The 115343-nt window shown below is 56.7% G+C and carries 104 protein-coding genes (2 of these 104 running past the window's edge); 59 read left to right on the top strand and 45 right to left on the bottom strand.

Annotated elements, in window-relative coordinates:
• From paaZ to USG84_RS04740, 3 genes are all read left to right on the top strand, one after another.
• Positions 1–904: the 3' portion of a phenylacetic acid degradation bifunctional protein PaaZ gene (paaZ, locus tag USG84_RS04750; protein WP_320738180.1), read on the top strand. Its footprint begins 1139 nt before the window's first position; the window shows 904 of its 2043 coding nt (coding positions 1140–2043); its start codon lies beyond the left edge, outside the window; it ends in the stop codon at positions 902–904.
• A gap of 195 nt (positions 905–1099) precedes the next feature.
• Entirely contained in the window at positions 1100–3373 is a 2274-nt protein-coding gene (gene tynA, locus USG84_RS04745; RefSeq protein WP_320738179.1) for a primary-amine oxidase, read from the top strand.
• 118 nt (positions 3374–3491) lie between these two features.
• On the top strand, positions 3492–4598 hold the full coding sequence (locus tag USG84_RS04740) for a GGDEF domain-containing protein (protein ID WP_320738178.1): 1107 nt from the start codon (positions 3492–3494) through the stop codon (positions 4596–4598).
• Between the two features lie 99 nt (positions 4599–4697).
• On the opposite strand, the gene USG84_RS04735 is transcribed toward USG84_RS04740, so the two are convergent.
• Complete coding sequence (locus USG84_RS04735; RefSeq protein WP_320738177.1) at positions 4698–6197, bottom strand: aldehyde dehydrogenase family protein; 1500 nt, start codon at positions 6195–6197, stop codon at positions 4698–4700.
• Between the two features lie 241 nt (positions 6198–6438).
• Here USG84_RS04735 and feaR point away from each other — a divergent pair, with 241 nt between their 5' ends.
• Positions 6439–7347 (top strand): transcriptional regulator FeaR, encoded by a 909-nt coding sequence (gene feaR / locus USG84_RS04730; RefSeq protein ID WP_151413879.1) that lies wholly within the window; start codon positions 6439–6441, stop codon positions 7345–7347.
• Here feaR and USG84_RS04725 read toward each other — a convergent pair whose 3' ends face one another.
• From USG84_RS04725 to USG84_RS04710, 4 genes are all read right to left on the bottom strand, one after another.
• On the bottom strand, positions 7348–7665 hold the full coding sequence (locus USG84_RS04725) for a YdbL family protein (RefSeq protein ID WP_266178121.1): 318 nt from the start codon (positions 7663–7665) through the stop codon (positions 7348–7350). It abuts the gene before it with no gap.
• 7 nt (positions 7666–7672) lie between these two features.
• On the bottom strand, positions 7673–7858 hold the full coding sequence (locus USG84_RS04720; protein WP_080327221.1) for a YnbE family lipoprotein: 186 nt from the start codon (positions 7856–7858) through the stop codon (positions 7673–7675).
• A complete protein-coding gene (locus tag USG84_RS04715; protein WP_151413831.1) occupies positions 7855–10494 on the bottom strand; it encodes a YdbH family protein in 2640 nt (879 codons plus the stop codon). Before USG84_RS04715 ends, USG84_RS04720 begins: the two co-directional genes overlap by 4 nt.
• 127 nt (positions 10495–10621) lie before the next feature.
• On the bottom strand, positions 10622–10942 hold the full coding sequence (locus tag USG84_RS04710; protein WP_061098332.1) for a hypothetical protein: 321 nt from the start codon (positions 10940–10942) through the stop codon (positions 10622–10624).
• A 326-nt stretch (positions 10943–11268) separates the two neighbouring features.
• On the opposite strand from USG84_RS04710, the gene USG84_RS04705 reads away from it, so the two are divergent.
• Positions 11269–12258 carry a 2-hydroxyacid dehydrogenase gene (locus tag USG84_RS04705; RefSeq protein WP_151413832.1) on the top strand — a complete coding sequence of 330 codons (990 nt, stop codon included), beginning with the start codon at positions 11269–11271 and terminating at the stop codon, positions 12256–12258.
• Between the two features lie 19 nt (positions 12259–12277).
• Here USG84_RS04705 and USG84_RS04700 read toward each other — a convergent pair whose 3' ends face one another.
• The 3 genes from USG84_RS04700 to dcp form a co-directional block, all read right to left on the bottom strand.
• Positions 12278–13486 carry an MFS transporter gene (locus tag USG84_RS04700; protein ID WP_061098334.1) on the bottom strand — a complete coding sequence of 403 codons (1209 nt, stop codon included), beginning with the start codon at positions 13484–13486 and terminating at the stop codon, positions 12278–12280.
• Positions 13487–13913: 427 nt separating this feature from the next.
• Positions 13914–15461, bottom strand: a complete 1548-nt coding sequence (locus USG84_RS04695; RefSeq protein WP_151413833.1) for a methyl-accepting chemotaxis protein — start codon at positions 15459–15461, stop codon at positions 13914–13916.
• Positions 15462–15870: 409 nt separating this feature from the next.
• Complete coding sequence (gene dcp / locus USG84_RS04690; protein WP_253541811.1) at positions 15871–17904, bottom strand: peptidyl-dipeptidase Dcp; 2034 nt, start codon at positions 17902–17904, stop codon at positions 15871–15873.
• 142 nt (positions 17905–18046) lie between these two features.
• Here dcp and ydfG point away from each other — a divergent pair, with 142 nt between their 5' ends.
• On the top strand, positions 18047–18793 hold the full coding sequence (gene ydfG, locus USG84_RS04685; protein WP_151413834.1) for a bifunctional NADP-dependent 3-hydroxy acid dehydrogenase/3-hydroxypropionate dehydrogenase YdfG: 747 nt from the start codon (positions 18047–18049) through the stop codon (positions 18791–18793).
• Positions 18794–18884: 91 nt separating this feature from the next.
• Positions 18885–19571, top strand: coding sequence for a GntR family transcriptional regulator (locus tag USG84_RS04680; RefSeq protein WP_151413835.1), 687 nt, complete (start codon positions 18885–18887; stop codon positions 19569–19571).
• 33 nt (positions 19572–19604) lie between these two features.
• Here the strand turns inward: USG84_RS04680 and USG84_RS04675 are convergent, their stop codons facing one another.
• Positions 19605–20036 carry a universal stress protein gene (locus tag USG84_RS04675; protein WP_151413836.1) on the bottom strand — a complete coding sequence of 144 codons (432 nt, stop codon included), beginning with the start codon at positions 20034–20036 and terminating at the stop codon, positions 19605–19607.
• 288 nt (positions 20037–20324) lie between these two features.
• On the opposite strand from USG84_RS04675, the gene ydfZ reads away from it, so the two are divergent.
• The gene (gene ydfZ, locus USG84_RS04670) at positions 20325–20528 is read left to right on the top strand and encodes a putative selenium delivery protein YdfZ (protein ID WP_028013008.1); all 204 of its coding nucleotides are present in this window, start codon (positions 20325–20327) and stop codon (positions 20526–20528) included.
• Positions 20529–20571: 43 nt separating this feature from the next.
• On the opposite strand, the gene USG84_RS04665 is transcribed toward ydfZ, so the two are convergent.
• The 4 genes from USG84_RS04665 to manD all read right to left on the bottom strand — a co-directional run bounded on the left by USG84_RS04665 (position 20572) and on the right by manD (position 25943).
• Positions 20572–22035, bottom strand: a complete 1464-nt coding sequence (locus tag USG84_RS04665; RefSeq protein WP_151413837.1) for a mannitol dehydrogenase family protein — start codon at positions 22033–22035, stop codon at positions 20572–20574.
• A gap of 218 nt (positions 22036–22253) precedes the next feature.
• Positions 22254–23621: an MFS transporter gene (locus tag USG84_RS04660; protein WP_151413838.1), complete on the bottom strand. Its 1368-nt coding sequence runs from the start codon at positions 23619–23621 to the stop codon at positions 22254–22256.
• Positions 23622–23694: 73 nt separating this feature from the next.
• Positions 23695–24714: a Zn-dependent oxidoreductase gene (locus USG84_RS04655; protein ID WP_151413839.1), complete on the bottom strand. Its 1020-nt coding sequence runs from the start codon at positions 24712–24714 to the stop codon at positions 23695–23697.
• A 14-nt stretch (positions 24715–24728) separates the two neighbouring features.
• Complete coding sequence (gene manD, locus USG84_RS04650; protein WP_253541809.1) at positions 24729–25943, bottom strand: D-mannonate dehydratase ManD; 1215 nt, start codon at positions 25941–25943, stop codon at positions 24729–24731.
• Positions 25944–26241: 298 nt separating this feature from the next.
• Between manD and USG84_RS04645 the strand changes: the two genes are divergently transcribed.
• Both USG84_RS04645 and speG read left to right on the top strand, forming a co-directional pair.
• A complete protein-coding gene (locus USG84_RS04645) occupies positions 26242–26580 on the top strand; it encodes a DUF1283 family protein (protein ID WP_151413840.1) in 339 nt (112 codons plus the stop codon).
• A complete protein-coding gene (speG, locus tag USG84_RS04640; RefSeq protein ID WP_151413841.1) occupies positions 26580–27140 on the top strand; it encodes a spermidine N1-acetyltransferase in 561 nt (186 codons plus the stop codon). The genes USG84_RS04645 and speG overlap by 1 nt, the downstream gene beginning before the upstream one ends.
• Before the next feature lie 17 nt (positions 27141–27157).
• Here the strand turns inward: speG and USG84_RS04635 are convergent, their stop codons facing one another.
• Positions 27158–27868: a YnfC family lipoprotein gene (locus tag USG84_RS04635; RefSeq protein WP_151413842.1), complete on the bottom strand. Its 711-nt coding sequence runs from the start codon at positions 27866–27868 to the stop codon at positions 27158–27160.
• Between the two features lie 217 nt (positions 27869–28085).
• On the opposite strand from USG84_RS04635, the gene USG84_RS04630 reads away from it, so the two are divergent.
• The 4 genes from USG84_RS04630 to dmsD all read left to right on the top strand — a co-directional run bounded on the left by USG84_RS04630 (position 28086) and on the right by dmsD (position 32543).
• Complete coding sequence (locus tag USG84_RS04630; RefSeq protein ID WP_253541808.1) at positions 28086–28841, top strand: glycosyltransferase family 25 protein; 756 nt, start codon at positions 28086–28088, stop codon at positions 28839–28841.
• A gap of 131 nt (positions 28842–28972) precedes the next feature.
• Positions 28973–29266: a DUF1161 domain-containing protein gene (locus USG84_RS04625; protein WP_048956357.1), complete on the top strand. Its 294-nt coding sequence runs from the start codon at positions 28973–28975 to the stop codon at positions 29264–29266.
• A gap of 131 nt (positions 29267–29397) precedes the next feature.
• On the top strand, positions 29398–31836 hold the full coding sequence (gene ynfE / locus USG84_RS04620; protein WP_253541807.1) for a selenate/tellurate reductase subunit YnfE: 2439 nt from the start codon (positions 29398–29400) through the stop codon (positions 31834–31836).
• Between the two features lie 92 nt (positions 31837–31928).
• Positions 31929–32543 (top strand): Tat proofreading chaperone DmsD, encoded by a 615-nt coding sequence (gene dmsD, locus USG84_RS04615; protein WP_253541806.1) that lies wholly within the window; start codon positions 31929–31931, stop codon positions 32541–32543.
• A gap of 81 nt (positions 32544–32624) precedes the next feature.
• Here dmsD and USG84_RS04610 read toward each other — a convergent pair whose 3' ends face one another.
• Complete coding sequence (locus USG84_RS04610; RefSeq protein WP_320738176.1) at positions 32625–33812, bottom strand: OmpP1/FadL family transporter; 1188 nt, start codon at positions 33810–33812, stop codon at positions 32625–32627.
• Positions 33813–33843: 31 nt separating this feature from the next.
• Positions 33844–35457 (bottom strand): mechanosensitive ion channel family protein, encoded by a 1614-nt coding sequence (locus USG84_RS04605; protein ID WP_151413845.1) that lies wholly within the window; start codon positions 35455–35457, stop codon positions 33844–33846.
• A gap of 308 nt (positions 35458–35765) precedes the next feature.
• Here USG84_RS04605 and USG84_RS04600 point away from each other — a divergent pair, with 308 nt between their 5' ends.
• Together USG84_RS04600 and USG84_RS04595 are read left to right on the top strand one after the other, a co-directional pair.
• Entirely contained in the window at positions 35766–37244 is a 1479-nt protein-coding gene (locus tag USG84_RS04600; protein WP_151413846.1) for a DUF1254 domain-containing protein, read from the top strand.
• Between the two features lie 12 nt (positions 37245–37256).
• On the top strand, positions 37257–38720 hold the full coding sequence (locus USG84_RS04595) for a DUF1254 domain-containing protein (protein ID WP_151413847.1): 1464 nt from the start codon (positions 37257–37259) through the stop codon (positions 38718–38720).
• Between the two features lie 55 nt (positions 38721–38775).
• Here USG84_RS04595 and USG84_RS04590 read toward each other — a convergent pair whose 3' ends face one another.
• The gene (locus USG84_RS04590; protein ID WP_253541796.1) at positions 38776–39609 is read right to left on the bottom strand and encodes a MipA/OmpV family protein; all 834 of its coding nucleotides are present in this window, start codon (positions 39607–39609) and stop codon (positions 38776–38778) included.
• 203 nt (positions 39610–39812) lie between these two features.
• On the opposite strand from USG84_RS04590, the gene USG84_RS04585 reads away from it, so the two are divergent.
• From USG84_RS04585 to USG84_RS04575, 3 genes are all read left to right on the top strand, one after another.
• Positions 39813–40490 (top strand): response regulator, encoded by a 678-nt coding sequence (locus tag USG84_RS04585; protein WP_061098351.1) that lies wholly within the window; start codon positions 39813–39815, stop codon positions 40488–40490.
• A complete protein-coding gene (locus tag USG84_RS04580) occupies positions 40490–41878 on the top strand; it encodes a sensor histidine kinase (RefSeq protein WP_151413848.1) in 1389 nt (462 codons plus the stop codon). The genes USG84_RS04585 and USG84_RS04580 overlap by 1 nt, the downstream gene beginning before the upstream one ends.
• Before the next feature lie 137 nt (positions 41879–42015).
• Positions 42016–42495, top strand: coding sequence for an RrF2 family transcriptional regulator (locus USG84_RS04575; RefSeq protein WP_061098353.1), 480 nt, complete (start codon positions 42016–42018; stop codon positions 42493–42495).
• A 59-nt stretch (positions 42496–42554) separates the two neighbouring features.
• Here USG84_RS04575 and oqxB read toward each other — a convergent pair whose 3' ends face one another.
• Together oqxB and USG84_RS04565 are read right to left on the bottom strand one after the other, a co-directional pair.
• On the bottom strand, positions 42555–45707 hold the full coding sequence (gene oqxB, locus USG84_RS04570) for a multidrug efflux RND transporter permease subunit OqxB (RefSeq protein ID WP_028012992.1): 3153 nt from the start codon (positions 45705–45707) through the stop codon (positions 42555–42557).
• Between the two features lie 24 nt (positions 45708–45731).
• Positions 45732–46907, bottom strand: coding sequence for an efflux RND transporter periplasmic adaptor subunit (locus USG84_RS04565; RefSeq protein WP_151413849.1), 1176 nt, complete (start codon positions 46905–46907; stop codon positions 45732–45734).
• A gap of 333 nt (positions 46908–47240) precedes the next feature.
• Between USG84_RS04565 and USG84_RS04560 the strand changes: the two genes are divergently transcribed.
• Both USG84_RS04560 and USG84_RS04555 read left to right on the top strand, forming a co-directional pair.
• The gene (locus tag USG84_RS04560; protein ID WP_028012990.1) at positions 47241–47594 is read left to right on the top strand and encodes a helix-turn-helix domain-containing protein; all 354 of its coding nucleotides are present in this window, start codon (positions 47241–47243) and stop codon (positions 47592–47594) included.
• Positions 47595–47663: 69 nt separating this feature from the next.
• Positions 47664–47981 carry a YebG family protein gene (locus tag USG84_RS04555; RefSeq protein WP_061098355.1) on the top strand — a complete coding sequence of 106 codons (318 nt, stop codon included), beginning with the start codon at positions 47664–47666 and terminating at the stop codon, positions 47979–47981.
• Between the two features lie 79 nt (positions 47982–48060).
• Here USG84_RS04555 and catA read toward each other — a convergent pair whose 3' ends face one another.
• On the bottom strand, positions 48061–48726 hold the full coding sequence (gene catA / locus USG84_RS04550) for a type A chloramphenicol O-acetyltransferase (RefSeq protein WP_253541792.1): 666 nt from the start codon (positions 48724–48726) through the stop codon (positions 48061–48063).
• 417 nt (positions 48727–49143) lie between these two features.
• Between catA and USG84_RS04540 the strand changes: the two genes are divergently transcribed.
• The gene (locus USG84_RS04540) at positions 49144–49881 is read left to right on the top strand and encodes a YoaK family protein (RefSeq protein ID WP_151413850.1); all 738 of its coding nucleotides are present in this window, start codon (positions 49144–49146) and stop codon (positions 49879–49881) included.
• 6 nt (positions 49882–49887) lie between these two features.
• Here the strand turns inward: USG84_RS04540 and USG84_RS04535 are convergent, their stop codons facing one another.
• Positions 49888–50292: a MerR family transcriptional regulator gene (locus USG84_RS04535; RefSeq protein WP_061098360.1), complete on the bottom strand. Its 405-nt coding sequence runs from the start codon at positions 50290–50292 to the stop codon at positions 49888–49890.
• 91 nt (positions 50293–50383) lie between these two features.
• Between USG84_RS04535 and USG84_RS04530 the strand changes: the two genes are divergently transcribed.
• From USG84_RS04530 to clcB, 6 genes are all read left to right on the top strand, one after another.
• Positions 50384–51331: an NAD-dependent epimerase/dehydratase family protein gene (locus tag USG84_RS04530; protein ID WP_061098361.1), complete on the top strand. Its 948-nt coding sequence runs from the start codon at positions 50384–50386 to the stop codon at positions 51329–51331.
• Between the two features lie 275 nt (positions 51332–51606).
• Entirely contained in the window at positions 51607–52317 is a 711-nt protein-coding gene (gene osmY, locus USG84_RS04525; RefSeq protein WP_045261451.1) for an osmoprotectant ABC transporter permease OsmY, read from the top strand.
• A gap of 18 nt (positions 52318–52335) precedes the next feature.
• Complete coding sequence (osmX, locus tag USG84_RS04520) at positions 52336–53235, top strand: osmoprotectant ABC transporter substrate-binding protein OsmX (RefSeq protein ID WP_151413851.1); 900 nt, start codon at positions 52336–52338, stop codon at positions 53233–53235.
• An 8-nt stretch (positions 53236–53243) separates the two neighbouring features.
• Positions 53244–53891: an osmoprotectant ABC transporter permease OsmW gene (gene osmW, locus USG84_RS04515; protein ID WP_028012983.1), complete on the top strand. Its 648-nt coding sequence runs from the start codon at positions 53244–53246 to the stop codon at positions 53889–53891.
• Positions 53891–55039 (top strand): osmoprotectant ABC transporter ATP-binding protein OsmV, encoded by a 1149-nt coding sequence (gene osmV / locus USG84_RS04510; RefSeq protein ID WP_061098363.1) that lies wholly within the window; start codon positions 53891–53893, stop codon positions 55037–55039. Before osmW ends, osmV begins: the two co-directional genes overlap by 1 nt.
• 102 nt (positions 55040–55141) lie before the next feature.
• Positions 55142–56452, top strand: coding sequence for a voltage-gated ClC-type chloride channel ClcB (clcB, locus tag USG84_RS04505; protein ID WP_320738175.1), 1311 nt, complete (start codon positions 55142–55144; stop codon positions 56450–56452).
• Here clcB and bioD read toward each other — a convergent pair.
• The 3 genes from bioD to USG84_RS04490 all read right to left on the bottom strand — a co-directional run bounded on the left by bioD (position 56387) and on the right by USG84_RS04490 (position 59460).
• Positions 56387–57082: a dethiobiotin synthase gene (bioD, locus tag USG84_RS04500; RefSeq protein WP_061098364.1), complete on the bottom strand. Its 696-nt coding sequence runs from the start codon at positions 57080–57082 to the stop codon at positions 56387–56389. The two genes, clcB and bioD, sit on opposite strands and share 66 nt — an antisense overlap.
• Positions 57083–57212: 130 nt before the next feature.
• Positions 57213–58433, bottom strand: coding sequence for a sugar metabolism global transcriptional regulator Mlc (mlc, locus tag USG84_RS04495; protein WP_041910244.1), 1221 nt, complete (start codon positions 58431–58433; stop codon positions 57213–57215).
• 130 nt (positions 58434–58563) lie between these two features.
• Positions 58564–59460, bottom strand: a complete 897-nt coding sequence (locus USG84_RS04490; RefSeq protein WP_028012978.1) for a LysR family transcriptional regulator — start codon at positions 59458–59460, stop codon at positions 58564–58566.
• A gap of 121 nt (positions 59461–59581) precedes the next feature.
• On the opposite strand from USG84_RS04490, the gene USG84_RS04485 reads away from it, so the two are divergent.
• On the top strand, positions 59582–60835 hold the full coding sequence (locus USG84_RS04485; RefSeq protein ID WP_320738174.1) for an MFS transporter: 1254 nt from the start codon (positions 59582–59584) through the stop codon (positions 60833–60835).
• Positions 60836–60905: 70 nt separating this feature from the next.
• On the opposite strand, the gene USG84_RS04480 is transcribed toward USG84_RS04485, so the two are convergent.
• Together USG84_RS04480 and USG84_RS04475 are read right to left on the bottom strand one after the other, a co-directional pair.
• The gene (locus tag USG84_RS04480) at positions 60906–62297 is read right to left on the bottom strand and encodes an APC family permease (protein ID WP_151413853.1); all 1392 of its coding nucleotides are present in this window, start codon (positions 62295–62297) and stop codon (positions 60906–60908) included.
• Positions 62298–62653: 356 nt separating this feature from the next.
• On the bottom strand, positions 62654–64072 hold the full coding sequence (locus USG84_RS04475) for a glutamine synthetase family protein (RefSeq protein WP_024909135.1): 1419 nt from the start codon (positions 64070–64072) through the stop codon (positions 62654–62656).
• Between the two features lie 214 nt (positions 64073–64286).
• Here USG84_RS04475 and puuD point away from each other — a divergent pair, with 214 nt between their 5' ends.
• The 8 genes from puuD to USG84_RS04435 all read left to right on the top strand — a co-directional run bounded on the left by puuD (position 64287) and on the right by USG84_RS04435 (position 73063).
• Entirely contained in the window at positions 64287–65051 is a 765-nt protein-coding gene (gene puuD / locus USG84_RS04470) for a gamma-glutamyl-gamma-aminobutyrate hydrolase (protein ID WP_028012974.1), read from the top strand.
• Between the two features lie 25 nt (positions 65052–65076).
• Positions 65077–65634, top strand: coding sequence for an HTH-type transcriptional regulator PuuR (puuR, locus tag USG84_RS04465; RefSeq protein WP_013096835.1), 558 nt, complete (start codon positions 65077–65079; stop codon positions 65632–65634).
• 157 nt (positions 65635–65791) lie between these two features.
• A complete protein-coding gene (puuC, locus tag USG84_RS04460) occupies positions 65792–67285 on the top strand; it encodes an aldehyde dehydrogenase PuuC (protein WP_320738173.1) in 1494 nt (497 codons plus the stop codon).
• Complete coding sequence (locus USG84_RS04455) at positions 67282–68562, top strand: FAD-binding oxidoreductase (RefSeq protein ID WP_320738172.1); 1281 nt, start codon at positions 67282–67284, stop codon at positions 68560–68562. Before puuC ends, USG84_RS04455 begins: the two co-directional genes overlap by 4 nt.
• Positions 68563–68587: 25 nt before the next feature.
• On the top strand, positions 68588–69859 hold the full coding sequence (gene puuE / locus USG84_RS04450) for a 4-aminobutyrate transaminase (RefSeq protein WP_320738171.1): 1272 nt from the start codon (positions 68588–68590) through the stop codon (positions 69857–69859).
• A 150-nt stretch (positions 69860–70009) separates the two neighbouring features.
• Positions 70010–71497 (top strand): carboxypeptidase M32, encoded by a 1488-nt coding sequence (locus USG84_RS04445; protein ID WP_151413854.1) that lies wholly within the window; start codon positions 70010–70012, stop codon positions 71495–71497.
• Between the two features lie 148 nt (positions 71498–71645).
• Positions 71646–71963: an acid resistance repetitive basic protein Asr gene (asr, locus tag USG84_RS04440; protein ID WP_048961376.1), complete on the top strand. Its 318-nt coding sequence runs from the start codon at positions 71646–71648 to the stop codon at positions 71961–71963.
• A gap of 278 nt (positions 71964–72241) precedes the next feature.
• Complete coding sequence (locus USG84_RS04435) at positions 72242–73063, top strand: trypsin-like serine peptidase (protein ID WP_028012967.1); 822 nt, start codon at positions 72242–72244, stop codon at positions 73061–73063.
• 38 nt (positions 73064–73101) lie between these two features.
• Here USG84_RS04435 and mdtI read toward each other — a convergent pair whose 3' ends face one another.
• Positions 73102–73431: a multidrug/spermidine efflux SMR transporter subunit MdtI gene (gene mdtI / locus USG84_RS04430; protein WP_028012966.1), complete on the bottom strand. Its 330-nt coding sequence runs from the start codon at positions 73429–73431 to the stop codon at positions 73102–73104.
• Complete coding sequence (mdtJ, locus tag USG84_RS04425) at positions 73418–73780, bottom strand: multidrug/spermidine efflux SMR transporter subunit MdtJ (protein ID WP_061099675.1); 363 nt, start codon at positions 73778–73780, stop codon at positions 73418–73420. Before mdtJ ends, mdtI begins: the two co-directional genes overlap by 14 nt.
• A 421-nt stretch (positions 73781–74201) precedes the next feature.
• Here mdtJ and USG84_RS04420 point away from each other — a divergent pair, with 421 nt between their 5' ends.
• A complete protein-coding gene (locus USG84_RS04420) occupies positions 74202–75236 on the top strand; it encodes an AI-2E family transporter (RefSeq protein ID WP_061098375.1) in 1035 nt (344 codons plus the stop codon).
• A 3-nt stretch (positions 75237–75239) separates the two neighbouring features.
• On the opposite strand, the gene USG84_RS04415 is transcribed toward USG84_RS04420, so the two are convergent.
• A complete protein-coding gene (locus tag USG84_RS04415; protein WP_253541768.1) occupies positions 75240–76187 on the bottom strand; it encodes a zinc-dependent alcohol dehydrogenase family protein in 948 nt (315 codons plus the stop codon).
• A gap of 28 nt (positions 76188–76215) precedes the next feature.
• A complete protein-coding gene (locus USG84_RS04410) occupies positions 76216–77241 on the bottom strand; it encodes an LLM class flavin-dependent oxidoreductase (protein ID WP_048956325.1) in 1026 nt (341 codons plus the stop codon).
• Between the two features lie 178 nt (positions 77242–77419).
• On the opposite strand from USG84_RS04410, the gene yajD reads away from it, so the two are divergent.
• Positions 77420–77767, top strand: a complete 348-nt coding sequence (gene yajD / locus USG84_RS04405; protein WP_003857471.1) for an HNH nuclease YajD — start codon at positions 77420–77422, stop codon at positions 77765–77767.
• 29 nt (positions 77768–77796) lie between these two features.
• On the opposite strand, the gene USG84_RS04400 is transcribed toward yajD, so the two are convergent.
• Positions 77797–78852, bottom strand: coding sequence for an SDR family oxidoreductase (locus tag USG84_RS04400; protein ID WP_320738170.1), 1056 nt, complete (start codon positions 78850–78852; stop codon positions 77797–77799).
• 97 nt (positions 78853–78949) lie between these two features.
• Here USG84_RS04400 and USG84_RS04395 point away from each other — a divergent pair, with 97 nt between their 5' ends.
• Positions 78950–79846 (top strand): LysR family transcriptional regulator, encoded by an 897-nt coding sequence (locus USG84_RS04395; protein WP_151413855.1) that lies wholly within the window; start codon positions 78950–78952, stop codon positions 79844–79846.
• Between the two features lie 7 nt (positions 79847–79853).
• Here USG84_RS04395 and umuC read toward each other — a convergent pair whose 3' ends face one another.
• Both umuC and umuD read right to left on the bottom strand, forming a co-directional pair.
• Complete coding sequence (gene umuC, locus USG84_RS04390) at positions 79854–81116, bottom strand: translesion error-prone DNA polymerase V subunit UmuC (protein ID WP_151413856.1); 1263 nt, start codon at positions 81114–81116, stop codon at positions 79854–79856.
• Positions 81100–81534 (bottom strand): translesion error-prone DNA polymerase V autoproteolytic subunit, encoded by a 435-nt coding sequence (gene umuD / locus USG84_RS04385; protein ID WP_151413857.1) that lies wholly within the window; start codon positions 81532–81534, stop codon positions 81100–81102. The genes umuC and umuD overlap by 17 nt, the downstream gene beginning before the upstream one ends.
• A gap of 313 nt (positions 81535–81847) precedes the next feature.
• Between umuD and USG84_RS04380 the strand changes: the two genes are divergently transcribed.
• Positions 81848–82048 (top strand): hypothetical protein, encoded by a 201-nt coding sequence (locus tag USG84_RS04380; RefSeq protein ID WP_061098382.1) that lies wholly within the window; start codon positions 81848–81850, stop codon positions 82046–82048.
• A 46-nt stretch (positions 82049–82094) separates the two neighbouring features.
• On the opposite strand, the gene USG84_RS04375 is transcribed toward USG84_RS04380, so the two are convergent.
• Complete coding sequence (locus USG84_RS04375; protein ID WP_061098383.1) at positions 82095–82961, bottom strand: aldo/keto reductase family oxidoreductase; 867 nt, start codon at positions 82959–82961, stop codon at positions 82095–82097.
• Positions 82962–83104: 143 nt separating this feature from the next.
• On the opposite strand from USG84_RS04375, the gene tcp reads away from it, so the two are divergent.
• On the top strand, positions 83105–84766 hold the full coding sequence (gene tcp, locus USG84_RS04370) for a methyl-accepting chemotaxis citrate transducer (protein ID WP_320738169.1): 1662 nt from the start codon (positions 83105–83107) through the stop codon (positions 84764–84766).
• Positions 84767–84793: 27 nt separating this feature from the next.
• On the opposite strand, the gene smrA is transcribed toward tcp, so the two are convergent.
• Positions 84794–85357 (bottom strand): DNA endonuclease SmrA, encoded by a 564-nt coding sequence (gene smrA, locus USG84_RS04365; protein ID WP_151413858.1) that lies wholly within the window; start codon positions 85355–85357, stop codon positions 84794–84796.
• A gap of 355 nt (positions 85358–85712) precedes the next feature.
• Positions 85713–86624, bottom strand: a complete 912-nt coding sequence (locus tag USG84_RS04360; RefSeq protein ID WP_028012950.1) for a LysR family transcriptional regulator — start codon at positions 86622–86624, stop codon at positions 85713–85715.
• 175 nt (positions 86625–86799) lie between these two features.
• Between USG84_RS04360 and USG84_RS04355 the strand changes: the two genes are divergently transcribed.
• The 7 genes from USG84_RS04355 (at position 86800) to uspE (ending at position 93974) form a co-directional block, all read left to right on the top strand.
• The gene (locus tag USG84_RS04355; protein WP_253541759.1) at positions 86800–88110 is read left to right on the top strand and encodes a M20 family metallo-hydrolase; all 1311 of its coding nucleotides are present in this window, start codon (positions 86800–86802) and stop codon (positions 88108–88110) included.
• Entirely contained in the window at positions 88110–89555 is a 1446-nt protein-coding gene (locus tag USG84_RS04350) for a M20 family metallopeptidase (RefSeq protein WP_151413859.1), read from the top strand. Before USG84_RS04355 ends, USG84_RS04350 begins: the two co-directional genes overlap by 1 nt.
• Before the next feature lie 41 nt (positions 89556–89596).
• A complete protein-coding gene (abgT, locus tag USG84_RS04345) occupies positions 89597–91123 on the top strand; it encodes a p-aminobenzoyl-glutamate transporter (protein WP_151413860.1) in 1527 nt (508 codons plus the stop codon).
• Positions 91124–91133: 10 nt separating this feature from the next.
• Entirely contained in the window at positions 91134–91649 is a 516-nt protein-coding gene (gene ogt, locus USG84_RS04340; RefSeq protein WP_028012946.1) for a methylated-DNA--[protein]-cysteine S-methyltransferase, read from the top strand.
• 183 nt (positions 91650–91832) lie between these two features.
• Complete coding sequence (gene fnr / locus USG84_RS04335) at positions 91833–92585, top strand: fumarate/nitrate reduction transcriptional regulator Fnr (RefSeq protein WP_006174991.1); 753 nt, start codon at positions 91833–91835, stop codon at positions 92583–92585.
• A 146-nt stretch (positions 92586–92731) separates the two neighbouring features.
• Positions 92732–92914 (top strand): hypothetical protein, encoded by a 183-nt coding sequence (locus USG84_RS04330; protein WP_014883604.1) that lies wholly within the window; start codon positions 92732–92734, stop codon positions 92912–92914.
• A gap of 109 nt (positions 92915–93023) precedes the next feature.
• Entirely contained in the window at positions 93024–93974 is a 951-nt protein-coding gene (gene uspE / locus USG84_RS04325; RefSeq protein WP_028012944.1) for a universal stress protein UspE, read from the top strand.
• Between the two features lie 40 nt (positions 93975–94014).
• Here the strand turns inward: uspE and USG84_RS04320 are convergent, their stop codons facing one another.
• From USG84_RS04320 to pntA, 3 genes are all read right to left on the bottom strand, one after another.
• Positions 94015–95124: a mechanosensitive ion channel family protein gene (locus USG84_RS04320; RefSeq protein WP_151413861.1), complete on the bottom strand. Its 1110-nt coding sequence runs from the start codon at positions 95122–95124 to the stop codon at positions 94015–94017.
• A 106-nt stretch (positions 95125–95230) separates the two neighbouring features.
• Positions 95231–96619 (bottom strand): Re/Si-specific NAD(P)(+) transhydrogenase subunit beta, encoded by a 1389-nt coding sequence (gene pntB / locus USG84_RS04315; protein ID WP_013096868.1) that lies wholly within the window; start codon positions 96617–96619, stop codon positions 95231–95233.
• A gap of 10 nt (positions 96620–96629) precedes the next feature.
• On the bottom strand, positions 96630–98159 hold the full coding sequence (pntA, locus tag USG84_RS04310; protein ID WP_253541757.1) for a Re/Si-specific NAD(P)(+) transhydrogenase subunit alpha: 1530 nt from the start codon (positions 98157–98159) through the stop codon (positions 96630–96632).
• 535 nt (positions 98160–98694) lie between these two features.
• Here pntA and ydgH point away from each other — a divergent pair.
• From ydgH to folM, 3 genes are all read left to right on the top strand, one after another.
• Positions 98695–99639 (top strand): DUF1471 family protein YdgH, encoded by a 945-nt coding sequence (gene ydgH / locus USG84_RS04305; protein ID WP_028012941.1) that lies wholly within the window; start codon positions 98695–98697, stop codon positions 99637–99639.
• Positions 99640–99824: 185 nt separating this feature from the next.
• A complete protein-coding gene (locus USG84_RS04300; RefSeq protein ID WP_151413863.1) occupies positions 99825–101207 on the top strand; it encodes an amino acid permease in 1383 nt (460 codons plus the stop codon).
• Positions 101208–101246: 39 nt separating this feature from the next.
• On the top strand, positions 101247–101969 hold the full coding sequence (gene folM / locus USG84_RS04295) for a dihydromonapterin reductase (protein ID WP_151413864.1): 723 nt from the start codon (positions 101247–101249) through the stop codon (positions 101967–101969).
• On the opposite strand, the gene USG84_RS04290 is transcribed toward folM, so the two are convergent.
• A complete protein-coding gene (locus tag USG84_RS04290) occupies positions 101966–102301 on the bottom strand; it encodes a GlpM family protein (protein WP_151413865.1) in 336 nt (111 codons plus the stop codon). The two genes, folM and USG84_RS04290, sit on opposite strands and share 4 nt — an antisense overlap.
• A 128-nt stretch (positions 102302–102429) precedes the next feature.
• On the opposite strand from USG84_RS04290, the gene rstA reads away from it, so the two are divergent.
• The 4 genes from rstA (at position 102430) to tus (ending at position 106012) form a co-directional block, all read left to right on the top strand.
• The gene (rstA, locus tag USG84_RS04285) at positions 102430–103146 is read left to right on the top strand and encodes a two-component system response regulator RstA (RefSeq protein WP_151413866.1); all 717 of its coding nucleotides are present in this window, start codon (positions 102430–102432) and stop codon (positions 103144–103146) included.
• Between the two features lie 228 nt (positions 103147–103374).
• Positions 103375–103635, top strand: coding sequence for a hypothetical protein (locus USG84_RS04280; protein ID WP_151413867.1), 261 nt, complete (start codon positions 103375–103377; stop codon positions 103633–103635).
• 75 nt (positions 103636–103710) lie between these two features.
• Positions 103711–105009: a two-component system sensor histidine kinase RstB gene (gene rstB / locus USG84_RS04275; RefSeq protein ID WP_151413868.1), complete on the top strand. Its 1299-nt coding sequence runs from the start codon at positions 103711–103713 to the stop codon at positions 105007–105009.
• Positions 105010–105082: 73 nt separating this feature from the next.
• Positions 105083–106012, top strand: coding sequence for a DNA replication terminus site-binding protein (gene tus, locus USG84_RS04270; protein ID WP_253541754.1), 930 nt, complete (start codon positions 105083–105085; stop codon positions 106010–106012).
• Here the strand turns inward: tus and fumC are convergent, their stop codons facing one another.
• Entirely contained in the window at positions 106013–107407 is a 1395-nt protein-coding gene (fumC, locus tag USG84_RS04265) for a class II fumarate hydratase (RefSeq protein ID WP_151413869.1), read from the bottom strand.
• 137 nt (positions 107408–107544) lie between these two features.
• A complete protein-coding gene (gene fumA / locus USG84_RS04260; RefSeq protein ID WP_023311463.1) occupies positions 107545–109191 on the bottom strand; it encodes a class I fumarate hydratase FumA in 1647 nt (548 codons plus the stop codon).
• A gap of 199 nt (positions 109192–109390) precedes the next feature.
• Between fumA and manA the strand changes: the two genes are divergently transcribed.
• Both manA and USG84_RS04250 read left to right on the top strand, forming a co-directional pair.
• Complete coding sequence (gene manA / locus USG84_RS04255) at positions 109391–110566, top strand: mannose-6-phosphate isomerase (RefSeq protein WP_151413870.1); 1176 nt, start codon at positions 109391–109393, stop codon at positions 110564–110566.
• Between the two features lie 99 nt (positions 110567–110665).
• Positions 110666–112198 (top strand): YdgA family protein, encoded by a 1533-nt coding sequence (locus tag USG84_RS04250; protein ID WP_151413871.1) that lies wholly within the window; start codon positions 110666–110668, stop codon positions 112196–112198.
• 38 nt (positions 112199–112236) lie between these two features.
• On the opposite strand, the gene USG84_RS04245 is transcribed toward USG84_RS04250, so the two are convergent.
• Entirely contained in the window at positions 112237–113091 is an 855-nt protein-coding gene (locus tag USG84_RS04245; protein WP_253541742.1) for an alpha/beta fold hydrolase, read from the bottom strand.
• 15 nt (positions 113092–113106) lie between these two features.
• Entirely contained in the window at positions 113107–114087 is a 981-nt protein-coding gene (locus tag USG84_RS04240; RefSeq protein WP_151413872.1) for an MBL fold metallo-hydrolase, read from the bottom strand.
• Between the two features lie 106 nt (positions 114088–114193).
• Here USG84_RS04240 and USG84_RS04235 point away from each other — a divergent pair, with 106 nt between their 5' ends.
• A complete protein-coding gene (locus USG84_RS04235; protein WP_151413873.1) occupies positions 114194–115090 on the top strand; it encodes a LysR family transcriptional regulator in 897 nt (298 codons plus the stop codon).
• Between the two features lies 1 nt (position 115091).
• Here the strand turns inward: USG84_RS04235 and USG84_RS04230 are convergent, their stop codons facing one another.
• A protein-coding gene (locus USG84_RS04230) for a Mal regulon transcriptional regulator MalI (protein WP_253541739.1) crosses the window boundary here: on the bottom strand, positions 115092–115343 show its final stretch. Its footprint extends 777 nt past the window's final position; only the last 252 of its 1029 coding nucleotides appear in the window; its start codon lies beyond the right edge, outside the window; it ends in the stop codon at positions 115092–115094.

Below are 115343 nucleotides of genomic sequence, written 5' to 3'. Positions count from 1 at the left end.
GTTCTGCCCGCAGCCGGATGAAACCCCGGCGGTGCACGATACAGAAGCCTTCGGCCCGGTCGCCACGCTGATGCCGTATCGCAGCGCAGACCACGCCATGCAGCTTGCCCGCGCGGGCGGCGGCAGCCTGGCGGGGACGCTTGTCACCGCAGATTTGACCCTTGCCCGCCAGTTTATCGCCGGCGCGGCGCGCGCCCACGGGCGTATCCAGATCCTTAACGAAGAATCATCAAAAGAATCTACCGGCCACGGCTCCCCGCTGCCTCAGCTGGTGCACGGCGGCCCTGGCCGCGCGGGCGGCGGCGAAGAGCTGGGCGGCCTGCGCGCGGTGAAGCACTACCTGCAGCGCACCGCGATTCAGGGTAGCCCGTCGATGCTGGCCGCCATCGGCAAACAGTGGGTGCGCGGCGCGGCGGTGCAGGAAGATCGCGTCCATCCGTTCCGTAAATACTTTGAGGAGCTGCAGCCGGGCGACAGCCTGCTGACGCCGCGCCGCACGCTGACGGAGGCGGACATCGTGAACTTTGCCTGCCTGAGCGGGGACCACTTCTATGCCCATATGGACAAGATCGGTGCGGCAGAGTCGATCTTTGGCGAGCGCGTGGTCCACGGCTACTTCCTGATCTCCGCCGCGGCGGGACTGTTCGTTGATGCAGGCGTCGGGCCGGTGATTGCCAACTACGGCATGGAAAACCTGCGCTTTATCGAGCCGGTTAAGCCGGGCGACACCATCCAGGTGCGTCTGACCTGCAAGCGCAAAACGCTGAAGAAACAGCGTACCGCCGAGGAAAAACCGACCGGCGTGGTGGAATGGGCGGTTGAGATTTTCAATCAGCACCAGCAGGCCGTGGCGCTCTACTCCATTCTGACGCTGGTGGCGCGCCAGCGGGGTGATTTCAGCTAACGTCACCCCTCACCCTGACCCTCTCCCCAACGGGGAGAGGGGATTGATCTGCACGACCCTGTGATTCATCCCCGCTCTTTTTTTAACCTGGCAAGACCAACAAATAACCTGGCAGATGCAGGCAAACGCTTTTCTCAGGCGCCTGTCAGGATAAGGCTGTCACAACACAATAAACACAACAAGATGAGGTCTACGATGGGAAGCAATTCTTCTTTTTCTGCCCGTAGAACGGCACTGGCCATGGCCGTTGCGCTGTGTTGCGCCTGGCAATCCCCTGTTTTCGCCCACGGCAGCGAGGCGCATATGGTCCCGATGGACAAAACGCTGCAGGACTTTGGCGCGGACGTGCAGTGGGATGATTACGCACAGATGTTCACCATTGCGAAGGACGGTGCCTTTGTAAAAGTCAAACCGGGCGCAAAGACGGCCATCGTCAACGGTCAAACCCTCAAGCTTGAGGTGCCGGTAGTGATGAAGGGCCAAAAAGCCTTTATCTCAGAGACCTTCATCAACGACGTTTTCCAGTCCGGGCTCGATCGGACCTTCCAGGTTGAAAAACGCCCTCACCCGCTAAACGCGCTGACGGCGGACGAAATTAAGCAGGCCGTCGAGATTGTGAAAGCCTCTGCGGATTTTAAACCCAATACCCGCTTTACCCAGATCGCCCTTGCGGAACCAGAGAAAGCCAAAGTGTGGGACTTTGTGCTCAACGGTACGGCAGTGGATGCCCCTCGTCAGGCGAAAATCGTCATGCTCGACGGCAAGCACGTTATCGAAAGCGTGGTGGATCTGAAGGATAAAAAAATCCTGCGCCGGGAAGCGGTAAAAGACGCGCACGGCATGGTGCTGCTGGATGATTTCACCGCGGTGCAGCAGATTATCAACGAGAGCACGGAGTTTGCCGAGGTGCTTAAAAAACGCGGCATCACCGACCCGAAAAAAGTGATTACCACGCCGCTGACCGTCGGCTATTTCGACGGTAAAGACGGCCTGAAGCAGGAAGACCGCCTGCTGAAGGTGGTGAGCTATCTGGACGTCGGCGACGGCAACTACTGGGCGCACCCGATCGAGAACCTCGTGGCCGTGATCGACCTTGAGCAGAAGAAAATCCAGAAGATTGAGGAAGGTGCCGTTGTGCCGGTTCCCCTGACCCCGCGTCCCTATGACGGCCGCGACCGCATAGAGACGCCGAAAAAACCGCTCGACATCATTGAGCCGGAAGGCAAGAACTACACCATAACCGGCGACATGGTGCACTGGCAGAACTGGGATTTCCACCTGAGCCTGGACTCCCGCGTCGGCCCGATGATTTCAACCGTCACGTATAGCGACAACGGCAAAAAGCGCCAGGTGATGTATCAGGGATCGCTCGGCGGCATGATTGTCCCTTACGGCGATCCGGACGTGGGCTGGTACTTCAAGGCCTATCTCGACTCCGGCGACTACGGCATGGGCACCCTGACCTCGCCTTTGGTGCGCGGTAAGGACGTGCCGTCCAACGCCGTAATGCTCAACGAAACCATCCCGGACTACACCGGCACGCCGATGGAGATCCCGCGCGCGATCGCCATTTTCGAACGCTACGCGGGGCCGGAATATAAACATCAGGAGATGGGCAAGCCGAACGTCAGCGCCGAGCGTCGCGAACTGGTGGTGCGCTGGGTGAGTACCGTGGGCAACTACGATTACATCTTCGACTGGGTGTTCCATGAAAACGGCACCATCGGCATTGATGCCGGCGCGACGGGTATTGAAGCGGTGAAAGGCGTTCAGGCGAAAACCATGCATGACGCCACCGCCAAAGACGACACAAAGTACGGCACGCTGATCGACCATAACATCGTGGGCACCACCCATCAGCACATCTATAACTTCCGTCTGGATATGGACGTGGACGGCATCAACAACAAGCTGGTGGCGATGGATCCGGAGGTGAAGCCGAATACCGCTGGCGGCCCGCGCACCAGCACCATGCAGGTCAATCAGTACGATATTGATACCGAACAGCAGGCGGCGCAGAAGTTTGACCCGGGCACCATCCGCCTGTTGAGCAACACCAGCAAAGAGAACCGCATGGGCAACCCGGTCTCGTACCAGATTATCCCTTACGCGGGCGGTACTCATCCGGTAGCGACCGGCGCGAAATTTGCCCCGGACGAGTGGATTTACCATCGTCTGAGCTTTATGGATAAGCAGCTGTGGGTGACGCGCTACCACCCGGATGAGCTGTATCCGGAAGGGAAATTCCCGAACCGCTCCATCCACGACGCGGGTCTCGGTCAGTACAGCAAGGATAACGAATCGCTGAACGACCAGGATGACGTGGTCTGGATGACCACCGGCACCACCCACGTGGCGCGCGCGGAAGAGTGGCCGATCATGCCGACGGAATGGGTGCACACCCTGCTTAAACCGTGGAATTTCTTCGACGAGACGCCAACGCTTGGGAAGAAAAAAGACGAAAAATAACCACCTGCCGGGCAATTGCCCGGTTTTTTTTACCCCAGCGTTTGAGGATCGTCCGGGCTTGCTTATAGTTACTGATATCTCACCTGAATGATTTATCCCCCGGACGGGAAAGGATTTTATGGAAAAAAGAAAAAAACCGACGCTGGAACGGGCAACCTGGCCTACGCGCCACGCCATGGTCATGCACGGGCTGGCGATGAACCTGCCCTGGCTGGCCTTCGTCAACATCAGCTTCGCCGTGATGATTCTGCTGCGACACGTCCTGCTTAACGCCAGCGATCCGCTTTATCCCCACTTGCCGCATATGATGAAAATGGTCGACGCCTCGATGCTCGGCATTATTATCCTTTCGGCTGCGCTGATCCTTATGGCCTGGCGGCGCATCGCCGGTATCAGCGTGGTGTTGTTTATCTGTAGCGCTATCTGGTCGATATCCTCCTTCTGGTTTATCACCGATTTACTGCTGCCTCACGTCTGGCCGCTGTGCGTCATTTTATTACTCGCAGGGTTAACGGCGCTCTACTTTTACCCTCAGGGGCTGCTCGCCTTCGTGCTCCCGCTCTGGATAACCCTGCCGATTGCCAGCTGGGCACTGAATGATGGCCTTAATCTTCACTTCGTTATCATCTGGAGCGTCTTTTCGCTGATCCTCATCTGCGGGCGTTTCATCCTGTTAAGCTGGTTTGACGAGGCCTGGCGACGTAACCAGCAAAACCAGCTGCTGATCTCACGACTGGATGCGCTGGCGCATCAGGATCCGTTAACCACAACCGCCAACCGCCGGAAGATGGAAGTGGTGCTGGAGAACGCGGTTGAGCAGAAGAAACCGTTCTCGCTGATTATGCTGGATATCGACTATTTCAAACGCTACAACGACACCTACGGTCACCAGGCGGGTGACGACTGTCTGACGCGCGTGGCGCGGGTGCTGAAGCAGTCGGTGCGAACGCCCGACGACGTGGTGTCTCGCTACGGCGGCGAGGAGTTTGTGGTGATCCTGTTTAACTGCCCGGAAAATATCGCGGAAAAAGTTGCGGTACGCATTCAGGATGGCCTGCGCGCGGAGTCAATACCGCACAGCGCGTCAGACGTCAGCGATCGTGTCACCGTCAGCATGGGGATTGCGGGTATGGTCGAGGGCTTAGCCGGCACCGAGATCATCGCCCGCGCCGATGCGGCGCTGTATCGGGCGAAGGAGGCCGGGCGGGATCGGTGGTCGCTTTGAATAAAGCCGGGTGCGGCCTGATGCCCTCATCCTGACCCTCTCCCACAGGAGAGGGAACAAACACTAAAAAGGCAACCTCCCGGTTGCCTTTTGCTTTTACTAGTAGCGCACGCAAACCGACTTGGATTCGCACCAGCCGTCCAGCCAGTCCGGGCCAAAGTCGCGTCCTGTACCGGACTGCTTCATCCCGCCGAACGGCAGGTTGGCGTCAATCAGCGTATGGCTGTTCACCCAGACAGTGCCCGCCTGCAGCCTGTCGGTATACTCCAGCGCCTTGCTGATGTTCTGCGTCCAGACGCTGGCCGTCAGGCCATATTCGGTGTCGTTTGCCAGCTGGAGCGCCTCTTCTCCATCGGATACCCGCACCAGGTTGACCACCGGACCAAACACCTCTTCACGGGTTAGCCGCAGCGCGGCATCCGGGTTCACCACCAGCGTAGGCGACACGTAATAGCCTTTACCTTCCGGACCCCGGTTACCGACGATCAGCTCCGCGTTGCGCGACGTCGCCTCGTCGAGGAAGGTCTGCACCTTATCGCAGTGCGCGCGCGACACCAGCGGGTTGATAAACGCCTCCGGCGACATGCCCGGCCCGACGCTCAGGGATTTCACCGCCTGTTCGAACCCGCTCACCAGCGTGTCAAATAGCGGCGCTTCAATGTAGATGCGCGAGCTCGCCGCGCATACCTGCCCCTGGTTCAGGAAGCTGCCGGTCATTAATCCTTCTATCACCCACGCGGGGTCCGCATCCTTCAGCACGATGGCCGGGTTTTTCCCACCCAGCTCCAGGGTCACCCCGGTTAGCGTGTCCGCCGCCGCGCGGGCAATTTGCTTACCCGTCGCCGTTGAGCCGGTAAAGCTCACCTTCGCGATATGCGGGTGCGAGGTTAGCGCTGCGCCACACACCGCGCCGCTCCCGGTCACCACGTTGAATACCCCGTCCGGGATGCCCGCTTCGCTGGCCAGCTCCGCCACGCGCAGCAGGGTCAGCGGCGTGGTTTCAGAAGGCTTGATGACAATTGAGCAGCCCGCGGCCAGCGCAGGCATCACTTTCCACATTCCAATCATCAGCGGGAAGTTCCACGGCACAATCCCGGCCACCACGCCGACCGGCTCCTTACGCGTCCACGCCTGATAGCGCGCGCCCTGCGGCAGCGGGATGGAGAGGTCGAGGGTTTTGCCCGCAATTTTGGTGGTCAGCCCGGCGGTATAGCGCATCCAGTTGAGGGTGCAGCCGACTTCAAAAGCCCGGGAAATGTTAATTGATTTGCCCTGCTCCAGCGTTTCAAGCTGGGCCAGCTCCTCGCCGTGCTGTTCGACCAGATCGGCGAAATAGAGCAAGATCCGCTCGCGCTCCGCCGGTAATTTCCCGGCCCAGCAGCGGGTAACAAAGGCGCGCCAGCCGGACATGACGGCCCGGTCAACGTCATCGACGCTGGCATCGGCTGTCGAGGCAATCACCTCGCCCGTGGCCGGGTTATAGACGTTTAGCCGCTTTTCGCTGTCCGACGCGGCCTGACGCCCTTCAATCCACAGGCCGTGGTGTCGGTCTAAAAACTGCTGCACGGCAGGCAGAATAGCCACCGGTGATTCAGACATTGGATACTCCTTCGTTATTCTTCGCAGGGTGTTCATCCAGTCTATGTGGGGTTTTGCATTCTCGCTTTTGTCTCTGTGACATTCGCTTTGCCACCTGTGACAGGTGCCGCAAATCGCGATAATCGCCGCTTATATCGCTGTTACCGGTGAGTGTTCTTTCCTATAGTCAGCCTCATAGCTCAGACAAAATGCAACACAAATGCAACAATGCGAAAACGTTGACGGTGCAGCGAGAGAAACGATGGCGTGTGCAAGCGAGCAGGAACAGTATCAGCAGTGGCTGGCGCAAATTAACCAGGTTTGCGGGCGTTTTAACGCCCAGCCCACCGAAGGCAAATTCTTCGGCGAACTGGAGACCAGCTACGCGCGCAGCCTGAAGCTCAGTACCGTCACCGCAGGCGGCGTTAACCTGTTCCGATCCCGTCAGGAGATCGCGCAGAGTAACGATGCGTGGTTCTATACCGTGTTCCAGCTTGAAGGCAGCGCGCAAGTTGAGCAGGATGCGCGGCGCGCGGTGCTCAGAACCGGGGATATCACGCTGATTGACGCCTCGCGCCCCTGCTCGATCAACTGGCAGGAAAAGTCCCGCCAGATTTCGCTGCTGGTTCCCCGTCAGATTATCGAGCAGCAGTGCCGCTTTCAGGAAATAAGCTGCGCGCTCGCCCTATCCCGCTCGTTGCCCACGGTACAGCTGAGCCATCGCCTGCTGATGGAGAGTATGAACAACCCCGACCTGAGCGACCGGGAGAGTGAAGCGGCGCTTGAGGCGATGGTCTGCCTGCTGCGCCCCGCGTTCCAGCAGCGCGACGTGATCCAGCCGCGCAAGGAGCGTCAGTTTCAGCACGTGGTGGCGCTGATTGACAACCATATTCAGTCTGAATCGCTGCGCCCGGAATGGATTGCCGCCGAGAGCGGAATGTCCGTGCGCAGTCTCTACCGCATGTTTGCCGAAAAGGGACTGGTGGTAGCGCAGTACATTAAAAACCGTCGTCTGGATCTCTGCGCGCAGGAATTGCAGTCAACCGGCGATGATGAAAAGCTGGCGGGCATTGGCTACAGCTGGGGATTCACCGACCATAGCCACTTTTCAACGGCCTTTAAGCAGCGTTTTGGCGTCTCGCCGGGGGAATACCGCAAGCGCTACCGCTAGCTATTTTTTCAACCACTTACCGTTAATGCCCTTCACGTACTCGCCCGGCTGCGCGCGGGCCACCAGCTTTTGCCCCGCCATTTTCGCCACTTCATCCACCGGCAAATTGTTGCTGTCGGCCAGCTTCTGGTAGCTCTCCGTGCGCGCCGCGTTAATGCGATTCACCAGCGACAGCGTTTCGGCATCCTGTTGGATCGGGGCCAGGTAACCGCTCAGGGTTTCCCCCACCCGCCCCTGCGCGCGGGCATCGTTTAAGGTCAGGGCAGCCGCCTGCGCGTTCATTCCCAGAGCCAGTAAAATCAAAGCTACTCGTTTCATGGCGTCCTCAGAACAGATCGCTGCGCGATTTCAGCAGGGTTTCAACGTCTTTATCGACCTTAATGTGGATCTCGTGTTCGATTTTGACATTCATGTTGATGGTAATCGGCTCCTTTGGCGCAGCGACTTCAATGCGCGGCGTACAGCCGGTCAGTAGCGCGGCAACGGTGAGCGCACCAGCCATCTTTTTCATTGTTGTTCCTCACTTTCCTTGCCGGTCGAACTGCGGAGACCGGGAATCGCCGCGTGTTGCTCAAACCAGGTTTGCAGGTTGTCTCCAAAACGCAGGCTGCGCCAGAGGGTAAAGACATTCTCGTCATGGGTATAGTTCAGATTGACGGAGCTGCTTTTGCCGTCCACGCGGCTGGTCCCCTTAATGGTCGCCTGCATGGTTAATTCACCCAGGTTATCTAAATTGATTTTCGTCCACGACCGCGAGATTTCCATATAGCGGAGCCAGTTAATCGCCGCGCCCGCGACCATATTATCCTTCACGATGGCGTCTGCCGTATCTTTGTCGATGCGCAGCGTCATTGGCCCCGGGTTGGTCAGCCAGCCATCTTTAATGATCCATTTTTCATTGTCCAGCCAGAACGGCAGCGCCCCGCTCACCGGGCCCGACAGGGTAAACTGCTTCGGGTTGACGGCGCTAATCAGCTCGCTTGAGGAGATATTGTCCACGCGCAGCAGAGCCGGATCGTGCTGCGGCATCCGCAGCTGCTGCATGGTGATCTTCCCGCCGAGCGTTTCCACCTTAACGTTGGTGAGCAGCAGCGGGTTGTCCTCCGTCCAGGGGTAATTCCCCTGCAGGTCCGCGGTAATGTTGCGCGCGGTCACCAGGTTTTCCACTTCGCCAATGCGCAGCGTGACCGGGCCGCGCGTGCCCAGGGACCATGTCCCCTCGCTGAAGCGGAACGGCAGCACAAAATCGACGCCGTTGATCTGGTTATCCGGCATCCAGGCGCTGCCTGATTTCAGCACGCCATGTCCGCCCGCCTCAAAGCCCTGATCGGGGGCCGCCGAGAAGGCAACCTGCGCATAGAGCTCCCCGTCACGCAGCGTCATTTTCCAGTCCGGCGGGACCAGCGGCTGGAAGACGGTGAGCGACTGTTTTGGCCACCAGGCCTGTCCGCGAAGGCGCTCCCCATCCCAACGACCGTTCACCTGCACCGGGCCGATGGCGTCCGCGTGCAGGTTACCCTTAAACTGGAAAATGGTCGGGTCGGTGCCGTCGACGCTGAAGGTCAGGACCGACGGCGGCAAAACGCTGCCGCCGGAGAAACGGGTTTGCCCGGCATTGAGCGACAGCGCGCCGCTGAAGGTTGGCTTCTCGGGATCCCGGACCCAGCGCACCGGTTGCTCCAGCGCCAGGCGAGGCTTGCTGACGTCCATCGTGCCGTACTGGAGCTTGTCAAAACCGGTGGAGAGCGCCGTCAGCTCAATGAGGTTGTCGCGCCACTCGCCTTTCCCGGCGACATCCCAGCGGGCATTCATCGGCGTAAAACGCCCTTTGCCCCAGTAGCGCCACTGCCACAGGCCGTTATCGGGTAAAAAGTCGTTGGCCTGCCCGTCCAGATGGAGTTCAAAATCGCCCATCTCGTTTTCATGGGCGCGCAAAATAGCCTGCAGACGACCGTCCACGCCCTTTTGGGTGAGCTTCACGCCCGCCAGAGGCCAGCGGATTTCATCGATATCAAGCGAGTCAATAATGCGCCCGCGTGAGCGAAGCAGCGCGCCCGGCGCAAAGGCCAACTGCGGTTCATACAGGCTGCCGGTGAGTTTTGCCGGCAATTTGGCGTAAAGAATCAGATCGTTTTGCTTCGCCTCGCCGCTCAGATGCAACGGCATGTCGCTGTTTTCCATGCTGAGCCTGCCCGGCCCGATATTCAGTACCGCGTTGCCTTTCCCTGCGTCACCGCGCGTAAGCACATTCAGCCGTCCGGTCAGGGTGGTTTTCTCCAGCCCCTGCTGCCAGCTGTCGGCGCGAAGGGAAACCCGGCCGCTCAGCGGCATACCCGAAAGACCCCAGTTCCAGCGCCCGTCGCTGATGTTCAGCTGTTCCGCCGTGATCTGCCACGGCAGGTCGAGAAGCGGATCGGGGTTATCCCGCGCCATCACCACCAGCTGTCCCTGATTGTCTTCCCAGTCCAGATCGGCATCGACCAGAGACGTTAACTGTGGCACGTTAAAGGTCGCGACCGCGTGGCCTTTCACCGGCACGCCGTCCGGCACCAGCGGCAAGGTAAACTCGCCCACCAGCTTAATCGGCTGCGGCTGGTCAGGGAGCTGAACATCAAACTGGCTGACCGAGAGCGTCTGGCCTCGAAGCGTGCCTTTGATGCTGACCTGTTCGCCTTTATAGGCGATCTCCTGAACGGATGGCGTCAGCGACGCATTAAGCTCGCCCTGCCACTGCTGCCAGGGCGAGAGCGTCAGACGGTGAATGGTGAGCCAGGTGTTCGGTAACACCGCCTGCCACTGGGCCAGCGTTTTTGGGGCGACGGTTGAGGGCGCAGACTGGGGAATCTTGCTCAGACAGACGGCGTTAAGATCCAGCGAGCCGATATCCAGCTTCCAGCGGCTCGGATGTGACAGCGTCACGTTATCGATGCGGGCAATCTCGCACTCTTCAACCAGATAGCGGAGATCGGGGATCACCAGCGCGTGACGGGTGAGTTTGGGGCTCTCTTCAAAAGCGATGCGCGTTCCAACCGGAAGCCAGATCCCGGCGAGCGTCGGCACCCACTGGGCGAGCGTCATCAGCAGCGTCAGCGGCACCAAAATCAACAGCAGTAAAACCGCAATGGCGGCTTTGTATTTACCCTTCATGGGCAGTTAATATCCTGATTTTTCGAAAGAATTAAGCCGGCAATGCCGAATATTGTCGCATGTTTAGCGGGTCAGTTGAAGCCAAAGCCAGATTTAAGGATAGATGTTGTAGCGATAAGCTGCGACGCTAGTGCCTGATGCGGGGCAAAGTCAGGAGATAAAGCATAGCGAATATTAATGACCCCCAATACACCGAGTCGAAACGCCACGGATCAAAGTTAATATGCAAAAATCCGCTCACAAACTCCCGACCATTGGCAAATACGTTAATTTGAATGGCTGAACTGGCTATCACAATCAGCGTGTAAGCAATGAAGACAGGATATTTGCGAAGCGTGTTAACCTTACGTTTTCCCATATACAGCAAGCAAAAAAGAGCTGCAGATACAATAAAATAGCACAAAGCAGGCCATATGGGCGGGGTTAACGACAATTCAAACTGTTGCATGCACGATTCTCCTTCTTCGTCTGATGCCTCTCTCAATCCTTAACAATGTCCCCTTACTACCGGAAGAATTGCAGTTTTCATAGCCTCTTGCCATTCTTTAACATCATCCTCCAGACGTCGTATCGCATTCTGAACCGAGTTCATCATCCCCACTGCCGCAGGCCAGATTCGCCCCGACGCTCCCACGCAGTAAGAATATCATGGAGTTAGAATGCTTAGATGCTCTAGAATAATTGATAGAACTTATTGAATTCAATAATATTTTATAAATTGTAAGATAATTTTAATCATGCTAACGTGAATGCAAAATCACTGGAGAAAGTCTTATGAAACTCGCGGTATATAGCACAAAGCAGTACGACAAAAAGTATCTGCAACATGTTAACGAAGCTTACGGGTTTGAGCTTGAATTTTTCGACTTTCTGCTGTCCGAAAAAACCGCCAAAACGGCGCACGGCTGTGAAGGCGTATGCATTTTTGTTAACGATGACGGCAGTCGTCCGGTGCTGGAAGAGTTGAAAAAGCAGGGGGTGAAGTATATCGCCCTGCGCTGCGCCGGCTTCAACAACGTGGATCTCGACGCGGCGAAAGAGCTGGGTCTGAGAGTGGTGCGCGTCCCGGCATACTCACCGGAGGCGGTTGCGGAACATGCTATTGGCATGATGATGTCGCTCAACCGTCGTATTCACCGCGCTTATCAGCGCACCCGTGACGCTAACTTCTCTCTGGAAGGGCTGACCGGCTTTACCATGTACGGCAAAACCGCGGGCGTGATCGGGACCGGTAAAATCGGCGTCGCCGCTCTACGCATTCTGAAAGGCTTCGGCATGCGCATGCTGGCATTCGATCCGTACCCGAGCGCAGCGGCGCTGGAGCTGGGCGTAGAGTACGTTGACCTGGCGACCCTGTTCTCGCAGTCTGACGTGATATCCCTGCACTGCCCGCTGACCCCGGAAAACTACCACCTGCTTAACCAGGCGGCGTTTGACCAGATGAAAGACGGCGTAATGATCATCAACACCAGCCGCGGCGGACTGGTTGACTCTCAGGCTGCTATCGAAGCGCTGAAAACGCAGAAAATTGGCGCGCTGGGGATGGACGTGTATGAGAACGAGCGCGATCTGTTCTTTGAAGACAAGTCTAACGATGTGATCCAGGACGACGTGTTCCGCCGTCTGTCTGCCTGCCATAACGTCCTGTTTACTGGCCACCAGGCGTTTCTGACTGCCGAAGCGCTGATCAGCATTTCGGAAACCACGTTGGGTAACCTGCAGCAGCTGGAAAAGGGTGAAACCTGCCCTAACGAACTGGTCTAAGCGTGACCCCGGGTGGCGGCTATGCCCCACCCGGCATGCTGTCTGTTTCCCAGGTCCGGTGTGCGAAGCGCCACCAGAGCAGGACGGCCGCCAGCGCAATCGCGCTCAGCACGCTGAATGCCGCCGCAAAGGAGTAATGACCGGCAATCGTGCCGGTTAACGCCGGGCTCATGGATGCCCCTACCCCCTGCATCAGCATCACCACACTCTGCCCGGCATTGACGTGCCCGCTCCCGCGCAATAGCACCACGATAAACGACGGTACCACGACCCCCAGGATCCCGGCGGCCAGTCCGTCGAGAATTTGTACCGGGATCATCATCAGCGGCGCGTCCGTCATTGCTGCCAGCGCCGCGCGCACCGGCATAACCAGCAGAGCCAGCATAATCAGGCGCCAGTAGCCGTAACGTTCTATTCGGCCTGCAACCCAGATGGCAACGGGGATCATCACCGCCTGCGAGATGATAACGGTGCCTGCCGCGAACAGGCCAGGGTTGATCGAGGCGGGTGCCGCGGCCACCCTCATGCTCAGCATCGGCAGCAGTGCGGCGTTCGCCAGGTGGAACAGCAGCAGCGTCAGCCCGGTCACAAACAGCGCCCGGTTTTTAATTAACACCGCGAAGCCTGGGACAGGAACGTTACCTGAAGATGAAAGCCCTCGCGCCGCATCGTTATCAATATCCCCGTTCCGGATGGCAAGCAGCGCGCAGAGCGTCAGCAGCGTCGTGCAGGTCATCAGCAGGAAAATCCCCCCGACGCCCCAGTGCCAGGCAATGCCGCCTGCTATCACTGCGGTGACAAAATTGCCGCCGTGATTGAACGCCTCATTTTTGCCCATCTGCGCGCTGAACCCGCGCTGGCCGGTCAGGCCCAGCGTAATCCCGGCGACGAGAGGCCCGACAAACGCCGCGCAGATGCCGGTGACCATTTGTGAGACGGCGACAACGCCGGTCTGCTGGCTAAACCAGAGCAGCAGCGTGCTCAGGGTGATCAAAATGCAGAGCAGCGCCAGCAAGGCGCGTTTGTTCCTGGAGGTGTCGGTAATAACCCCCGCCGGTAATGTGGCCAGTAACCCCGCCAGCCCTCCGGCCGTCATCAGTAAGCCGATATCATCGGGGGTCCAGTGTCGCTCAGTAAGAAAGATACCGAGAAAAGGACCAAGGCCATCACGGACATCCGCAATGAAAAAACTTGTCAGGCATAACGCCCGCAGCGAACGAAGAGACATACTTCCTGCCTGTGAATTATCCGGCTCGCGTTTCGCAATGACCCGCGTCCAGACGATCGTACAATAAAATTAAAAATGTAGCCTAGCGCTGCTTTTTGAAAATCAGATGACGGACCAAAAGACCGGATTAACCAGGGAGGCTACGCGTCACACCAGCCTCCGACGAGCTGTAGCAAAATGTGAATAGCCGCCGGGAACATCAGCAGGAAAAGTAAAACCGTCACCACAGCAATCGCCATCAGAAACTCCTTTTAAATTTTTCGTTTTACGAAATCGTAGTCAGTATTTTTAAATTGTCACTGGCGCTCGGCTATTTTCTTTATTATTCACGAGGACGCCCCTTTTTATTAAGGCGCCCTCGTTGCTGGTTTGATTAAAATTCGCGTTTTAAACGCCGGAGCTTTACCTTTTCATTATGCTTTGCCGCTCAAATAGCAAAGTTTTCCGTCATCTGCTTCAGTGCCCTGGACTGCTCGGTCAGCGCCTGCGATGCCGCAGCGGACTGCTCAACGAGCGCCGCATTACCCTGCGTCACGCCATCCATCTGGGTGACGGCAGCGCTGATTTGCATGATGCCCTGCATTTGCTCAACCGAAGCCATTGAAAGACTGTCCATGGTTTCTGCCAGCGTAGCCACGTTGCTCGCGGCCCGCAAAATCGTCTCTGCCGTTCTGGATGCCACCGACACACCGTTATCGACATCCTCAACGGCATGCTCAATTAGCGCCCCAATTTCTTTAGAAGCCGTTGCGCTGCGCTGAGCGAGATTTCTGACTTCCGTCGCCACCACGGCGAAGCCGCGACCATGCTCACCGGCACGTGCAGCCTCGACCGCCGCATTAAGCGCCAGAATATTAGTCTGGAAAGCTATCCCTTCTATAACGCTGGTGATTTCCTTTATCTTCAGCGCGTTAGCCGAGATATTCTGCATCGTTTCGCTCATTTCGCCCACGGCAGACTCACCTTCGCGTGCCAGTGCTTCCGTCTTTCTTGCTGACGTTGCCGTATGCTCAGCGACCTCGGTATTGTTCCGAACGGTCATCGTCAGCTGCTCCATGCTGGCGGCAGTCTGCTGCAGCGCCGCTGCCTGCTCCTCGGTACGAGACGATAACTCCATATTGCCCTGCTCGATCTCCCCGGCAGCCAGATCCACCGACGTCGCGGCCTCTTTGATTTCAGTGACAAGGGTTTTCAACTGGGTCTGCATGTTGTCCAGAGCCGCAAGCAGCGTGCCGGTTTCATCCATCCGGGTAATACGTATGGTTGAGGTGAGATCGCCGGCGGCAATGGTGTTCGCCGTATTCAGGGCCTGCTTTAGCGGTCGGAGAATACTGCGCGACAGCAGTGTGCCCGTCAGCAGCGCGGTGAAAACCGCCGCAATCATTCCCAGGATTATCATCATGCGCGTACGGAAGCGTTCTTCAGCCAGTCGGGTTTGACGTTCAGCCATAATGCTGTATTCGTCGTTCAGCGCTTGCTGAATAACGCCCCGCATAGCGTCCATTTGCTCTTTTCCGGTATTACGCTCAAGGCTACTGATGAACGCATCCATATCTTCGCCCCCGCGGGATACCCTCTCTCTTCGCTGGATTAACGGCAGCGCAAATGACCTTTTCCATTCTTCTTCAAGCCTGGAGAGGGTGGTTAATTTTTGCTGCTGCGACGGGTTATCACGCGTAAGCCCTGCAATTTCATCAACTTTGCTTTTAAACCTCTCATCCCCCTGCGTGAAGGGTTGAAGAACGTCCTGATTGCCGGTGAGCGCAAAACCGCGAATGCCGGTTTCCATGTTGATCAGGTTTTCGGTTACGGAGCGAAGGTTATCGACCACTTTATAGCTATGAACGTTGAGCTTGCTGACGGCCGTCACTCTGTCAAAGCTCAAATAGAGCAACCCGCAGACGACGGACATTAAAACCACAATTGCGCCAAATGCTATGGTAAGCCGGGTGCCGATGTTGAGATTTTTAAACATGACTCTTCCTTAATAATTAGCATAGGTTCATCTTCTGGAGATGAATTTTAATAACGGCTTATTTTTTGTGGGTAATGGAAATAGGTTCCCACCACGACCACACCCATGCTAATCGGCAGAGGAAATTAATACTTTAGGCTGTAATAAAAATATATTAACCCTCTTTTTGCGATGATTCTTATATGCAATTAACGACCGTACTTCAATCAGTATAAATAATTAAATTAAGTTGCGAGAATTATAAATTTGAGATTCGCAAAAGCGCCTAAAATTAAGCACATTTAATGCAACTGCATTTCAAAACATTAATAAATGTAAGTTTTAGTTCTTTTTTTGACCATTTGAGGACTTTCAGACCTATAAAAAAACCGGGCGCGAGGCCCGGTTCTCTTCGTAGCTAAAAGTGACGCTATGCGCTCAACCCGCGATTCTCCAGCATCGGTTCAATCTTCGGATCGTGTCCGCGCCAGCTACGATAAAGTTCGGCTAAATCAGCGCTGTTGCCACGAGACAAAATGGCCTCACGGAATTTCTGCCCGTTCTCGCGGGTTAAGCCGCCCTGCTCGACAAACCACTGATAGCCATCGTCCGCCAGCATTTGCGTCCACAGGTAGGCGTAGTACCCCGCCGCGTAGCCGCCGCCAAAAATATGGGCAAAGTAGCTGCTGCGATAGCGCGGCGGCACGGCGGGCAGATCCAGACCCTCTTTTTTCAACGCCGCGGCTTCGAATTCTTCAACGCTCGACACGGCCTCGCTGATGCCGTGCCAGTTCATGTCCAGCAGCGCCGCACTCAGCAGCTCCGTCATGTCATAACCCTTGTTGAAATGGGTCGCGTTGAGCATGCTTTCCCGCAGCGCGTCCGGCATGGGTTCACCGGTTTCGTAGTGACGGGCATAGTGGCTGAACACCAGAGGATGGCTGGCCCAGTGCTCGTTGATTTGCGACGGGAATTCAACGAAATCACGCGGCGTATTGGTACCGGACAGCGTGGCGAAGCGCTGGCTGGCAAACAGACCGTGCAGGGTATGGCCAAACTCGTGGAACAGGGTTATCACGTCATCCCAGGAGAGAAGCGCGACGCCTCCGTTACCCGGCTTTTGGTAGTTGCAGACGTTGTAGATCACCGGGCGGGCAGCAAGCTCGAAGGACTGCTCGATGAAATTGCCCATCCAGGCTCCGCCCTGCTTGGAATCGCGGGCAAAGAAGTCACCGTAAAACAGCGCCATGCCTTCACCGGTGTGGTCAAAAATTTCCCATACGCGGACGTCAGGGTGATAAACCGGAATATCGAAGCGCTCCACAAAACGGATGCCAAACAGCTGGCTGGCCGCCCAGAATACGCCATCCTGCAATACGGTGTTGAGCGCAAAATAGGGTCGAATCTGCGATTCATCGAGGGCGTATTTCGCCTGGCGCACGCGCTCGGCATAAAAGGCCCAGTCCCAGGCCTGCGCGGTGAACCCACCCTGCTCGTCATCAATGACCTTCTGAATATCGGCCTGCTCGCGCTCTGCACGGGCACGCGCGGCGGGCACAATTCCGCGCATAAAGGCCAGCGCGGCGTCGGGAGTTTTCGCCATCTGGTCGGCGATGCTCCAGCTGGCGTAATCCTCAAAGCCCAGCAGACGGGCCTGCCGCGCGCGCAGCGCCGTAAGACGCAGGATCAATGTGCGGGTGTCGTTTTCATCCCCTTTCTGGGTGCGCGTCCAGCCGGCGTTGAACAGGTTTTCGCGCGTCTGCCGATTGCGCAGCGCGGCTAGCGCAGGCTGCTGTGTCGTGTTCAGGAGCGGGATCAGCCAGCGGTCGTTCAGCCCTTTTTCCGAGGCGGCCTGCGCCGCGGCAGCGATCTCTTCTGCGCTGAGGCCTTCAAGCTGGTGCGCGTAATCCACCACCAGCCCGCCCGCATTGTTGGCGGCCAGCAGGCGCTGGTTAAACTGGCTGGTCAGGGACGCGGCCTCGGTGTTCAGCGCCTTCAGCTCGGCTTTTTCCGCTTCATTCAGGCGCGCGCCGGCCAGAATAAAGCGCTGGTACGTCTCCTCGACCAGCCGACGGGATTCGGCATCCAGCGCGGCGCGGTCCTGACAGACGCTCTCGACGCGGGCGAAAAGGGTGTCGTTCAGCCAGATGTCGTTCGACAGCGCCGCAAGTTCGGTGGAGAGCTGCTCCTCCAGCTCCTGCAGGTAGGCATTGGTGTGCGCGGAGGTCATGGCGAAGAAAACGCTGCTGACGCGCGCGAGCATAACGCCGCTTTTCTCTAACGCCAGCACGGTGTTAGTGAAGTCTGGGGCAGCGGTTTGAGAAACTATCGCGTCTATGTCCGCCCGCTTCTGGCGAAGCGCTTCATCGAAGGCCGGACGATAGTGCTCGTCTTTGATTGCCTCAAAATGGGGGGCCTGGTAAGGCAGCAGGCTGATGTCAAAAAAGGGGTTGTTGGCCGTCATCTTTCACTCCTCAGAACGGATATCTTCCCAGAGTAGGCCAGGCCGCCATCGCCTGCAACGCCGTCATACAAATGTTGCCTTAACGCACCCTCTGCGGGCGTGCTATGTTAGTACAACACAAAAAGCGTTGAGGAACAGTGAGATGATTATTTTAGTTACCGGGGCAACGGCGGGTTTTGGTGAAAGCATCACGCGTCGCTTCGTCGCCAACGGGCATAAGGTGATTGCAACCGGCCGACGTCAGGAGCGCCTGCAGGAGCTGAAGGAAGAATTAGGAGACAGCATCCTGACCGCGCAGCTGGACGTGCGTAACCGCGCGGCCATTGAGGAGATGATTGCTAACCTGCCGGCAGAGTGGCGCGCCATCGACGTGCTGGTCAACAACGCCGGTCTGGCGCTGGGCATGGAGCCTGCCCACAAGGCCAGCGTTGAAGACTGGGAAAACATGATCGATACCAACAACAAAGGGCTGGTGTATATGACCCGCGCGGTGCTGCCGGGCATGGTGGAGCGCAACCGCGGCCACATTATCAACATCGGTTCTACAGCCGGGAGCTGGCCTTACGCGGGCGGTAACGTCTACGGCGCGACCAAAGCCTTTGTTCGCCAGTTCAGCCTGAACCTGCGTACCGATCTTCACGGCACCGCTATTCGCGTCACCGATATCGAGCCGGGCCTGGTTGGCGGCACCGAATTCTCCAACGTGCGCTTCAAGGGCGATGACGCGAAAGCGGATAAAACCTACGAAAACGCCAATGCGCTGACGCCGGAAGACGTCACCGAAGCGGTCTGGTGGGTCGCGACCCTGCCAAAACACGTCAACATCAATACCGTGGAAATGATGCCGGTCAGCCAGAGTTTTGCCGGACTTAGCGTCCATCGTGGCTAAATAAGCCCTTCCCGGCCCGCGGGCCGGGTCTGTTTCGGGTTATAAAAGAATGGTAGTATGTTCAGGCTAACTCTCTGAGAAATGACAACTCATGGCCGCTGAATCGCAACTCAATCCCACCCAGCCCGTAAACCAGCAAATCTATCGCATTTTGCGACGCGATATTGTCCAATGCCTGATCCCGCCGGGAACACCGCTTTCTGAAAAAGAGGTCTCCGTGCGTTTTGACGTCTCCCGCCAGCCGGTGCGTGAAGCGTTTATTAAGCTTGCTGAGAACGGCCTGATTCAGATCCGCCCGCAGCGCGGCAGCTACGTAAACAAAATTTCACTCTCACAGGTGCGCAACGGCTGTTTTGTACGCCAGGCGATTGAATGCGCGGTGGTGCGCCGTGCCGCAGCGCTTATCAATGACAACCAGTGTTACCTGCTGGAGCAAAACCTGCATCAGCAGCGCATTGCGATTGACCGTAAGCAGCTCAACGATTTCTTCCAGCTTGATGACGAGTTTCACCAGAAGCTGGCGCAAATTGCGGACTGCCAGCTGGCCTGGGATACCATCGAAAACATCAAGGCCACCATTGACCGGGTGCGCTACATGAGCCTCGATCACGTCTCCCCGCCGGAAATGCTGCTTCGACAGCATCACGATATTTTCAGCGCGCTGGAAAAACGCGACCCAGACGGGGTGGAAAAAGCGATGACGCTGCATCTGCAGGAGATCGGCGAATCCGTGCAGCTTATTCGTCAGGAAAATAGCGAGTGGTTTAGCGAAGAGTGATATTTGCCGCCCCTTTAGAGGGCGGCGTCGTGATTATCGAACGACCAACACCGGAATTGTGGCGTAGCGCAGAATAGATTCCGCATTTGACCCCAGCAGATGGGTGGTGATGCCCGGATTTTTCGACCCGATGACAATCACGTCAAATTCCCCTTCTTTGCTCAGCTTGATAATTTCATCGCGGACGCTGCCAAAACGAACCAGGGTGTGAATATTCTCCGGGGAGATATCGAACAGTCGTTTTAACTCGTTCATTTTCTTCCCGGATTCTGCGCTCATATACTCTTCAAACTTTTTAATATCGGCGTTGAATCCGCGCAGGAGAGACCGACTGCTGGCAGGCAGAATATTGACCAGGGTAATCGACGCGCCCTCGGCCTTCGCAAGGTTAGCCGCGTGGCGAACCGCTTTGTCGCTCAAATCCATTTCAAACACGTCAACAGGCATCAAAATCTTCTTATACATAAGCCTGACTCCTTATTCCGATGAAGGGTTATTTCCTGCACCCAGAATGACATCGGGAATATAAACCAACCCTCAACGCTTCCCCGTTGAAACTATCAATAAATGAAAATAACGGTCTGCTTTGTAAATTGCTGTCGTGAAGCGTCAGCGCCCCACGAAATAAAGAAAAAAGTGTGAGTTTGATCAAAAACAAAAACATGACTGGCAGACAGGCGTATTTATAGTGCCCCGTGAACGGCAAAACCTGAAATAGCGCCGTAACGGATAGTTTAGAGAGGAGAAAATACCATGATGACATACGACCGTAACCGCAATGCAATCACCACCGGCAGCCGCGTCATGATTAGCGGCACCGGCAAAACCGGCGTGATTAAGGCGATCCACAGCGACGGGCTGGATGCCGCGCAGGTGCGCCGTGGAAAAACGGTGGAAGTGGAAGGATGCGAAGGTAAGTTCGAACCAATTGAACTGATTCGTCTGGGTATGCACTAAATTGTGCGTCGACATGCCGCCGAGAACGGCGGCATGTGTTGTATTACAGGCGTGACGCGTACTCAGCCACCGTGGTCTTAGCCCCCTTCTGCAGCAGCGTCTGATACGCGCTCATCACGGCGTCTGTGAAGACTTTTTCTCGCGGCAACTCTTTTCCAAAAATGGCTTCAATGCCGAGCAGCGCGTTAACCCGGTTTTCCCCTTCGGCACTTCCCTTCACCGCCGCCTGAATCGCCGCCAGCTGCGGGTCGCTCACGTCGATGGCGTTACCCTGCTCGTCCACGCCGCCGACATAGCGCATCCACCCCGCCACGCCCAGCGCCAGGAGTGGGAAAGGCGTCTGGTGCACCAGGTGCCAGCGCACGGAGTCCAGCATGCGCTGCGGGAGCTTCTGGCTGCCGTCCATCGCAATTTGCCAGGTACGGTGGCGCAGGGCCGGGTTGCTGTAGCGGGCGATCAGCAGGTCAGCGTAGCGTTCTAAATCGACGCCCTTCACTTTCAGGGTCGGCGCCTGCTCGTTGAGCATCAGCGCGTGCGCGGCGACGCGGTAGTGCTCGTCTTCCATACATTCATTGATGTGCTGATAACCGGCCAGATAGCCCAGGTACGCGAGGAACGAGTGGCTGCCGTTGAGCATGCGCAGCTTCATCTCTTCAAACGGGATCACGTCTGAAACCAGCTCGGCGCCGACTTTTTCCCATTCCGGACGCCCGGCCACAAAGTTATCTTCGATAACCCACTGGCGGAACGGCTCGCATGCCACCGCCGCCGGGTCGCTTACGCCGGTCAGCTGTGCGATTTTATCCAGCGTATCGGAAGTGACCGCCGGCACGATGCGATCCACCATGGTTGACGGGAAGGTGACGTTAGCCTCGATCCAGTCCGCCAGCTCGCCGTCTACCGCCCGGGCGTAAGCGCAGGTTACGTTGCGCATCACGTGGCCGTTCTCCGGCATGTTGTCGCAGGACATCACGCTAAACGCGGGCAGCCCCGCCGCTTTACGACGCGCCAGCGCTTCCACCACCACGCCCGGCGCGGATTTCGGCTGATGCGGGTTTTGCAGATCCGCGGCAATTAACGGGTGATCGAGCATCAGTTGCCCGGTTGCCGGAGAGTGGCAGTAGCCTTTTTCGGTGATGGTCAGCGAGACAATCGCCACCTGCGGTTCACACATTGCCGCCAGCACGCTCTCCAGCCCGTCGACCTGCGCGTGCAGCGCCTTTCTGACTACGCCAACCACGCGGGAGGTCCAGGCATCGGCAGACATTTCCGCTACGGTGTAGAGGTTATCCTGCGCCTTCAGGTCGGCAATCTGCTGCTCGCCGCCAATCAGGTTAACCTCACAGTAGCCCCAGTCGCTGCCGTGTTCAGCCGCGAGGATGTCGGCGTACACCGCCTGATGCGCGCGGTGAAATGCGCCGAAGCCTAAATGGACAATGCGTGCTTTAAGGCTGTCGCGATCGTACTGAGGCAGCGTCGCGTTGGCCTGTAATAAGGTGTTTTCCATGATTAAGACTCGCTAATTAGAAAGCTGTGGATCGCTGCCGCCCGGTCCAGAGCGGCAGCGCCTGCTGACTACACCAACTAGAATGGCAGTCGGGGTAAAAATAACTGCCATCAACCATACTGATACTGCCGTTTGAGTTTTTGATTTATATTAACTTTTGCTCAAGTGGTGTGACATAAACAAAAAGTTGTGTGACAAGTCACGCAAGATATAAACCGCTAGCGTCGCGTGGAGACCGCACCGTAACCCACGCGCTCTTTCGGCGCGGCCTCCGCAGCATCTTCCGCCGCGCTGAGGTCCCGGTCGCGGACTTCCGGCATAAGGAACGCCGAAACCAGCCCAATCAAGGAATAAGCCACCAGCATGGCAACGATCGGCCACCAGGAGCCTGTCATGTTGCAGAAGATCCCCGCCAGTACCGGACCAAAGCCCACCGCCACCAGACCGCCCGCCTCTTTCGAGATAGCCATGCGGGTAAAGCGATTCCGCGAGCCAAACATCTCCGCCATGGTGATATTTTCCAGCGCAAACAGCCCCAGCACGGCGAAATTATGGATAACGATGATCGAGAGCATGATTGTCCCCGGCGCATAGCTTTTATCGACGATAATCGACAGCATCGGGTAGGCCAGAATAATGGCGGAGATATTGAGGATAATGTACGGCAGCCTGCGCCCCACTTTGTCGGAAAGCCAGCCCAGCAGCGGGATGGAGATAAACCCGAGAATGGAGCTTATCATCAGCGCATCGGTGGGAATCGCTTTATCGAACAGAAGCGTCTGAACCAGATAACCCGCGAGGAAGGTCTGGATCAGCCCCGAGTTGCCCGCCTGACCGAAACGCAGGCCGGTCGCCAGCCAGAAGGATTTACTTTTCACCATTGAACCCAGCGAGGTGTCCGGCTGCACGGTTTCTGCATCGTTTACTTTCTCAAAGACCGGGCTCTCCTTGAGGTTCATTCGCAGCCAGATGGCAAAGATCATCACCACAACGCTGGCAAGGAACGGCACGCGCCAGCCCCAGGCGAGCAGCTGTTCACGGTCGAGGGCAAAGAACATAATGGCCCAGATCGCCGTGGCGCTCAGCGTTCCGCAGTTAGTCCCCATCGCCACCAGCGAGGAGATGATGCCGCGTTTCCCTTTCGGCGCGTACTCCGCCAGCATGGTACCTGCCCCGGAGATCTCTGCCCCGGCGCCCAGCCCCTGAATAATACGCAGCGTCACCAGCAGTACGGGCGCAAAAATGCCGATCTGCGCGTAGGTTGGCAGCACGCCAATCAGCGTGGTGCAGATCCCCATCATGGTGATGGTGATAAACAGCACCTTTTTACGGCCAATGCTGTCGCCCATTCTGCCAAAAATAAAGGCCCCGACGATACGCGCGATGTACCCCGCGCCGTAGGTTCCCATCGCCAGAATTAGCGCCATCGCGGCCGACTGTTCCGGGAAGAAGATTTCATGAAATACCAGCGCCGCCCCCAGCGAGTAGAGCTGGAAATCCATAAACTCCAGCGCGGTGCCCAGCCAGCCGGAGACGGCGGCTTTCACCAGATCGGAGGTGGTTCTTTGAGGTTGTGCTTGCGTCATAATGGCTATCTCTAAAAGGGAAGATGCGTACCACTCAGAGCCCGTCTTCGCGGGCTCTTAACCGCGTGTAGGGTTATTGCCCGAACGTCAGTAAAACCTTGCAGCACTGCCGCTGGTCTTTTTCAAACAGTTCGATGGCGTCTGTTACATGGTGATAGTCAAAGGTATGGGTGATCAGTTTTTCCGGGTCGATCAGCCCTTTTTCCAGCCAGTCGATGACGACCGGGAATTTGTTAGCGTTCAGGCGCGAGGAGAAGATCGCCAGCTCTTTGCCGGTGATGCCCTGCTGAACTATCTGGCTCGGCTCGCTCGAGAAGCCCATCAGCACGATGCGCGCCGCCGGAGAGGCCAGGGTGACCGCTTCCTGCAAAATCGACGGATGACAGGCGGCGTCAATAATCAGCGTCGGCTTGATGCCTTTTTCGTCCAGCGCGGCCTGCAGCGAGTGCTCGGCATTATTTAACACCCAGTCCGCGCCGCTGCGCTGGGCCATAGCCAGCCGCTCATTGATTCTGTCGACGACGATAATCTGCTTCACGTTATAGACGCCCTTCAGCGCCTGCACGGTGACCAGCCCCATCGGCCCTGCGCCGTAGATCAGCGCAACGTCCTGTTCGGTAGGGCTAGCCTGCCTCGTCACGTTGGCGGCAATGGTGAAAGGCTCAACCATGACGGCGTGTTTATCCGGGATCGCATCCGGGATGCGCCAGGCATTTTTCGCGGGCACGGCGGCATATTCGCTGAAGCCACCGTCGCGGTGGACGCCCAGCACCACCAGCGAGGTGCAGACGTTCGACTTACAGACGGAGCACGGGTAGCAGTGCCCGCAGCTGATCACCGGATCCACCGAAACGCGCTCCCCTAACCGGGACGGTTCTACGCCCTCGCCTACGGCGTCGATCTCGCCAAAAAACTCGTGGCCGATCACGCGCGGATATTTTGCAAACGGATTATGGCCGCGGTAGATATGGCTGTCTGACCCGCAGATCCCGGCCAGCTTGATTTTGACGCGGACTTCCCCTGCGCCGGGCTCCGGGCGCGGACGCTCTTCAATTACCAGCTGGTTCGGCTGTTGAATCACTACGCTTTTCATCGTTCGCTCCTCGGTTACCAGTTCCACAGCGTGCCGTCTTCGAGACGGGCCACCGGCAGATAGGCCGGATCGTACGGGTATTTCGCCGCCAGCTTTTCATCAAACTCAATGCCCAGCCCCGGCTTCTCGCCCGGGTGCATATAGCCGTTATCAAAGCGCCAGCCGTGCGGGAAGACTTCCAGCATCTGTTCGGAGTAGCCCATATATTCCTGCACGCCAAAGTTCGGCACCCACAGGTCAAAATGCAGCGCGGCCGCGTGGCAGATCGGCGATAGATCGGACGGGCCGTGCGAGCCGGTACGCACCTGATAGAGCGACGCGAAGTCCGCGATGCGGCGCATCCCGGTGATCCCGCCCGCATGGGTGATGGTGGTGCGGATATAGTCGATAAGCTGCTCTTCGATAAGCTGCTTGCAGTCCCAGATGCTGTTGAACACCTCGCCCACCGCAATTGGCGTGACGGTATGCTGGCGGATCAGGCGGAAGCACTCCTGGTTTTCAGCGGGCGTAGGGTCTTCCATCCAGAACATGCGGAATGCTTCGATGCTCTTGCCGAAGCGCGCCGCTTCGATGGGCGTCAGCCGGTGGTGCATGTCGTGCAGGAGATGTTCATTGAAGCCAAACTTGCTGCGCACCGCGTCAAACAGCTTTGGCGTGAAGTCGAGGTATTTCTCGGTGGACCAGAGCTGTTCTTCCGGCCAGTCGCCTTTGGTGGCGGGCTCGTAGGCCAGCCCCTTCCCTTTGGCCATGCCGTAGGTGGTTTTCATACCCGGCACGCCGCACTGCACGCGGATCGCCTTAAAGCCCATCTCCTTATGGCGGGCGTAATCTTCCAGCACGTCGTCAATGGTGTGCCCGGTGGTGTGGCAGTAGACCATGACGCCCTCACGGGATGCGCCGCCCAGCAGCTGGTAGAGCGGCATGTTGGCCGCTTTGGCTTTGATGTCCCAGAGCGCCATATCCACGGCAGAGATGGCCGACATGGTGACCGGCCCGCGACGCCAGTAGGCGCCCTTATAGAAGAATTGCCATATATCTTCGATACGGTGCGCGTCGCGGCCAATCAGCTGCGGGCAGAGGTGATCTTTCAGGTAGGACGCTACGGAGAGCTCACGCCCGTTCAGCGTGGCGTCGCCGAGCCCCACAATCCCCTCATCGGTGGTGATTTTAAGCGTAACAAAGTTACGCCCCGGGCAGGTAACAAACACGTCAGCCCCGACAATCTTCATAATTCCTTTCCTTACATCGCTCGTTGTGATGACGGAAATTTACCCACCCACACAACTACCATACAAGTATGATGATCATAAAATCAGCTAACGATCACAAAAAAGTGCACCTTCGCGTATCTCTAAAATCCATCATTTTGTGCCTGTTTCACTTCAGGTGACGATTCATTTAGGCAGCGTACCTGAAGATATCTTTTACTTGTCCATACCCCGTGCCGCGGGTATGCCGTTATTGCTCTTTGGTGTAGAATCTGAACGGGGAAACTTGCTCATCTGCACCCATTTAAAAGGAAACGCTATGACTACATTAAGCAAACGCCTTTGTCTGACAGCCCTGCTGGCGCTGTCATCGTTCGCCTTTGCCGCCTCTGCGTCAGCGGAAACCAGCAAGCTCATTATCGAGTCTGGTGACAGCGCGCAAAGCCGCCAGAACGCCGCGATGGACAAAGAACAATGGAATGACACCCGCAGCCTTCGTCAGAAGGTCAACAAACGTGCCGAAAAAGAGTGGGACAAAGAAGATGTCGCCTTTGACGCACGCGATAAGTGTCAGCAAAGTGCGAACGTCAATGCCTACTGGGAGCCGAACACCCTGCGCTGCCTGGATCGCCGCACCGGTCGTACGGTAGCCCCGTAATGGCGGCGCCCTGTGACGTAAAACTCCGGCCGCTGGAGCGTGAAGACCTGCGCTTTGTCCACCAGCTCGACAATAATGCCAGCGTGATGCGCTACTGGTTCGAAGAGCCTTACGAGGCCTTTGTCGAGCTGTCGGATCTTTACGACAAGCACATTCACGATCAGAGCGAGCGTCGTTTTGTGGTGGAGTGTGAAGGTGAAAAAGCCGGGCTGGTGGAGCTGGTTGAGATTAACCACGTTCACCGCCGGGCGGAGTTCCAGATCATTATTTCGCCTGAGCACCAGGGGAAAGGCCTGGCCTCACGGGCGGCGAAGCTGGCGATGGATTACGGATTCAACGTCCTGAATCTCTACAAGCTTTATCTGATCGTGGATAAAGAGAACGAAAAAGCGATCCATATCTACCGCAAGCTGGGCTTTATGGTAGAAGGCGAGCTGATTCACGAGTTCTTTATCAACGGCGAGTACCGCAACACCATTCGCATGTGCATTTTCCAGCATCAGCACCTGGCTGGACACAAGCCGTCAGGCGCCAGCCTGCTGAAACCAACCGCGCAGTAACCTGCGCGGTTTTATCCTCAGTAGTACTCAATCGTATTCTTAATGGTGTACTTGCGCTCAACGGCGGGTTTGACGCTGTCGTCCTTGATGGTCAGATCGCAGCTCACCGGGTTGTTATGTCGATCGTAATCGCAGCTCTGCGTCACGTTGCCCATCGGCTTGTCGTTTAACAGGCTCACGGCCGAGTAATCCATTCTTTTGCGCAGATCCTTAGACGGCGTTGACTGTACCGATAAATGCTGATCCCCTGAGACGGTGGTTTTGCCCAGCGGGTAGCCATCCGCATCGTAGCGGTACTTCACCTCCATCTCTTTGCCGTGCGCGGCCACCACGAAGCCGTTGTCGTCGGTATCCCACGTCACCCCGGCTGACGGCAGTTCGGCCAGCTGGCATTTGCCCTGCAGTTTCACCTTACGCTGCTGGGTTTCTGCATCGATGTAGTAGTTGGCATCCAGCACCAGCGCTACGCCCGTGTTAGCCTCCAGGTCGTGCAGCTCCAGCGTGTCGAAACACCCTTCTTCCGACACGGTGCCGGTGACCCGTTTAGACACTTCGCCCTTCTCGTTGAACAGCGTCTGGGTAAAATCTTTGACCGGGCCGCGCAGAGGGTCGAAATCAAATTCGTTCGAAAAACTCGCCATCTCGGGCGTAAACGACAGCGGTGCGGAGTTGTTATCACAGCCCGCGAGAGTAGCGGCCAGGAGCGTTATCGCTGCATATTTCTTCACATCATTTACCAATAGAATGAACGGATTGTTGCTCTCATAGTAGCAAATAGAGTCGAACCAATGGATAGCAATTTGGAAGTTCGTGCCTTACATTCCTTCTGGCTAGAACTGATTTTTATCCTATCCCGAATAAGCACTTACTGATGTTGAACTGACCAAAATACTGTTAAAATGCATGAATTTGGTCCAGCCATCAGCCTTACGGGACGCTCAAAGGATGAGAACTTTTATAATCAATCTTAAACACTCGCTCGAACGTCGTGAAAAAATGGAGTCTCAACTGGTAAAGTTGAACATTACACATGAATTTATTGAAGCAGTAGACGGTCGGGAAATGACTGATGCTGAACGTAAAAATGTCACACGTGAGGTAAATTATGCGTTCCTTCCGGGAGAAGTGGGTTGTGCTTTAAGCCATCAAGCAATATATAAAAAAATAATAACCGAAAATATAGAGGCAGCACTCATTCTCGAAGATGACATCGAGCTTAGTGACGACCTTAGTGAAATATTAAACAACGTGACGCTTAGCCACACCAGACCTGAGATTCTTCTCCTTAGTCGCGTCAATAAATATCACAAGAAGCCGATTAAAAACATATACGGCTCGTATAATGTGCATAAGGTGCACCACGCCACGACAGCTCACGCTTACATTATTAATCAAAAAGCTGCCAGCAGGCTTCTTCAGAATCTTTATCCTGTATGGATGGTTTCCGACAAATGGAGCCTATTCGAAGACCTGTCCCTGGCTAAAATTCACGCATTAGTACCTTATCCAGTGCGTCTTTCTGAAGAGGCTAATGACTCGACAATCAACGAATCTAAAGGTGATGCTCTGTTAGATGCAAAAAAGAAAAAAATCTGGAATTCATTGATGCAGGAAAGACCTTTAGCCGCAAAACTTCGCCACCGTTATCGCCGAGCTATTACTCCGCTATTCAATAAAATAATCAACCAGGGCAAAGGGTAAGTTTACTTTTGTATTTTAATACTGGCTCGGCGTCAAAGCGCCTCCAGGACTATTCAGAAAGATAGCCATAAAACAAAAGCTTACCTAAATCCTGCTATGCTTAACCTCTACACAGAGAAAAGGAGCTACAGATGAAACGGTTACCCTGGATTACCGCCCTGCTGTTAATGAGTGCCTCAACGGCCGCCCTGGCGGCACCGGACTCCTGCGAGCGCGTGAAAAGCGACATTCAGCAGAAGATCGTCAACAACGGCGTGCCGGAGTCTGGTTTTACGCTGAATATTGTGCCGAACGATCAGGCCGACCAGCCGGACGCCCAGGTGGTGGGCCACTGTGCCAACGACACCTTTAAAATTTTGTACACCCGCACAGGCAGCGGGGCGGCGTCCGGCAATCAGGATAATGCCCCGGCTGAACCTCAGTAAATCACCGTCAATCCCCTTTGATTTGACAAGGATTAATATTTACTACCTCCAAATAAGTAACACTCACCCCATCATTAGCCCGGTTATCATTTCGGGAAAAATAATACGTAATCACAATGGTGGGGTGAGCCATGTCCGATATCGAACATCACGGCGGAATTAGCCGTCGAACACTCGTAAAATCTACGGCGATAAGTTCTCTGGCGCTTGCCGCTGGCGGCATTTCGTTGCCTTTTGGACTGAAAAGCGCCGCAGCCGCGGTACAAAACGCAGTGAAACCGGCAGAAGATAAAGTGGTCTGGGGCGCCTGCTCGGTCAACTGCGGCAGCCGCTGCGCGCTGCGTCTGCACGTCCGCGATGACGAAGTGTACTGGGTCGAAACGGATAACACCGGTGAGGATATCTACGGCAATCACCAGGTCCGGGCCTGCCTGCGCGGACGCTCTATTCGCCGCCGCATCAACCACCCTGACCGTCTGAACTACCCGATGAAACGCGTGGGTAAACGGGGCGAAGGCAAGTTCGAGCGCATCAGCTGGGACGAGGCGCTGAACGCCATCACCACCAGCCTGAAAGACGTGGTCAGCAAATACGGCAACGAAGCGGTATACATAAATTATTCCTCCGGGATTGTCGGCGGCAATATCACCCGCTCCTCCCCTTACGCTTCGCTGGTGGCGCGCCTGATGAACTGCCACGGCGGGTTCCTGAGCCACTACGGCACCTACAGCACGGCACAAATCGCCTGCGCGATGCCTTATACCTACGGCAGCAACGACGGCAACAGCACCTCGGATATCGAAAACACCAAACTGGTGGTGATGTTCGGCAATAACCCGGCGGAAACCCGCATGAGCGGCGGCGGGATTACATATTACCTGGAGCAGGCCCGCGAGCGCTCCAACGCGCGCATGATCGTCATCGATCCGCGCTACACCGATACGGCAGCCGGACGCGAAGACGAGTGGATCCCGATCCGTCCGGGTACCGATGCCGCCCTGGTGGCGGGAATTGCCTGGGTATTGATCGACGAAAACCTGGTTGACCAGCCGTTCCTGGACAAATACTGCGTTGGGTACGACGAAAAAACCCTGCCGGAAGGTGCCCCGGCGAATGGCCACTATAAAGCGTATATTCTCGGCCAGGGTGATGACAACACGGCGAAAACGCCTGAGTGGGCCTCGCGCATTACCGGCATTCCAGCGGATCGCATCATCAAGCTTGCCCGCGAAATCGGCTCCGCGAAGCCGGCCTATATCTGCCAGGGCTGGGGGCCTCAGCGACAGGCGAACGGTGAACTGACCTCCCGCGCCATCGCGATGCTGCCGATTCTGACCGGCAACGTGGGGATCAACGGCGGCAACAGCGGCGCCCGTGAGTCGACCTACACCATCACTATCGAACGAATGCCGCTGCCGGAAAACCCGGTTAAAACGCAAATTTCCTGCTTCAGCTGGACGGACGCCATCGCCCGTGGCCCGGAAATGACCGCTCTGCGCGACGGGGTGCGCGGTAAAGATAAGCTGGACGTGCCGATTAAGTTCATCTGGAACTACGCGGGTAACACCATTATTAACCAGCACTCCGATATCAATAAAACCCACGATATTCTGCAGGACGAAAGCAAGTGCGAAACCATCGTGGTGATCGACAACTTTATGACCTCATCGGCGAAATATGCCGATATCCTGCTGCCAGATTTAATGACCGTCGAGCAGGAAGACATTATCCCTAACGATTACGCCGGGAACATGGGCTACCTGATTTTCCTCCAGCCCGTGACCGCACCGAAGTTTGAGCGCAAGCCTATCTACTGGATCATGAGCGAAGTAGCGAAACGCCTCGGACCGGATATCCATCAGAAATTTACCGAAGGGCGCACGCAGGAAGAGTGGCTGCAGTACCTGTATGCAAAAATGCTCGCTAAAGATCCCGCACTGCCGTCCTATGACGAGCTGAAAAAAATGGGCATTTATAAGCGCAAAGATCCGAACGGACACTTTGTGGCCTATAAAAAATTCCGCGAGAACCCGGAAGCCAATCCGCTGAAAACGCCCTCAGGCAAGATTGAGATTTATTCCAGCAAGCTGGCGGATATTGCGGCGACCTGGGAGCTGGCAAAAGATGAGACCATCAGCCCGCTGCCCGTCTACGCATCCACCTTTGACGGCTGGGATGCGCCCGAACGCGCGCAGTTCCCGCTGCAGCTGTTCGGCTTCCATTTTAAAGCCCGCACCCACTCGAGCTACGGTAACGTCGACGTGCTGCAAGCGGCCTGCCGCCAGGAGGTCTGGCTGAATCCCGTTGATGCCGCGAAACGTGGCATTAAGAACGGCGATACGGTGCGCGTCTTTAACGATCGCGGTGAGGTGAGAATAGAAGCGAAAGTCACGCCGCGCATCATGCCAGGCGTAAGCGCCATGGGCCAGGGAGCCTGGCACGATGCCAATATGAATGGCGATCGTATCGACCACGGCTCGTGTATCAACACCCTGACCACGCACCGCCCGTCACCGCTGGCAAAAGGCAACCCGCAGCACACCAATCTGGTGCAGATTGAGAAGGTGTAAGGGGTGAATTCTCTGACCCTGGCTTATGCTTTGGTCTGTATTAATAGTTAATCACGTCGCGCGGACATCACCGCGCGAGCAAGGAAGGTTTAATGAAAGACGTCTCACACCGTGACTCGTTCGCATTCAGCGCCCGCGTACTGGGCGCGCTGTTTTACTTCGCGCCTGACAGCGAGCAGACAGCCCCGCTGGTGCAGGCACTAACCGCTGGCGAATGGATAGAGGACTGGCCCCTGCCGCCGGAAACGCTGCAGCCCGTTGCCGAAACCTTTGCCTCGTCTTCCGATGAGCCGCTGACGGATGCCTGGCAACGGCTGTTCATTGGTCCTTATGCCCTGCCCGCTCCGCCGTGGGGTTCCGTCTGGCTGGACCGTGAATCCGTGCTGTTTGGCGATTCCACTCTCGCCCTGCGCCAGTGGATGCGGGAAAACAATATCGCGTTTCAGATGCAGCAAAATGAACCGGAAGATCATTTCGGCACCCTGCTGCTGCTGGCGGCATGGCTGGCCGAGAATGGCCGCGACTCGGAGTGCGATCGGCTTCTGGCGTGGCATCTGCTGCCGTGGAGCACGCGCTTTCTGTCGGTGTTTGTCGACAACGCCGGGCATCCGTTCTATATCGCGCTCGGCAGGCTTGCGCAGCTGACGCTGGCGGACTGGCGATCGGCGTTGGTTGTTCCGGTTGCGGAAAAGACGCTGTACCGCTAGGTGAAATGGCTTGCCTGCAGTGGGCGGGCAAGCCGTCAACACGGCAGTACTGTGCTCGTCGAAAATAGCTTAAGAAACCCGTCAAAACAGATAGCTGTAGTTCACGCTGGCAAACCACAGATACGGATCGTCATAGCTTCCCTTAAATTGTTCTGGCGATTTCACACGCGAGGACTGCATATGCAGATACGAGACGGCAAACCCTATGTTGCTTTGCGGCGTCACCTGATACTGGGCGCCCGTTGCAAAACGCCACTCGTCCCCGGTAGGTAAGGAAAGTGCAACATCATCCTGAGATTTGTAGACGGTACTGTCAAACGCGACGCCCGCATTGATGCGCCACAATTCGGTTGGACGATACTGTACCCCCAGCGCGGTATGCCACGAGTCTTTAAGACGATTTTTGCTTTCGGCATCTTGTCCGGCTACTGAAATCTGCGGGTTGCCAAATTGGCTCCAGTCCTGCCAGCCAAGGTCCCCCATTACCGACCACGTTTTATTGAAATCATGCACCAGGCTTAACATAATTTGCTGAGGCGCCCTGACCTGTGCAGAAACGGGAATGTCATATTCAACGTTGGGTAAGTTTGGGAAGCGGGCTTTGGCATCAATATTAAAGTCATAATCCGTTTTACTGGTCCATGCGATCCCCACCCGCGTTCGATCGGTAAGCGCCATCAGTAAGCCCAGACGGTAGCTCAGCGCCCAGTCATGATCGTTTTCTTTTACGTCTTCATCGTCGACATGGCGAGTAAGAGAAAGGAATCCGTAATTGACATTGACGGAACCGCCCACGGACACCCGCTCGCTCAGCTTATAGGCTAAGGACGGACTCAGGGTCATCGCGACCATCGTGCTTTTTTTGATGAGCCGTTCGCCTGCCCAGTTATCAAAATCAATGCCCAGACCATAATTGCCGTACAAACCCACGCCAGCATACAGCGCATCATCAATTTTCTGGGTGTAAAAGGCACTCGCATTTGGAAAAAAACGCAGGATATCGCCAGGGCTTTTGCGGCCCGAGTCATCATCAAGGTGATACGAAATATCCCCGTCCATTGCCTGTGATCCACCGGTAAACATATGGTCAGGCAGCCGCGTCATCCCGGCCGGGTTGGTCACTATTGTGGATGCATCCTGAGCGCGGGCGGCCTGGCCCGCCCCCGCAAGCGCGGTATCTTCAGTCCCTATTTCATAGAAATAGAGCGCGCTGGCCTGAGTCGCCTGCGAAAAAAACAGTCCCAGATAAAACAACGTCGATTTTCTCATGTGCCCTCTGCCTGCGAATGAATGCCCGTTTTTATTTGTCCCGCTCAGGTGCCACTGCCGGTGCCGGATACCAGTTCTCTTTGGCGACCATGACGCTGCCTTCAGGCTGCATAACGAAGTTGGGCGACATGATCTGCACGTTGAATTCGTTGAAAACATCCTGAATGTTGCTGAACAGCAGATTGCGCGCGGCAGCCAGCGGCTGTCCGGGTAGCAGCCTGACCTGAAGCTCATAGGCGATATACCAGTCCATTAACGCCAGCTGACGCACCAGCGGCGCGGTCGTAAGATCCACGCACGCTGTCCGTTTGGCGGCCAGCTCAAGCATGGCATGAACCTGTCGCCAGGGCGTGTCGTACCCGATGGTGACGCTTACGGTCAGGTTGATGCTGCCATCATTATTTTGAGCGCTGAGGTTCGTTATTTTGCCGCTCACCACGACGGCATTAGGTACGGTCACTACGTAGTTTTCACGCGTGATAATTTTGGTGGCGAGCATACCGATTTCACTCACCTTCCCTTCGTTATCCGCGACCCGAATAACATCCCCTTTGCGCAGCGCGCGTGAATAAATCAGTACGAGGCCGCTCATGGCATGATTCATCACCCCGGCAGATCCCAGCGTGAGCATAAGCCCAAAAAAGACGCTTATGCCCTTAAAGGCCAGCGAATTGGCGCCGGGGAGAAACGGGTATGCGGCGGAGAGCGCGAACAACCACACCACCACAGAGAGCAGTTTTCTGGTTGCCCCGACGGTTTCGGGGTGAAGTCCCGGAAACTGTAAACGGCCCGCCTCCACCTGATTGAGTACCATCTTCAACAACTTAAGAATGAAGGCGGTGATGATAAAAATAATCAAAACAATCAGCAGGCCCGGTAAGGCAGAAACGATGGATAAGAAAATCTGACGAACGACGCGCAGGGACCAGTCGCCCAGCGAGGTTGCCCAAACCCGCGTCCAGGGAAACAGGCTAAACGCCCAGCTAAGCCAGACATAGAAAGCTATCATCCCCAGCAATATCATCAGCAAGGCGTATAGACGGGCTTCAACGGCACCGACGTAACGCCGCCAGGTTTTAGGGATCAACCCGCGCTTTTCTGCAATCCGGCGACGAAAGTGGCGCTTGACCCGACGCCAGGAGCGCCACGCGCCCCAGATAAGCAATAAACAACCGGCCAGCCCCAGCGCGGTTTTCACCGCGGAAAGCACAAGCCATCCGGTGTCGTATTGGTCGTGAAGCGCTGTGCGCTGTGCCTCCAAACGCGCCAGCACGCGCTGCGCGGCCTGATCGAGAGTCAGGTCGTCACCTTCATCAAGATCCGCCTGCGTCAGCAGCATAAGCGGCTTGCCATTCATCACGAACAGCTTGCCCTGCTGGTTATAACGGGTGACGGGGACAATTTTTATCGGTTCACGGACATCCGCCTGGCTGAAATTACGCAGCGTGTTGCGGATGCGTAAAACGCGTTCTTCCGGGGTTGTCAGGCCGAACTTTGCCTGAAGCATGACGATGGGGGTATGGAAAATATACAGCGTGCGCGCTTGCTCCTGCTCCGTCGGTTCCTGACGGGGCTCAGCAGCAAACGCGCCAGGCGTTAAAAGGACTATCACAAGCGTTAAAAATGCGAGCGCTCTTTTATTCATACCCGGCACCAAGGAGCGTGAAATTAACTTTTTTCATTACTCTGCCAACCAAACGGTAGACGCACGATTTTCTGAGCATAGACCAGCGCTTCAGTTCTGCAATTTTCCTGTAAACCTCACCTTTTCATTCAGCAAGAAGGAAATACTCCTTTCGCAAATTTATTAATAAATAAATCTAAAGATTACATTTTTGCAGCGTTAACTATCATTAAATGGCATTCGGCATATTCAGCGTCAGACGGCAGTGTCCTACAGGTTGAGGTGACATTCTCCGCTGGCTATTCAGCTTATTCACTCAGGAAAGTGTTATGAAATTTCATGTAATAACCTCTGCTGTATTACTGGCACTGGCATTTTCTCAGCCGGTATTCGCGGCCGATGCGCCTTTATCGCCGTTAATGAAACAGCTCAATAACGGCAACTGGCTGGCACCGGAAGAGGCGCAGACGCTTAGCGACGAACTGTATTATCAGGATGCCATTCAGGCATATATTCAAACCTTGCCCCTTTTGAATACTATCGGTTTGCGTGATGGTTCCGAGGCAGCATTTGGCAAAGGCTACAATGTCCTGCCAATCTGGAAAGAGCGCATGGACAGCCGTGCCGTCGTGCCGACGCCAAACGGGGATGTTATCTATTCGATGAGCTACCTGGACCTTAAAGAGACGGGTCCGCTGGTGGTTAAAGCTCCGGCAAACGTCATCGGCATGTTTACCGATTTCTTCCAGAAAACCATCACCGACGTAGGAGCTATCGGCCCGGACCGTGCTCGCGGTGGCTTGTATCTGCTGTTACCGCCTGACTACGAAGGGCCGGTCCCTCAGGGTTATTACGCCTTTAAATCATCAACTTATAACGTATTCCTCTTCTTCAGAACCATCATGGGGAAAGGTGACGGTAAGCCTGACCCGGTCCCGGCGGTAAAAAATGCTGAAACGACGCGAATTTATCCGCTCTGGGACGTAGAGAAAGAGGTCAAGCCGATGCAGTTCCCGGACGCCAGCGGCAAGCGCGTCAACATGATGTATCCAACGGACGCCAGCTACTGGCAGAAACTGAAAACCTTCGTGGACTATGAGCCTTTAACGGCGATCCCGGAGGAGACGCGTAGCGCATTGTTAAGCATCGGCATGGTTAAAGGGAAACCTTTCGCGCCGACGGCGAAGCAGCAGGAAATGCTTAATAAAGCGGTCGCCACCGCACCGCGAATGATTCTGGCTCGCCGACAGGTGGGGCGCGACGATCAGCGTCAGCTGTACTACAAAGACAGACAGTGGGAAAACTCGTGGGCGGGTGCAACCGCAGAATGGATGCAGTACGGCACGCTTGATGCTAATCAGCGCGCGGCCTTCTTCCAGATTGCCTATTCCAGCGCGGCCGCGATGGTAATGCATACCACCGGGGCGGGCTCGAAATATCCTTACACGACCAAAGACAACACCGGTAAATTCCTGAACGGCAGCAATACTTACAAACTGCATCTGCCGCCAAATCCGCCAGCCGCGCTGTTCTGGGCGGTAACGGCCTACAACATCACCGACGGCACAATGCCTGAAACCGATCAGCTGCTGCCCTCCACCAACGGTTATTACAACATTCCGAAAAACAATGACGGCTCCATCGACCTTTGGTTTGGGCCAAATAAACCGGACGGCGTAGCCGACAGCGCGTTTATCAAAACGGTTCCCGACCGTAACTTCCTTGTCGCCCTTCGCCTGTACGGCACCGAGGACGGCTTCTACGATCAAACCTGGGTACCGGACGATCTGGTGCAGACCAACAAATAATTGAGAGAAAACATGAAAAAACGCTACCTTGCCCTTTTCACCGCGCTGGCGCTCAGCGCGGGCGTTCATGCGCAAACTGCGCCGCTAACCATTCCGCATCCCACCCAGTTTGATCGGTTAAACCAGCCGTCTGCGGATGTGACGATGCCAGAAAGCTATGTAAAGGCCATTGCGCAGCAGGCCTACATCTGGGGCTGGCCCATGGTGAACCAGTTCAACCGCCGGGAAACCATCACCAAAGCGCCCTATCCCGCGCTTAATGGCGGGATGGTCCCCGTCGCACCTATGGGTCAGCTCAGCATGCTGACGGACTATATCAAGCCGGAAGAAACCTTCGTTACCTGCCCAAACCAGGACGTTGTATACGGGCTTGGCTTCTTCGAGTTAGATAAAGAACCGATCGTTATTCAGGTACCTGATTTTGGCGAGCGTTTCTGGGTCTACGCTATTTATGACGCCCGCACGAACCAGATTGGTAACGTCGGTAAGCCTTACGGCACGAAGCCCGGATTTTATTTATTAGTCGGGCCGAACTGGAAAGGAGAAACACCGAAGGGTATTGAAGGAGTTATTCGTTCCTCCACTGAAATGGCTAACGTCATTCCACGCGTGCAGATGGATGACACCCCGGAAGAGCGCAAAGCCATTCAGCCTCCCATCAAAGAAATCATGACCTACCCGTTAAGCCAGTTTGACGGGAAAATGAAATCCTTTGAGTACTCAAAAATTCCCGCCATTGGTGATAAACCGGATGCCAGCGCGGGCGAGACGCGTTGGGTGGTGCCAGAAAAATTCTTTGACCAGTTCGCAAACGTGCTGGAAAAAGTGCCGCCGCTGCCTGGCGAAGAGGCCATGTACGCGCAGTACCGCCATCTTGTAGAGGCCGGGAAGAAAAACCCTGAAGTACGCAAATGGATGGATGAAGCAGCCATCGAGACCGATAAAACGGTGATTGCAGACTTCTTTAAATGGAAGAATAACGGGGTGCCTGCCGGCAACGGCTGGAACCGCTCGAAAAACAACGCCGAGTTCGGGGTGGACTACTACAACCGAACCGGCACCTCCAAATCGAATATGTTCGATAACAAACCGGACGAAACCCAGTATTTCTACACCGACAATGATGCCGCAGGTGAACAGCTATCTGGTAAGCATGACTACACGGTAACCTTCGCCAAAGGCGAGCTTCCTCCTGTAAAAGGTTTCTGGTCACTCACGCTTTACAACAGTAAACATCTGTTTAGCCCCAATGAGCTGAACCGTTATTCACTGGGGACGAAAAATAAAAACCTGAAGTACAACGAGGATGGTTCGCTGACGCTCTATGTCAGCAAAACCCGCCCTTCTGACGATAAGGTCAATAACTGGCTCCCGGCTCCGGACGGTAATTTGTCACTCTACATCCGCGCCTACTGGGGCGAACAGCCTATTCTGGACGGCACCTGGCAGCCACCGAAGATCGAAACGGTTAAATAAGCCAACGCGGTCGCCCCCGGATGGCTGTTCGGGGGCGTTTAGCAGAACCTACACGCTAAAAACTGTACGTCACCTTCAAGCTCCCCGTGGGTGACGTTTTACGTTTCACTATCGGGCTATCACCCGCATCCCCCGTCAGCTGCGTAGCGCCCGCGGAAGCAAGCACGCTCCAGCGCGACGTGAGCTTATGGCTCCAGTCAAGGCTCATCGAATACGCGTAAATTCCCGCTCCGGCGTTATGTCGGGCAAACCCCGACGCGCTCGACTGGGCGTCACTGACGCCATAGTAGGTCTGCATATACTTGCCGGAACCCCAGCTGCCGGTCAGCGCCAGCGTCACCGCATTTTTTGGTGATGTATAAAGCGGGCTGGAAATGCCGAAATGCACCGCCTCACCGTTGTCTCTCTCAGAAACAGGAACCTCAGCCTGCAGCTGGAGATTAAGCCAGTCGGTCACTTTATATCCCAGCCCGGGCACAACGATTGCAGAGCCTTTTATCTCGCCCATTCCTCGCAGCTCGTCGCTGCCGGAGCCGATCGAATCGCTGCTGACGTCTTTATCTTTCCGGCCCGTGCGATAGCTCAGGGCAGCGCTGTAATCGAGATTACCGATATTATTCCCGTAACCGATACCCCGCGTGGTGCTGATAAAGAAGCCATTCGCCATTGAGTAATCCACCACCTGAGCCGCGCTAACGCGGCTTTTATCCGAACCCGAGTAGCGCGGCGCGACGTCCACGCCTCCCCCCAGAGTTAAGACATTGCCCTTCTGTTCTGCTGCCATTACCGGGGTGGCCAGTAACGCCAGAACAACGCCCGGCACAATGCTTTTCAGTCTGTAGCCCGAAAGTGAATGGGGGAACGTATGACGCAGTTCGATGTTTCTCATTAAAGAAGCCCTTATGGATTCAAATGGTTGCGATGCAGGCGGTGAAACGCCAGGACGCCCATTTTGAATACCGACCCTAAGGTTCTTATGAGCCGAAAATGAAGAAACGCTGAAGCGCCAGCCGGTGCTGTAAACCGGACGGATTTCCTGCTACCGTTTTTTTCTTAAGTTGTTCTTCATCCACGGTTGTTACAGTTACCAATGTGAAAATTTTACTAATCGAAGACGACCTGGATCTTGGCAACGGCGTGCGTATTGCCCTTTCAGATCAGGGATTTGACGTCATATGGGTTCGCCGTAAAGAGGATGCGCTGCATCAGCTTGACGTCTGCGTGCCGGAACTGATTTTGCTCGACCTGGGGCTGCCCGACGGCGACGGCATGAGCCTGATGACGCGTTTGCGCCAGCAGCTTAAGGGGATCCCCGTCATTATCCTGACGGCGCGAGGCACTCTGCAGGATCGCCTGTGCGGCCTGGATGCCGGTGCAGACGACTATCTTGTCAAACCCTTCGTTCTCGCCGAACTGCTGGCGCGAGTCAGGGCCCTTGCGCGACGCAGCTACGGTTTTGAAAATGAGGCGATAGAGATCCGGGGCTTATCGCTCCATGTCCCGACGCGCCGCGTGACGGTGAGCGCGCGTCACGTTGAGCTGACGGCCAGTGAATATGCGCTGCTTGAAACGTTGATGCTGCGCGCTGACCGGGTGATCACGCGGCGGTTCCTGGAAGAAAGGATATTCGGCAACAAGGAAAATCTCAGTAATGCGCTCGACGTGCATATGGGAAATTTGCGGCGGAAAATAGGCGAAGGCTATGTGCGAACGGTGCGGGGCGTCGGGTACGTCATTGATACCGTCTCTGTTCAGAAGGTGACGGGTTAATGCGAAACGTCTGGTATCTCCTGAAGCGTCCCACGCTGGTGCGGCGAATTATCATCGCCCAGATGGTGCTGCTTACCCTGCTGTGGTGTCTTTTTTTGACCTTCATACTGCTGGAGGACCTGCGTAGCCCTCCGATACTGACGGGCAGTAAGACGTACGACACTGTTTTTTCCCTGGTCGATCGTCTTGACGAACGCCCGCAGGATCGTAACGAGGTGCTGGAAGCGTTCAGTAAGGCGTTGCGGGAAGGCTATGGCGGCGGCGAAGATCCTGCATTATCAATCAACCTCATCGTTCGCAAGAATAACGCAATCATTTTTTCATCCGCTGGCGCACCAACGGGAGTAATGAACACCAGGCTGGGTGAAATGCAGCGTGTTCAGAGTGACGGTCGTACCTGGACCAGCCGTACCCTCAAATCCCCTCGTTCCGACGTGGACGTTACCCTTTTCACACCGGCCGGCAGCTGGAACTTCTTTATCTATCTGAACTCACGCGGCTACTACATTATGCCGCTGCTGGTCTGTATTCCTTTTCTTCTGTTTCCCGCGTGGCTGTCGATCCGCATTGCGATGCGTCCCTGGAGCAAGGTGGTGAATGAAATTTCATTACGCAGGCCAGACGATCTCTCTCCCTTAAAAGCCGGCCCGAGGCACAGGGAGCTTCGCAAAATGGTGGACGCGATAAACGATTTTCTCGCCAGAGTGCGGGAAAGCGCTGAACGAGAACGGGTTTTCATTGCGGACGCCGCGCACGAGCTGCGTACGCCGCTGGCTGCGATGCGCATTAACGTGGAGGCGCTGCAGTCCTGGGCAAGCAGCGAGAGCCAGCGGCAGCTGCTTGCAGGGATTGTGCGCAGCAACGGCCGGGCGGCGCGTCTCGTCAACCAGCTGCTGCTGCTGATGCACAGTGAAGCGCGCATTGACACCGCGATGGAGCCCGTGCCGCTGACGTCGCTCATACAAGAGCGGATGGCTGCGCTGGAGCCGCTAGCGTCCGGGCGCAGGATTGAGCTGGAATTCTTCGCTGAGGATGAGATCTGGATTGCTGGCGTCAGGGAGCGTCTGATGTCGCTGATCGACAATCTGATTGAAAACGCCGTGAAGTACAGCCCTGATGGCGGGCGGATTCAGGTAGAGGTACGCTCAGCAGATAAATCAGCCCAGCTGCGCGTCTCCGATGAGGGGCCGGGCATTCCGGTTGAATTGCGCGAGCGCGTGTTCGACCGGTTTTTCCGCGATCCCAATCAGATGCAAAGCGGGAGCGGGCTGGGGCTTGCCATTGTCAAAGCGGTTGCACAGCAGCATAACAGCAGCGTAAACCTGAGTACTTCCGCAGAAGGTGGCCTCCTGGTGACGGTTGACTTCCCGGACCGCACGTTTAGCTAAACCAGAACAGGGTGTTCGATCGCAAATGCCGCAGATTGCTTCAAAAAAATTACCGTATTTGTTATATTGTTGTTTATTGCTTATTCACCTCTGCGGTGCCAAAAAGAACAAGATTCACCGCAACCCAGGAAAGAGAAATGTTAGATTACCGCTTCCCGACAGCTTTGCAGATGGTTCTCAGCGTAGCGATGGCGGAGCAACTAGGTGAACGTTCGACAAGTGCGATTCTGGCCTACGGCCTGGAAGCCAACCCGAGCTTTATCCGCAAATTGATGGTTCCACTCACGCGTGACGGCATTATCGTCTCAACGCTTGGCCGCAACGGCTCAATTCATCTTGGACGTCCGCCGGAAAAGATTACCCTGCGCGATATCTACCTTTCAGTCACCGAAGATAAAAAACTCTGGGCGTCGCGCCCGGACGTGCCGGCCCGCTGCGTGGTCAGCGCGAATGCCTGCTGGTACTTCAAATCGATTTCCGAAGAAGCAGAGCAGGCTTCGCTCGCGGTACTGGCGCGCCACACCGTGGCAAGCGCGCTGGACGAGGTCAAAAAAGCCGATACCAGCGGGTGCGATCCTTTACCTGAACTCATTGCCCAGTACAAAAAAGCCCAGTAATTTTCGCGAAAAAAAACCGCCTTTACGATAAAGGCGGTTTTTTGTTATCTGCGGTATCCCTACGCGGGCAGAACCTCCCTTTCCACTTTGCCGCGCGTCACGAACTTACGCAGCGTCACGTAGAACACCGGCGTCAGGAACAGACCAAACAGCGTTACGCCCAGCATCCCGGAGAAGACCGTAATCCCGGTGACGCCGCGCACTTCTGCGCCCGCGCCGTGGCCGAGGATCAGCGGAATGGTCCCGGCGATAAAGGCGATGGACGTCATCACAATCGGACGTAAACGCAGGCGGCACGCTTCCAGCGCCGCTTCCATGATGCCTTTGCCCTGAATTTCCAGCTCGCGGGCAAACTCCACGATAAGAATCGCGTTTTTACAGGCCAGCCCCATCAGCACCACCAGCCCCACCTGCACGAAGACGTTGTTATCGCCACCGGTCAGCCAGACGCCAAACAGCGCGGAAAGCATAGTCATCGGAACAATGAGGATCACCGCCAGCGGCAGCGTCCAGCTTTCATACAGCGCCGCCAGCACCAGGAACGCCAGCAGTACCGCGACCGGGAAGACGATCAGCGCCGTATTGCCCTGCGTGGCCTGCTGGAAGCTCAGATCCGTCCATTCAATATTCATTCCGTTCGGCAGGATCTGCTTAGACATCGCGTCCAGCTGCGTCATCGCCTGCGCGGACGAGAGCACGCGCGGGTCGGCATCGCCAATCAGATCCGCTGCCGGGTAGCCATTGTAGCGGATCACCGGATCCGGCCCGTAGGTGGTCGTGATTTTCACCATACTGCCAATCGGCACCATTTCGCCCTGGCTATTCCGGGTGCGTAAATTCGCAATATCTTCCACGCTGTCGCGGAACTGCCCGTCTGCCTGCGCCATCACGCGCCAGGTGCGTCCGAACTGGTTGAAGTCGTTCACGTACGACGAGCCCAGATAGGTTTGCAGCGTACCGAACAGATCGGTCAGCGACACGCCCTGCGCTTTCGCCTTATCGCGGTCAACCTGCACGTCCAGCTGCGGAACGTTAGCCTGATAGGTGGAGATCGGGAAGTGCATCCCAGGCGTCTGCATAATCGCACCGGACATGGTGTTCACCGCGTTTTGCAGCGCGCCATAGCCCAGACCCGCGCGATCCTGAATATACAGCGAGTAGCCTGACCCCTGACCCAGCCCCAGAATCGGCGGCGGCAGAATGGAGAAACCAAAGCCCTGCTGGATTTGCGCGATTTTGGCGTTAATCTCCGCGTTAATTTCCGCCGCAGAGTGCTTGCGCTGGTCAAACGGCTTCAGGCCGAAGAAGACCGTCCCGGTATTCGGCGTGTTGGTGAACTGCAGCGCGTTCAGCCCCGGGAAAGCCACCGCGTAGTCCACGCCTTCGGTATTCATGCCGATTTCGCTCATTTTGCGGATCACCGCGTCGGTGCGCGCCAGCGACGAGCCTTCCGGCATCTTCACGCCGCCAATCAGGTAGAGCTTATCCTGCGTCGGAATAAACCCGCCGGGTACCGCTTTAAACATGACGCCCGCGGCACACAGCAGCAGCAGATACACCACAAACACCGCGCCGCGTCGGCCCAGCGTTTTGCCTACCAGCCCCTGATAGCCGTTCGAGCTACGATGGAAAAAGCGGTTAAACGGACGGAAAATCCAGCCGAACAGGCGATCGATAAGCCGGGTCGGGAAGTCTTTCGGCGCGCCGTGCGGTTTTAACAGCAGCGCAGCCAGCGCCGGAGAGAGCGTCAGCGAGTTGATGGCGGAGATCACCGTGGAAATCGCTATCGTCACCGCAAACTGCTTGTAGAACTGACCGGTAACGCCAGAGAGGAATGCCATCGGCACGAACACCGCGCACAGCACCAGCGCAATCGCGATAATGGGCCCGGAGACTTCACGCATCGCCTGATGCGCGGCCGCAAGCGGCGCAAGCCCCTCTTCAATGTTTCGCTCGACGTTTTCCACCACCACGATGGCGTCGTCCACCACGATACCGATGGCCAACACCAGCCCGAACAGGCTGAGGGTATTAAGCGAAAAGCCCAGCAAATAGAGAATGCTGAACGTCCCCACCACCGACACCGGCACCGCGATCAGCGGAATGATCGACGCGCGCCAGGTTTGCAGGAACAGGATCACCACCAGTACAACCAGCACCACCGCTTCCAGCAGGGTTTGCACCACCGCACGGATGGAGTCGCGCACGAAAACTGTCGGATCGTAAGGTGCCGCCCACTTCATATCTTCCGGGAAACGGGTGGACAGTTCGTCCATTTTGGCGCGCACCGCATTAGACAAATCAATGGCGTTTGCCCCCGGTGACTGGAAGATACCAATCCCGACCGCGTCTTTGTTGTTAAGCTGGGAGCGCAGCGCATAGCTGCCGGAACCCATCTCGATACGCGCCACGTCGCGCAGGCGGACGACCGAACCGTCCTCCGACGTTTTCAGGACAATGTTGCCAAACTCTTCCTCGGTATGCAGACGACCCTGAGCGTTAATGGAGATCAGGAAATCGCTCTCTTTCGGCAGCGGCTCGGCGCCAAGCTGCCCGGCGGACACCTGCACGTTCTGTTCCTGCATTGCCGTGACCACGTCCGAGGCTGTCAGCCCGCGGGCCGCGACCTTGTTCGGGTCCAGCCAGATGCGCATGGCGTATTCACCGGAGCCGAAAATCTGAATCTGGCCGACGCCGGGGAGACGCGCCAGCTCGTCCTTCACCTTCAGCGTGGCGTAGTTGCGCATGTACAGTGAATCGTACTTACCGTTGGGCGAGAACAGATGCACCACCAGCGTCAGCGTTGGCGACTGCTTCTGCGTCGTGATGCCCAGGCGCCGCACGTCTTCCGGCAGACGCGCCTCGGCCTGGGCGACGCGGTTTTGCACCTGCACCTGCGCCTGATCGGGATCGGTACCCGGACGGAACGTGACGGTAGTGACCAGCACGCCGTCCGAGCCGGCGACGGATTTCATGTACATCATGTTCTCAACGCCGTTTATCGCTTCTTCCAGCGGCGTCGCCACGGTCTCGGCAATCACTTTCGGGTTGGCGCCCGGATACTCCGCGCGCACCTGCACGCTTGGCGGTACGACGTCAGGATATTCGCTCACCGGCAGAAGCGGGATGGCGATTAATCCTGTGATAAAAATCAGAATCGACAGTACGGCAGCGAAAATCGGCCTGTCGATGAAAAAGCGGGAAAAGTCCATGGGAAGGATTCTCTGGTCAAGTGATCAGTTGAGGGCGGTGCTGGCAGTCATGGCGACGGTTTTCGCATTCACCGGCATACCCGGCATGAACACTTTCTGTAGACCGTCAACGATGACCTTATCGCCAGGTTTCAGCCCCTGCTGCACGATGCGTAAACCGTCGGCCAGACGCCCCGGCGTAATATCGCGACGCTGCGCTTTGCCCTCTTTGTCCACGATATAAACATACTTGCGATCCTGGTCAGTCAGCACCGCTTTGTCGTCAATAAGCGTGGCCTGGAATTCAGCGCTGCCCGGCAGGCGCACGCGGGCAAAGAGTCCCGGCGTGAACTGACGCTGCGCGTTATCCAGCAGCGCGCGCATGCGGATCGTACCGGTACTCGGCGTAAGCTGATTATCAAGGAAATCCACTTTGCCCTGATGGGGGTAGCCCTCCTCGCCGGCAAGGCCGATCTCAACCGGTAGCGCCGTATGGTGGCTGGACGCCCTCTGCCCGTTGCGGGCGAGATTTTGATAGTGAAGATAGGTTGACTCATCCACGTCAAAGTAGACGTAAACCGTCTTCTGCGAGACCAGCGTGGTGAGCACGCTGGCGCTGTCGCCCGCGGAGACCAGATTGCCGCTGGTGATTAACGCCCGGCTGGCGCGGCCATCAATAGGTGCCGTCACTTTGGTGAAGTCGAGATTCAGCTGCGCGGCGTCTACCGCAGCCTGGGCCGCGCGAATATCGGCCTGCGCCTGAATGGCGGCCGAACGGCGCTGCTCCCACTCTTCACGGGATACCAGGTTGGTATTGATTAATTTATCGGTACGGTTAGCCTCGCTTCGCGCCAGGCTGGCCTGCGTTTTGGCTCTCTCCAGCGTCGCCTGCGCCTGCTCCAGCGCGGCGCGATAGGTTCGGTCATCAATCGTGAACAGCACCTCGCCCTTTTTCACTTCCTGGCCGTCGGTGAAATTCACTTTGTCGATGTAGCCAGAGACGCGGGGGCGAAGCTGCACGCTTTCCACAGCTTCAATCCGGCCGTTAAAGCTATCCCACTGGCTAATGGATTTCACAACCACGTCAGCAGCATTGACGGCGGGCGCGGGCGGCGCGGCGTTATGCGCTACGCTGTCATCACATCCGACGAGCAGCACGGAGAGCAGCATCGCTCCCAGCGCATTCAGATGATAGTTTCCCCAGGTTTTTTGCAGGCTCATTATTTTTATTCCGGTAATTGTAGCCGCCGGGCAAGACGCAGCGGGAGGCGCCGCGCCACTTCCTTTGTCCGGGCTGGCTTAAGGCCATTTGTGTCGTTCATCGCCACAAAACTGTAACAGTTTCGAATACACTATCGCGGCGATTGTAGGAATGCGCCTAACTAAGTGCAAGAATAATTGTTGCACTTTATGTGCTATTTGAGTCGTCGATAAAAGGCCCGTTTCGGGTAAGGATTTAAATGCAACAATAAAACTTGCAATTATCGTGAAACCAGGCCACCTTAAAATGCAACAGATAAAGATACTTTTCTATCGCTGCGTGGGGGAAACCTGATGAACACTGGCGCATTTATGCATGATTTACTCGACTGGATTGATAACAACCTCGACAGTCGCCTGGACATTGAGACCGTCTCAAGGCGCTCCGGCTATTCGAAATGGCACCTCCAGCGCCTGTTCAAAGAGCACACGGGCTATCCCCTCGCCGGCTATATTCGCGCGCAAAAGCTGCAAAAATCGGTTGAGCGCCTCGCACACAGCGATGAGCCCATCCTGAACGTGGCGATTGCGCTCGGGTTTGACTCTCAGCAGTCCTTCAACCGCAGCTTTAAGCGCCAATTCGGTCAGGCACCTGGCGCATGGCGACGCAGCATCGGCGGCCGTGAAACGCAGCCGATGCACCAGTAGCTCACTTTTTACTGCAACATCATCCCGAAGCTGTTATACTGTATATAAATACAGTATGAGAGGTGCGTGATGGCTGTTGAAATAAAATATGTTGTCGTAAGAAAAGGTGAAGAGAAAATGACATTTGCCAGTAAGAAAGAGGCTGACGCTCACGACAAACTGCTCGATATGGCAGACGCGTTCACCGACTGGCTATTGCAAAGCGGAATGCAGATGGATGAAACGCAGGCTGAAAATCTTGGTCTGTATCTCGCCGAGCAGAAAGAGACCGTGCAGCATATTTTGCGCACCAGCAAGCTCCCTGCCCTCGATGCCCCTGCGGCTGATGATAAAACCGAATCAGATGCGGCTGACAGTAAAAAAATCAGAGCGGTAAAAGCTGCCTGATCGCCACATCGTCACCGAACCTGACGCCGCAAGCAGCATGCTGCTTGCGGCTTTTTTATTAACGTCAGCGCCTGGCAAATCACGCGCCGGATTGCGGCAAGGCATCAATCATCTCTTGTAACTCATTGTACAGCCTTGCCACATGGAAACCATCGCACACGGAATGATGAACCTGAACGGCGAGGGGCAATAATACTTTGCCATCGTGTTCGTAGTATTTTCCAAGCGTAAACATAGGGGCAAAAAAGTTCTTCATGTGCGCAACGTTGACGTTAAAGCTGGTAAAACTCACCCAGGGAATGCCAGATATGAAAAAGATATTTTCCCTGGATTCGTCCTTAGGCCAATAAGCAAGATTATTACCGTAGCGCGCAATGTCTTCAGCGTAGGTCTTCTGGAAGTGCTGAATATTGCCATCGTAATGGCTCCATAATGATGAAAATGTCTCTATTTCATTATGGAAAATGGTATAATTTGGATGGACTTCGTTCCATATAATAAGCTCATTGTCTTTCATGGCCATACGGAACTCAGGACGACTGTTGACGATCTTAGAAATGAGAAAAATAATCGTCGGGTAAAATTTCCAGCCAACCGCTTTGATGTGTTTTAACAGCGCGGTAATATCGATTAAAACCGTCTGGTTAAACGTCGACTGAGCGAACCCCTGAAAAATCTCAAAATGTTCCTTCCTTGCCCAACGAGATAAGTCAACGGACGTATATTCCGGAATTGTTTTTTCCATTTCTAAGCCTTTAATGAGCAAGGACATCTCTGATGTTAGCCTAAATTTTTTCCCCGCATTAAGCAAGCAGGCGACGGAATTCATTAACGCTGGCGCTATGTCTTTGCGGCGGGCGGGACGTTTACCCTGGCGGATGTCGTACCTGGGCTGTCGATGATGACACCGTTTGACAAGCCCGGCGAGCCTGCACTTGAGGACTGGTTTGAACACTCAAGCCAGCGTCCGGCGTTTTTTTGCGTCACGGAAATAACGGCAGGGTTTTAATTATTCACATCCGCATCTTGAGTAAGGATATTTTATTTAATTACAAAACCCTGAAGCCTGTCAGAGGGAATAATAATTAAGCCATATCCTGGACAGCCCGTTGCACCGCTTTGCTAGCCTGATAGTCAGGCAAAGCTCAACCCGGAGGTATTCTTGCTGATTAGACTCAAGAAAGAACGAACGCATAAGGAGGATCGCCGGCTTGCCCTCTGGCTGGCGACCTCGGCAGGTTTGCTTAACGCCATCGCCCTTGGGGCATTTGGCTTTTTCCCCTCTCACATGACCGGCAACACCTCACAATTATCCAGCGAAGTCTCCTCCACCGATCTGAGCGATATGATTTTCTTTGGCTCGATTATTCTCTCTTTTGTCACCGGCGCAATCCTTGCCCGTCTTATTGTGCTATTGGGCATTATCCATAATATCAGGCTGGTTTTTTGCCAAATTCTTTTTGTCGAGGGGGTACTCCTGACCGGCGTCTCTCTCTACGAGATGTATTTCCACGCCCTCACGAGCAACCGCGAGATTATTATTTTTCTGTGCGGCCTGATGGGCATTCATAATTCAACCTCCACGCAGCTCTCCGGCGGACGGGTGAGATCGACGCACATCACCGGTACGCTGACGGATGCAGGCATATCGCTGGCTTCCGTGCTGGTGGCGATGCTCCGCAGGGATTACTCGAAGGATACCGCGGCGCAAAAAAGTCAGCTGAAAACCCACTTAACCACCATTTTCTCGTTTATGACCGGGGGGATCGCAGGGCTGCTGTTGTTCAGATGGGTTGGCTTTAACGCCATGCTGGCACTGGGGCTGATGCTCACGATTGTTGCGACGGTTTCCATTATTACCGTCTCGACGCGCGTTCGCCGGGTGCGCGCAGCGGCGTGAACCCGGTCAATCACCCTGCAGCTGCCCCAGCAGGCGCTGCATGTTGTCGTCACAGGCGATCCCCTCCGGCCGGTTGGCGATACTCGTGACCAGGTCCAGCAGCTCTCTTCTGTTTTCCTCGAGCTGCTTTTGCATAGCCTCTATCTGCGTAATGCGCGTCTTAAGGGATTCGATCAGTGCTTCATGATCCCAGCGCTGTTGCGGCTGCGGCAGGAAGCGGCGTATTTGCTCGAGCGTAAACCCGGTGCGCTGAGCGTTATCGATGATTTTCAGCAGCGCGGCAGCGTTCGTAGAATATACGCGATATCCGTTTCCCTGCCTTACTGGCCGTGGCAGTAAGCCTTCCGCTTCATAAAACCGAATTCGCGACGGGGCGATCCCCGTCATTTTCGACAGCTCGCCAATTTTCATTTCTTTAGCTCTGGCATATTGACCTTAAAGTTAACTTTAAGCTTAAACTTTTTATAAGGTCAACCGGATCGCCATCTCTCACGGAGCTAAAATGCAAACTATTCTGGGAGCCAGCGGGCAAATAGCCCTTGAACTGGCCCGCGAGCTAAAACGCGGCTATACCGACGATATCAGGCTGGTCAGCCGCCATCCGCAGAAAATCAACGCCAGCGATACCCTCTTTGCGGCCAACCTCCTGGATGCACAGCAGACGCAGAAGGCGGTCAACGGCAGCAACACGGTCTATTTTACTGCCGGTCTGCCGCCAGATTCCGCGCTCTGGGAGCGCCAGTTTCCGACCATGCTGGAAAACGCCCTGCAAGCCACGCGAAGCGCGGGCGCAAAATTCGTCTATTTTGACAATACCTATATGTATCCTCAGAACGACGTGCCGCAAACCGAAGAGACGCGCTTTGCGCCCCGGGGACGGAAAGGCAACGTGCGTGCGCTGATGGCCAACCGGGTGCTTGATGAAATGCAGCGGGGCGATATTCCCGTTCTCATTGGTCGAGCACCGGAGTTTTACGGGCCTGAGAAAACGCAGAGCTTCACGAACGCGCTCATTATCGACAGGCTTAAGCAGCACAAACGCCCGCGCGTTCCGGTACGTGACGATACGCGTCGCACCCTCATCTGGACGCCAGATGCCAGCCGCGCGCTCGCCCTGCTGGGCAATACGCCGGAGGCCTTCGGGCAGACGTGGCATTTACCCTGCTGCGACGAAAGGCTGACGTATCAAAAGTTTGTCACTCTCGCCTGTGAGATCTTCGGCCAGAAAGCGGACTACGCCGTGCCGGGCAAGCTGGCATTCGCCGCGACGGCGCTGTTTTCGCAGGGTGCGCGCGAAATGTGGGAACTGTTGCCCAGATATGACGCTGACAATCTCTTTGATTCAACGAAGTTCAGGCAGCGTTTCCCCGAATTCGCCGTTACCCCTTACCGACAAGGGCTTGAAAGCATCTGGCATGAGTGGAATTCGAAAACATATAAAACAGCATAACTACGTTGCCGCACCGTCAGGATGCGGCCCCTAAATTGTGACAACGTCACATTCCAATCTCGTGTTTAGGACTATTCTGCCTGCCCGACAATCAGCCCTTATGCCATCAGGCCTGGCTGAAGGTTGCCACTAGTTTCATAGGGTTACTGATTTCACCCCTTCGCTGGAACCCTTCCCAAACGCTTGCTATAGGTCAATTACCCCTGCCGAAACATGGCATAACAACAGGCAACCGGCGGTTGCTATAACGCATGCGCACAGGGAGACACACCGCAATGCACCCATTACTCAAACGCTCGCTGCTGTTTGTCGGCGCCATTCTCGTGGTCCTCGCCCTCCTCGTCTGGGGAATCGGGCTTGAGACAATCAAGGCGCGCCAGGTTGACCTGGTCTACCTCGGGCAACAGCACATGATTCTGGTTTTCTCGTCGATGTTTTTTGCCCTGCTGGTGGGCATTCCGGCCGGTATTTTGCTGAGTCGTCCGGCCGCGCGGGGCGTCGCCGAATACGTGATGCAAATATTCAACGTTGGCAACACCCTGCCGCCGCTGGCCGTGCTGGCGCTGGCGATGGTGGTGATTGGCATCGGCGATACGCCTGCCATCATCGCCCTGTTCCTCGCCTCGCTGTTGCCGATTGTGCGCAATACCTACGCCGGGCTGTGCTCGGTCCCGTCGTCGCTGCTGGAAGCGGCAAACGGCATTGGGATGACGAAATGGCAGCGCCTGCGCCAGGTTGAGCTGCCCAACGCCTGGCCGGTTATGCTCTCGGGGATCCGCATCGCTACCGCCATTAACGTCGGCACCGCGCCGCTGGCGTTCCTGATTGGCGCCAGCAGCTACGGCGAGCTGATTTTCCCGGGCATTTATCTGAACGATTTCCCGACCCTGATCCTCGGCGCGGCGGCCACCGCCCTGTTCGCCCTGATCCTCGACACCCTGCTGGCGGCGCTGGGCCGCGTGATGAGCCCCCATCTCGCTCGATAACAATAACAAGGAGCTTTTATGAGACTGTTTTCCAGCCTGACGGCGCTGTGTGCCGCGGCGCTGTTCACCGGCCAGGCGCTGGCAGCCCCGCTGATTCTGGCGACCAAGAGCTTTACCGAGCAGCATATTCTCTCGGCAATGACCGTACAGTACCTGCAAAAGAAAGGTTTCCAGGTTCAGCCAAAAACCAATATCGCCACGGTGATCTCCCGCAACGCGATGATCAACAAGCAGATTGATATGACCTGGGAGTACACCGGCACGTCGCTGATCATCTTCAACCACATCAACAAGCGTATGTCGCCGCAGGAATCATACGAGACGGTGAAGCGCCTCGACGCCAAGCACGGTCTGGTGTGGCTCAAACCCGCCGACATGAACAACACCTACGCCTTCGCCATGCAGCGCAAGCGCGCCGAGGCGGAGCATATCAACACCATGTCAGAGATGGTGGCGAAAATTGAGCAGGTTCGCAAAACCAACCCGGACAAAAACTGGCTGCTGGGCTTAGACCTCGAATTTGCCGGGCGCAGCGACGGCATGAAGCCGCTGCAGGAGGCCTATAAGATGGATCTGGACCGTCCGCAAATCCGGCAGATGGACCCGGGTCTGGTCTATAACGCCGTGCGCGACGGCTTCGTCGACGCCGGGCTGGTTTACACCACCGACGGGCGCGTAAAGGGCTTTGATCTCAAAGTGCTGGAAGATGATAAAGGCTTCTTCCCGAGCTATGCGGTCACCCCGGTGGTGCGCAAGGACACCCTGGAGGCAAACCCCGGTCTGGAAGAGGCGCTCAATACTCTCTCTGCCCAGCTCAACAACGACGTTATCACCGAGCTGAACAAGAAGGTGGATATCGACCATCAGTCACCGCAGCAGGTCGCCCGCGATTTCCTGCGTAGCAAGCAGCTGCTGTAGGAGGCGCTATGGATACCGTTCACTACATTCTGGACAACTGGGACTATCTGTTAACCCTGACGCTGCAGCATCTGTGGCTGGTGGCGCTGGCCGTGGGCTTAGCGATTATCATCGGCGTCCCGCTGGGCATTTTAATTGTGCGCCACAAGTGGCTGGCAACGCCGGTGCTGGGGATAGCCACCATCGTGCTGACCATCCCGTCTATTGCCCTGTTTGGCCTGATGATCCCGCTGTTTTCGCTGATCGGTCAGGGGATTGGCGCCCTGCCCGCTATAACGGCGGTGTTTCTCTACTCGCTGCTGCCGATCGTGCGTAACACCCACACGGCGCTGGACAGCCTGCCGCCGGGCCTGCGCGAAGCCGGACGCGGCATCGGCATGACGTTCTGGCAGCGTCTGCGCTGGGTGGAAATTCCGATGGCGCTGCCGGTGATTTTCGGCGGGATCCGCACCGCCGTGGTAATGAACATCGGCGTGATGGCAATCGCCGCCGTGATAGGCGCGGGCGGGCTTGGCCTGCTGCTGCTTAACGGCATCGGCGGAAGCGATATTCGTATGCTGATTGCGGGCGCGCTGATGATCTGTCTTTTAGCGATTGTGCTCGACTGGCTGCTGCACCGTCTGCAGGTGGTTCTGACTCCAAAGGGGATTCGATAATGATAAAACTGGAAAACCTCACCAAACAATTTTCACAGAAGCACGGCCAGACCTTTAAGGCCGTCGACAACGTCAACCTGAACGTGCCTGAAGGGGAAATGTGCGTCCTGCTCGGCCCGTCCGGCTGCGGGAAAACCACCACCCTGAAGATGATTAACCGCCTCATCACCCCAAGCAGCGGGAACATCCTGATTAACGGCGAGGACACCAGCGGGATGGACACCGTGACCCTGCGCCGCAACATTGGCTACGTAATCCAGCAGATTGGCCTGTTCCCGAACATGACCATTGAAGAGAACATCACCGTCGTGCCGCGCATGCTGGGCTGGGATAAAGCGCGGTGCAAAGCCCGCGCCGAAGAGCTGATGGATATGGTGGCGATGGATCCGCACAAGTTCCTCCACCGCTATCCGCGCGAGATGTCCGGCGGCCAGCAGCAGCGTATTGGCGTTATTCGCGCCCTGGCGGCGGATCCCCCGGTGCTGCTGATGGATGAACCGTTCGGCGCGGTGGACCCGATCAACCGTGAGGTGATCCAGAACCAGTTCCTGGAGATGCAGCGCAAGCTGAAAAAAACCGTCATGCTGGTGAGCCACGATATCGACGAAGCCCTGAAGCTCGGCGACCGCATTGCGGTATTCCGTCAGGGAAAAATCGTCCAGTGCGCCAGCCCGGATGAACTGCTGGCGAAACCGGCGAACGAGTTTGTCGGCTCGTTTGTTGGTCAGGACCGCACGCTGAAGCGCCTGCTGCTGGTCTCCGCGGGCGACGTCACCGACCAGCAGCCGACCATTACGGTGCGAGGCTCTACCCCGCTTCCTGACGCGTTTGCCACCATGGACGATAACGATATTCGCGCGATTACCGTGGTTGACGAGCACGGCAAGCCGCTGGGCTTTGTGAAGCGTCGCGAAGCGCGCAACGCCAGCGGTACCTGCGCCGACATCCTGCATCCGTTCCGCATGACCGGCAAGGCCGAGGACAACCTGCGCGTGGTGCTTTCCCGTCTGTATGAAAGCAACACCAGCTGGATGCCGATTGTGGACGAGGACGGGCGCTACAACGGCGAAATTTCGCAGGACTATATTGCCGAATACCTGAGCTCAGGGCGTACGCGCCGGGCGCTGAATATTCACAGCGACAGTTAATTTTTCCGGCCGGGCATCGCCCGGCTTTTTCGCACGCATACCTTTTGCTAACCCCGCGATTTCCCGCCACAATATTGTATCGTCCCCGTTTAATCGCGACCCATGCAACGTCTTCACGCTTACCCCGACATCCGCGCGATGTTTCGCCGACTGCTGATTGCCACCATTACCGGCGTGCTGGCCGCGCTGGCCGTTGCGGTGTTCCGTCACAGCATGTACCTGCTGGAGTGGCTGCTTCTGAGCAACGACAGCGGCAGCCTGGTGAATGCCGCCGCGTCGCTCTCTCCCTGGCGACGCGCGCTAACGCCTGCGCTTGGAGGGCTGGCTGCCGGATTGCTGCTCTGGGGATGGCAGCGCCTGACCGCCCAGCGTCCCCACGCGCCGACCGATTATATGGAAGCGCTGGAGACCGGCGACGGTCAGTTTGACTACGGCGCGAGCCTCGTTAAATCTCTTGCTTCGCTGCTGGTCGTTGCCAGCGGAAGCGCCATCGGTCGCGAAGGAGCCATGATCCTGCTTGCCGCCCTCGCCGCCTCCTTTTTCGCCCGTCGTTTTACGCCCAAATTCGAATGGAAGCTCTGGATCGCCTGTGGCGCCGCCGCCGGGATGGCCAGCGCCTACCATGCTCCCCTGGCCGGCAGCCTGTTCATCGCTGAGATTCTGTTTGGCACGCTGATGCTGGCCTCGCTCGGCCCCGTGGTGATTGCGGCGGTGGTCGCGCTTCTCACCACGCAGCTCCTGGCACCGGGTGCCGGTACGCTCTACGAGGTCCATCTGAGCGGCATCCTCACCGCGACAGATTATGCTCTGCTGGTCGCAATGGGCCTGCTGGCAGGCCTCTGCGGACCGCTGCTGATGTGGCTAATGGCGTTCAGCCACGGGCTTTTTCTGCGCCTTAAGCTTTCGCCGCCGTGGCAGCTGGCGCTCGACGGCTCGATCGTCGGGCTGCTTTCTCTTCTGACGCCGAAGGTGTGGGGGAACGGCTACAGCGTGGTTCAGGCTTTTCTTCTCGCCCCGCCGCTGCTCTCGGTGATTGCCGGGGTGTTTATCTGTAAATTGCTGGCGGTGCTGGCAAGCAGCGGTTCGGGGGCGCCGGGAGGGGTGTTTACGCCTACGCTGTTTGTCGGTATGGCAACGGGGATGCTGTTCGCGCAGCTTTTCGCGCTGTGGCTGCCGGGTTCTGAGACGGCGATGCTGCTGGGGCTGGCCGGGATGGCAACGCTGCTCGCCGCGACCACGCATGCACCCATTATGTCGGCGCTGATGGTCTGTGAAATGACCGGGCAGTATTTTTTACTGCCCGGTTTACTGGTCGCCTGCGTGATGGCGTCCGTACTGTCGCGAACGTTACGCCACGACTCGATCTACGGTCAACACGCCACCGAGGGCAGAGAGATCGATGTACTGCGCTAGCTCGCGCTGCTCGGCGCGAGGCAGATAAGGCAGCTCGCCCACCAGCGGGCCAGGCAGCTTGGTGCTCAGCACGTCGATGATTTCAGCGTAGTGCGCGAGGCCCGGATTAATGCGGTTTGCCACCCAGCCAACCAGCGGCAGGCCGTCATTGGCAATCGCCTGCGCCGTCAGCAGCGCGTGGTTGATGCACCCTTCCTGGATACCCACCACCATCACTACCGGCAGTTGCTCCTGCACGACCCATTCAGACAACGGGCGCAAATCATTCATCAGGCTGCGCCAGCCGCCCGTCCCTTCGACCACCACGTGATCGACCTGCTCGCTCAGGTTCGCCAGGCCGTCGGACAACAGGGGGTAATTGATCGGGCCGCTGTGCGCCACGCTGCTCTCCTCTTCGCTTAACGCAATAGGATTGACCGCGTGATAAGGCAGTTCCAGCGACGAGACGCTTTGCAGCACCAGGGCGTCTTTATTTCGCAATCCCTCTGGCGTCTCTTTACTCCCTTTTGCGACCGGTTTGTACCCTGCGACGCGTTTACCGCTTGCTGCCAGAGCCTGCAGCAATGCGCGGGATACAACGGTCTTGCCGACAGAGGTATCTGTACCAGTAACAAAGAAACGCTTAAGCATGACTCACTCCACCTCTTGGGTATGCTTCGAAAATATCAACCAGGTAAATAATTCAGTGGAGGAAGTCTACGGGATGCGTGCGCTACCCGGCTTGAGATAGCGCAATTTTTCTTACATCTGCGGAAAAGAGTTAACCCTGCAACAGGCGGATAAGCAGCGAGCCGTTGTACATGGCATCTTTGACCAGCGCCGCGCCGGCCATCGTGCCCTGGTTGGAAAACTGGGTACTTTCTACCGCAATATTTCTGCTGTAGGCGGGAAGCGACTGCTGTTGAATACAGGCCGTAATCGCCGGAAAAAGGATCTCCGCCGCCTGGCTCAGCGGTGAGCCAATCAGGATTTTTTGCGGATTGAAGAGGTTCACCATAATCGCCAGAATGCGGCCTACGTTATTTCCCACTCCGGTAATAATGTCCTTCGCCAGCAGATCCCCCTGACGCGCGGCGGCGCAGAGGGAATCCACCGTTAAGGGCTGGCCGTGAAGCGAGGAGCTCATGGACTGGCTAAGCCTCACCTGCGCCAGTTCGAGCACGCTTTCCACGCTGGCGATCGTCTCCAGACAGCCATGGTTCCCGCAGTAGCAGCGCTTGCCGTACGGGTCGACCTGGGTGTGGCCAATCTCCACCAGGCTGCTGCTTCCGGCGTGGAGGAGCCGTCCGTCGGTGATCACCCCCGCCCCGACGTTATGGTCGATGACCACCTGAATGACGTCCCGCGCACCGCGCGACGCGCCGAACAGCGCTTCCGCCATCGTCCAGGCGCTGATGTCGTGCTGAATATAGACCGGCACGCCGGTATGGTTTTCCAGCACTTCGCCCAGGGGCATCTCTTTAACATCGTCGTAAAACGGCATGCGGTGAACAATACCATTTTCGGTATCAATAATGCCGGGCATGGTGATGGCAATCGCCGTCAGGCGTTCTAGCCGCTGCTGATGGCGAATAAAGAAGCGATCGATATGGGAGACGATCGCATCGAGAAGCGGTTCCTCGGCGTTGAGCGGCAGCTCAAGCCGGTCTTCCACCACCAGCTTGCTGCTGAGGTCGCGCAGCGCAAGGAAGATCTCTCCGCGGCTGATGCGCAGCGAGAGGTAGTGCCAGGCTTCCGTCTCGACCACCAGGCCAACCGCCGGACGACCACGGCTGCCCGGCTCCTGAATTTCCGTCTCCTGGACCAGGTGCGCTTCCAGCATTTCGCGGACAATTTTGGTGATACTGGCGGGTGCCAGCTGTGCCAGGCGCGACAGATCGATACGCGAAACCGGACCAAGCTGATCAATCAGGCGATACACCGCGCCAGCGTTGGTCTGCTTAATCTGATCAATATGCCCTGGCTGACTATCAGCAACCACCTCGTACTCCCTTATTTTCGAGCTTCGAAATAAACTTTTGGCTATGGTGAAGCACTTACATGGGTGTCGTCAAATATTTACTTAGCCATGTGATTTACCGCACATTTTTACCCGTTTTTCCCGGGAAATATCAGACCGCGGAGGCCTGGATTAACCGCTGTTTGAAGCGCTGCGCAGCATGACTCTGTTCGCGATGTTTTGACCACACCAGCCACATCTCGGACACGGCATCCTCCTCGGCAATGGCTACCCAGCGCATTTCGCGCAGCTGTACCCGCTTAAAGGAGGCCGGGAGTATCGACACCCCAAGCCCGGCGGCGACCAGGCCGATAATGGTCATCGCCTCTCCCACCTCCTGGGTGATGACCGGGGCAAGATCGTAGCGGCGCATCAGCCCCAGAATATCGTCATACAGGCCCGTCCCGACCTGCGGGTCAAAAAAGACAAACGGCTCTTTTGCCAGCTCTGCCAGCGAAACCGCCGGACGCGACGCCAGCGGGTGGTCGTTCGGGATCATGGCCATCAGCGGCTCGCGCAGGATCACCTCCCACGCCAGCGTGTCCGGCAGCTGGGTATTACGCATCAGCCCCAGATCGAGCGCGCCTTCATTCAGCGGCGCAATCTGCTCGCGGGTATTAATTTCGCGCGTCTGAATATGCACGTCCGGAAAATGACGGCGGAATGACGATAGCGTCTGCGAGACGGCGCTGATAAACGGCGCGGACGAGGTAAACCCGATCCGCAGCTCTCCGGCTTCCCCAAGATAGAGCCGTTCCGCCCGGGCGGCGGCGTCGTCGACCATGCTCAGAATTTGCCGGCTATCGATCAGAAACTGCTTACCCGCCGCCGTCAGGCTCACGCTGCGGTTGGTGCGGGCCAGAAGACGCGCCCCGACCTGCTGCTCGAGGATTTGAATCTGCTGGCTTAAGGGCGGCTGAGAAATATTCAGCCGCGCCGCCGCGCGGCCAAAATGCAGCTCCTCGGCGACGGCGACAAAGTAGCGAAGATGACGCAGCTCGATATTCATATTTTTAAAGTATCATTTGAGATTATTAATATATTAGACAGAATATTTACATTTTCCTACCCTGAACAGGTGGTCATACCCGTCACCAGAAATCACGGGGATGTTTAAGCAAGGAAACTGTGTGAGTCGTACATCTACCATTGATATCGATCCGGCCAGAGATATTAATGATTTGCCTGTAGCATCGCAGCCGGTTCAGTTCATCAAACGCGGTACCCCCCAGTTTATGCGCGTCACCCTGGCGCTCTTTTCCGCCGGTCTGGCAACGTTTGCCCTGCTCTACTGCGTTCAGCCGATCCTGCCCGTGCTCTCCCACGAGTTCGGCGTATCGCCCGCCAGCAGCAGCGTTTCGCTTTCCATTTCAACCGGGATGCTGGCAATTGGCCTGCTTTTTACCGGCCCGCTCTCCGACGCCATTGGCCGTAAACCGGTGATGGTAACCGCCCTGATACTGGCCTCGGTCTGTACGTTACTCTCCACGATGATGACCAGCTGGCACGGAATTTTGATGATGCGCGCGCTGATCGGGCTATCGCTCAGCGGCGTGGCGGCAGTCGGGATGACCTATCTCAGCGAGGAGATCCACCCGAGCTTCGTTGCCTTTTCGATGGGGCTGTACATCAGCGGGAACTCGATTGGCGGCATGAGCGGGCGTCTGCTGAGCGGGGTATTTACTGACTTCTTTAGCTGGCGCATTGCGCTGGCGGTGATCGGGTGCTTTGCGCTGGCATCGGCCCTGATGTTCTGGAAAATCCTGCCGGAGTCGCGCCATTTTCGCCCGACTTCACTGCGCCCGAGAACGCTGTTTATCAACTTCCGCCTGCACTGGCGCGACAAAGGTTTACCGCGACTGTTTCTGATGGGATTCCTGCTGATGGGTTCCTTCGTGACGCTGTTTAACTATATTGGCTACCGGCTGATGCTCTCGCCGTGGCATCTGAACCAGGCCGTTGTGGGTTTGCTTTCCGTGGCCTATCTCACCGGCACGTGGAGTTCGCCGAAAGCCGGAGCGATGACGGCGCGCTTTGGCCGCGGGCCGGTGATGCTGGTGTTTACCGCGGTGATGCTGCTTGGCCTGCTGCTGACGCTCTTCTCTTCCCTGTGGTTTATCTTTGCCGGGATGCTGCTCTTCTCCGCAGGGTTCTTCGCCGCTCACTCGGTCGCCAGCAGCTGGATTGGCCCGCGCGCGCGTCGCGCCAAAGGACAGGCATCGTCGCTGTATCTGTTTAGCTATTATCTGGGCTCAAGCATAGCCGGGACGCTGGGCGGCGTGTTCTGGCATCACTACGGCTGGAACGGCGTGGGCGGGTTTATCGCGCTGATGCTGTGCGCGGCGCTGCTGGTGGGAGCAAGTCTTCATAAACGTCTGAGATAGTAAGGGACTGATGCCCGGTAAGACGAGCGATCCCGATAAACGGCACCAGCATACTGGTGCCGTTTCACGTTCAGGAATCCCAGGCCTGCTCTATCTTACCGGCTTCAAACTGCGGAGGCGGTTTTCGGAAGCGGCGCGTTAGCCATGCCAGGTAAAGGACCCCCAGTGCCGCCCAGATGAGGCCAAGCGTCAGGGACGTCGCTTCGAGGTTTATCCACAGCACGCCGACCGTTGCGGCACCAATGAGGGGCAGCAGGAAATAGTGGAGCCGATCTTTCCACGTTTTGTTCAGCCCTTTACGCCGCCAGAAATGGTTGTACACCGAGAGATTAACAAACGTAAACGCCACCAGCGCGCCAAAGTTGATCAGCGCCGTCGCGGTCACGAGATCAAAGTACAGGGCCGACAGCGCCACTATCCCTACCATAATGACGTTCAGGGCCGGCGTGCGCCACTTCGGATGCACGTAGCCAAACACCCGCTCCGGGAAGACGTTGTCACGCCCCATCACGTACAACAAGCGTGAGACGCTGGCGTGCGAGGCCAGGCCTGAAGCGAGCGTATTCACAAACGTGGTGCACAGAAACACCGACTGGAAGAGCTTGCCGCCCACGTACAGCGCAATTTCCGGCAGCGCGGCGTCCGGGTTCTTGAAGCGCGCGATCGTCGGGAAAAAGAGCTGCATGAAAAACGAGGCAATAATGAATATCAGCCCGCCATACAGTGCGGTCAGGAAAATGGCTTTGGGAATAACCCGCGCCGCGTTTGGCGTCTCTTCCGACAGCGTGGTGACCGCGTCAAAGCCGAGGAAAGAGAAGCAGACGATCGTCGCGCCGGTAATAATCGGGATCAGATGTGCGTTCTCGCTGATAAACGGCTGGAGCGACCAGACGGTGCCAATCCCCTCACCCTTGTGCAGGCCATGCACCACGAGTATGACAAACACCACCATGATGGCGATCTGCACCAGCACAAACAGGGTGTTAAAGTTGGCGACCAAATTAACGCTCTTCAGGTTCGCCAGCGTCAGGATCGTCACAAACCCCACCACCCAGACCCACGGCGGGACTTCCGGGAACAGCGCGGAAAGGTAGATCTTCGCCAGCAGCACGTTGATCATCGGCAGGAAGAGATAGTCCAGCAGCGATGACCAGCCGACCATAAACCCCAGATGGGGGCCGATCGATTTCTGCGTGTAGGTGTACGCAGACCCCGCTTCCGGGAACTGTCGTACCAGCTTGCCGTAGCTGATGGCGGTAAACATGACGCCTGCCAGCGCCAGGAGATACGAGGCGGGCACGTGGCCATTGCTGATACCGGACACAATGCCGAAGGTATCAAACACGGTCATGGGAGTGAGGTAAGCCAGCCCCATCATGACCACCTGCCAGAGCTTGAGGGAACTGCGCAGCCGGGTTCTTCCGGCCATGCCCGGCGAATCAAGTGACGTGTTAGTCGCCATAAACCGTCCCCCCCATGCTTACCGTGGTTTGCAATTGCGTTGACCTTAACGCAAACCTGCTTAGCAAAGGGGGAAGTTGTAAAGAACATACGCGATCGTACCAGCGCAGCATCTCTGGCTCGCACTCACAGCAGGCGCCTGACTGGCCCCCTTCGCCCTGCGGATAGTTGAACATCTGCATCATTTCCTACCTCGTCACACAGTGTCGTTAAGAAAGTCCCTGTGCCGCCTGCGCTCCATAACGCGACTCCCGGGAGATAGCTGGCGTGCCAGCGAACAGTTCGGCCAGGCTCCGCGCAGGCCGTTTGGTGAAACGTATGAGATGAAACAAAGCGGCCCCTTACCGGGGCACGTCATCAGGCGTTTTTCAGCATCCACTCAATTTCTGTTTCGGTAATCAGGCGTTCAAACTGCAGTAATTCATCATTTTTGCAGGCGTGATAGACGTGGCAGAAACGTTCGCCCAGCCGCTCGCGAAGGTGATCGTTTTGCATAAATTCCCACAGCGCATCGCTCTGACGAATCGGGAACGGCAGTCCGTCCTGCTCCAGGCCATTGCCTTCAACTTCTTCCTGCAGGGGTAAATCGTTATCCAGCCCGTGTAGAATGCCGGCAAAAATCGCCGCCATCACCAGATACGGGTTCGCGTCTGCGCCCGCCACCCGGTACTCGACCCGATGGTTATGGCGATCGCCGCAGGGGATACGCAGGGCAACCGTGCGATTATTGTGTCCCCATGACGCCTGCGTCGGCACGTACATTCCCGGCTGGAAGCGGCGGTAGGAGTTGACGTTCGGTGCCAGCAGCGCCATGGACGCGGGCATCAGATCGATCATCCCGGCCAGCGCGCGTTTCAGCAGCGCGGAATCCTCGCCGCTGGCGTCTGCGAGCACGTTTTCGCCTCTGTTGTTTTGCATGCTGATGTGGATATGCATCCCGCTGCCCGCATGCTCTTCATAGGGCTTTGCCATAAACGTGGCGTGCATCTTATGTTTTTCCGCCATCTGCCTGACGAGACGTTTTAGCGCCAGCGCATCATCGCAGGCGTCGAGCACGTTTTCCGTATGGTGCAGGTTAATCTCAAACTGGCCCGGGGAGGCCTCAGCCACTGCCCCGTCTGCGGGGATCAGCTGCAGCTGCGCCAGTTCGTCAATGTCGTTCAGCACGTCAGCAAAGTGGTTCAGGTTATCAACCGAGTAGACCTGGCTCTGCGTGTTACGCACGTCGGTGCCTGGCGCGCAGGGTGGCTGCAGATAGCCGTCGGCATCGCGTTTACGGTCAAGTAAATAGAACTCCAGCTCTACCGCTACCACGGGGAACAGACCGCGCTGGCGCAGCTGCTGCCAGAGTCGGTTGAGTACGTTCCGCGGCTCAACGTCAAAGGGAGCGCCATCTTCATCGACCATGGTGAGCTGCACCTGACCAATGTATTCCGGGTCGGCGGCGGAGGGTGTCAGGGTGCCCGGTACCGGCACGCAGATACAGTCCGGCTCGCCGAGCTCCTGCCCCAGGCCCGCCTCTTCCACGACGTTACCTAAAATGTCCATGGCGAAAACCGATGCCGGGAAATAGCAGCCTTTTTCAAGCTTGCTCAGTCCGGCAACCGGGATGCGCTTGCCGCGAAAACAGCCGTTCAGGTCGGTCAGGAGGACATCAATAAACTGGGTGTCAGGATACTTTTCTAAATAGCGCTTCACTTCCTGCGTAAAGGCGCTGCCCCGCCTCTCATCCGTGTGCTGCACAAAGTTCTCAACTTCTACGATATTGGTTTCCATGATTTACCACCGTTTTTGGGATTTGCGTTCGCTGCTCTGGACTGTCAAATATAATGTCCACACTATCGAATCTGTATGCAAACAAATTGTTTGTCAAATGTTAAATTAAGTTTGCAAAAGGCAGATCGCATTGCTAGATTGAGAAAATATTGAACGAAAAGGCCGTTTCACAGGCGAGAATGGCCTAAATTTAGTCCACTTTGTGAGGGCGATCATGGAAAATATAATGAACAAGCCAGTTATTGGCGTAGTGATGTGCAGAAACAGGCTTAAGGGTCATGAGACCCAGACCCTGCAAGAAAAGTACCTGAATGCCATTATTAACGCGGGGGGCTTACCTATTGCCTTACCGCATGCGCTGGCAGAGCCAGAGCTACTTACCGCTCTGCTGCCAACCCTGGACGGGATTTACCTGCCGGGCAGCCCAAGTAACGTGCAGCCGCACCTTTATGGTGAAAACGGCGATGAGCCTGACGCCGATCCCGGGCGAGATCTTCTGAGTATGGCGCTGATTGCCGCCGCGCTCGAAAGGCGCATCCCCATTTTCGCCATCTGCCGGGGGCTGCAGGAACTGGTTGTTGCGACGGGAGGAACGCTGTATCGCCGCCTGTTCGAGCAGAACGACCTGCTTGAGCACCGGGAAGATCCTGAACTGCCTGTTGAGCTACAATACGCCCCTTCTCATGAGGTTCAGGTTCAGGAGGGAGGACTGCTGTCTCAATTAATACCAGGCTGTAACACATTTTGGGTAAACTCGTTACACGGGCAAGGTGCACGAACGTTAGGACCACGGCTCCGCGTGGAGGCCCGCTCGACGGACGGGCTGGTCGAAGCGGTCAGCGTTCATGACCACCCCTTTGCCCTCGGCGTGCAATGGCACCCCGAATGGAACAGCAGCGAGTATGCCCTGTCACGTATGTTGTTTGATGGTTTTATCACCGCCTGTCAAAGCCACATTGCCGAGAAGCAACGGCTTTGACCACTACCGTAAAGGAAATGCAACTATGAGCGATGACGGACTGGCGCCAGGGAAACGTCTGTCTGAGATCCGCCAGCAGCTGGGTCTCTCGCAGCGGCGTGCCGCCGAACTGTCTGGGTTAACACACAGTGCCATCAGCACCATCGAGCAGGACAAAGTCAGTCCTGCCATCAGTACGCTGCAAAAGCTGCTGAAAGTTTATGGGCTGTCGCTCTCGGAATTCTTTTCGGAACCGGAAAAACCTGATGAACCGCAGGTGGTTATTAATCAGGAAGACCTTATCGAAATAGGCAGTCAGGGGGTTTCGATGAAGCTGGTTCATAACGGAAATCCGAACCGTACGCTGGCGATGATTTTTGAAACTTACCAGCCTGGAACCACGACCGGAGAGAGGATCAAACATCAGGGTGAGGAGATCGGTACGATACTGGAAGGTGAAATAGTGCTGACCATTAATGGCCAGCCTTATCACCTGGTTGCGGGGCAGAGCTATGCCATCAATACCGGCATACCGCACAGCTTTAGCAATACCTCGGCAGGCATCTGCCGCATTATCAGTGCCCACACCCCCACCACATTCTAATTACCACTCAGTCCCGGCGTAAGCGCGCTTACGCCGGGACAAATAAAAACGATCAATGTCGGCATTCAACGGGTTAGTTCCCGGGATGCCTCACGGCTTCGTATTGCCTGAAACGGCCATGACCTTATTTATCTGATTGCGAAAGAAAGGAGTGAATATGCATTTTCAGCACCTGACTTACTGGCAGGATAAAGCAAAAAACAGCGCCATTGAGACCCGGTTATTTATTAACGGTGCCTATTGTGACGCCGCCGATAATACCACGTTTGAAACCGTCAATCCCGCAACCCAACAGACGCTGGCGAACGTGGCCCGGGGCAAGCAGGCGGACGTGGACCGTGCGGTTCAGGCCGCGCGTGAGGTATTTGAGCGCGGTGACTGGTCGCAGGCGTCTCCGGCGCAGCGCAAGACCGTGCTGAATAAGCTCGCCGATTTGATGGAGCGCCACGTCGAAGAGCTGGCCCTACTGGAAACGCTGGACACCGGTAAACCGATCCGCCACAGCCTGCGCGACGATATTCCCGGCGCGGCGCGCGCCATTCGCTGGTACGCCGAAGCGGCGGATAAAGTCTACGGAGAAGTGGCGCCTACGGGTCCGGGCGAGCTGGCGATGATCGTGCGCGAGCCGATCGGGGTTGTCGCGGCCATCGTCCCCTGGAACTTCCCGCTGCTGCTGGCCTGCTGGAAGCTGGGCCCGGCACTGATCGCGGGCAATAGCGTGGTATTGAAACCGTCGGAGAAATCGCCGCTCACCACCCTGCGGCTGGCCGGGCTGGCGAAAGAGGCGGGCCTGCCGGACGGCGTGCTGAATGTGATAAGCGGTTACGGCCACGAAGCGGGCCAGGCGCTGGCACTGCATCCTGAGGTCGAAGTGCTGACGTTTACCGGCTCGACCCGTACCGGCAAGCAGCTGTTGAAGGACGCGGGAGAAAGTAACATGAAGCGCGTCTGGCTGGAGGCAGGCGGCAAGAGCGCCAACATTATCTTTGCCGACTGTCCGGACCTGGACAAGGCCGTGAGCGCGACCGCCGCCGGGATTTTTTATAACCAGGGGCAAGTCTGTATCGCCGGAACCCGCCTGCTGCTTGAAGACAGCATCGCCGATGACTTCCTGGCAAGGCTGAAAGCGCAGGCCCGTCACTGGCAGCCGGGCGATCCGCTCGACCCCGACAGCACGATGGGCATGCTCATCGACGCTGCGCACGCCGATACCGTCCACACGTTTATTCGCGAGGGAACCCGGAAAGGTACGCTGCTGGTGGACGGGCGGGAACAATCATGGCCTTCCGCAGTCGGTCCCACCATTTTTGTCGACATCGACCCTGCCTCCCCGCTGTGCCGGGAAGAGATTTTCGGGCCGGTGCTGGTCGTCACCCGTTTTAAAACCGAAGAGGAAGCCTTAACGCTGGCCAACGACAGTGAATATGGGCTTGGCGCGGCGGTATGGACCCGCGATCTCTCCCGCGCGCACCGCATGAGCCGCCGCCTGAAAGCAGGCTCGGTCTTCGTCAATAACTATAACGACGGCGATATGACCGTACCCTTTGGCGGCTATAAGCAGAGCGGCAACGGTCGCGATAAGTCCCTGCACGCGCTGGAAAAATTTACCGAACTGAAAACCATCTGGATTGCCCTGGAGCCTCAATCATGACCGAACATACCACCAGCTACTACGCGGCCAGCGCGAACGCTTACGAACCTTTCCCGACGCTTAACGAGTCGATCAGCTGTGACGTGTGCGTGGTGGGCGGCGGCTATACCGGCCTCTCCTCCGCGCTGCATCTGGCTGAAATGGGCTACGACGTGGTGCTCCTCGAAGGGGCACGCATCGGCTTCGGCGCCAGCGGACGCAACGGCGGCCAGCTGGTTAACTCCTACAGCCGCGATATCGACGTGATTGAGAAAAACTACGGGCCCGATGCCGCAAAAGTCCTCGGAAGCATGATGTTTGAAGGTGGGGAGATCATCCGGGAGCGGATCCAGCGCTATCAGATCCAGTGCGACTATCGTCCCGGCGGGCTGTTTGTGGCGCTAAACCATAAGCAGCTGGAGACGCTGGAGGAGCAAAAAGCCAACTGGGAACGCTACGGCAACACGCAGCTGGAGCTGCTGGACGCCAGCGCCATCCGCCGGGAAGTCGACAGCGAACGCTATACCGGCGCGCTGCTGGACCGCAGCGGGGGGCACATCCATCCGCTGAACCTGGCGATCGGCGAAGCGGACGCCATTCGCCTGAACGGCGGCCGGGTGTATGAAAGGTCCCCGGTGACCGCCATTCAGCACACCAGCCCGGCCGTGGTGAGCACGCAGCATGGCCAGGTGACGGCCCGCTACGTGATCGTCGCGGGGAATGCCTATCTGGGCGATAAGATAGAACCGGAACTGGCAAAACGCAGCATGCCCTGCGGCACCCAGGTGGTGACCACCGCCCCGCTGTCGGAAGAGGTCGCCCGCACGCTGATCCCCAATAACTACTGCGTGGAAGATTGCAACTATCTGCTGGATTACTACCGCCTCACCGCCGACAACCGCCTGCTGTACGGCGGTGGCGTCGTCTATGGCGCGCGCGATCCGGACGATGTCGAGCGCCTGGTGATGCCAAAGCTGCTAAAAACCTTCCCTCAGCTGGCAGGCGTCAAAATCGACTACCGCTGGACGGGCAACTTCCTGCTGACCCTGTCGCGGATGCCGCAGTTTGGTCGTCTGGATAAAAACATCTATTACATGCAGGGCTACAGCGGCCACGGCGTGACCTGCACCCACCTGGCCGGACGGCTGATCTCGGAGCTGTTGCGCGGTGACGCCGAGCGCTTTGATGCGTTTGCCAACCTCCCGCACTACCCCTTCCCGGGCGGCCGCAGCCTGCGGATTCCATTCACGGCGATGGGCGCGGCGTACTACAGCCTGCGCGATCGTCTTGGCGTATGATCGTTTCGACAAAAGGGTATCTGACATGAGTAACCAGGAATTTCATCAGCGCAGACTTTCTGCTACACCGCGCGGCGTAGGCGTAATGTGTAATTTCTTTGCCCGGACGGCGGAGAATGCCACCCTCACCGACGTGGAGGGCAACGACTATATTGATTTCGCTGCCGGGATCGCGGTTCTGAATACCGGCCATCGTCATCCTGAACTGGTGGCGGCAGTGGAAAAACAGCTTCACCAGTTCACCCACACGGCCTACCAGATTGTGCCGTATGAAAGCTACGTTTCATTAGCCGAAAAACTTAACGAACTGGCCCCGATTCAGGGCCCGGCCAAAACGGCGTTCTTCACAACGGGCGCGGAAGCGGTGGAAAATGCCGTTAAAATCGCCCGGGCCCACACCGGCAGACCGGGCGTGATTGCCTTCGGGGGAGGCTTCCACGGCCGAACCTATATGACCATGGCGTTAACCGGCAAGGTCGCGCCCTATAAGCTGGGATTTGGCCCGTTCCCCGGGTCGGTTTATCACGTGCCGTATCCCTCCGAGCTGCACGGCATCACGACGCAGGATGCCATCACGGCGATAGAACGCCTGTTCAAAGCGGATATTGAGGCGAAACAGGTGGCGGCGATTATTTTTGAACCCATTCAGGGTGAAGGCGGCTTCAACGTCGCCCCGCCAGAACTGGTGGCCGCCATCCGCCGCATCTGCGATGAGCACGGGATCGTGATGATTGCCGACGAAGTGCAGAGCGGCTTCGCCCGGACGGGTAAACTGTTTGCCATGGAACACTACGCGGACAAGCCCGACCTGATGACGATGGCGAAAAGCCTGGCAGGCGGAATGCCGCTGTCCGGCGTGGTGGGCCGCGCCGAGATCATGGACGCGCCGGCGCCCGGCGGTCTGGGGGGGACCTATGCAGGCAATCCGCTTGCGGTGGCCGCCGCGCACGCGGTGCTGAATATTATCGACAACGAGTCGCTGTGCGCCCGCGCCTGCCATCTGGGGGATCGGCTGAAAGCCACGCTGGAGGAGATTCAGGGCAGTTTTCCTGCGCTCGTGGCGATAAGGGGAAGAGGATCGATGATTGCGGCGGAGTTTTTTGATCCCGAGAGCCGTGAACCTTCGGCCGCCATCGCGCAGGCGATACAGCAAAAGGCACTCGCCCAGGGCCTGCTGCTGTTGATCTGTGGCCAGTACGGTAACGTGATCCGCTTCCTTTATCCGCTGACCATTCCGGATGCCCAGTTCACCCAGGCGCTGGCGATCCTGCAACAGGTTATGCGTGATAAGACCTAAGCGCCCACTGAAAACCGTCTCCCGGCATTCCGGAGGCGGTTTCAACGGAGGAGATCGGCACAGATTTCCTCCGTGCGGGAAATGTTGGGGAATTTGGTCTGTTTCATTGTATGCTCCCTGAAACACATCCCTGGCAAGAGGAAATAAGAATTGCAAAAAACATCCGCCTATCAGTCACTTGTGAAAACCTTCCAGCGTCTCTCCCGCTTCTCGCATCTCTCCTCCATCGCCAGTTGGGACATGTTTACCATGATGCCGCCAGGCGGCAGCGCCGCGCGCGGTGAAGCGCTGGCAGAGATGAGCGTCCTGCAACATCAGATCCTGACCGATAAAAAAGTCGGCGACCTGTTAGCGGCCGCGGCAGGGGAAAACCTGAATGACGTCGAACAGGCCAACCTGCGCGAAATGACGCGACAGTACCAGCAGGCCACCCTGCTGCCGGAATCGCTGGTGGAAGCCAAATCTCTCGCGGGCAGCAGGTGCGAGCACGCCTGGCGTACTCAGCGCCCCGCCAACGACTGGCAGGGCTTTTCCGCCAACCTGAAAGAAGTGGTGAAACTCAGCCGTGAAGAAGCCCGCCTGCGCGCCGAGGCCAAAGGCTGTACGCCGTACGACGCGCTGCTGGATATTTTTGAGCCGGACATGACCAGCGCGCGCCTGGACGTGCTGTTTGGCGATATGAAAACCTGGCTGCCGGACCTGCTGGCAAGCGCGGTGGAGAAACAGGCACAGCGGTCGTTCGTTCCGCCGCAGGGCCCCTTCCCGACGGCAACCCAGCGCGAGCTGGGGCTGGAAGCCATGAAGATGCTTGGCTTCGATTTTAACGGCGGACGCCTGGACGTGAGCGCGCACCCGTTCTGCGGCGGCGTGCCGGAAGATGTGCGCATCACCACGCGCTATGATGAGGACGAACTGCTCAGCGCGCTGTTTGGCGTGATCCACGAAACCGGACACGCGCGCTACGAGCAAAACCTGCCGCGCGCATGGGCGGGCCAGCCTATTGCCCTCGCCCGCTCAACCGCGATCCATGAATCCCAGAGCCTGTTCTTTGAGATGCAGCTGGGACGCAGCGAAGCCTTCCTCAAGCACCTCCTCCCTGCCGTTCACGCCCGCTTTGGCAGCCAGGCGGCGTTTAGCGAAGAGAACTTTATCGCCTGGAACCAGCGCGTGAAGCCAGGCTATATCCGCGTCGATGCCGACGAAGTGAGCTATCCGGCACACGTGGTGCTGCGCTATGAGATTGAGCGCGCGCTGATCAACGGCGAGATCGAGGTGGACGATATCCCCGCCCTGTGGGATGAGAAAATGCAGGCCTGGCTCGGGTTATCCACCAAAGATAACTACCGCAACGGCTGTATGCAGGATATCCACTGGACCGACGGCGGGTTTGGTTACTTCCCGTCGTACACGCTGGGCGCGATGTACGCCGCGCAGCTGTTCCATGCGGCTAAGACCGCGCTTCCGGGACTGCAGTCCTCCATCGCTGAAGGCGATTTTTCGGCGCTGTTTGAGTGGCTGCGTCAGAACATCTGGCAGCACGGCAGCCGCTTTAGCACGTCGCAGTTAATCACCCAGGCGACGGGGGAAGATCTGAATATCCGCTACTTCCGCGAACACCTCACCTCACGCTACCTGTAATGATAAGGCCGGGGTTCTTCCCCGGCCTTGTACATATGGTTACACGCCGATACCAATCACTCACGGAAACCCCGAATTTACAGGGATATAGTTATTTCAACGGCCCCGCAGTGGGGTTAAATGAAAAACCAAATTCGAGGGTATGAACATGAAAAAAGTATTAGCTCTGGTTGTTGCCGCTGCTATGGGTCTGTCTTCTGCTGCGTTTGCTGCTGAAACCACTGCTGCACCAGCTGCTGCGGCACCGGCTGCAACGACCACCGCGGCGCCAGCAAAAACCGTACATCACAAGAAACACCACAAAGCCGCTAAACCGGCTGCAGAGCAAAAAGCGCAGGCCGCTAAAAAGCACCACAAAAAAGCCGCTAAACCAGCCGTCGAGCAGAAAGCCCAGGCTGCGAAAAAGCATCATAAAAAAGCAGTAAAACACGAAGCTGCTAAACCAGCTGCACAGCCAGCTGCGTAAGCGTACAGGCTTAACCGTGCTCTTCGGGGCACGTTGGTAAACCGGCGCTGAACCGGAAAAGGTTCTGCGCCGTTTTTTTATCCGGAGGGCGTATGCTGCGACGCTATCGGTTTGAGCTGATTCTTATCCTGCTTATTTTATGCGCGCTCATCGCAAGCCATTTTTATCTTTCCTGACTGTAGCACGCTGATTTTACTCCCACTTTAGCGCCGTCCCGTCTATAGTATTTTCATAGGGTTCACTTTTAATAATCATAATTACCCCCACCAGAGTGTGATATGCGTAAATCTGTTGTGTTGTTGCTGGGAACGTTTGGCCTTTTTTCTGGATTTTCACAGGCGGATGATGGCGGTGATAACGCCATTAGCGCTAAAGAGCTAAAGACGCTTTTTTTCGGTCATGACGATCGTACCCGCGTCACCGATCCTACCCAGGCTCCCTGGGATGCTATAGGCCAACTGGAAACCGCCAGCGGCAACCTGTGTACCGCGACGCTGATCACCCCGCAATTAGCGCTGACGGCGGGCCACTGCCTGTTGACGCCACCCAACGGAAAGCCAGACAAAGCGGTTGTCTTACGTTTTGTGTCGCAAAAAGGGATCTGGCGCTATGAAATCCACGGCATTGAAGGCCGGGTTGATGCTTCGCTCGGTAAGCGACTGAAGCCGGATGGCGACGGCTGGATTGTGCCGCCCGCGGCAGCCTCGTGGGATTTTGGCCTGATTATTTTGCGCTACCCGCCTTCGGGCATTACGCCGCTGCCGTTATTTGACGGCGATAAAGCGGCGCTCACCGCCGCGCTGAAAGCCGCCGACCGCAAGGTAACGCAGTCAGGCTACCCGGTCGATCATCTGGATGCGCTCTACACCCACACGGACTGTATCGTGACGGGCTGGGCGCAGACCAGCGTGCTTTCGCATCAGTGCGATACGTTGCCGGGCGACAGCGGTTCACCGCTGATGCTGAAAACCGATAACGGCTGGCAGTTGATTGGGGTACAAAGCTCCGCCCCGGCGGCGAAAGACCGCTGGCGAGCCGATAACCGGGCCTTATCCGTCACCGGCTTTCGCGATAAGCTGGAAGCGCTGGCTAAGGAGTAAGCCAGCGCGGCTGTCGGTGAAGCAGGGTTACCGATTGATCAGGCGAGTTTTATCATGATCATGCCCGCCAGCAGCAATATCAGCCCTATCCAGCCTTTATTATTTAAACGCTGCCCGAAGAGCACCCACCCTGCGGCCAGGGTGGCGGCGATACCAAAACCGCCCCACAGCGCATAGGCCACAGACAGATCGATACCTTTGACCGCCTGTGACAGGGCGCTGAAGGCCCCCAGCACCGCGGCAATCGACATCAGGCCGTAAACTTTACGGCGAAAGCCGTCGGAGAATTTCAGCAGAACGTTCGCCAGAATTTCCAGCACGATGGCGAAGCCCAGCCAGGCCGCGTGAACCCATTCAAACTGCTGCATGGTTCTGCTCCTTCTGCTGTTTGGTCGGTTTTCGGGTACCTGATTTAATCAGCACGATACCCGCCACCAGCGTCGTTAGTCCGGCGACCTTCATTGTTGTTAATGTTTCGTCGAATATCAGAACGCTGAAAAGCGTAATCAATAAAATACCGATCCCTTCCCACAGCGCGTAGGCCACACCCAGCGCGATTTTCTTCACGGCAAATGAGAGGAAAATATAAGAAAGGGAAATCATCACCAGCATTAAAATAAAACCGGTATTGCCCTCGCTGACGCTTGCCCATTTCATAGACAGCGTGCCGGTAATTTCAGCGAGAATAGCCAGGGCTAATAAGATCCAGTAAAACATGTTTTTCTCCTGCTTGAGAATATAATCCATCGTGGCCCGCCGCATGCGGCAAACCCAAAAATATGAAATTAAATCAGACAGCTAAGCGCGTAGCGCCAGCTCAGGCAGAAGAGGTGACTATAGTGCGGTGCGCCAGTGTTGCTCACCAGCAAGCAGGCAGAAGGAGGTGGAAAATAGAGCAGCGATATTTGAAGAATACGTCCTGAACAAATTGTCCATAAAATTACAATTATCCGCGTTGTTGCTTCTCGTCTTTGCGGATGAAAATTGTCCTCGGTAGTTGAACACGCCAAATTTGTACCATAACTGAAGATTTTACTCAAAGTCTTTTCAATTCTTTACCCGTCCCGTTTGATTTTGGTTAGTTTATTGCAGGGCGTTTACCCTTTATTATAAATAAAAAGCGTTTTTCGGAGTCACCATGGCTAAACCCATTATTACCCTGAACGGGTTAAAAATTGTCATCATGCTGGGCATGCTGGTGATCATACTCACGGGCGTTCGTTTTGCCGCCGACATCATTGTGCCCTTTATTCTGGCTCTGTTCGTTGCGGTGATCCTTAACCCACTGGTCCAGCGCATGACGCGGCTGCGCATCCCGCGCGTGCTGGCGATTACCCTGCTGATTAGCGTCATTATTTTCGCTATGGTGTTACTGGTTGCGTATCTGGGTACCTCGCTGAACGAACTGGCGCGAACGCTGCCGAAATACCGTTCCTCGCTGGCGATACCGCTGCTGCAGCTTGAGCCCTGGCTACAGCGCGCGGGAATAGAAGTCTCCGTTGAGGAGCTTCTTAAATATATCGACCCTAATGCGGCCATGACGATCGTCACAGGACTGCTGACGCAGCTTTCCAATGCCATGACCTCCATTTTCCTGCTGTTTTTAACGGTGGTGTTCATGCTGCTGGAGGTGCCGCAGCTGCCCGCAAAGTTACAGCAAATTATGGTACGTCCGGTTGAAGGAATGGGAGCTATTCAGCGCGCGCTGGACAGCGTTTCACGTTATCTGGTGCTGAAAACCGCCATCAGCCTGGTCACCGGGGTGGTGGTCTGGGGAATGCTGGTGGCGCTGGACGTCCGCTTTGCGTTCGTCTGGGGGCTACTGGCGTTTGCGCTCAACTACATTCCCAACATCGGCTCCGTGCTGGCGGCGATCCCCCCTATTCTTCAGGTGCTGGTGTTCAGCGGATTTTATGACGCGCTGATTCTGCTGGCCGGCTATCTGGCGATAAACCTGGTGTTCGGGAATATTCTTGAACCACGAATGATGGGACGCGGGCTGGGGCTTTCGACGCTGGTCGTCTTTTTGTCCCTGATTTTCTGGGGCTGGCTGCTCGGTCCCGTAGGCATGCTGCTTTCCGTTCCGCTGACCATCATCGTGAAGATTGGGCTGGAACAGACGGCGGGCGGGCAAAGCATCGCCGTGCTGCTGAGCGATATGAGCCATCAATAGCCGTCATTCCGCCATCGACAGGAGGGGCTTGCTTGCCCTTCCCCCTTCACGGTAAGCCCCGAGCGCCCTCTGCCAGTCCGTCAGAGAGTACACCGTACCGGGGCTGTACTCGCTGGCGCGCATCCGGGGCCAGATTTGATTGAACTCAGCGCGCCACGCCTCAGCGCTGAGCCCATCCAGATAGTTACGAATATGGAACCACGCCACGCGCGGCAGGGGCCGCTGCTGGCGGAAGGTCTGCCCGGAGAGCAGCCCGTAGCAGACAAATATGCCCTGCTCCGGCATCACGCTCAGGATCGCTTCCGCCAGCGTTCCGCCGGTTGCATCGTAAACGACGTCGGCACGCGCGGCAACGGAGAGAATCCGCTGCAAGTCATGCTGTGCGACAGGAACAATCCCCATCGCCGCCAGCCGTTCAGCGTGAACGGGCGAACGATGAATACCGTACACCGTCTCTGCCCCCGCCAGACGCGCCCACTGCCCAAGCAGAATGGCGCAATCCGAACCGGCGGCCGTGAGCAGCACCCGCTTTCCCCGCGGTGGATAGTGGTTCAGCATCATCTGTGCCGCCAGCGGGTTGATATAGGCCCGCGCGGCCAGGCGTGAATCGACATCGTCCGGGACGGGGATCGCATACTCTGCCGGGCAATCCGCATAGCGCTGCCAGGTGCCCTGCCCGCGCAGCGGCAGAACGCGTTTACCCGACAGATGCGCAAACGACGCGGGCGCCTGAATGACAACGCCGACGCCTTCATACCCCGCGACGGCGGGCAGCGAAGTTCTGTGGCGATAGGCGCCGGTAATGGGAATGAGATCGGACGCGTTCACCGGCGCATACAGCATTTGCACGCGGAGGTGTCCCGCCGCAAGCGCGCCCGGCGGCGCGGCTTCAGGTTGCAGAACAGATTCTGGCTCGCCAAAACGGCGATACCAGAGGGCCAGATTTTCCATTACGATCTCACGGCTGACGGCGGAATACTTAATCGCGCCAGCCCATTGCCGGTGCGACATGTTTGAGAATGGACTCAATCACGTGCGCATTGTAATCCACGCCGAGCTGGTTCGGTACGGTTAGTAATAACGTATCAGCCTCGGCAATCGCCTCGTCTTTTTTCAGCTGTTCAATCAGCCTGTCAGGCTCTGCGGCATAGCTGCGCCCGAAGATCGCGCGCGTTTTCTCATCAAGATACCCCACGCTATCGCTGTCGTTGCGGCTGGCGCCGAAGTACATCCGGTCGCGGTCGTCCATCAGGGCAAAAATACTGCGGCTGACCGAGACGCGCGGCTCGCGCGCATGCCCCGCCTCTTTCCAGGCCTGGCGATAAGCGCGGATCTGTTTTGCCTGTTGAATATGGAACGGCTCGCCGGTTTCGTCGTCTTTCAGGGTTGAGCTTTGCAGGTTCATGCCGAGCTTAGCGGCCCATACCGCCGTCGCATTCGAACCGGCGCCCCACCAGATACGCTCCCGCAACCCTTCAGAATACGGTTCCAGGCGCAGCAGCCCAGGCGGATTGGGGAACATCGGCTGTGGATTCGGCTTTGCAAACCCTTCGCCGCGCAGCACCTCAAGCAGCACCTCGGTATGACGGCGCGCCATGTCCGCTTCGTTTTCCCCTTCCTGCGGGACATAGCCGAAATGACGCCACCCATCAATGACCTGCTCCGGGGAGCCACGGCTGATGCCAAGCTGCAAACGGCCGCCGGAAATCAGGTCCGCCGCGCCCGCATCCTCGGCCATATACATCGGGTTTTCATAGCGCATATCGATCACGCCGGTACCGATTTCGATAGTTTTCGTTTTGGCGCCGATGGCGGCCAGCAGGGGGAACGGTGAACTCAGCTGACGGGCGAAGTGGTGCACGCGGAAATAGGCGCCGTCCGCGCCCAGCTCTTCAGCGGCAACGGCCAGGTCGATGGACTGCAGCAGCGTATCCGCCGCCGAGCGCGTGCCGGACTGCGGTGAAGGCGTCCAGTGACCAAACGATAAAAAACCGATCTTTTTCATAACGATGTGTCCTGATAATGCGTTGCGTTCTCTCCACTTTACGCATTACTCGCTGAGAATAAATGCCGTTTATTTAACGGAAAGCATCAAATAAATTGACGGAATTGAGCGGTTCGTCATTCCGCCCCATAATGGGATATAATATCCCCCACTTTTTTCATGGCAGGTAAAACCGGCAATGGCTCTGATCCCCAAAAACTACGCGCGGCTGGAAAGCGGCTATCGCGAAAAAGCATTAAAAATCTATCCCTGGGTCTGCGGACGCTGCTCGCGGGAGTTCGTCTATTCCAACCTGCGTGAATTGACGGTTCACCATATCGATCACGACCACACCAACAACCCGGAAGACGGCAGCAACTGGGAGCTGCTGTGCCTGTTTTGCCACGATCACGAACATTCTAAGTACACCGAAGCGGATCAGTACGGCACCACCGTGGTTGCCGGGGAAGACGCCCAAAAAGACGTGGGCGTCGCCACGTTTAACCCGTTTGCTGACTTAAAGGCAATGATGGACAAGAAGAAGTAGTCCTTCACTGCCCTTACCTGCGGGTTATTTCAGGGAATAACCCGCGCCGCCCGCAGCTGCGCGAACAGGCTGAAAAACATCTCATCCGTCGCCTGCATCCGCGCAAAGCCCGACCGCCTGAGCTTGCTCCCGTCACCAAACATGTCGTAGTTCCAGCCGAAGACGAAATCGGCAAACCGTCCGTTGCTCAGCTGCATTATATCCGCCTCCACCAGCCGATCCCCGGCCAGCTCGCGCCATGCGCCGCGATAGTCCGTAAACAGCTGGTGAAACGACAACCTCACCGGCGGCGCAGAGTCCAGTTCAAACCAGCGGGCAATGCGCGGCCACAGCTCGCTCCAGCGCCAGAGGTCGCCATTGTTCACGTTGAACGCCTGATTCTGCGCTGCAGGTGACGTGGCCGCCCACAGCGTGGCCTCCGCCAGCAGTCCGGCGTCGGTATAATCCACAATGCTGTGCCAGGTCTGTTCCGAACCGGGAAAACGCAGCGGTAGCCCCAGCGCCTTACACAAAGAGGCATACAGGGCAATGCTCAGCGCAAGGTTCATGGTATTACCGGGCACCGCGCTACCCACCACGCCCGGCCGGATGGCATTCCAGTGCCAGCGTTTTCCACGCTGATACTGGCTGAGCCACGCGAGCTGGGCAGAGTTAAATTCTGCGCCGGGCACGCCGGGATCGCTTTCCCGCGCCGGGGTTTTAAACGGGCCCAGATGCGCGCCGTAAACTTTATAGCCCTGCATCAGGCTGACCGTCTGCAAAGGTGCCTTTTTTTCGAGGGTGCTGACCAGGTTACGCAGCATGGTGACGTTCGGCTCAACCATCTCCGTCCAGTTGGCGGCGTTCACCCAGGCGCTGTAAAAGAGATGGGTAACCCTGCTCAAGGATTGCAGAGCCTGCGCGCTGTTCTGGGCATCCAGCAAATCGACGTTCACCATCGGAATGCCGTCAGTATGGGATAATGCCTGACGACTCACGCCGATCGTTTCCCATCCCTTGTGCAGAAGCGTTTTGACAAGCTGTCTGCCGACAATACCGCTGGCCCCCGCGACGAGGGCGACCTTTTGTTGCTGCATCTTATCCATGGTGTTTCTCCAGAAAGGGTGACAGACGCAGTGTCATCTATTATTTTTTTAGTGAATATCCCCTTCATCAGATAGCACTTATCAGAAAAACCATTAAATGAATAACAAGCTCAACGCCATTTCCACCTTTCTTTGCGTCGCGGATGCGGGCTCTTTTTCTGCCGCCGCCCGCCGGAGCGGGATGAAGCAGTCCGCCGTCAGCCAGCAGGTTGCCGCTCTTGAACAAGAGCTGGGCGTGGTGTTGCTGCACCGAACAACGCGCACAATGAAGCTGACCGAGCAGGGAGAACGTTACCGCCGCGACATGCAGCTGCTGCTGGACGCCATGCGGGAAGCGGAGGGGCGGCTGGCGCCGGTCGATCGACAATTTCAGGGGAGCGTTCATATCCAGCTGCCGAGCGGCCTGGGCCAGCTCGTCTTGCCGCATTTACTGGAGCTGCAGCGCCTGCATCCAGAATTACATCTGCGGATTTCCCTTGATGACCGCCTTGCCGATCTGGTGACGGAAGGCGTGGACGTCGCGATACGGCTGAGCAGTGAGCCCCCGCAGGCGCATGCGGCTCGCGTGCTGGCGCGTATTGAAGCCGCGCTGTTTGCCTCCCCCGGTTTTCAGGCTGTGCACGACGTGAGCGAGCTGACGACGCTGCCCCATGTGCGGTTTAGCGGCATCCCGCTGGATGCCCCCCTGCGGCTAATCTCTGATGAAGAAACGATTGCAGTAAACGTGAATACCGTTTTCCGCGCCAACACCAGCGACGCGCTGCTACAGGCGCTGGAGGCCGGGATCGGTATCGGCGGTATGCAGCGACCGCTTGCGGCCAGGGCTCTGCAAACCGGCACGCTGGTACCGGTACTGCCCGACTGGCGGTTGCCCGATCGCTTCCTCTATGCCGTCTACCCTGACGCCCGCTTTATTCCGCAACGCGTCAGAAAAGTCGTCAGCGTAATCGAGCAACTGCTGATTGAGCGCGCGGAGCATGCCCCCGCAAAATAACCGCTTCCTACCGCGCCACCGGTAAATCCGCGTAACGCGTCGTATAGGCCGGTGACAGCATCTCACGCTTCATCGCCCAGGCTTTCTCAATCCCCTGCCCGGCAAACCAAATCTTCCCTTTGCCGGAATGATTCAGGCTGTCGATCGTCGCCATCAGCGCCGCGCTGTTGGCGCACAGGCGGTTATCGTCAAACAAATTCAGCTGGGCAACGCCGCTGCTGAAAAAGTCTGCCAGCATCACTCCCGCTTTCATATAGCGATATCCGTCAAGCCAGATACGCCCCAGCGCCTCGGTGGCGGCACGGATGATATCGCGCGAGTCATTGGTGGGCGTCATCAGGGTGACGGAAGCCTGATTGCCGTAATAAATTTCGTTGTCCGCATGCGGGCTGGTGCGCACAAACACGCTGATAAAGCGGCAGTACTGATGCTCGCCGCGCAGTTTCTCCGCTGCGCGTTCCGCGTAGGCGCAAATGGCCTGATGCATCTCCTCGTATTGCGTTATACGGTGTCCAAACGAACGGCTACAGATAATTTGCTGCTTCGTGGGAGTAAACTCTTCCAGATCGAGGCAAGGCTCACCGCGAAGCTCGCGCGCCGTGCGCTCCATGACCACGTTAAAATGTTTGCGGATGACCCAGGATGACGCTTCCGCCAGCTCCAGCGCCGTGGTTATGCCCATCGCGTTAAGCTTTTTCGTGATGCGTCGGCCTACGCCCCACACCTCCTCCACCGGAACCTTTGCCAGCAGCTTACGCTGCCGTCCACGATCAGAGAGATCGACCACGCCACGGGTGGCTGACCACCGTTTCGCCGCATAGTTGGCCAGCTTCGCCAGCGTTTTGGTCGGCGCAATCCCGACGCCAACGGTTAAGCCCGTATTTTTAAAAACCTGCGTACGCATCTGATGGCCGAACGCTTCCAGCGACATGCAGTTGCTGACACCCGAAACGTTCACAAATGCTTCATCGATGGAGTAAATCTCAATGGCCGGCGCGAGATCGGTCAGCGTCTGCATCACCCGGCTGCTGAGGTCGGCATACAGCGCATAGTTCGAGCTAAAGACGTAAACCCGTGACGGATAACTCTTCTCTTTGAATTTAAAATAGGGTTCCCCCATTTTTATGCCGAACTGCTTTGCCTCCCGCGACAGCGAAATAATGCAGCCGTCGTTATTGGACACCACCACGATGGGCTTACCCACCAGATCGGGGCGAAACACCCTCTCGCAGGAGGCATAGAAGCTATTCACATCAACCAGCGCGAACATGTTTATGCGTTTTGAGCGTATGAGTGACGACACCGAAGATTTGCAGCTCCTCTTCGGACTGAAAGGCGATCGGCTGATAGCGGGCATTACGCGGCAGCAGCCGCAGAACCGGGCGGGTCTGTAGCTCTTTCACCGTAAACTCACCGCCGACCGACGCCACAACAATGTCCCCGTGTTCGGCATTTAACGAGCGGTCTACCACCAGCAGATCGCCGTCGCTAATCCCCGCGCCGATCATGGAGTCCCCGCTCACTTTGATAAAGTAGGTCGCACTGGGGTGCCTGACTGCCAGCCGGTTAAGATCGAGACGATCCTCCACATAATCCTGCGCAGGGCTTGGGAAGCCACAGGCAACGCGCTCAAGATAGAGAGGTAATTCAATAGGTTGCTTTGGATGATAAGAAAAGAGAGTGTCCATAAATGCCTTTCCCGCCAGATACTGTATATAAACACAGTATTACGGATTACGGCACAGGATCAAGGTCATTTCCGACAAAGACCGCAAACGCGTTGAAGTTTGAGCGGATTTAATTTAACAACCTCTTCTGCGGGCGATCGCAGATGGGCTAACCAAAAGTCATAACAAAGTCATTAATAAACACTTTAAAATCACTTAAATTTAAAACCAAAAGATCGAAAAATCACTATGCAAGCACTATTCATTGACTTTTTGATAAGAGTAACGCATATTTCAGGACACGAATTATCAAGACTTTTGGAGGACGTTTTCTATGCCAGCCCGTGACTATCCCGACAAGCGAGTTGCCCGCGGTTTAGCAAAGGAGGCCGATCTCAGGATGTTGAGCGCCCGCATCGAGCCTGACCTGATGGAGTACATCAGAATCACCGCCTTTGAGACGCGAAAAAGCAAGCAGGAGATTGTGGCAGAAGCGTTAGCGCTTCACAGACAGCAAAGTCAATGCGGAGTCTGAGCAGGCAAAGCCTGGAAGTGTCCTTCCGGCTTTGCCCATGCTGCGATTAACCCATCAGAGCATTCAGTTTTTCAAGTGCTTCAGGCGGCAATTGCACCTCTCCCGCCGCGAGGTTTTGCCGCAGATGCGCCACGGATGAAGTGCCGGGGATCAGCAGGATGTTCGGCGAACGTTGCAGCAGCCATGCCAGCGCAACCTGCATCGCCGTTGCGCCCAGCGAGTCCGCGACGGCCTGCAGGCCGGTGGACTGCAGCGGCGTGAAGCCTCCCAACGGGAAGAACGGCACATACGCAATCCCCTGCTGCGCCAGTAAATCCACCAGCGCATCGTCGCCGCGGTTCACGATGTTGTACATGTTCTGCACGCAGACGATCTGCACCATCTTCCGCGCTTCCGCCACCTGCGTGGCCGTAACGTTGCTCAGGCCGATGTGGCGCACCAGCCCTTGCTGCTGTAATTCTGCGAGGGTGGAAAGCGGTTCAGCAATCGATCCTTCTGCCGGGCCGTGTGCGCTAAACATGATCCGCAGATTCACCACGTCCAGCACATCCAGCTTCAGGTTGCGCAGATTGTCATGCACCGCCTGGGTCAGCTCCTGCGCGGAAAAGGCCGGCAGCCAGGCCCCTTTGTCATCGCGACGAGCGCCGATCTTGGTGACGAGGGTGAGATCGTCCCGGTAAGGATGAAGCGCCTCGCAGATCAGCTGGTTCGTCACATGCGGGCCATAAAAATCGCTGGTATCGATATGATTCACACCCGCCGCCACGGCTTCGCGCAGTACGTCCAGCGCGGCTTGTTTATCCTTCGGCGGGCCAAATACGCCCGGCCCGGCAAGCTGCATTGCCCCGTAGCCCAGTCGTTTAACCGTTCGCGTTCCGAGCGCGTACGTCCCGCTTTTATCAATGCTGCTCATGTTAACCTTCCTCATAAAATGATCCGGATTTACAACAGGTTCCTGACCGAAGCCCTAAGTTAAGCGCGAGTTAAATTAAAGTTTAAATTCTATACGACGATAGTATGGGTGTACCTCTGCATCTTTTCTAACGGACGACCGCTATGCTGAAAAATCTGCACGTGATTACCGGAATTATCTTTGCCCTCACCATATTCTGTCTGCTGCAAGTTGTCACGGGAGGGTTGTTCTACTCTGCCGTCAGCAACGATCGCCATAACTTCCAGAACTCCGGCGTGCTGAATGCCCAGCAGGAAAGCCTGAGCGACAGCGTGAACACGCTGGTGAAAACGCGCGTTACCGTCACTCGCGTGGCGATCCGCTACCTGAAGAACCAGCGCGACCCGGCATCCCTTGCCGCGATTAATAAACTGCTCGGCACCGCAGGCGACTCGCTGGCTAAAGCTGAAGCCTATAACAAAGAATGGCAGAAAATGCCGCAGGTTAACGGCCAGAATGCGGCGTTAACCGACGAGATGCAGAAGTCATGGAATCAGATGCACGAGGTGATGCGTTTGTCGATTGAGTATCTGCGTGCCGACAACTACCAGGCCTATGGCGATCTGGACGCTCAGCAGGCCCAGGACGACATGGAAGCGGTCTATAACCGCTGGCGCGCCGAGAACAACACGCTGCTGAAGGCGGCAACCGAAGAGAACCAGAGCAGCTTCACGCAGATGCAGTGGACGCTGGCAGCCATTTTCCTGGCCGTTATCGCCGTGCTGGTGGTGATCTGGCAGGGTTTACAGCACCTGCTGTTAAAGCCGCTCAACGCCATTATGAACCATATTCGCGCCATTGCGGGAGGCGATCTGACGCAGGATATCACCCTCTCTGGCCGCAATGAGATGGGTCAACTGGCCGCCGGCCTGCACGAAATGCAGCAGTCGCTGGTAACGACCGTCAGCGCCGTACGCGGCAGCACCGACTCCATCTACACCGGCGCGGGTGAAATTGCCGCAGGGAGCAACGATCTTTCCGCCCGCACCGAAGAGCAGGCCTCCTCGCTCGAAGAGACTGCCGCCAGCATGGAAGAGCTGACCGCAACGGTCAAACAGAACTCCGATAACGCCCGTCAGGCGACGCTGCTGGCGAAGAATGCCTCTGAAACAGCGGCTCGCGGCGGCCACGTCGTGGATAACGTGGTGCGCACCATGAACGAAATTGCCGACAGTTCGCAGCAAATCGCCCACATTACCGGCGTGATTGACAGCATTGCGTTCCAGACCAACATTCTGGCGCTTAACGCCGCGGTAGAAGCGGCCCGCGCGGGCGAGCAAGGCCGTGGGTTTGCGGTTGTCGCCGGTGAAGTCCGTACGCTGGCCAGCCGCAGCGCGCAGGCGGCGAAAGAGATCAAAGGGCTTATCGAGAACTCCGTCAGCCGGGTGAACACCGGTTCTGAGCAGGTCAGCGAAGCGGGCGCCACCATGAAGGAGATTGTCGCCGCCGTCACCCGCGTCACCGATATCATGGGCGAGATTTCGTCCGCATCGGATGAACAGAGCCGCGGAATTGAGCAGGTGAGCCTGGCCGTGTCGCAGATGGACAGCGTGACGCAGCAAAACGCCGCGCTGGTGCAGCAGTCCGCCACGGCGGCAGCGGCGCTGGAAGATCAGTCCGAACAGCTGCGTCAGGCCGTGGCCGCGTTTCGTCTGAACGGTAAAGCAAACGCCACCGCCCCGCGCCCGGCCAACGTTAAAACGCCGCAGCTGCTGCGTCCGGCAACGGCTAACGCCGCCCCCGACAGTAACTGGGAAACGTTCTAAGCCTCAGGCGGGCGAAGATATCGCCCGCTAACGGCTGCGCTTGGCGTGCCGTTCCCAGTTCTCCTGCTTCGCTTCGTCGGATTTTCGCAGGGAAACATAGCAAGCCCCGCTGCCGCCGTGATGCGGCAGCGCCACGCAGAACGCCTGCACTTCCTCGAACTCGGTTAACCAGCGTGCCAGATAGCTACGCACCACATTAGGATGCGAATTTTGTTCGCGCCCTTTCCCGTGGATGATGATGAGGTTACGTAATCCGTCACGACTGGCCTGGCGAATAAAGGAATACAGCATCTGGCGGCAGCGTTCAGCGGGCTGACGCAACAGATTTAAGCTGGCCTCTCGGGAGTATTTACCCGAACGCAGCTTATCAATAACGCCCTGCTGAACGCCTTCGCGCTGGAACGCCAGCGGCTCGTCAAGCGGCAATAGCTCAAGGAAACCCAGGGTCAGAAAGTTGTCGAGCTGTTCGGTATCGATGTCCTGGCGAGCCCGGGTATTACGGCTTTGCTGCCAGTGGATATCGGTGCAGCGTTTCAGGGGCTGGACATCCTCCATGGCGTCAAGAAAAAGGGATTTGTCGTCAGGGTTCATGGAAATCCTCCGGCTACATCTGGCCCTGTACTATACCTGCGCCAGACAGGTGTCTCAATAACCCTTAGAAGGTGAGGCACGCGTTAAATATTAACCCGATGAATATATATAGTAATTATAAAATGCACTTAAACCTGACTTAACTAAAACCTCCGCAACGGTAAAATAAGTGATTTACGTTAAATTTTCGTGAAATCAATCATTCACCTTCATTTCATTTTTCGGGAAAGGTGTTATAACTAAATTTACCTGCCTCATGGATATAATACCCAGGACTTGCGAAAGGACGCACTGCTGTGTGTACTGTAGGGTCTGTCTGATGTCGGGCAGACTCTGTTTTTTTATTATGCGATGTTCACCCTGAAACTATTTTCCTCGCCTCCCTTCTGAATTGCGTAATTAATGATTCGGCAAGCGGAGTTTGACGAGAATCCCGGCGCTGAATTAAATAATATGCGGCTTTTGGAAGCGACTCGGCAACCGGCAGAATGACCAGACGGTGCGCCAGCAGCGGATCACAGCCTAACTCCTGCGGCAGGATGCTTAAAAAATCGCTTTGCGCGACAAGGCTAATGCAGGAAGAAAAGGTTTCGCACACTACGCCAATCCGCGGTATTTGCGAGCGGTGGCTAAATAGATCTTCTAATTGCTTATAATAACTTCCCCGCGGCGTTGGCATTGTCCAGTTATAATGCAGCAGATCGTTAATGGATGTTGCCCCTGTCGCCGGATGTCCTTCCCGGCAAAATACCGCAAACGGTTTTTCGAAGAGTTTTTCAAACGTAAACTCATGGTCGTAAGGCCCCTGATAATAGGTGTTGATGGTGAAGTCCAGTTCGCCCTGGCGTAATTCATTGATCATCGACACCAGCTGACCTTCCATAATTCGCACTTTAACCTGCGGGTGCTGGGCGTGAAAACGGGTGATGACGGCGGGCATCAGGCTGCGTGACACGCTCGCCCCCATCCCGATATTGATCTGCCCGGCCAGATCCCCCTGCCGCTGGCGTATGTCATCCTGCGCCGCGCGCAGCTCTTCCAGAATCAGCCTGGCGCGCTGGTAAAACCCTTCCCCGCACTCGGTCAGCGCAACGCCTTTACTCCGGCGAACAAAAAGCTGCGCCGCCATGCCCTCCTCCAGCTCTTTGATGGATTTGGTCAGCGCCGGCTGCGAGAGATTCAGCGTCCGGCTGGCGCCGCGAATGCTGCCCTGACGCGCCACTTCAACAAACGCCCGGATTTGATGAAATTTAATCTGAAATGACATAGCCCAACCGATAACCGTTGTTTATCAGAGTAAAGAAACTGTCATCTACTTTAATGGAAAGGGATGTGCGAGGGTAATTCCTGAACGGTTAAAACTGTGAAAAAACGGTTAGTGATAAGTAAAAACTATCACAGCGTGAAGCAGTTCACATTTTTTAATGATGACAGGAACAGATATGGACACACTGGCGCAGTACATCCAGACATTAGCCCCCCAGCTGAGCGCATGGCGTCGGGATTTTCACCATTTTGCGGAATCCGGCTGGGTAGAGTTCCGTACCGCCGCGAAGGTCGCGGAAATCCTCGACTCCCTGGGCTACGAACTGGCGATGGGTCGCGACGTGGTCGATGCCGAAAGCCGTATGGGGCTGCCCGATAACGCCACCCTGGAAAAAGAGTTTGCCCGCGCGCGCGCGCAGGGCGCGCCTGAAAAATGGCTGGCGCCGTTTGAAGGCGGATTTACCGGCATTGTGGCGACCCTGAATACCGGCCGTCCTGGCCCGACGCTGGCGTTTCGCGTCGACATGGATGCCCTGGATTTAAGCGAAGCGCTCGACGACAGCCATCGTCCGTTCCGCGACGGTTTTGCCTCCTGCAACGCGGGAATGATGCACGCCTGCGCGCACGACGGCCACACCACCATTGGCCTGGGGCTGGCAAAGGTGCTTAAGCAGAACGAAGCGCAGCTCAACGGTACCATCAAGCTGATCTTCCAGCCTGCCGAAGAAGGCACCCGCGGCGCGCGCGCCATGGTCGCCGCCGGGGCGCTGGACGGCGTGGACTATTTTACCGCCATCCATATTGGTACGGGCGTCCCCGCCGGAACGGCGATCTGCGGCAGCGATAACTTTATGGCCACCACCAAGTTCGACGTGAACTTTACCGGCGTTGCGGCACATGCGGGCGGCAAACCGGAGGATGGACGTAACGCCCTGCTTGCCGCCGCGCAGGCCGCCCTCGCCCTGCACAGCATCGCCCCGCACAGCGAAGGCGCTTCCCGCGTCAACGTCGGGGTGATGCAGGCCGGTAGCGGACGCAACGTGGTGCCCGCCAATGCCCTGATCAAGGTTGAAACCCGCGGTGAAACCGAAGCCATTAACCAGTATGTCTTTGAACGCGCGCAGGCCGTCATTACCGGCGCGGCCGCGCTCTATGGCGTGAGCGCGGAGATGCGCCTAATGGGCGCCGCCACCTCCAGCGCGCCAACGCCGGCCTGGGTTGATTACCTGCATGAACAGGCGAGCCAGGTTTCCGGAATTGTGCACGCAATCGATAAGGTGAAAGCGCCGGCAGGCTCTGAAGACGCCACGCTGATGATGGCCCGCGTGCAGCAGAACGGCGGCATGGCGTCGTATATGGTATTCGGCACGGACTTGAGCGCCGGACATCACAACGAAAAATTCGACTTCGATGAGCAGGTCATGGCGGTCGCCATTGAAACGCTGGCGCGAACTGCGCTCAATTTCCCGTGGACGCGAGGTGTGTAATGCAGGAGAACTACGCTTTTATTGCCGATGCTATCGACACGCGATGTCAGACGCTAACCGATATTGCCGACGCTATTTGGGATCATCCCGAAACCCGCTTTGAAGAGTTCTGGTCCTCCAGACGGCTCGCTGACGAGCTGGAAGCCGAGGGCTTTACGCTGACCCGCGAGGCAGGCGGTATCCCCAACGCGTTTATCGCCAGCTTCGGCAGCGGGAAACCGATTATTGCCCTGCTGGGCGAATACGACGCGCTGGCCGGGCTAAGCCAGCAGGCGCACTGCACGACGGCGCAATCCGCCACGCCGGGGGCGAACGGCCACGGCTGCGGGCATAACCTGCTGGGCACCGCGGCGCTTGCGGGCGCGGTGGCGGTAAAAAGCTGGCTGGAGCAGCACGGCGGCAGCGGAACGGTGCGTTTTTACGGCTGTCCCGGTGAGGAAGGCGGCTCCGGGAAAACCTTTATGGTGCGTGAAGGTCTGTTTGATGACGTTGATGCCGCCGTCACCTGGCACCCGGAGGCCTTTGCCGGGATGTTTAACGTCAGCACGCTCGCCAACATTCAGGCGGCCTGGCGTTTTCACGGCGTGGCGGCGCATGCGGCCAACTCGCCCCATTTAGGGCGCAGCGCGCTGGACGCCGTGACGCTGATGACCACCGGCACCAACTTCCTTAACGAGCACATCATAGAGAAAGCGCGCGTCCATTACGCCATCACCGACACCGGCGGAATTTCGCCCAACGTGGTGCAGGCCCAGGCCGAGGTGCTGTACCTTATCCGCGCCCCGGAGATGGCCGACGCGCAGCAGATCTACGAGCGCATCGAGAAAATCGCCCAGGGCGCGGCGATGATGACCGAAACCACCGTCGAGTGCCGCTTTGATAAGGCCTGCTCCAGCTACCTGCCGAACCGCACGCTCGAGGCTGCGATGTACCGCGCGTTGCAGCACTACGGCACGCCGGAGTGGACCGATGAAGAGCGCGACTTTGCCCGCGAAATCCGCGCCACGCTGACGCCAAACGATCTGCAGAACAGTCTGAAAAACATTGCCGCAACGGGGGGAGACGCAGGCAAAGCCTTTGCCCGCCGCCATCAGGAGACGCTACTGGTGGATGAAGTCGCGCCCTATGCCATCACGGATAACGTGCTGGCGGGTTCAACGGACGTGGGCGACGTCAGCTGGAAAATGCCGGTCGCCCAGTGCTTCAGCCCCTGTTTTACCGTCGGCACGCCGCTGCACACCTGGCAACTGGTGGCGCAGGGACGAACCTCCATTGCCCACAAAGGCATGCTGCTGGCCGGGAAAGTGATGGGGGCGACAGCGCTCAATCTGCTGCAGGACGCAGACCTGCTGAAAAAATGCCGTGAAGAGTTCGAACAACAATTACAAGAAAAACCGTACGCGTGTCCGATCCCACGAGGCGTGACACCGTCACCTTTAAAATAAAAAAACACAACACAACAACACAACACTCCCGAGGAACGCCCATGAGTATGTCATCCATACCTTCGCATTCCCCATCCGGTAAGCTCTATGGCTGGGTTGAAAGGATCGGCAATAAAGTACCGCACCCTTTCCTGCTGTTTATCTATCTGATAGTGATTTTAATGGTCGCCACCGCCGTGCTCTCCGCCTTTGACGTGAGCGTGCGTAGCCCGGCTGACGGCAGCCTGGTAGCGGTGAAAAACCTGCTCAGCGTTGACGGGCTGCACTGGTTTTTACCGAACGTCATCAAAAACTTCAGCGGTTTCGCTCCGCTGGGTGCCATTCTGGCGCTGGTGCTGGGCGCCGGTCTGGCGGAACGCGTAGGCCTGTTACCCGCGCTGATGGTAAAAATGGCGTCCCACGTCAGCGCGCGCTACGCCAGCTACATGGTGCTGTTTATCGCCTTCTTCAGCCACATTTCGTCCGACGCCGCGCTGGTGATTATGCCGCCGATGGGGGCGCTGATCTTCCTCGCCGTCGGGCGTCATCCCGTGGCGGGCCTGCTGTCGGCCATTGCGGGCGTGGGCTGCGGATTTACTGCCAACCTGCTGATCGTCACCACCGACGTGCTGCTCTCGGGCATCAGCACGGAGGCGGCGAAAACCATTGATGCGGCCATGCACGTCAGCGTGATCGACAACTGGTACTTTATGGCGAGCTCGGTGATCGTCCTGACGATTGTCGGCGGGCTGATTACCGATAAAATCATCGAGCCGCGTCTGGGCAAATGGGAAGGCCGTAGCGATGAAAAGCTGGAGACGCTGAGCAAAGAGCAGCGCTTCGGCCTGCGCGTTGCCGGGATTGTCTCGCTGGCGTTTATCGCGCTGGTGGCGCTGATGGTGGTGCCGGAAAACGGCATACTGCGCGATCCGGTAAAGCATACCGTCCTGCCGTCGCCGTTTATTCAGGGCATCGTGCCGCTGATTATTCTCTTCTTCTTTGTCGTTTCGCTCGCCTACGGTATCGCGACCGGCAAAATCCGCCGCCAGGGCGATCTGCCGCAGCTGATGATCGAGCCGATGAAAGAGATGGCGGGCTTTATCGTGATGGTGTTCCCGCTGGCGCAGTTTGTGGCGATGTTTAACTGGAGCAACATGGGCAAGTTTATGGCCGTGGGCCTGACCGACGCGCTGGAGGCGGCCGGGCTAAGCGGCGTGCCGGCGTTTGTCGGGCTGGCGCTGCTGTCATCCCTGCTGTGCATGTTTATTGCCAGCGGCTCCGCCATCTGGTCAATTCTGGCGCCAATATTCGTGCCGATGTTTATGATGCTCGGGTTCCACCCGGCGTTTGCCCAGATCCTGTTCCGCATCGCGGACTCCTCGGTGATCCCGCTGGCGCCCGTCTCACCTTTCGTTCCGCTGTTTTTAGGCTTCCTGCAGCGCTATAAGCCCGAGGCCAGACTGGGTACCTACTATTCGCTGGTTTTACCCTACCCGCTTATCTTTTTAGGGGTATGGCTGGTGATGCTGATGGCATGGTATCTTGTCGGCCTGCCGATTGGGCCGGGGATATACCCGAGGCTGAACTAAGGGATTGAAAATGCTGAGATTACTCGAAGATAAAATTGCGACGCCGCTCGGGCCGCTGTGGGTGATTGCGGACGAGCAGTTCTGCCTGCGCGCCGTTGAGTGGGAAGAGCACAGCGACCGCATGGAGGAACTGCTTGATATTCATTACCGCGCACAGGGTTATGAACGCATCAGCGCCACCAACCCGGGCGGGCTGAGCGACAAGCTTGCGGCGTATTTTGAAGGCGATCTCAGCATCATCGATACTCTGCCGACCGCCACGGCGGGCACGCCTTTTCAGCGGGAAGTGTGGCAGGCGCTACGGTCAATACCGTGCGGGCAGGTCATGCATTACGGCCAGCTCGCGGAGCAGCTAGGCCGCGCAGGCGCCGCACGCGCGGTGGGTGCCGCCAATGGCTCTAATCCGGTCAGCATTGTGGTGCCCTGCCATCGGGTCATTGGCCGCAACGGCACCATGACCGGCTATGCCGGCGGGGTGCAGCGCAAGGAGTGGTTACTGCGTCACGAAGGGTATCTCTTGCTGTAGATCCCAGGCTTTTTGTGCTTAATTTTCTACCGGTTAGGCTAAAAATCCATAATCAAGCTGTGGAATTTCAAGAAGATGGCAACACGTTGCCGTCTCTTGTCCTTATTGAGGGTTTGTCAGGCTTACGTACTTACCAAAAAGATGTTAAAATTGACCAATATCAATTAAGGCTTGAGCAAACCTATGATCCCGGAAAAGCGAATTATACGACGCATTCAGTCTGGCGGTTGTGCTATCCATTGCCAGGATTGCAGCATCAGCCAGCTCTGTATCCCGTTTACCCTGAATGAGCATGAACTCGATCAGCTTGATAACATCATCGAGCGCAAAAAGCCTATTCAGAAAGGGCAGACGCTGTTTAAAGCGGGAGACGAACTGAAATCGCTCTATGCTATCCGCTCTGGCACCATCAAGAGCTACACCATCACCGAACAGGGTGACGAGCAGATCACCGGCTTCCATCTGGCAGGCGATCTGGTGGGCTTTGATGCCATCGGCACTGGCCACCACCCGAGCTTTGCTCAGGCACTCGAAACCTCTATGGTTTGCGAAATCCCGTTTGAAACCCTGGACGATCTGTCCGGCAAGATGCCTAACCTGCGTCAGCAGATGATGCGTCTGATGAGCGGTGAGATCAAAGGCGACCAGGACATGATCCTGCTGCTTTCCAAAAAGAATGCAGAAGAGCGCCTGGCCGCGTTTATCTATAACCTCTCCCGCCGCTTCGCCGAACGCGGTTTCTCGCCGCGTGAGTTCCGTCTGACCATGACCCGTGGCGATATCGGTAACTACCTGGGCCTGACCGTTGAAACCATCAGCCGTCTGCTGGGCCGTTTCCAGAAGAGCGGAATGCTGGCCGTTAAGGGTAAATACATCACTATCGAAAACGGCGAAGCGCTGGCCGTTCTTGCCGGACACGCCCGCAACGTGGCGTAACTCTCCGCATGTTGATAACCAGACTGATAAATTCACGTGATTTATTGGTCTGGTATAATCGCTTTCGTTTTAAGACATTTTCACCGTAGCACGTCCCCACACAGCGCCTGAAAGGTTGTCGTTGAGGTTATGAATTGAGAGAAAGTTTGTTTTTCGTTTCAGTCGTGATTGCCTCAGTGACCTTTATCTTCATCTGGATCATGCTGGTCGGCCCGATGAAGGGGGAGGAAAAAACCTACGTTCAGGATTCCACGACCTTTGCGATAGCGGTGATGGTGCTGCTGTTCATTGCGTTTATCGCGGTGACAACCACCGTGCTTTTCCTCTGATAAATTTTCATGAATTATTGATCTGGCAAAAGCTCTCCTCTGTTTCATTCAGGATATATAGGTTACTCTTTTAATTACAGACTGTGGTGACAGTAGTAAGGAGACCTGTATGGCCAAGTATCAAAACATGCTGGTAGCTATCGATCCGAATCAGGACGATCAGCCGGCATTACGACGCGCTGTGTATTTACATCAACGGATTGGTGGCAAAATCAAAGCGTTTTTGCCGATCTATGACTTCTCGTATGAGATGACCACCCTTCTGTCGCCTGACGAGCGCACCGCTATGCGTCAGGGCGTCATCAGCCAGCGTACCGCGTGGATCCGTGAACAGGCGAAGTATTACCTGGAAGCGGGTGTGCCTATTGATATTAAAGTGGTCTGGCATAACCGACCTTTTGAAGCCATTATCCAGGAAGTTGTTGCCGGTGGGCACGACCTGCTGCTGAAGATGGCGCACCAGCACGACAAGCTGGAGTCCGTGATCTTCACCCCGACCGACTGGCATCTGCTGCGCAAATGCCCTTGCCCGGTCTGGATGGTGAAAGACCAGCCGTGGCCTGAAGGCGGGAAAGCCGTTGTGGCGGTGAATCTCGCGAGCGAAGAGGATTATCATAATTCGCTTAACGAGAAGCTGGTGAAGGAGACCATCCAGCTTGCCGATCAGGTTAACCATACCGAAGTGCATCTGGTGGGTGCCTATCCGGTTACCCCGATCAATATCGCCATTGAGCTGCCGGAATTTGACCCTAGCGTCTATAACGACGCGATCCGCGGTCAGCACCTGCTGGCGATGAAAGCGCTGCGCCAGAAGTTCAGCATTGACGAGAACATGACGCACGTGGAAAAAGGTTTGCCTGAAGAGGTGATCCCCGATTTAGCCGAGCATCTGCAGGCCGGGATTGTGGTCCTGGGGACCATTGGCCGGACCGGTATTTCTGCCGCCTTCCTCGGCAATACTGCCGAACAGGTGATCGACCATCTGCGCTGTGACCTGCTGGTCATCAAGCCGGATGAGTATCAGACGCCGATTGAGCTGGACGACCCGGAAGACGATTAACGTAAATAGAAAAGCCCGCCGGAGAGGCGGGCTTTTCTCATCAGCTCTCCATTACCGGCTTCGGCTGTTCACCTGACTCCTCCTGCATCCACGGCGCGTGCAATACCATGCTGGGCAGCGCCAGCTTAATCTCCTGGGCGTTCAGCCCTTCAAGAATACGGATATTGATCTCCTGCTGGATGTCCATGTATTTGTTGTAATCCGCGGTATTAACAATATGGACGACTTCAAACGTCAGGCGGTCGCGGTCGAATCCCAGAAAATGGGCGCGATCGAATTTTGTCTCACCGACATCGGTAATGATCTGCCTGACCATATCCCCCACGTAGCGCAGCTTATCGGGCGGCGTGTCGCTGGCCACGCCAAAGGTAAAGACGATGCGGCGCGTCTGCATGCGCTTGTAGTTGTGAAGCGTCTGCTGAAGCAAAATGGCGTTGCCGCATACGATCTGCTCCCCGCTCAGGCTGCGGATACGGGTCGTTTTCAGGCCAATGTGCTCTACCGTCCCCGCCACGTCGTTGAACACCACAAAATCGCCAATTTCAAAAGGCTTATCGAAGCCGATAGAGAGTGAGGCAAACACGTCGCTGAGGATCGTTTGTACGGCGAGAGCAATGGCAATACCCCCTACCCCAAGGCTGGCAACCAGAGCAGTGATGTTGACGCCCGCGTTAGCAAGGATAGACAGCAGCATCACTGACCAGACGATGGCACGGAGAATAAGCCCCGTGATCACCAGCGTAACCGGGTTTTTATGGCTTCCCGGCGCCAGCATGACGTGACGAAGCCACGACACCACCCCCTGATCCATCCACAGCGCCACCTGGATGGCGAAGACAAGGAACCAGGCGTGGCTGACGGTGCTAAAAAGATGATCGGGCAGGTCAACGAAGCGCAGGCTGAAGAGCAGCGCCACCACAAACAGCAGGAATCGGCTGGTGCGGTTAAGCATATCGGTCAGGATAAAGCGCATCCGGTTGGTGGTTGGGTGCTTGTCGCCCCAGGTGGTGATGCCTTTTTTAACGAACGCGATCAGGCGCGTCAGCAGCCAGTACACCAGCAGCGTCACAAAGACAACCGTGGCGGCACCTATCCAGAACGTTGGCGTCATCATCAGCGCGATGATGTCGAAGCGGGACAGAAATTGCATTACACCTCCTCGTATTACACAAAGGGTAAAGTATAGACAGAGGAGAAAAGCTGACCGCAGAAATAGGAAAACCGCCCCGAAGGGCGGTTTGTCAGGAGAAAGCGAATTACAGCGCTTTCAGAATCGCATCCACGCTGGCCTTGGCGTCGCCAAACAGCATGTGGGTATTCTCTTTGAAGAACAGCGGGTTCTGCACGCCAGCATAGCCGGTGTTCATGGAGCGTTTGAAGACAATGACGTTCTGCGCCTTCCACACTTCCAGAACCGGCATCCCGGCGATTGGGCTACGCGGATCGTCCTGCGCTGCCGGGTTAACGGTGTCGTTAGCACCAATAACCAGCACGGTGTCGGTGTCGGCGAAATCATCGTTGATCTCGTCCATCTCCAGCACGATGTCGTATGGCACCTTCGCTTCCGCCAGCAGCACGTTCATGTGGCCAGGCAGACGCCCAGCCACCGGGTGAATACCAAAGCGCACCTTGATACCGCGCGCACGCAGCTTCTCGGTGATTTCCGCCACCGGATACTGCGCCTGCGCCACCGCCATGCCGTAGCCCGGGGTGATGATCACAGAATGCGAGTTTTTCAGCATCTCTGCGGTGTCTTCCGCGCTTATCTCCCGGTGCTCGCCCACTTCTTCGTCAGAGCCGGTAGAAGAACCGTCAGAACCGAAGCCACCGGCGATAACGCTGATGAACGAACGGTTCATAGCCTTACACATGATGTAAGACAGGATGGCACCGGAAGAACCGACCAGCGCACCGGTGACGATCAGCAGGTCGTTGCTCAGCATAAAGCCTGCCGCCGCCGCTGCCCAACCGGAGTAGGAGTTCAGCATCGAGACAACCACTGGCATATCCGCACCGCCGATGGACGCCACCAGATGCCAGCCAAACGCCAGCGCGATGATGGTCATCACCAGCAGCGCCAGTACCTGCAGGCCCACGCTTTCGGTACGCACGAAGACCACCAGCAGCACAAACGACACCACCAGCGCCGCCAGGTTCAGCTTGTGACGGTTAGGCAGCATCAGCGGTTTAGAAGAGATCTTACCGCGCAGCTTGCCGAACGCCACGATAGAACCGGTGAAGGTCACAGCACCGATGAAGATGCCGAGGAACACTTCGGTCAGGTGAATGTTGACCAGAATCGGCTCCATGCCCGGTTCGTGATACAGGTAGCTGTTGAAGCCCACCAGCACCGCCGCCAGACCCACGAAGCTGTGCAGAATCGCCACCAGCTCCGGCATCTCGGTCATTTCAACGCGCTTCGCCAGGCGAATACCAATCGCGCCGCCGATGATCATCGCCACCAGGATCCACGCCACGTTGCCGGTATCCGGCCCGAAGATGGTGGCAATCAGCGCAATCGCCATCCCGGCGATACCAAAGTTATTTCCCTGCTGAGACGTTTCGTGTTTGGAAAGCCCCGCCAGACTGAAAATAAACAGGATTGCAGCAACAATGTATGCGGCTGTAACTAATCCTCCAGACATATGCTACCCCTTAGCCTTTACGAAACATTTTCAGCATGCGCTGAGTCACGGTGAAACCACCGAAAATATTGATACTGGCGATCAGCACCGCGATAAAGCTCAGGAAGCTGATCCAGCCGCCGTGCCCAATCTGCAGCAACGCCCCCACCACGATGATCCCGGAGATAGCGTTAGTCACCGACATCAGCGGCGTGTGCAGCGCATGGGAAACGTTCCACACCACGTAGTAACCCACAACGCAGGAGAGTGCGAAGACGGTAAAGTGGCCGAGGAACTCCTTCGGCGCGACGTCAGCCAGCCAGCCGAACAGAATAATGACCAGCGCCATGATGGCGTATTTGCGCCACGGAGAAGACGGTTTAGCCGGTTCTTTTGGCTCTGGTGCCGCTTTCGGCGCAGCCTGAGGCTGGGCTGAAACCTGAATAGGCGGCGCAGGCCAGGTAATTTCACCTTCGCGCACCACGGTAACCCCGCGCACCACCACATCGTCAAAATCGACGGTGATGTTGCCGTCTTTCTCTTTGCAGAGCAGCTTCAGCAGGTTAACCAGGTTGGTGCCGTACAGCTGAGAGGACTGGGTTGGCAGGCGGCCAGGCAGATCGGTATAACCGATCACCTTCACGCCGTTAGCGGTCGTGGTCACCTGATTGGCAACGGTATACTCGCAGTTACCGCCGTTTTGCGCTGCCAGGTCGACAATCACGCTGCCCGGCTTCATGGAGTCGACCATTTCGCGGGTGATCAGCTTCGGCGCCGGTTTACCCGGAATAAGCGCGGTGGTAACAATAATGTCGACGTCTTTCGCCTGCGCGGCGAAGAGTTCCATTTCGGCTTTGATAAAGGCTTCGGACATCACCTTCGCGTAACCATCACCGCTGCCCGCTTCTTCCTTAAAGTCCAGCTCAAGGAATTCGGCCCCCATGCTCTGAACCTGTTCCTTCACTTCGGGACGGGTGTCGAACGCGCGCACGATAGCGCCCAGGCTGTTTGCCGCACCGATTGCGGCAAGACCCGCCACGCCCGCGCCAATCACCATTACTTTCGCCGGTGGGACTTTCCCCGCCGCGGTGATCTGGCCGGTAAAGAAGCGTCCAAATTCGTGGGCGGCTTCAACAATGGCGCGGTAGCCGGCAATGTTTGCCATGGAGCTCAGCGCATCCAGCGACTGCGCGCGCGAAATACGCGGCACGGAGTCCATCGCCATCACGGTCACGCCACGGGCCGCCAGCCTCTCCATTAGTTCAGGATTTTGTGCAGGCCAGACGAAGCTCACCAGCGTGGTGCCTGGATTCAGCAGCGCAATCTCACTCTCTTCCGGCGCGTTGACCTTCAGAATCACGGGCGACTGCCAGACTTCAGCACCGTCCACCACTTCCGCGCCAGCCTGAATAAAGGCTTCGTCATCGAAACTCGCCAGCTTGCCTGCGCCGCTTTCAACCGCGACGGTAAAACCCAGCTTAAGCAGTTGCTCCACCGTTTTCGGTGTTGCCGCTACGCGGGTTTCATTGGCTAACCGTTCTTTTGGTACCCCAATACGCATAGTTTTCCCTTCCATCGGTTTTTGATGATGGTTTGTCGATAAATGCCTGCGGTTTGTATCAATTTTCGCCAGCTTGATAGCGACGAGAAATGAGTAACCCCGCAAAATAAAACAGTAACAAACTGTCTATAACCTACTGAAAATAGCGCTTGTGATCTACCGCCAGAAAACACTATTTCTTACTTTATCTGCGAAAAATAAGCGATCGGCGTCACTGACAGTGATATTTACCTTAAATTCATCGCCAGAACCGATAAATAGCGCAAGCGAAGCGGTAAAAACATGATATAGCGCCATAAGAGAACAAGTTATTAACATTAAATTAACTTGTAAAAGTCATATGCTTTATCAGTTTTGCTTGTCAAACGCCTGTTTTTTCAACATATCACTAAATGTTATCGAATTCGGTAATTCAGTGAGCACAGGCAGTGAAAAATGGCGCAGACAGCGACGGGTTTTAAATGCCATAATCGGGACCGTCTCAAATTAACAACAACACCAGTACATGGTTTGCGCAAGGCGAAGGATTATTTTTATGAAGCTTAAGAACACACTCCTGGCGTCCGCACTTCTCTGTGCGACCGCCCTGTCTGCGAATGCCGCAACAGAGTTAACGCCGGAGCAAGCGGCAGCGTTAAAACCTTTTGACCATACGGTCATTGTGGGTCGTTATAATTCTATTGGCGATGCCGTCGCCGCCGCATCAAAAGCCGCGGATAAAAACGGGGCGGCCTCCTTTTACGTTGTTGACCAGTCCGATTATGGCAACAGCGGTAACCAGCGCGTGACCATTGCGCTGTATAAAGATAATGCACCAAAGGCTGACGCGCCGAAAAACCGCGTGATCAACGGTATCGTTGAGCTGCCGAAAGATCAGGCCATTGAGCTGGAACCTTACGACACCGTTACCGTTCAGGGCTTCTATCGCAGCCAGCCTGAAGTGAACGATGCCATCACCAAAGCCGCGAAAGAGAAAGGTGCCTACTCTTTCTATATCGTGCGTCAGGTGGATGCTAACCAGGGCGGCAACCAGCGCATTACCGCATTCATCTACAAAGAAGATGCGAAAAAACGCGTTCTGCAGAGCCCGGATGCCATCCCTGCGGATTCTGAAGCGGGTCGCGCGGCGATAGCCAAAGGCGGCGAAGAAGCGAAGAAAGTTGAAATTCCAGGCGTAGCGACCTCCGCGGCGCCAAGCGCTGAAGTGGGCCGTTTCTTTGAAACGCAGTCCACGAAAGGTGGCCGTTACTCCGTGACGCTGCCGGACGGCACCAAAATTGAAGAGCTGAACAAAGCCACTGCCGCGCAGATGGTGCCGTTCGACAGCATCAAGTTTACCGGCAACTACGGCAACATGACGGAAGTCTCTTACCAGGTCGCGAAGCGTGCGGCGAAGAAAGGGGCGAAGTATTACCACATCACCCGCCAGTGGCAGGAACGTGGTAACAACGTGACCATCAGCGCCGATCTGTACAAGTAAAAAAATCGTTGGCGAAAGGCGGCGCAATGCCGCCTTTTTTTGTTACTTTTTTCGAATTTCTGCCACACATCATTGCATGCTCTCGTTACACTCCGTAAAATCCCGCGCCTTAGTGTGATCCACCATTTTTATGCGCCTTAGCGAAATAATTATTCTGGATTGGGACTTTTCATAACAGGAAGCCAATGGAAAAGAAACTTGGCCTGAGTGCTCTGACTGCACTCGTTTTAAGCTCAATGCTGGGTGCGGGCGTATTCAGTTTACCGCAGAACATGGCGGCCGTCGCAAGCCCGGCCGCCCTGCTCATTGGCTGGGGCATTACCGGTGTCGGGATATTGCTGCTGGCGTTCGCCATGCTGCTGCTGACCCGCGTTCGCCCTGATCTGGACGGCGGCATTTTCACCTATGCACGTGAAGGTTTCGGCGAGCTGATTGGCTTCTGCTCCGCCTGGGGCTACTGGCTGTGTGCGGTCATCGCCAACGTCTCTTATCTGGTGATTGTCTTCTCGGCGCTCAGTTTCTTTACCGATACCCCTGAGCTGCGCCTGTTTGGCGACGGCAATACCTGGCAGTCCATCGTCGGCGCTTCGGTACTACTGTGGATTGTTCACTGGCTGATTTTGCGCGGTGTCCAGACCGCCGCCAGCATCAACCTGGTGGCGACCCTGGCGAAACTGGTGCCGCTTGGCCTGTTTATCGTGCTGGCCTTTATCGCGTTCCGTCTCGACGTGTTTTCGCTTGATTTCAGCGGCATTGCGCTGGGCGTTCCGGTCTGGGAGCAGGTGAAAAACACGATGCTGATTACCCTGTGGGTATTTATCGGCGTTGAGGGTGCCGTCGTGGTTTCTGCCCGCGCGCGTAATAAGCGCGATGTGGGCCGCGCCACGCTGCTGGCCGTCCTTGCGGCGCTGGGCGTGTATCTGCTGGTGACGCTGCTGTCGCTGGGCGTGGTGGCGCGTCCTGAACTGGCCGAAATGCGTAACCCGTCCATGGCAGGCCTGATGGTGAAAATGCTCGGACCCTGGGGCGACGTGGTGATTGCCGCAGGGCTGATTGTCTCCGTCTGCGGCGCTTACCTGAGCTGGACCATCATGGCGGCTGAAGTGCCGTTCCTGGCCGCGACGCACAAGGCGTTTCCACGCCTGTTTGCCCGTCAAAACCAAAATAATGCGCCATCTGCCTCACTCTGGCTGACCAACATCAGCGTTCAGGTCTGTCTGGTGCTGATCTGGCTCACAGGTTCAGACTATAACACCCTGCTGACCATCGCCTCGGAGATGATTCTGGTACCCTATTTCTTAGTGGGTGCGTATTTATTAAAAATCGCCACGCGTCCGGTGCACTATGTTGTGGGCGTAGGGGCCTGTATTTACGGTCTGTGGTTGTTGTATGCTTCCGGGCCGATGCATCTGCTGCTGTCGGTAGTGCTGTATGCGCCGGGCCTGCTGGTGTTTATCTACGCCCGCCGCACGCATCAGTTGGAGAACGCGCTGAAACGCCGTGAAATGGCCTTAATCGGGCTGTTACTGGTTGCTGCCGTACCGGCAACCTGGATGTTAATGGGATAGCACTGTCTTTCCCATTGTTGAACTGTAAAGGAGAATACGATGGGAAATGCACCGCTTCGCCCAATACTGATCACCGGTGGAGGCCGCCGTATCGGCCTCGCCCTCGCCCATCACTTTCTCAACATTCGCCATCCGGTCATTGTCAGCTACCGTACGGAATACCCGTCGATTGAGGGGCTGCGCAAAGCCGGAGCGGTCTGCATTCAGGCTGATTTTTCCACCGACGAAGGCATTCTGGCCTTTGCCGAACAGGTTAAATCCACCGCGACGGGGTTGCGCGCCGTGATCCATAACGCCAGCGCCTGGTGTGCCGAGAAGCCCGGCACGTCCCTCAGCGATACGCTCTCCGCCATGCTGCAGATCCACGTTAACGCCCCTTATCTGCTCAACCACGCGCTGCAGGATCTGCTGCGCGGCCACGGGCATGCGGCGGGCGATATTATTCACTTTACCGATTATGTGGTGGAGCGCGGCAGCGACAAGCACATCGCCTACGCGGCCAGCAAAGCCGCGCTGGACAACATGACGCGCTCCTTTGCCCGCAAGCTCGCGCCCGAGGTGAAGGTGAACGCCATCGCCCCGGCGATGATTTTGTTTAACGAAAACGATGATGCGGAGTACCGCCAGCAGGCGTTGAATAAGTCGCTGATGAAAATTGCCCCCGGCGAGAAAGAGGTAATCGACCTTGTGGATTACCTCCTCACCAGCTGCTATGTCACCGGCAGAACCTTTGCCGTGGACGGCGGCCGCCCGCTGCGCTAGTGAAAGCGGCTCCAGAAGAATATTAACACCCAGGCGCTGAGTCCCCAGCAGACCACTGCCCCGCCCAGCGCCAGGGGAAGCCGCATAAAACCGGTGAAATACCACAGGGAAAGCAGGTAGAGAAAATAGGGAACGATCGACCACATGCCAAACACAATGGTCGTACGTAACGCTTCCATACCCCGTTCAGAGGCCACAATATAGTGGGCAATCAGCGCGAAGGTCGGGAATAGCGGGATCAGCCCGGCAATATAGTAGTTTTTGGTTTTTGCCAGAATGCCAATCAGTAACACCACCAGCGCCCCCAGCGCGGCTTTGATCACCAGCCCCATATTTTTCCCTATAACAATCAAGTAACACCAGCAGCCAGAATAACGGAAGCGGCGTTAATTTTGAAAGATTAATGGAAGGTTAAGGTTCCGCGGTGTATTTTGGCTTTTTTCACGAAAACAGACGCTGTATGAATAAGATTGTATATGTTGAAGACGAACCCGAAGTCGGGCAATTGATCGCCGCCTATCTGGATAAACATGATATGGACGTCATTGTTGAGCCTCGCGGCGATCGTGCCGAAGAGGTGGTCGTCCGTGAAAACCCGGATTTGGTGCTGCTGGACATCATGCTGCCAGGCAAAGACGGCATGACGCTCTGCCGGGACCTGCGCGCCCGCTGGGACGGCCCTATCGTTCTGCTTACTTCACTGGACAGCGATATGAACCATATTCTGTCGCTGGAGATGGGCGCCAATGATTACATTCTGAAAACCACACCGCCTGCCGTCCTGCTTGCCCGCCTGCGCCTGCATTTACGCCAGCATGCCAGCAGTGAACGCGAAGCGCCCGCGCCGTCTCTGACGCCGCACAAAGCGATGCGCTTCGGTACGCTGTCTATTGACCCGGTTAACCGCCAGGTCCTGCTTTCCGGTGAGCTTATCGCCCTCTCTACCGCAGACTTTGACCTGCTGTGGGAGCTGGCCACGCATGCCGGGCAAATCATGGACCGCGACGCGCTGCTGAAAAACCTTCGTGGCGTGAGCTATGACGGAATGGATCGCAGCGTTGACGTGGCGATTTCGCGTCTGCGCAAAAAATTGCAGGATAACGCCACCGAGCCCTACCGCATTAAGACCGTGCGTAACAAGGGTTATCTGTTTGCCCCCCACGCCTGGGAAACCTGATAAAAAGATAACGTGCGCGAAATGAAGGCATTATGCGTAGAAGTCCTTTCTTTCGCGCGTTAATTTACACGTTTACGCAACAATTAACTTGCTAAGCGCGCGAACTAATCCATAATAAATATTCAGACGTTCTCTCCTTTAAGCCGCACCGGGCCGGCTATAAGCCCACACCTTTTCAGCACATTCTCTCCCATAAAATCTTGAAATGAGGATTTAAGCTCATGAAATATGTATAGCTACCATGACGTAGAAGCCATCAAAACCAATCTTGAATGGATTGTTAACCAGGCAGCGTTTAGCCATTCCTCACCCTCACGCGCCGATCAAAAAGCGCTCATTGACCTCCTTGAACTTATCCAGTCTTACGAATTACTCCTGGATTTAATTAACGAATTTGGGACCGCCGTGATCGATCCACAGATTGCGGAAGGTCTGGCCATAACGGAAACACTCATCGCCAGGGTAAAAAACAGCGCGAAGGCCATGTAACGCGCTTCACAGACATGAAAATATTGACGGGTTTTCATGTATATTCTGCACAAAGCGTTTCTTCGGTGAGATCCAATGAAAAAGCTGTTTGTGCAGTTTTATCTTTTGCTGTTTGTCTGCTTCCTGGTCATGACCATGCTGGTCGGGCTGGTCTATAAATTCACCGCCGAACGTGCGGGCAGGCAGTCGCTGGACGATCTGATGAAAAGCTCGCTGTATCTGATGCGCAGCGAGCTGAGAGAGATCCCGCCCCACAACTGGGCAAAAACCCTCAAAGAGCTCGATCTGAACCTGTCGTTTGATTTACGCATCGAGCCGTTAAAAGATTTCGATTTGGACCCGCCCGCCATGCAGCGCCTGCGCGACGGGGACATTGTCGCGCTGGATGAGAAATACACCTTTATCCAGCGCATCCCGCGCAGCCATTACGTGCTGGCCGTCGGGCCGGTGCCCTATCTCTATTATCTGCACCAGATGCGTCTGCTGGACATGGCGCTGATGGCCTTTATCGCCATTTCGCTCGCGTTTCCGGTCTTTATCTGGATGCGGCCCCACTGGCAGGACATGCTGAAGCTGGAATCCGCCGCGCAGCGTTTTGGCGAGGGGCATTTTACCGAACGCATTCACTTCGACAGCGGTTCCAGCTTTGAGCGTCTGGGCGTGGCCTTTAACCAGATGGCCGATAACATCAATGCCCTGATCGCCAGTAAAAAGCAGCTGATCGACGGGATTGCGCACGAGCTGCGCACGCCGCTGGTTCGCCTGCGCTACCGTCTGGAGATGAGCGAGAATCTGACCGAGGCAGAGAATCAGGCGCTTAACCGCGACATTGGTCAGCTTGAAGCGCTGATTGAGGAGCTGCTGACCTACGCGCGTCTCGACCGTCCGCAAAACGAGCTGAACCTCACCACGCCGGATCTGCCCGCCTGGCTGCAAACCCATATTGATGACGTTCAGAGCGTAAACCCGCAGCGCACGCTGTTGACGTGCGTCACGCCGGGTGACTACGGCGCGCTCGATATGCGCCTGATGGAGCGCGTGCTGGACAACCTGATGAACAACGCCATGCGCTACAGCGAGAGTACGCTCCAGATTAGCCTGGATTTGCAGGGCAACCGTGCCAGCCTGACGGTGGAGGACGACGGACCGGGAATTGCCCCGGAAGCGCGAGAAACCGTGTTTGAACCGTTTGTCCGCCTCGACCCCAGCCGCGATCGCGCCACCGGCGGATGCGGCCTGGGGCTGGCGATTGTCTACTCTATCGCGCAGGCGATGGGCGGCACGGTGCACTGCGAGGAGAGCGAGCTCGGCGGCGCGCGCTTCTGCTTTAGCTGGCCGGTGTACCATAACATCGCCCTTCCCGTCCCTGCCTGACCTCAACCGCACGCTGGCCTGACCCGGCGTGCTGTGCTATATGATAAGTATGTTGTAACTAATGAGAGTGTTTATGGCGACCTACGATCTCATCGAACGGCTTAACGGCACGTTTCGGGAAATAGAACACGAGCTCCTGACCCTGACCGAGCGTTTGCAGGCCTGCCGCCTGCTGGCCGCGCGCGTCTTTACCCTGCCGGATGTGGCTAAGGGAGCCGAGCACGATCCGCTGGACACCATCGAGGTCGAACAGCACATCGGCAGCGCGGCCCTTGAGCTGACGCTAAAACACTATCGCCGCCTGTTTATCCAGCAGCAGTCAGAAAACCGCAGCAGTAAGGCGGCCGTACGCCTGCCGGGCGTCATCTGCCTGCAAACCGATGCGACAGCGCGCGAAGCGCTGGAAAGCCAGATTGCGCATATCAACACCCTGAAAGCGGCCTTTGAAAAGATCGTTACCGAAGAGTCCGGCCTCGCGCCTGCCGCGCGGTTTGAGTGGGTGCACCGACAGCTTCCGGGGCTGATTACCCTGAATGCCTATCGAACGCTGACGGTACTGCGCCACCCCGCCACGCTGCGCTTCGGCTGGGCGAATAAGCACATCATTAAAAACTTCACCCGGGATGAGATTCTGGCCCAGCTGGAAAAAAGCCTGAAGACGCCGCGCACCGTCGCGCCGTGGTCGCGGGAGCAGTGGATTGAGCGCCTGGAGCAGGAGTACCACAGCATCGCCTCGCTACCGGCGGATGCGCGCCTCAAGATAAAGCGCCCGGTGAAGGTGCAGCCTATCGCTCGCGTCTGGTATTCCGGTCAGCAAAAGCAGGTGCAGTATGCCTGCCCGACGCCACTGATTGCGCTTTACGATGCCGATCGGGGCGCGGTGGTACCCGATATTGGGGAACTGCTGAATTACGATGCTGAGAATGTTCAGCACCGTTACAGGCCTCAGGCGCAGCCGCTACAGCTGATTATTCCCCGGCTGCACCTGTACGTGGCGGGATGATTATTTCAGGCTGCCGACCATCGCTTCCGGGCGGACCCAGGCGTCGAACTCCGCCTCCGTGAGATAGCCCAGCGCCAGGGCGGAGGCTTTCAGCGTCAGCCCCTCTTTATGCGCTTTTTTAGCGATCTCCGCGGCTTTGTCGTAGCCGATATGGGTATTGAGCGCGGTTACCAGCATCAGGGATTCATTGAGCAGCTGGCTGATGCGTTCGCGATTGGGTTCAATCCCCACCGCGCAATGCTCGTTAAAGCTCTCCATCCCGTCCGCCAGCAGACGAACGGATTGCAGCACGTTGTGGATCACCATCGGGCGATAGACGTTCAGCTCGAAGTTGCCGGACGCACCGCCCATGTTGACGGCCACGTCGTTGCCCATCACCTGGCAGCAGAGCATGGTCATGGCTTCGCACTGGGTCGGGTTGACTTTACCCGGCATGATGGAGCTGCCCGGCTCGTTTTCCGGGATGCTGATTTCACCGATGCCGCAGCGCGGGCCGGAAGCCAGCCAGCGCACGTCGTTGGCAATTTTCATCAGCGAGGCCGCCAGCCCTTTCAGCGCGCCGTGGGTGTGGACCAGCGCATCGCAGGTCGCCAGCGCTTCGAACTTGTTGGGCGCCGTAACGAACGGCTGTCCGGTAATGGCAGCAAGCTCCTCCGCCACGCGCACCGCGTACTCAGGATGGGTGTTTAACCCGGTCCCGACCGCCGTCCCGCCGAGCGCCAGCTCCGCCAGGTGCGGCAGGCTGTACTCAATATGCTTCAGGTTATGTTCCAGCATCGCCACCCAGCCGGAAATCTCCTGACCGAGCGTCAGCGGCGTGGCGTCCTGCAGGTGCGTACGGCCAATCTTGACGATGTCGCGGAAGGCCTGCGCTTTGTCGTTAAGCGTGGATTTGAGCACGTTGAGCTGCGGAATAAGCTGCTCGCGAATGGCGATTACCGCCGCCACGTGCATCGCCGTCGGGAAGACGTCGTTAGAGCTCTGGCTTTTGTTGACGTCATCGTTCGGGTGGACCTTACGCTCCATGCCGCGCACGCCGCCCAGCAGCTCGCTCGCCCGGTTCGCCAGCACTTCGTTCATATTCATGTTGCTCTGGGTACCGGAACCGGTCTGCCAGATGGCGAGGGGGAATTCGCCGGGATGCTTACCCGCCAGCACTTCGTCTGCGGCGTTGATGATGGCGGTGGCTTTATCGGCGTCCAGCAGGCCCAAATCCTGGTTCACCTTCGCGGCGGCGCGTTTGGTCAGCGCCAGCGCCTGGATCAGCGAGACGGGCATTTTTTCGGTCGAAATACGGAAGTGCTCCAGCGAACGCTGGGTTTGCGCGCCCCATAGCTTGTCGGCCGGGACGTCGATGGCGCCCATCGAGTCTTTCTCATGGCGTACCGTGGTCATTACTTTCTCCTTGATAACAAAAGAGGGATTGCTCACATGCTTAAGGGATAAGTATTGATGACTTCTGAGAAACGGTATGGCGCTTTGTGCGCTCTTTTAGATGTCGGGTGGCGGCTGCGCCACCCGTTTTTTTCAATTTACTTCACGCACGCCGAACACTGGGACGACTGGATCTGCTTGAAGAAGTCGTTGCCTTTGTCATCCACCAGGATAAACGCCGGGAAGTCTTCCACTTCGATTTTCCAGATCGCTTCCATACCCAGCTCCGGGTACTCCACGCACTCCAGGCTCTTGATGCTGCCCTGCGCCAGTACAGCCGCCGGGCCGCCGATGCTGCCCAGGTAGAAGCCGCCGTGCTTATGGCACGCGTCCGTCACCTGCTGGCTGCGGTTGCCTTTCGCCAGCATGATCATGCTGCCGCCGTTGGCCTGCAGCTGATCAACGTACGAGTCCATACGTCCTGCCGTGGTTGGGCCTAACGAGCCGGAGGCATAGCCTTCAGGCGTTTTCGCCGGGCCCGCGTAGTAAATCGGGTGATCTTTGATGTACTGCGGCAACCCTTCCCCGTTGTCCAGACGCTCCTTCAGCTTAGCGTGCGCGATGTCGCGGCCCACGATGATCGTGCCGTTCAGGGAGAGACGGGTTGAGACCGGGTACTGCGAAAGCTGCGCCAGAATCTCTTTCATCGGACGGTTCAGGTCAACGCGAACCGCTTCACCCTCACCCGCTTTACGCAGCTCTTCCGGGATGTATTTGCCCGGGTTGTTTTCCAGTTTTTCGATCCACACGCCTTCGCGGTTGATCTTGGCCTTGATGTTGCGATCCGCAGAGCAGGAGACGCCCATCCCGACCGGACAGGAGGCACCGTGACGCGGCAGACGGATCACGCGCACGTCGTGGGCGAAGTATTTGCCGCCAAACTGCGCCCCGAGGCCCAGATTACGCGCCTCTTCCAGCAGCTCCTGCTCAAGCTGCACGTCGCGGAACGCCTGACCGTGCTCGTTACCTTCGGTTGGCAGGCCGTCGTAGTATTTGGTTGAAGCCAGCTTGACGGTTTTCAGCGTGCTTTCAGCCGAGGTACCGCCAATCACGAAGGCGATATGGTACGGCGGGCACGCCGCGGTGCCGAGGGTGCGCATCTTCTCAACCAGGTAATTTTTCAGCTTGCCCGGAGTGAGCAGCGCTTTGGTCTCCTGGTAGAGATAGGTTTTGTTGGCTGAACCGCCGCCTTTGGCGATACAGAGGAATTTGTACTCGTCACCGTCAACGCTGTAGAGATCGATCTGCGCGGGCAGGTTGGTACCGGTGTTGACCTCTTTGTACATATCCAGCGCCGCGTTTTGCGAGTAGCGCAGGTTGTCTTCGGTGTAGGTGTTGTAGACGCCGTGCGCCAGCGCCGCTTCGTCACCGCCGCCGGTCCAGACGCGCTGGCCTTTTTTACCAACGATGATCGCCGTGCCCGTGTCCTGACAGGTTGGCAGAATGCCTTTCGCCGCGATGTCTGAGTTACGCAGGAACTGCAGGGCAACGTATTTATCGTTCTCGCTGGCCTGCGGGTCGCTCAGGATATCGGCAACCTGCTGCTGGTGCGCGGGGCGGAGCATAAAGGAAGCGTCGTGAAAAGCGTGCTGCGCCAGCAGCGTCAGCGCCTGCGGATCCACCTTGAGGATCTCTTGTCCTTCAAACTCAGAGACGGAGACGTGATCGCGGGTTAACAGGTAATACTCGGTCCGATCCTTACTGAGGGGGAAAGGATCCTGATAATGGAAGGGTTTATTCGACATTGTTCTCTCACTTACTGCTTCGGTCTGTTTATTCAGGGCAGATGTTCCGCTGCCCGGCTTAAAAGCGAGTCAGCTTATCCTACACAATTTTTTAACAAAAACTGAGACTAGTACGACTTTTTACATCCACAGGTTACTTCCACGTGGTTTATTGCTTTAATACCCGGAGTTAATTCCACATTTGAATCAGGGCTTGATAATGCAAAAACTCATTAACTCAGTGCAAAACTACGCCTGGGGAAGTAAAACTGCGTTAACGGATCTCTACGGTATCGCGAACCCGAACAACCTGCCGATGGCGGAACTGTGGATGGGGGCGCACCCTAAGAGCAGCTCAAAAATTGAAGACGCCAGCGGCCAGGTACGCAGCCTGCGTGACGTGATTGATGCCGATAAAGCCGCGCTGCTGGGCGACAAGGTGGCTCAGCGCTTTGGCGAACTGCCGTTCCTGTTTAAGGTACTGTGTGCCGACCAGCCGCTCTCCATCCAGGTTCACCCGAACAAAAAAGCGTCTGAAATCGGCTTTGCCAAAGAGAACGCGGCGGGCATCCCGCTGGACGCTGCCGAGCGTAACTACAAGGATCCAAACCACAAGCCGGAGCTGGTTTTTGCGCTGACTCCCTTCCTGGCGATGAACGCGTTCCGCGAGTTTTCAGAGATTATCTCTTTGCTGCAGCCGGTCGCGGGTGCCAACAAGGCTATCGCCCACTTCCTCGAAAACCCTAACGCGGACGCGCTGAGCCAGCTGTTCGCCAGCCTGCTGAATATGCAGGGTGAAGAGAAATCTCACGCGCTGGCGGTGCTGAAAGCGGCCCTGGGCAGCCAGCAGGGTGAACCGTGGGAGACCATCCGCCTGATTTCCGAGTTTTACCCTGACGACAGCGGCCTGTTCTCCCCTCTGCTGCTGAACGTGGTGAAGCTGAACCCGGGCGAAGCGATGTTCCTGTTCGCGGAAACCCCGCACGCCTACCTGCAGGGCGTGGCGCTGGAGGTGATGGCCAACTCCGACAACGTGCTGCGCGCAGGCCTGACGCCGAAATATATCGACATTCCTGAGCTGGTTGCCAACGTGAAGTTCGTGGCGAAACCTGCCGCAGAGCTGCTGACTCAGCCGGTGAAAAACGGCGCAGAGCTGGACTTCCCGATTCCGGTTGAAGATTTTGCGTTTTCACTTCATGACCTGAGCCAGACGGAAACGGCTATCGCGCAGGAAAGCGCGGCGATCCTGTTCTGCGTCGAGGGCGAAGCAACGCTGCACAAAGGCGAGCAGCATCTGGTTCTTCAGCCCGGTGAGTCAGCATTCGTTGCAGCCAATGAGTCTCCGGTCAGCGTGAGCGGCACCGGTCGTCTGGCGCGCGTTTTTAATAAGCTTTAAGCACTTACTGAATTTTTTAACAACTCTTGCTAAGCTAGTTGAAGGCTTAATATCTCCGGGCGGTTTTCACCGCCTGGTTTCATTTTAGGGATAGTCGCAATGAAAAAATCGGTCGTAGCGGTTGGAGTGATTGTAGCGTTAGGCGTGGTCTGGACGGGTGCCTCCTGGTTTACCGGGAAACAGCTGGAAGGCCGTCTGGCTGAGATGGTGGCGCAGGCTAACGGAGAGATTAAGCGCAGCGCGCCGGAGGCGGGTCTGGAGCTGAGCTACCAGAACTATCAGCGCGGCGTGTTCACCAGCCGTATGCAGCTGGTGGTGAAGCCGGTGGCCGGTGCGGCAAACGGCTGGCTGAAGCCGGGACAGAGCGTGGTGCTGGATGAAGTGGTAAGCCACGGTCCGCTGCCGCTGGCGCAGTTAAAGTCGTTTAACCTGATCCCGTCCATGGCGTCCGTTCATACCGTGCTGGTGAATAACGACGTCACCAAACCGCTGTTTGACCTGGCAAAGAACGAATCACCTTTCGACATTAACACACGCATTAGCTACTCCGGTGATACCAGTTCTGATATCGCGCTGAAAGCGCTGAACTACGAGAAAGAGAACGAAAAAGTCGCCTTCAGCGGCGGTCATTTCAAACTTGATGCGGATCGGGACGGCAACGTCTTCTCCATGACGGGTGAAGCGGAAAGCGGCCTGGTCAACGCCGTGAACGAATACAACCAAAAAGTACAGCTCACCTTCAACAACCTGAAAGCCGACGGCAACAGCCGTATGACCGACTTTAAAGAGCGTATCGGCGACCAGAAGCTCTCCGTGGATAAGATTGCTATCGCAATTGAAGGGAAAGAGATGGCCGTGCTGGAAGGCATGGACGTTAACGGTCAATCCGACGTATCCAAAGACGGTAAGAGCATCAACACCCAGCTGGATTACACGCTGAAGAGCCTGAAGGTGCAGAATCAGGATCTGGGCACCGGCAAGCTGTCGCTGAAGATCGGCAATATCGACGGCCAGGCGTGGCACGAATTTAGCCAGAAATACAGCAAAGAGAGCCAGGCGCTGCTGACCGACGCCGCGCTGCAGCAGAACCCGGAAGTGTACCAGCAGCAGGCGATGGCGGTGCTGTTCAATAACCTGCCAATCCTGCTGAAAGGCGAGCCGGTGGTCACCGTTGCGCCGCTAAGCTGGAAAAACAGCAAAGGCGAAACCAGCTTTAACCTGTCGCTGTTCCTGAAAGATCCTGCCGCCGCCACGGGTGAACCGCAGACGCTGGCGCAGGAAGTGGATCGCAGCGTGAAGTCGCTCGACAGCAAGCTGACCATCCCGATGGATATGGCGACCGAGTTTATGACCCAGATTGCGAAGCTGGAAGGCTATGGCGATGAAGATGCCGGCAAGCTGGCGAACCAGCAGGTGAAAGGTCTGGCGGCGATGGGTCAGATGTTCCGCATCACCAAAGTGGAAGACAACACCATTTCCACCAGCCTGCAATATGCCAACGGCCAGGTAACGCTGAACGGCGACAAAATGCCGCTGGAAGAGTTTGTTGGCATGTTTGGTATGCCAACGCTGGGGATGCCGGAACCGGCTGAACCCGCAGCGCCAGCCGTACCGGCGGCACCGCAGCAGTAAACAGAAAAACCCCTCTTACGAGGGGTTTTTTAATGTCGTTATCCCTTCCATCCCTGCAGGAAATCCAGCAGCAAGGCGTTAACTTTCTCAGGCTGTTCCTCCTGAGGAAGATGTCCACACTCGTCGATACCGTACGCCCGCAGGTTATCCGCCATTTCAGCCCAGACGCTTTGCATATCGAAGAGCTTGCCAACCGCGTGAAAATCATTGCCCCACAGCGACATTACCGGACAGGTGATTTTCACGTCAGCGTCGGCAAGATCCTGCGCCACATCTTCCGCGTTGGCGCGGTAGTCAGCCATCGCGCCTCGCACGGCTCCGGGCGCCTGATACGCGCGAACATAGGTGTCAAACGCTTCGCCGCTGATGGTTGACGGATCGTAGGTCCAGTCCGAGAAAAAGTGGCGCAGCCAGATATTTTCGCGTCCCGCAATCAGCGCTTCCGGCAGATCGGGCACAAGATGGAACAGGAAGAACCAGTATGCGCGGGCGATGGACGCATTCAAATCGCGCGCCACGATACGCGTTGGCACGTTATCCATCACCACCAGACGATCCACCAGTTCTGGGTAATCTTTTGCAAACCGCGTCGCGACGCGCGCGCCGCGATCGTGCCCCACCAGCACCACCTTCTGTAAGCCCAGCGCACGCATCAGCTCCCGGATGTCCCGCGCCATGTTCCGTTTATCATAGCCAGAAACTGGTTTATCCGTTTCGCCATATCCTCGTAAATCCGGGGCGATTACGCGGTAGTGCCGGGACAATACCGGCATCTGGTAGCGCCAGGCATAGTTTGTTTCAGGAAAACCGTGCAGGAGAATAACAGGAGCGCCTTCACCCTCTTCAACCACAAACTGGCGGATGCCGTTTGCCGTTACGGTGTAACTTTTCATATTCGTAACCTCACTTTATTTCAGCAGAGGCACGTTGGCCGCACGTTGATAAGGCCCGTAATTTACAGGGTTCCAGCTATAGCCCAGCTGCCAGGCGGTAATATGCCCAATACCCGGGAAAGGCAGATGCGCTGCGGCCATCCACTCACCCTCTTTCGCCAGCGCGTTAAATTCCTGCGCCCGGGACGAGATGGCTTTTTTCGAATCGACGTCAAAGCGAATAGACACTTCAGGATGCGGGAACTGGACGGCTGGCGCATGAATCAGATCCCCAATGAAGTTAATAGCCGTCCCCTGAGACGCAAAGCGATAAACGGTACTGCCAGGCGTATGACCAACGGCATAGGCTGTCTGGACTTCCGGGATGGGCGAGGCTGGCGGAACGAAGGTTTTAAGATGTCCGGAGGCTTTATACTCAGACAACGCTTTTCGGGCAATAGCGAAATACTCCTTCGCATTAGCCGGCGCGCTCGCTTCTTTTGCAGGATCGAGCCAGTAGTCGGCCTCCCCCTGCGGTACGTAGACGGTGGCATTAGGGAACAACGCTTTACCGTCCGCATCGCTCAGGCCACAAACATGATCAAGATGAAGATGCGTCAGGAAAATGGTATCAACCTGCTCAGGACGGTAGCCTGATGCTTTCATATTGTTGACCAGCTGGCCGGCCGTTTGCGGCACGCAGTGCCCCGCTCCGCTGTCAATCATGACCAGATGTTTACCGGTATTAACCAGGAAAGCGTTAAACGCGGTCGGCATGCGTTCGGCATCAATTTTATGCTGAGCCAGCAGTTTACGAACCTTGTCGTCTGAAAGGCCGTGCAGTAATGACGGCGAAAGGTCGTTATAGCCGTCGAACAGCGCCGTGACCTCATATTCCCCTACCGCCAGACGATAATAGCCGGGGACCTGCTGTTTCACCTGCGCAGGTGCGTCAGCCCAGGCGGCACTTACCAGCAGCAGGCTGCTGAATGCCAGAACCGTTTTCAACTTTTTCATCTTCTCTCCAGATTCATTTTCTCACAACGTGAAGAGACTATGGCAGCACAACGATAAATACTGTAGATATGTACTTTGATAAGGCAGCGTAACGAAAAACGATATAATGAAGCTGGAAGATATTGAAGTGTTTGTCGAAGCCATCAAGGCCGGTAGCCTGGCGGGCGCCGCGCGTCGGCTCTCGATGAGCCCCATGGCCGCGTCACGCTCTCTTAACAATCTTGAGGCCGAACTGGGGGTCAGGCTGGTGCATCGCACCACGCGATCCCTCTCACCCACCAGCGATGGGGACGTTTTTTTGCCTCATGCGCAGGCGCTGCTGGAAGATAAAAATAACGCGCTGGCCGATCTGTTTCCCGACGGTACGCAGCTGTCCGGACGTCTTCGCATTACCGCCTCAGCCGCGTTTGGACGCAAGATCGTTGCGCCGATGTTGCCGCTGTTTATGCAGCAACATCCTGCCCTGCAGGTTGACCTGCTGGCAACCGATGAGCAAATTGATATTGTCGGGAAAGGCATAGACGTGGCGTTACGCATTGCACCGCTGCGCGATAACCGGTTGGTTGCACACCGCATCTGTGATAACCCTCGCGAGCTTTGCGCCAGCGCGGAGTATCTGGCCGCGTACGGTTCGCCGACATTACTTAACGATCTGGCTGGACATAGCTGCCTGACCACCACTGAGACGACGCACTGGTCGTTTGAAAAGGGTGAACAGCGCTACAAACAAAAGGTGTCAGGCCGATTCTCGGCTAACTCTATTGAGGCCATTTTCGAGGCTTGCCTGGGAGGACTCGGCATCGCGAATTTATCTCGCTGGTACGTAGAGCCTGCCATCGCAGAGGGTAAACTCGTGCGGATCGTCCTTGAAGATGCTCAGCCGGAATCGCTGGCCATTTGGGCTGTCTACCCAACGTCACGCCTGATCCCGGCAAAAGTGCGAAAATTTGTAGAAGCACTGGAGACACAGCTGACGCTCAACCCGCTTACGCAGCAGAGCTGAATTATTTCACCGTCACCAGCCGCGCCGCCACAATCTGGTGCCCGGCCTGGACATCCGTATTGTCGATGCGCTGCATAATTCTGTCCGCCAGCGTGTAGCCCATCTCCCGCGCAGGGGTGGTAGCCCAGACGATGGGGAGATCGTCCAGCGCGTTTTCACCAACGTCGGCGAAGGCCCCTAACGCCACCTGATGACCGAAGAAGGTTTCCACCCCGCCCTCGCCGCTCTGACGCCCGGCGCGGATCAGGCCGAA

This window comes from Enterobacter sp. 168J2, from assembly GCF_034107265.1.
Lineage (GTDB): Bacteria > Pseudomonadota > Gammaproteobacteria > Enterobacterales > Enterobacteriaceae > Enterobacter > Enterobacter nematophilus.
The sequence above is the reverse complement of the archived record's forward strand: the minus strand, read 5'-3'. Positions and strand labels throughout refer to the sequence as shown.

Bases quoted from the DNA above. Each gene is read 5' to 3' on its own strand.
- uspE (WP_028012944.1), top strand. From the start codon at position 93,024: ATGGCCAAGTATCAAAACATGCTGGTAGCTATCGATCCGAATCAGGAC.
- fumC (WP_151413869.1), bottom strand. From the start codon at position 107,407: ATGACCACGGTACGCCATGAGAAAGACTCGATGGGCGCCATCGACGTC.
- USG84_RS04290 (WP_151413865.1), bottom strand. From the start codon at position 102,301: ATGGGGCTGGTGATCAAAGCCGCGCTGGGGGCGCTGGTGGTGTTACTG.
- puuE (WP_320738171.1), top strand. From the start codon at position 68,588: ATGAGTAACCAGGAATTTCATCAGCGCAGACTTTCTGCTACACCGCGC.
- USG84_RS04555 (WP_061098355.1), top strand. From the start codon at position 47,664: ATGGCTGTTGAAATAAAATATGTTGTCGTAAGAAAAGGTGAAGAGAAA.
- USG84_RS04580 (WP_151413848.1), top strand. From the start codon at position 40,490: ATGCGAAACGTCTGGTATCTCCTGAAGCGTCCCACGCTGGTGCGGCGA.
- USG84_RS04645 (WP_151413840.1), top strand. From the start codon at position 26,242: ATGACTACATTAAGCAAACGCCTTTGTCTGACAGCCCTGCTGGCGCTG.
- USG84_RS04700 (WP_061098334.1), bottom strand. From the start codon at position 13,486: ATGTCTCTTCGTTCGCTGCGGGCGTTATGCCTGACAAGTTTTTTCATT.
- USG84_RS04435 (WP_028012967.1), top strand. From the start codon at position 72,242: ATGCGTAAATCTGTTGTGTTGTTGCTGGGAACGTTTGGCCTTTTTTCT.
- USG84_RS04720 (WP_080327221.1), bottom strand. From the start codon at position 7,858: ATGAAAAAGATGGCTGGTGCGCTCACCGTTGCCGCGCTACTGACCGGC.
- umuC (WP_151413856.1), bottom strand. From the start codon at position 81,116: ATGTTCGCGCTGGTTGATGTGAATAGCTTCTATGCCTCCTGCGAGAGG.
- ogt (WP_028012946.1), top strand. From the start codon at position 91,134: ATGCTGAGATTACTCGAAGATAAAATTGCGACGCCGCTCGGGCCGCTG.
- USG84_RS04240 (WP_151413872.1), bottom strand. From the start codon at position 114,087: ATGAAAAAGTTGAAAACGGTTCTGGCATTCAGCAGCCTGCTGCTGGTA.
- pntB (WP_013096868.1), bottom strand. From the start codon at position 96,619: ATGTCTGGAGGATTAGTTACAGCCGCATACATTGTTGCTGCAATCCTG.
- USG84_RS04625 (WP_048956357.1), top strand. From the start codon at position 28,973: ATGAAACGGTTACCCTGGATTACCGCCCTGCTGTTAATGAGTGCCTCA.
- USG84_RS04535 (WP_061098360.1), bottom strand. From the start codon at position 50,292: ATGAAAATTGGCGAGCTGTCGAAAATGACGGGGATCGCCCCGTCGCGA.
- puuD (WP_028012974.1), top strand. From the start codon at position 64,287: ATGGAAAATATAATGAACAAGCCAGTTATTGGCGTAGTGATGTGCAGA.
- USG84_RS04395 (WP_151413855.1), top strand. From the start codon at position 78,950: ATGAATAACAAGCTCAACGCCATTTCCACCTTTCTTTGCGTCGCGGAT.
- rstB (WP_151413868.1), top strand. From the start codon at position 103,711: ATGAAAAAGCTGTTTGTGCAGTTTTATCTTTTGCTGTTTGTCTGCTTC.
- speG (WP_151413841.1), top strand. From the start codon at position 26,580: ATGGCGGCGCCCTGTGACGTAAAACTCCGGCCGCTGGAGCGTGAAGAC.
- fumA (WP_023311463.1), bottom strand. From the start codon at position 109,191: ATGTCGAATAAACCCTTCCATTATCAGGATCCTTTCCCCCTCAGTAAG.
- USG84_RS04675 (WP_151413836.1), bottom strand. From the start codon at position 20,036: ATGTATAAGAAGATTTTGATGCCTGTTGACGTGTTTGAAATGGATTTG.
- ydfZ (WP_028013008.1), top strand. From the start codon at position 20,325: ATGATGACATACGACCGTAACCGCAATGCAATCACCACCGGCAGCCGC.
- USG84_RS04665 (WP_151413837.1), bottom strand. From the start codon at position 22,035: ATGGAAAACACCTTATTACAGGCCAACGCGACGCTGCCTCAGTACGAT.
- fnr (WP_006174991.1), top strand. From the start codon at position 91,833: ATGATCCCGGAAAAGCGAATTATACGACGCATTCAGTCTGGCGGTTGT.
- USG84_RS04660 (WP_151413838.1), bottom strand. From the start codon at position 23,621: ATGACGCAAGCACAACCTCAAAGAACCACCTCCGATCTGGTGAAAGCC.
- USG84_RS04355 (WP_253541759.1), top strand. From the start codon at position 86,800: ATGGACACACTGGCGCAGTACATCCAGACATTAGCCCCCCAGCTGAGC.
- USG84_RS04410 (WP_048956325.1), bottom strand. From the start codon at position 77,241: ATGAAAAAGATCGGTTTTTTATCGTTTGGTCACTGGACGCCTTCACCG.
- USG84_RS04245 (WP_253541742.1), bottom strand. From the start codon at position 113,091: ATGAAAAGTTACACCGTAACGGCAAACGGCATCCGCCAGTTTGTGGTT.
- feaR (WP_151413879.1), top strand. From the start codon at position 6,439: ATGGCGTGTGCAAGCGAGCAGGAACAGTATCAGCAGTGGCTGGCGCAA.
- oqxB (WP_028012992.1), bottom strand. From the start codon at position 45,707: ATGGACTTTTCCCGCTTTTTCATCGACAGGCCGATTTTCGCTGCCGTA.
- rstA (WP_151413866.1), top strand. From the start codon at position 102,430: ATGAATAAGATTGTATATGTTGAAGACGAACCCGAAGTCGGGCAATTG.
- tcp (WP_320738169.1), top strand. From the start codon at position 83,105: ATGCTGAAAAATCTGCACGTGATTACCGGAATTATCTTTGCCCTCACC.
- USG84_RS04350 (WP_151413859.1), top strand. From the start codon at position 88,110: ATGCAGGAGAACTACGCTTTTATTGCCGATGCTATCGACACGCGATGT.
- tus (WP_253541754.1), top strand. From the start codon at position 105,083: ATGGCGACCTACGATCTCATCGAACGGCTTAACGGCACGTTTCGGGAA.
- clcB (WP_320738175.1), top strand. From the start codon at position 55,142: ATGCAACGTCTTCACGCTTACCCCGACATCCGCGCGATGTTTCGCCGA.
- bioD (WP_061098364.1), bottom strand. From the start codon at position 57,082: ATGCTTAAGCGTTTCTTTGTTACTGGTACAGATACCTCTGTCGGCAAG.
- USG84_RS04735 (WP_320738177.1), bottom strand. From the start codon at position 6,197: ATGTCTGAATCACCGGTGGCTATTCTGCCTGCCGTGCAGCAGTTTTTA.
- smrA (WP_151413858.1), bottom strand. From the start codon at position 85,357: ATGAACCCTGACGACAAATCCCTTTTTCTTGACGCCATGGAGGATGTC.
- puuC (WP_320738173.1), top strand. From the start codon at position 65,792: ATGCATTTTCAGCACCTGACTTACTGGCAGGATAAAGCAAAAAACAGC.
- USG84_RS04630 (WP_253541808.1), top strand. From the start codon at position 28,086: ATGAGAACTTTTATAATCAATCTTAAACACTCGCTCGAACGTCGTGAA.
- ydgH (WP_028012941.1), top strand. From the start codon at position 98,695: ATGAAGCTTAAGAACACACTCCTGGCGTCCGCACTTCTCTGTGCGACC.
- catA (WP_253541792.1), bottom strand. From the start codon at position 48,726: ATGGAAAAAACAATTCCGGAATATACGTCCGTTGACTTATCTCGTTGG.
- USG84_RS04415 (WP_253541768.1), bottom strand. From the start codon at position 76,187: ATGGAAAATCTGGCCCTCTGGTATCGCCGTTTTGGCGAGCCAGAATCT.
- USG84_RS04380 (WP_061098382.1), top strand. From the start codon at position 81,848: ATGCCAGCCCGTGACTATCCCGACAAGCGAGTTGCCCGCGGTTTAGCA.
- USG84_RS04490 (WP_028012978.1), bottom strand. From the start codon at position 59,460: ATGAATATCGAGCTGCGTCATCTTCGCTACTTTGTCGCCGTCGCCGAG.
- ydfG (WP_151413834.1), top strand. From the start codon at position 18,047: ATGATTATTTTAGTTACCGGGGCAACGGCGGGTTTTGGTGAAAGCATC.
- USG84_RS04455 (WP_320738172.1), top strand. From the start codon at position 67,282: ATGACCGAACATACCACCAGCTACTACGCGGCCAGCGCGAACGCTTAC.
- USG84_RS04680 (WP_151413835.1), top strand. From the start codon at position 18,885: ATGGCCGCTGAATCGCAACTCAATCCCACCCAGCCCGTAAACCAGCAA.
- USG84_RS04420 (WP_061098375.1), top strand. From the start codon at position 74,202: ATGGCTAAACCCATTATTACCCTGAACGGGTTAAAAATTGTCATCATG.
- osmY (WP_045261451.1), top strand. From the start codon at position 51,607: ATGCACCCATTACTCAAACGCTCGCTGCTGTTTGTCGGCGCCATTCTC.
- USG84_RS04740 (WP_320738178.1), top strand. From the start codon at position 3,492: ATGGAAAAAAGAAAAAAACCGACGCTGGAACGGGCAACCTGGCCTACG.
- USG84_RS04320 (WP_151413861.1), bottom strand. From the start codon at position 95,124: ATGCAATTTCTGTCCCGCTTCGACATCATCGCGCTGATGATGACGCCA.
- osmX (WP_151413851.1), top strand. From the start codon at position 52,336: ATGAGACTGTTTTCCAGCCTGACGGCGCTGTGTGCCGCGGCGCTGTTC.
- USG84_RS04655 (WP_151413839.1), bottom strand. From the start codon at position 24,714: ATGAAAAGCGTAGTGATTCAACAGCCGAACCAGCTGGTAATTGAAGAG.
- USG84_RS04280 (WP_151413867.1), top strand. From the start codon at position 103,375: ATGTATAGCTACCATGACGTAGAAGCCATCAAAACCAATCTTGAATGG.
- dmsD (WP_253541806.1), top strand. From the start codon at position 31,929: ATGAAAGACGTCTCACACCGTGACTCGTTCGCATTCAGCGCCCGCGTA.
- USG84_RS04605 (WP_151413845.1), bottom strand. From the start codon at position 35,457: ATGAATAAAAGAGCGCTCGCATTTTTAACGCTTGTGATAGTCCTTTTA.
- USG84_RS04400 (WP_320738170.1), bottom strand. From the start codon at position 78,852: ATGGATAAGATGCAGCAACAAAAGGTCGCCCTCGTCGCGGGGGCCAGC.
- USG84_RS04235 (WP_151413873.1), top strand. From the start codon at position 114,194: ATGAAGCTGGAAGATATTGAAGTGTTTGTCGAAGCCATCAAGGCCGGT.
- asr (WP_048961376.1), top strand. From the start codon at position 71,646: ATGAAAAAAGTATTAGCTCTGGTTGTTGCCGCTGCTATGGGTCTGTCT.
- folM (WP_151413864.1), top strand. From the start codon at position 101,247: ATGGGAAATGCACCGCTTCGCCCAATACTGATCACCGGTGGAGGCCGC.
- USG84_RS04300 (WP_151413863.1), top strand. From the start codon at position 99,825: ATGGAAAAGAAACTTGGCCTGAGTGCTCTGACTGCACTCGTTTTAAGC.
- manD (WP_253541809.1), bottom strand. From the start codon at position 25,943: ATGAAGATTGTCGGGGCTGACGTGTTTGTTACCTGCCCGGGGCGTAAC.
- USG84_RS04375 (WP_061098383.1), bottom strand. From the start codon at position 82,961: ATGAGCAGCATTGATAAAAGCGGGACGTACGCGCTCGGAACGCGAACG.
- USG84_RS04360 (WP_028012950.1), bottom strand. From the start codon at position 86,624: ATGTCATTTCAGATTAAATTTCATCAAATCCGGGCGTTTGTTGAAGTG.
- USG84_RS04250 (WP_151413871.1), top strand. From the start codon at position 110,666: ATGAAAAAATCGGTCGTAGCGGTTGGAGTGATTGTAGCGTTAGGCGTG.
- manA (WP_151413870.1), top strand. From the start codon at position 109,391: ATGCAAAAACTCATTAACTCAGTGCAAAACTACGCCTGGGGAAGTAAA.
- USG84_RS04695 (WP_151413833.1), bottom strand. From the start codon at position 15,461: ATGTTTAAAAATCTCAACATCGGCACCCGGCTTACCATAGCATTTGGC.
- USG84_RS04560 (WP_028012990.1), top strand. From the start codon at position 47,241: ATGAACACTGGCGCATTTATGCATGATTTACTCGACTGGATTGATAAC.
- mdtJ (WP_061099675.1), bottom strand. From the start codon at position 73,780: ATGTTTTACTGGATCTTATTAGCCCTGGCTATTCTCGCTGAAATTACC.
- USG84_RS04725 (WP_266178121.1), bottom strand. From the start codon at position 7,665: ATGAAACGAGTAGCTTTGATTTTACTGGCTCTGGGAATGAACGCGCAG.
- dcp (WP_253541811.1), bottom strand. From the start codon at position 17,904: ATGACGGCCAACAACCCCTTTTTTGACATCAGCCTGCTGCCTTACCAG.
- osmW (WP_028012983.1), top strand. From the start codon at position 53,244: ATGGATACCGTTCACTACATTCTGGACAACTGGGACTATCTGTTAACC.
- USG84_RS04715 (WP_151413831.1), bottom strand. From the start codon at position 10,494: ATGAAGGGTAAATACAAAGCCGCCATTGCGGTTTTACTGCTGTTGATT.
- USG84_RS04480 (WP_151413853.1), bottom strand. From the start codon at position 62,297: ATGGCGACTAACACGTCACTTGATTCGCCGGGCATGGCCGGAAGAACC.
- abgT (WP_151413860.1), top strand. From the start codon at position 89,597: ATGAGTATGTCATCCATACCTTCGCATTCCCCATCCGGTAAGCTCTAT.
- USG84_RS04575 (WP_061098353.1), top strand. From the start codon at position 42,016: ATGTTAGATTACCGCTTCCCGACAGCTTTGCAGATGGTTCTCAGCGTA.
- USG84_RS04530 (WP_061098361.1), top strand. From the start codon at position 50,384: ATGCAAACTATTCTGGGAGCCAGCGGGCAAATAGCCCTTGAACTGGCC.
- USG84_RS04610 (WP_320738176.1), bottom strand. From the start codon at position 33,812: ATGAGAAAATCGACGTTGTTTTATCTGGGACTGTTTTTTTCGCAGGCG.
- yajD (WP_003857471.1), top strand. From the start codon at position 77,420: ATGGCTCTGATCCCCAAAAACTACGCGCGGCTGGAAAGCGGCTATCGC.
- USG84_RS04475 (WP_024909135.1), bottom strand. From the start codon at position 64,072: ATGGAAACCAATATCGTAGAAGTTGAGAACTTTGTGCAGCACACGGAT.
- USG84_RS04705 (WP_151413832.1), top strand. From the start codon at position 11,269: ATGAAACTCGCGGTATATAGCACAAAGCAGTACGACAAAAAGTATCTG.
- ynfE (WP_253541807.1), top strand. From the start codon at position 29,398: ATGTCCGATATCGAACATCACGGCGGAATTAGCCGTCGAACACTCGTA.
- USG84_RS04595 (WP_151413847.1), top strand. From the start codon at position 37,257: ATGAAAAAACGCTACCTTGCCCTTTTCACCGCGCTGGCGCTCAGCGCG.
- USG84_RS04590 (WP_253541796.1), bottom strand. From the start codon at position 39,609: ATGAGAAACATCGAACTGCGTCATACGTTCCCCCATTCACTTTCGGGC.
- puuR (WP_013096835.1), top strand. From the start codon at position 65,077: ATGAGCGATGACGGACTGGCGCCAGGGAAACGTCTGTCTGAGATCCGC.
- umuD (WP_151413857.1), bottom strand. From the start codon at position 81,534: ATGGACACTCTCTTTTCTTATCATCCAAAGCAACCTATTGAATTACCT.
- USG84_RS04710 (WP_061098332.1), bottom strand. From the start codon at position 10,942: ATGCAACAGTTTGAATTGTCGTTAACCCCGCCCATATGGCCTGCTTTG.
- USG84_RS04565 (WP_151413849.1), bottom strand. From the start codon at position 46,907: ATGAGCCTGCAAAAAACCTGGGGAAACTATCATCTGAATGCGCTGGGA.
- osmV (WP_061098363.1), top strand. From the start codon at position 53,891: ATGATAAAACTGGAAAACCTCACCAAACAATTTTCACAGAAGCACGGC.
- USG84_RS04600 (WP_151413846.1), top strand. From the start codon at position 35,766: ATGAAATTTCATGTAATAACCTCTGCTGTATTACTGGCACTGGCATTT.
- tynA (WP_320738179.1), top strand. From the start codon at position 1,100: ATGGGAAGCAATTCTTCTTTTTCTGCCCGTAGAACGGCACTGGCCATG.
- pntA (WP_253541757.1), bottom strand. From the start codon at position 98,159: ATGCGTATTGGGGTACCAAAAGAACGGTTAGCCAATGAAACCCGCGTA.
- mdtI (WP_028012966.1), bottom strand. From the start codon at position 73,431: ATGCAGCAGTTTGAATGGGTTCACGCGGCCTGGCTGGGCTTCGCCATC.